The sequence below is a fragment of the Cupriavidus gilardii genome, assembly GCF_013347325.1.
In the GTDB taxonomy this organism is placed as follows: Bacteria; Pseudomonadota; Gammaproteobacteria; order Burkholderiales; family Burkholderiaceae; genus Cupriavidus; species Cupriavidus gilardii.
In genome coordinates this window covers 112997-226097 of record NZ_CP054626.1, presented here as the reverse complement: position 1 = coordinate 226097, position 113101 = coordinate 112997, and the positions used below count along the sequence as shown (strand labels likewise).

The window sequence follows — 113101 nt, the reverse complement described above, 5'->3', positions numbered from 1 at the left end:
GCGCGGCCTGCCAGAACCGGCTTCTGGTATGTTGTGCGTCGCGTCTTGCGCCCGACGCGTTCGTCCCTTCTCCGCCGCCTCCCCGGAAGACCCAGCCATGTTCCTGGTGATCGCCCCTTGCCTCGCGTTGGCGCCTTACGTCAACGGCTACTGGTTCGTCCAGGATCTCGAGGGCGTCTACGAAGGGCAGCCGATCGTCACGTGCCCTTACCCGGGCGCGGTGCTGTCGGTCAACTTCGGCCGTCCCAATGCGATGGAGGGCGGCCCGACGGTACCGAAGGTGTCGCTGCTGGGTTTCCAGTCGGCCAGCCGCCGCTGGCGCTCGTGGTCGGACACGTATTTCGTCATGGCAATGCTCAGCCCGGTGGGGTTGGCTCGGCTGTTTCCGGGCATTGGCGCGGACTGCAAGGATCGCTTGATCGACCTCGCCGCCTGTCTGGGCGACGGGCAGGCCTACACGCTCGAGGCCGACCTCAGCGCCGCGTGGTCCCCTGTTCGTATCGCCACGCAACTGGACGCCTGGCTGCTGCGGCGCCTCGACGCCATCCGGGCGCCAATGGAACTGCCGGCCCTCGCGGCAGCCCACACGCTGTTGCGCCAGGGCCGGCAGGTGCAGGACATCGCCCGGCTGACCGCCGTCGATCGCCGCCAACTGCACCGATGGTTCGAGCGGCATCTCGGCCTCGGCCCCAAGCAGCTGATGGACCTGGAGCGGCTGCAGTCGAGCATCCAGGCCGTGCAACGCGGCAATGGAGACGCGCTGTCCGGCTACAGCGACCAGGCGCACCAGATCCGCAACTGGCGGCGGCGACTGGGCCGGACGCCGGGCGGCTACGCCCGCGGCGGTCCATCGCCGCTTGCCGAACACTTCGGCGCGCAATCGACTGGCGGCCCGGCGTTCTACCTCTGACGGCGCGACGTCCGGCGTCCCAAACGTTCAATACGGCACGTCCGTGCGGCGGCATCCTGCCGGTGGCACACGACAGGGAGGTACGTATGGACGTTGAAGAGATGGCGCTGGAACGAACGCTGGTCGACTACACCGACGGCGAGACCACCTTCGAGGGTTACGTGGCCCGGCCCACGCGCCTCGGGCCTTCCGCGCCGTGCGTGCTGCTGGCGCACGAGTGGAGCGGCCTGAGCGAACCGATCAAGCGCAACGCCGACCGGCTGGCCGCACTGGGCTACGTCTGCTTCGCCGCCGACGTCTATGGCAAGGGCGTCCGCGGCGACCCGATGGGCGACAACTCGCATCTGATGAATCCGATGCTCGCCGACCGTGCCCTGCTGAGGCAACGGCTGCTGGCGGGATTCGATGCCGCCATGGCGCTCCCCGGCGTCGATCCGGCCCGCATCGCCGCGGTCGGCTACTGCTTCGGCGGCCTGTGCGCGCTCGATCTGGCGCGCGCGGCACCGCCGAATCTCGTCGCCGCGATCAGCATTCACGGCGTGCTACGGCCGCCACGGATCGGCCGGCAAGGGCCGATTTCCGCAAGCGTGCTGCTGTTGCACGGGTGGGAAGACCCGGTCGCGCCGCCGGCCGATGTGCTGGCCATCGCCAGCGAACTGACCGACGCAGGGGCGGACTGGCAGTTGCATGCCTATGGGCACGCCCGCCATGCCTTCACCTTCGCCGGCGCGAACATCCCGGAACGGGGGATCGTTTATGACCCCAAGGCCGACAGGCGCTCATGGGCGGCGATGAAGGGATTCCTGGCCGAGGCGTTGGAGGCGAAAGCCTAGCGGCAGCGCCCCGACTGTTGAGGCGACTTTCATATACAGGCGCCGCTGAGCGGGAAAAAGGCCCATCCAGTTGCCTTTACCAATTTTCCTTGGCGCGCCCCGCCAAACTCCGCCTTGGTGGATATCTACGTCGTCGCGCAGGAGCTATCGATGGGAAAAAGGAAAGTACTGGACGAGCGGGCCATGCAGCTCGCTGAAGCTCTAATACCTGCGTTGGCCGAATATGCTTTAAGACGAGCCCGCGATCGCGCGTTGACTCTTGGCGGCACGGTCTTGGAAGCGATCGATGGCAAGCTGGTAGAAACAAGCGTCGACGCGAGCCAGCGCTTTATCGCAAATCTGCCACCGGCCACGCCTATCAGGCCGGGGAGTAAGCGCCTTCGGTCGCGCGGCGATTGACCCGACATTGACCGCTGAGGTGGGTTTGCTGGCTTCCTGACATAAAAACAAGCGGCAGACGCCATGCCGGCATCTGCCGCTACATCTGCGCATCGCGCCGCTTACTTCTGTTGCTGCTGCTTGCGCTCGCGCTGTTGGCCGCCTTGCTGCTGGCCGCCCTTGCTTTGTTGCTGTTGTTGCTGCTGCTTGCTGCCGCTCTTTTGGCCTTGGCCTTGCTGTTGCTGAGTCATGATGGTCTCCGGATGTGCGGACATGACGTCCGGACCCGAATGGATGCATCGAGCGTGCCAGCGGACAGATCGGGCGTGATACCGACGTGAGGAGACCTATCGTCCGCAGCGCAGGCGTCATGCGCTTCGGCAAGGCCGTCGCTAAGGCAGTCGGTGTCGCAGAATCTGCACGAGGTATTGTCAATGCTGCAAACGAGCCTTGGCCTACCGCGGCTACCCCCCTTGCAGCGCCTCCGGCGACAGCGTGCCGAGCCAGGCCACCAGCGCCACGATGGCCGTGGCGCAGCCGGTCTCCAGCCACAGGCTGCGGCGCAGCGCCGCTGCCGCCGAGCGCGCTTCGCCTGAAGCCCGCGCCGCTGCCAGGCGCGAGCTGAGGCGATAGCGGTTCAGGGCGGCAAGCCCCAGCATCGCACCGAACACCGTCAGCTTCGCCAGCAGCAACACGCCGTAGGGGGTCGAGGCGACGCCGGCCAGCGACGGGCCGACGATCAGCCAGTAGTTGATGGCGCCGGTTACCACCAGCGTGGCGACGACCAGCGTGCCGACACGTGCAAACCCGCTGGCGACGCGAGCGAGCATCGCCACTTGGGCCGCGGTGGCGCGGCGCACACCGGCGGCCATGCAGACGAAGGCGAGCAGCGCGCCGACCCAGGTACCGGCCGCAAGCAGATGCGCGATGTCGGCGCCCAGATGCACGTAGCGGCGGGCTCCCTCGTCCATGGCGCCGTGGCCGGACCACGCCAGCGTGGCGAGCGCCACGGCCGCCGCAACGGTCGCCAAGCCCAGGCGAAGCCCGTATGGGGAGCCGCGGAGGCACAAGGCAGGCAACGCGGCAAGCAGCGCCGCCATCCGCACACCCCAGGCCACGCCCCAGTCGGTGGCGCTCAGCACCATGCCGACGGTTTCACGGTCCAGTTGCGCGTATTCCGCGACGCCCGACAGCGCCTTGGCCATCATCAGCAAATTGCCGGCGGACAGAAGCAGGCCCGCAATTGCGCCACCGGCTGCCGCGTACAGCATCGCCGTGGCGAAGCGCGATCGCCGCTCGTCTCCGCGCAGCCCGTGCACGACAAAAAACGGCAGCCCGAACACCAGCATCAGGTCCAGGTACAGCGCGAATCGCAACAGAACGAGCGGCCAGTCCGGCGGCATCGGGTCACTTCACCTGGAACGAGATCCTGCCGCTGACAGGATGCGTATCCGATCCGACCGCACGCCATTCCAGACGATAGCTGCCCGGCACCAGCGGCTTGGCCGGCGTGACGACCAGCGTCTTCGGATCGTCGCCCGGCGACACGGTGACCGCGATCTTCATCGGGCCATGATTGGCCATGCCCGGCATGCCGGTCATCAGCAGATTGGCGCCGGAAAACTGCCTGACCAGCCCCTCGGAAAACCGCAGTTCGATCCGGTCCGGCGCCGACACCTGGGCCTTATCGGCCGGCGTAGACGACAGCAGCTTCGGATGCGCAAGCGCGGCCTGGGCGATCAGCAGGGTCGCGCCCAGCGACAGCCATTGGATGGTCTTGCGGACAGCGCGCATGGCAGCCCTCCAGAAAGTCGGCAATCGAGACATCGGCAAACAAGTCAGCGCGGCTCAGAACCACACGCGCACGCCGGCGACAAAACGCGTTTCGCCGCTGCGGCCGCCCGACGCGCGCACCATGTCGGCGGTATTGCCGAACGCCTGATAGCGCTCGACGCCGATGTAGGGCGCGAACTGGCGGCTGAACTCATAGCGTAGCCGCACGCCGACCGCGCCATGGGACAGGCCGCTGCCGACGCCGACCTCGCGGTCGTTCTTGCCGTAGACATTGGCCTCGATGCGCGGCTGCAGGATCAGGCGCTGCGTGATCAGCAGCTCGTACTCGGCAGACAGCCGCAGCGCCGTCCGCCCTTCGGTGCCGAGGTAGCCGGTGGCGTCGATCTCGAACCAGTAGGGCGCCAGGCCCTGCACGCCGAACGCGAGCCAGTTGCGCGCGGGGCGGCCGTGACCCGCGTCGTTGCGGATACCGAGCTGGGTGTCCCAATAGCTGGCGATCGCGTGGCCCCACAGCAGTTCGGTGCGGGCCTCATGGACCTTGCCGCGTTCCACGTCGCCCTCGGCCTTGATCACCAGCCGGTCGTAGGTATTGCCGAACCAGGCCTGTGCCTCGTACGCGGCGGCGTTGGTGTCGCTGCCGCGCGCCCATTCGAGGCGGTCCACCAGCACCGAGCCGAACAGATGCTCGTCGGCCATGTGCAGCTGCCGATGGGGACCGAGCGCGTACTGGCCGACGCCGAGCCGATGACCGCCGGAGTAAGCGTGCGGATCGCGCGCATCGGGGGGAGCGCTGCCGCCCTGCATCTTCATGTCGCCGTGATCCATCGCCGGTGGCGGAGCGCTGGCGGGCGGCACGCCTAGCCCGGTGCCGTGGGCGCCGTGGTCCATCGATTGCGCAGTGCCGTGGTCCATGTGGTGCATCGCGCCATGGTCCGGGCCCGGCTTGTCGGCGTGCGCGGCAGCGGCTTCGGCGGGCTTGCCGGCCGCAGGCTGTGCCGCGGCCGGTTGATGGTGATGCCCGTGGTGGTCGTCGCGCCCGTGCTGCTGCTGCTGCTGCTGCTGATGCTGCTGGTGCTGGTGCTGGTGCTGGTGCTGGTGCTGCTGATGATGCTGCTGCTGGTGCTGGTGTTGGTGGTGGTGGTGGTGGTGCTGGTGATGATCACCGTGATCGTGCTGGTGCGGCTGCTGTGCCAATGCGGCGCTGGCGCCGGCGGACGCCAGCAGGAAGGCTGCAAGTGTTTTCGAAGGCATGGCTCGGGCTCCGTGCGTCTTGGAATTCGGATGAAAGCTCGGGCCCGTCAGGCCACCACCACTTCGCGGAACATGCCTGCGTCCATATGCATCATCAGATGGCAATGCCAGGCCCAGCGGCCGAGCGCATCGGCCGTGACGAGGAAGCTGATGCGCTGCGCCGGCTGCACCGGAATCGTGTGCCGGCGCGCCTGGAAGGTGCCGTCCGGCGCCTCCAGCTCGCTCCACATGCCGTGCAGATGCATCGGGTGGGTCATCATCGTGTCGTTGTGCAGGATCACGCGAAGCCGCTCGCCGTGGCGGAAGAACACCGGCGTCGACCGGCCGAACTCCAGGCCGTCGAACGACCACGTGTAGCGCTCCATATTGCCGGTCAGGTGCAGCTCCACCTCCCGGCCCGGTCCGCGCGGATCCATCGGACCGCCGACGGTGCGCATGTCGGCCAGCGTCAGCACGCGCCGTCCGTTGTTGCGCAGGCCGATGCCGGGGTCGTCCAGATTGGTCCGCGCCATGTCGACCCGCATGTCGGTGCTGGGTCCGTATTCGGTGCGCGCATGGCGGGCGGTCCTGCTGGGCACCTTCAGCGAGCCATCGGCCGGCATCGCGGCCATCGCATGCTGGCTGTGGTCCATCGCCATGCCGCCGTGGTGCATGCCGTGCATGCCATGCGCCCCGTGCGTGCCATGCGCCCCGTGCGTGCCATGCGCCCCGTGCGTGCCGTTCGCGCCGTGCGAGCCATGCGTGCCCCGCATGGCGCCATGGTCGTGCCCGCCGCCATGGCCCATGCCGGCCATCCCAGCCGCGCCCATCGCCCCCATGTCGCCCATCATGTCGGTCATGGTCAGCCATTCGGCCTTGTCCAGCGCGGGCACGGCGGCCTGCAGGCCTTCGCGCGTCGCCAGCGTGCCACGCGCGTAACCGGTGCGGTCCATCGACTGCGAGAAGATCGTGTAGGCCTCGTCGCGCGGCTCGACGATGACATCGCAGGTCTCGCCGGGGCCGAAGCGGAATTCGTCGACCGTCACCGGCTCGATGTTCTGGCCGTCGACCTGCACGACCTTGAGCTTCAGCCCGGAAATGCGCACGTCGTAGAAGGTATTGCCGCTGCCATTGATGAAGCGCAGGCGGACCTTGTCGCCCGGCCTGAACAGCCCCGTCCAGTTGCCGGCCGGCGTCACGCCGTTGGTCAGATACGTCAGCGTATGCGCGGACAGATCGGCCAGATCGGTCGGGCTCATCCGCATCTGGTTCCACATGCGGCGCTTGTCGACGGCGGCCTTGACGCCCTCGTTGGCGATATCGCGGAAGAAATCGACGACGGTCGGCTGGTTGTAGTTGTAGTAGTCGCTCTGGGTCTTGAGCTTGGACAGCACGCGCATGCCGTCCTCGTCGGTCCAGTCGGACAGCAGCACGGTATGGTCGCGGTCCGCCCGGATCGGATCGTCGTCGCCGTCGATGATCAGGCCGCCGTAGACGCCGGTCATCTCCTGGAAGCCCGAGTGCGAGTGGTACCAGTAGCTGCCGCTCTGCACGACCTTGAATCGGTAGGTGAAGGTCTCGCCCGGCGCGATGCCGGGGAAGCTGATGCCGGGCACGCCGTCCATCTCGAACGGCAGGATGATGCCGTGCCAGTGGATCGAGGTCGGCTCGCGCAGGCGGTTGGTGACGCGGATGGTCACCGTATCGCCCTTGCGCCAGCGCAGCGTCGGCCCCGGCAGCATGCCGTTGATCGTGTGGGCGATGGCGGGCTTGCCGGTGAAGTTGACGACCGCCTCCTCGATGACCAGCTCGAATTCGGTGCCGGACAGCACCGGCGCGCTGCCGCTTCCCGCGCGCGGCGGACGGTCCGCTTGCTGGGCCCATCCTGCGCCGGACACGCCGGACAGCGCACCGAGCACGCCCCCCGCGACCAGTCCCTGCACGAAACGCCGGCGGGACAGGTGGGGCGGCACGGCCAGGATGGTCGGGGCAACGCGTGGCATGGAAGCGGTCCTTGTTGTCTTGTCGTGGTCTATCGTGGCCGCCAGCATAAGGAGGCCGCAGTAACCGCCCAATTACCCCGACATTACATTCCGGTAATGTTGGCGTCATGTTGGGTAGCGCGGCCCTACACTATCGCGACGGTTGCGCAGGGCGACGATGGCGGGCCTGGCGCGAAAGCGGGCCAAAAGCGGGGAAGCGGGAAGCGGAGAAGCAGGAAAGCGCCGATGAAATTGCTGGTAGTCGAAGACGAAGCCAAGACCGGGGAATACCTGCGGCAGGGCCTGACCGAGGCGGGGTTCGTGGTGGACCTGGCCGCCAACGGCCTGGACGGCCAGCATCTGGCCATGACGGAGCCCTACGACCTGATCGTGCTCGATGTGATGCTGCCCGACGTCGACGGCTGGCGCATCGTGCAGACGCTGCGCGCCGCCGACAACCGCGTGCCGGTGCTGTTCCTGACGGCACGCGACAGCGTCGCCGATCGCGTCAAGGGGCTGGAGCTCGGCGCCGACGACTATCTGGTCAAACCCTTTGCCTTTGCCGAACTGCTGGCCCGCGTCCGCACGCTGCTGCGCCGCGGCGCCACGCAGGTGGCGCTGGACCGCATCCAGATCGCCGATCTGGTGCTCGATCTGGCCCGCCGCCGCGCGACGCGCGCGGGCCGCCGCATCGTGCTGACCAACAAGGAGTTCTCGCTGCTGGAACTGCTGGCGCGCCGGCGCGGCGAGGTGCTGCCGCGCTCGCTGATCGCCTCGCAGGTCTGGGACATGAACTTCGACAGCGACAGCAACGTGATCGACGTCGCCATCCGCCGCCTGCGCGCCAAGATCGACGACGACTTCGACATCAAGCTGATCCAGACGGTGCGCGGCATGGGCTATGTGCTCGAGAATCCGGAGGAAGGCGACTGATGCCGCGCCTCTCGCTGACGGCCCGGCTGACCGCGCTGTTCTCGCTGACCTCCGCCTGCGTGCTGCTGGGCCTGGGGTGGTTGATCTTCTCGGCGATGGACCGGCACTTCGCCGATCAGGATTACGCGCTGCTCGGCGACAATCTGCGGATGGTCGAACGGATCGTGGCGGCGGGCCCGTCCGACGGCATTGCGGCACGGCTGGCCGACGCGCAGAAGCATCACGGCGGCCTGCTGATCCATGTGCAAGCCGAACCAAACGCGCCGCTGTTTGCGAGCCCCGGCTTCGATTTCGGTGCGGCGCTCGATGCGGTGGCGCGGCCCCGCAAGCACGATCGGGATGACGCGGACGGCATGCAGGCCAATGCGCTCGAATGGCGCCAGAACGGCCAGCTGTATCGCGGCATGGTTCGCACCGTGCAAGAATCCGGCACGGGCGAGCCGCTGCGCATGCTGGTCGGCATGGACACCGAGATCCACGATCACTTCATTCACGCATTCCGCCAGTCGCTGGTGTTCTATATCGCGCTCGCCGCGCTGGCCAGCGGCGTGCTGGGCTGGTGGGCGGCGCGCCGCGGCCTGGCGCCGCTGCGTACCATGGCCTCGCGCGCGCAGACGGTGACGGGCAGCAAGCTGTACGAGCGGATGCCGGTCGAAGCGGTGCCGGTCGAAATGGCCGATCTGGCGGCCAACCTCAACGCGATGCTGGCCCGGCTGCAGGACGATTTCCGCCGGCTGTCCGAGTTCTCGTCCGACCTGGCGCATGAACTCCGCACGCCGATTACCAATCTGATGACGCAAACCCAGGTCGCGCTGTCGCAGCCGCGCGATGCCGGCAATTACCGCGACATCCTGGCGTCGAACGCCGAGGAGCTGCAGCGCCTGGCCCGCATGGTGTCGGACATGCTGTATCTGGCCAAGATGGAACACGGGCTCGACCTGCCCAATACCGAGGCGATCCGCATCGCCGACGAAGTGCGCGCGCTGTTCGACTTCTACGAGGCGCTGGCCGAGGACAAGGCGGTGCGGCTGGACCTGCAGGGAGACGGCCGTATCCAGGGCGACCGTTTGATGCTGCGGCGGGCGCTGAGCAATCTGATTTCCAACGCGCTGCGCCATACGCCGCCCGGCGGCCGCATCGTTGTCGCGGTGGCCGACGCCGGCGACCACGTCGAGGTCGCGGTGGAGAACGACGGCGCCGAGATCGACCCGGCCCTGCTGCCTTCGATCTTCGACCGCTTCTCGCGTGGAGACAAGTCGCGGACGAGGCCGGAATCGGACAGCGTGGGACTGGGGCTGTCGATCACCCGCGCCATCATGCTGGCGCATGGCGGCGATATCGCGGTGCGGTCGGAGCGGGGGAAGACGCGGTTCGGCTTGCGGTTTCCGAGGCGGGGAGACTGAAAGAGCCTGCCGAAAGGGCCGCCCGAAAAGGCCCACCGAAAAGGCCGACCAAGAGGGCCGGCCGAAAGGGCCGACGCCCAAAGAAAAAGGCGCTGCGGCCGATACCTCGCCGCAGCGCCCTTTGCGGGGAGCGATCCCGTTGCCGATTCGGCCCTTACTCCACCGTCACCGACTTCGCCAGATTGCGCGGCTTGTCGACGTCGGTGCCGCGCGCGCAGGCCGTGTGATACGCCAGCAATTGCAGCGGCACCACGTGCAGGATCGGCGACAGGTCGCCGTAGTGCTCGGGCAGGCGGATCACCTGGATGCCGTCGGTCGACGTGATGTGCGTGTCCGCGTCGGCGAACACATAGAGCCGGCCGCCGCGGGCGCGCACTTCCTGGATGTTCGACTTCAGCTTCTCCAGCAGCGCGTCGTTCGGCGCCACCGTGACCACCGGCATCGCCTCGGTCACCAGCGCCAGCGGCCCGTGCTTCAGCTCGCCGGCCGGATAGGCCTCGGCGTGGATATACGAGATTTCCTTCAGCTTCAGCGCGCCTTCCAGCGCGATCGGGTAGTGCAGGCCGCGGCCGAGGAACAGTGCGTTTTCGCGGCGGGCGAAGTCTTCGGACCAGGCGATGATCTGCGGCTCCAGCGCCAGCACGCCGTGCAGCGCGGCGGGCAGGTGGCGCAGGTTCGCCAGCGCCCTGCCCTGGCTTTCCTCCGACAGCGTGCCGCGCAGCTTGGCCAGCGCCAGCGTCAGCATGTACAGCGCGGCCAGCTGCGTGGTGAAGGCCTTGGTCGAGGCGACGCCGATCTCGGTGCCCGCGCGGGTGATGAAGCGCAGCTCGGTTTCGCGGACCATCGCGCTGCTGGCGACGTTGCAGATGCACAGCGTGTGCTCGTGGCCCAGTCCCTTGGCATGGCGCAGCGCGGCCAGCGTGTCGGCGGTCTCGCCCGATTGCGAGATCACGACCACCAGCTGGCGCGGATTCGGCACCGTTTCGCGGTAGCGGTATTCGCTGGCGACCTCGACCTGGGTCGGGATGCGGGCGATCGCCTCGAGCCAGTACTTGGCGGTGCAGCCCGAGTAGTAGCTGGTGCCGCAGGCCAGGATCAGCACGCTGTCGATATTGGCGAACACCTGCGCGGCGCGTTCGCCGAACTGGCTCGGCTCGATGCTTTCGATGCCTTCGAGCGTGTCGGCCAGCGCGCGCGGCTGCTCGAAGATTTCCTTCTGCATGAAATGCCGGTACGGGCCCAGATCGACGGCCGCCGCATGGGCTTCCACCACGCGCACTTCGCGCTCGACCGGCTCGTCGTTGAGGTCGTGGATCGTGATCGCGTCGCGCCGCACGTCGACCACGTCGCCCTCTTCCAGATAGATCACGCGGTTGGCAGTGCCGGCGACGGCCAGCGCGTCCGAGGCGAGGAAGGCTTCGCCCTCGCCGAGCGCCGCGACCAGCGGCGAGCCGGCGCGCGCGCCAACCACGACGTCCGGCTGGTCCTTGGCCACCACGGCAATCGCATAGGCGCCATGCAGGCGCTTGGTGATCGCGCGCACCGAGGCGAACAGGTCGCCGCGCGTGGCGCTGCTCGGATAGGTGTAGGCCTGGTGCACCAGATGGGCGACCACTTCGGTATCGGTCTGCGAATCGAAGCCGTAGCCGGCGGCGCGCAGTTCGTCGCGCAGCGGCTCGTAGTTCTCGATGATGCCGTTGTGCACCAGCGCGATGGTCTCGCCGGAGAAGTGCGGGTGGGCGTTGATGGTGTCGGGCTTGCCGTGCGTGGCCCAGCGCGTGTGCGCGACGCCGATCGTGCCGGACAGGCCCGAGCCGCGCGTCTGCTCGTCCAGGTCCGCCACCCGCGACACGGTGCGGGCGCGCTCGAGCGTGTCTTCGCGGACCACCGCCACGCCGCAGGAGTCATAGCCGCGGTATTCCAGGCGGCGCAGGCCTTCGATCAGAACCGGAACGATATTGCGCGTCGAAACCGCGCCGACGATGCCACACATGTTGCTCTCCCTGGGTGCCGCGGCTCGTGACCGCCTGCATTGATGCCTTGTTCGATGTCCCGGATGGCTGGGCGCTTATGCCGCCCGCCCCCGGTCCTGGCGCGCCGGCCAGCGCGGTGCGCCTATCTTACTTCGTGCCCTGCCTGGGCTGCTTGACCGGCCGCTGCCAGCCCGGAACGGTCATCTGCCTGGCGCGCGACAGCGTCAGCTGGTCCGCGGGCGCTTCCTTGGTCAGCGTGGTGCCGGCGCCCAGCGTGGCGCCGCGCCGCACCGTGACCGGCGCCACCAGCTGCGAGTCCGAGCCGATGAAGACGTCGTCCTCGATCACCGTGCGGTGCTTGTTGACGCCGTCGTAGTTGCAGGTGATGGTGCCCGCGCCGATGTTGACGCGCGAGCCGACCGTGGCGTCGCCGACGTAGGCCAGATGGTTGGCCTTGCTGTGCGCGGCGATCTGGCTGTTCTTGACCTCGACGAAGTTGCCGATATGGACGTCCTCGCCCAGTTCGGTGCCGGGACGAAGACGGGCATACGGCCCGATCCGGCCGTCGGCGCCGACCTGCGCCTGCTCCAGATGACAGAAGGCCAGCACCCGCGCTCCGGAACCGATGCGGCTATCGCGGATCACACAGTGAGGACCGATCTGCACGCCGTCTTCCAGGTGAACCCGTCCTTCGAACACGCACCCGACGTCGATCGTGACGTCTCGGCCACAAGTCAGTTCGCCCCGGATATCGATACGGGCCGGGTCGAGCACGGTCACGCCGGCTTCCAGCAGGCGCATCGCCTGGTTGCGCTGATGCAGGCGCTCGAGTTCGGCCAGCTGCACCTTGCTGTTGACGCCCAGCGTCTCCCACAGCGCGCCCGGCTGGGCGGACACCACCTCGACGCCATCGGCGACGGCGCGCTCGACGGTATCGGTGAGGTAGTACTCACCTTGCGCGTTATCGTTGCGCAGCGTGGCCAGCCATTCGGTCAACTTCGCCGTCGGGCACACCACGATGCCGGTATTGATCTCGCGGATCGCGCGCTCGGCCTCGCTGGCGTCCTTCTGCTCGACGATGCGGGCGATGCTGCCGGCGGCGTCGCGCACGATGCGGCCGTAGCCGGTCGGATCGTCCATCTCGACGGTCAGGATGCCGAAGCGGTCCTTTCTGGCGGCTTCCACCAGACGGGCCAGCGTATCGGCCCGGGTCAGCGGCACGTCGCCGTACAGCACCAGCGTCGGCTGGGCCGGATCGAGCAGCGGCAGCGCCTGCATCACCGCGTGGCCGGTTCCCAGTTGCTGGGCCTGCAGCGCGAAGGCGACATCGGGCGCGGCAACCGCGGCCTGTACCCGCTCGGCGCCATGGCCCACGACCACCACCAGCCGCGTCGGCGACAGCGTACGCGCGGTATCGATCACATGAGCAAGCAGCGGCCGGCCGGCCAGCGGATGCAGCACCTTCGGCAAATCGGAATGCATCCGTTTGCCCATGCCGGCGGCGAGAATGACGATGTTCACGAGGAGGTTCCTAAGTGAGTGCGCCCGAATTGACATCCGGATCGGAAAGACGCGCGACCAGCCCCGACGTGACAGCCGGGCGTTGGCGCCACTGGCGAACGCCAAGCCATTTATCGGCCGCGTTCCGTCCCGGACGGGCTGATGCGGAAGCCGTCGCCGGCACTCCGCCATCGCCCGCAAACCGTTGCCAGACCTTGCCTGGCGGGCGACGGCAAGTGGCCGTCGGCGCGTCCGGCGATTCTAGCATGGGGGGTATCCGCCGCTTGACGGCTGTTGCTCAAATTCACAATGTGCGGTGGCGCGAACTGATCGCGGCCGGGATGCTGGTGTTGCTGACCGCCTGCAATGCGATGAAGCTTGGCTACCAGCAGGGCGACCACCTCGCCTACTGGTGGATCGACAACTATGTCGACGTCTCCGACGACCAGGAGCCCCAGACGCGCGACGCGATCGCCCGCTTCTTCGCCTGGCACCGGCGCGAACAGCTGCCCGAGATCGCGGCCCTACTGCAACGCACCAAGAACGAGGTCCAGGGGCCGGTGACCGAGGCGCAGCTCGAACGCGTGCGCGACGACACGCAGCGCATGGCGCGCGTCGCCTTCGACCATGCGATTCCGGATGTCGCCGATCTGCTGCTGACGCTGACGCCGGACCAGATCAAGCGCATGGAACGCAAGTTCGCCGACGGCAACGAGAAGTACCGCAGGAAATTCCTGCGCGGCAGCCCCGAAGACCGGCTCGAGGCGCGCTACGACAAGGTGATGGAGTGGGCCACGCTGATCTACGGCCGCTTCTCGCGCGAGCAGCAGGACGCGATCCGAGCCGCGCTCCGCCCGGTGGTCGACAACGCCGAATCCCGCTTCGGCGAACGGGTGAAACGACAGCAGGCCTGGCTGGCGCTGGTCCGGCAGGTCCAGGCGGAACACCCGCCCAAGGCGCGCGTGATCGCGCTGCTGCAGCGCTTCGGCGACCAGTGGCAGGCGCCGCCGACGCGCGAGCGCCGCGTCAGCTACGAGGCCAATACCGAGGCGGGGCTGGCGGTGGCGGCGCAGATCGCCAACATGACCACGCCGGAACAGAAGCGCCACGCGGTCGAGCGCTTCCAGAAGTGGATCGAGGATACGCGGTCGCTGATGCGCGAGGCGCCGCGGCAACCGGCCATCGCGCCGTCGCGCGCCGCGAACTGAGACGGCGGGCAAGGGAAAACCGAAGAGCGCGGAAGGCGGGCTGGAGGAGAGCCGGAGAAGCGCTGAATGAACCGGCGCGAGCGCGCCGGGGCCTTATTCGGCCGCCGACGCGGCCGCCGCCGTGGCGGTCCCCGCCGCCGCGCCTTGGGGCTTCGTGTCGCGCACCGCCGGCCTCTCGAAGCGGACGAATTCCATCCGGTTCTCGGCGCTGCCGCCGGCAAACACCAGCGGCTGCTGCGTGAAGGTCGAATCGCCGAACAGCGAGGCCTCGTCGACCTTGGCCAGGCCGGTCGCCAGACCGTTGAAGTCGAACAGCTCGGTATCGGCCAGGTGCGACGGCACCACGTTCTTCAGCGCCGAGAAGATGTTGTCGATGCGGCCCGGGTTCTGCCGTTCCCACTCGAGCAGCATCTCCTTGACCTTCTTGCGCTGCAGGTTCTCCTGCGAGCCGCACAGATTGCAGGGGATGATCGGGAACTCCATCGCGCGCGCATAGGCCGCGATGTCCTTCTCCGAGCAATAGGCCAGCGGGCGGATCACGATGTGCTGGCCGTCGTCGGTGGCCAGCTTCGGCGGCATCGCCTTCATCTTGCCGCCGAAGAACATGTTCAGGAAGAAGGTCTGGACGATGTCGTCGCGGTGGTGGCCCAGCGCGATCTTGTTGGCGCCGAGCTCCTTCGCGGTCCGGTAGATCACGCCCCGGCGCAGCCGCGAACACAGCGAGCAGGTGGTCTTGCCCTCGGGCACCTTCTCCTTGACGATCGAATAGGTGTCGGCCTCGACGATCACGTACTGCACGCCGATGCCATCCAGGTAGCGCGGCAGCACGTCCTCGGGGAAGCCCGGCTGCTTCTGGTCGAGATTCATCGCGATCAGCTTGAAGTCGATCGGCGCCCGCTTCTGCAGCGCCATCAGCACCGACAGCATCGTGTACGAGTCCTTGCCGCCCGACAGGCAGACCAGCACCGTATCGCCGTCCTCGATCATCTTGAAGTCGCCGATCGCGCGGCCCGTCTGCGATTGCAGATAGGTCTCGAGGCGGTAGAAGTTCCTGGAGTGGGTGGTTTCGGTCATGGCGGGGTGGGAGGCAACGGGCGGGGCGCCGTTCTGGCGCAATCGAACCGGGTATTTTAGCGGAGCGCCCCAGCGGCTGCATCAAGTGTCGGCCACGTCACGAAGGCGCGCGGCGCGCCGTGGCTCGCCTAGCTCTTGATATGGAACACCTCGACGCCGACCGAATCGCAGTCCGGGTACACGTCCGGCTTCTCGGTCGACACCCGCACCGCGCGCACCTTGGGGTGGCGCAGCATCGCGCGGGCGACGTCGTCGCACAGCGTTTCCTGCAGGTGCACATGGCCCTGCGCCATGCGCTCGGCGACGGTATTGCGCATGAAGTCGTAGTCGACGACCTCGTGCAGCTTGTCGTCGTGCGGCGTGCTTTCCGCCAGCGGCACGTACAGGTCGATATTGATCAGCACGCGCTGTTCGCCCTTCTTCTCGAACTCGTGCACGCCGATGTTGATCTGCACTTCGTAGTTGCGCAAGAACATGCGGCGGCAGTCTTGCAGGCTGGGATGGGAAAGAGCGGCGGACATGGCGGCGTCGGAGAGAAAGGGCAGAGGGAAGAGAGCCGGGAACCGGCAAAGGCCGCCGATGGTACAGGCGGCGCCGGCTCCAGGGAAGTCATTCGGTCAGGAACATCACGTCGCGCGCGAGCGGCATCAGGTGCTGGCCGCCGTCCACATACAGCGTGGTGCCGGTCACCGCGCGCGCCTCGGCCAGATAGGCGACGGCCTGCGCAATATCGTCGGGCGTCGACGACTGGCCCAGCGGCGTCATCCGGTGCGCGCGCTTGAAGCCGCCGCCGGACTGGTCGCCGGACACCAGCGTGATGCCCGGCGCCACGCCGACCACGCGCAGCCGCGGCGCCAGCGCCTGGGCCAGCTGCATGGTCGCGGTCTGCAGCGCGGCCTTGGACAGCGTGTACGACAGGAAGTCCGGGTTCAGGTTGTCGAGCTTCTGGTCCAGCAGGTTGATCACCACGCCGCGTGCATCGTCCGGCAGCGCGCGGTGCAATTCGCGCGACAGCAGCAGCGGCGCGGCGACATTGGTGCGCATGTGCGTGTCGAGCGAGCCGTACGAGAAGCTGGTGGCGACGTCGTACTGGAACAGCGAGGCGTTGTTGACCAGGCAGGTCGGCGTGCCAAGCGCGGCGGTGCAGGCCGCGATCAGTCCGCCGGTGGCGGCCTCGTCGGCCAGGTCCGCCTGCAGCACCGCGGCGCGTCGGCCGAGCGCGCGGATCTGTGCGGCGACCTCCTCGGCCTCGTCGCGCGAGCGATGGCAGTGCACCGCGATATCCCAGCCGCGCGCTGCCAGCTCCAGCGCGATGGCGCGGCCGATGCGGCGGGCGCCGCCCGTCACCAGCGCAATGCCGCGGCCGTTGCCGGGCGCGGCCGCCTGCGTCGACGAAGCCGCGGACGAAGCGGGCGCGGCGCCGGAAGAAGTGAAATCTGGCATTGCTACAATCGCGGGATGCAGAAAACCGGTAGTTTACCCCTTCCCTCCGCGGACGCGCTCGATGCCTCCACGGCATTGGCCACGCGCATCGGCGAGGCGATCGACGCCGCGCAAGGCTGGCTCGGCTTCGACCGCTATATGGCGATGGCGCTCTACACGCCCGGGCTCGGTTACTACAGCGGCGGCGCGGCCAAGTTCGGCCGCGACGTGCGCGACGGCAGCGACTTCATCACCGCGCCAGAGCTGACCCCGTTCTTCGCCCGCACGCTGGCGCGCCAGCTGGCCCAATGGCTCGAGCTGGGCCTGGACGAGGTGATGGAATTCGGCGCCGGCACGGGCCGGCTGGCGGCCGATCTGCTGCTGGCGCTCGAGACCGAAGGCCGGCTTCCCTCGCGCTACTGGATCGTTGAGCTGTCCGGCGAGCTGCGCGAACGCCAGCAGGCCACGCTGGCCGCGCGCGCCCCGCATCTGGCCGCACGCGTGCAGTGGCTCGACGCGCTGCCGGCGCGCTTCGAGGGCGTGGCGATCGGCAACGAGGTCCTCGATGCGATGCCGGTGCGGCTCTACGCGCGGGTTGGCGGTGTCTGGCACGAGCGCGGCGTTGCGCGCAACGATGGCGAGCATGGCCACGATGCGCGCTTTCGCTTCGCCGACCGGCCGCTCGACAAGACCGAAGTGCCCGCCGCCGTCGCCGCGATTCCCGGCGACCACGACATCGTCACCGAGACCCATGCCGAGGCCGAGGGCTTCATCCGCTCGCTCGGCGCGATGCTGACGCGCGGCGCGGCGCTGCTGATCGACTACGGCTTTCCGGCCAGCGAGTACTACCACCCGCAGCGCACCGGCGGCACGCTGATGTGCCACTACCGCCATCACGCCCATCCTGATCCGTTCCTCTATCCGGGGCTGCAGGACATCACCGCTCACGTCAACTTCAGCGGCATCGCGCAGGCCGCGGTCGACGCCGGACTCGAGGTCGCGGGCTTTGCCTCGCAGGCGCGCCTGCTGATGAACGCCGGTATCACCGAGCTGCTGATGACGCTGGACCCGAACGATGCGCGCAGCTTCCTGCCGGCCGCCAACGCGGTGCAGAAGCTGCTGTCCGAAGCCGAAATGGGCGAGCTGTTCAAGGCCATCGCGCTGACGCGCGGCCTGGCCGACAGCGTGCCGATCGGCTTTGCCGCGGGCGACCGCAGCCACACCCTGTAGCCACGGAAGGCCCCCATGCTGCGCTGGACACTGACCATCTTCCTTTCCGTGATCATCCTGTCGTCCGCGCTGCCGTGGCTGCAGAAGATCGGACTGGGCCGCCTGCCCGGCGACGTGCGTTTCCGCCTGTTCGGCCGCGAGTGGGTGCTGCCGTTCGCGTCGACGGTACTGCTGTCGCTGATCGCGCTGTTGGTTGGCCGGCTGCTATAGCGGGAGGGTCGGCGGCAGGTGCGGCGGGAGTTCCTGCGAGACAAGATCCGCGGGCAGGTCCATTGCCGGTACGCCCTCGCACAACGCCGCCAGCGGCTCCAACGAGGGCTCGCCGTAGCCCCAGGCGAGCCGGCGGCGCAGATCGACCAGCGCATGCAGCGGCGAGCCGCGGTAGGCCGGCGCCAGGCCGCCCACCGCGTCGAGCAGCGCGTGCCATATCGCCATGCATTCGGGCCGGGAACGGATCATGACGGAGCCGCGCGCCAGCACCGTCAGCACGCTGGCCCGCCGCGTCGCCGGCAGGCCCGCAACCCGCTCGAGCAGCAGCAGCGTCGCGTCCGGATGGTCGATCGCCGCGGCGGCCACCAGCCATTGCTCCTGCGCGGCCGGCGGCTGCCGCGCCAGCGCCTGCAGCAAGCCTTCGCATGCCGCCGCCCGGTTCACCTGGCCAAAGGTAATCCCGACCACCCGCCAAAGCGCCAGCCATGGCCGCAAACGCTGTTCGGCCGGCACCCGGTGCAGCAACGCGACCAGTTCGGGCCACGCCGATGCGGCGAGGAGCGGACTCATTCTGCGCAACTGCCAGGCCATCCTTTCCAGTTCGACCGCCAGCGCCGCGGCAGGCAATTGCCTGATCTGTTCGAGATAGCGGTCCCAATGGCGCTCGAGCAGCGCCTGCGAATCGGCACAGCATTCATGCAGCACCGCCACCTGCTGCGCCGGAGGAAGGCAAGCCGCGGCATCGAGCACCATATCGCCCCGCGGGTCCCAGATCATCAGGCCCAGTTCGGGCAAGGCCGCCACCAGCGCCTGCAATGGCGCGGCACGATCGACGAGCGGCAATGCGTCGACGGTATGCTGAAACAGCGACAGCCACGAATTGACCCGTTGCGGGTAGCCCGGCATCACCGTCAGCGACGCAGCGAGGGATGCGATGGCGTCGGCGCGCCGAGGCGGCGCCATCGTCGCCACGTCGGCCCATACCGTGGCCCACACCTCCGACAGATCCTGCACCGGATGGCGGTGCATCGCCGCGAGCCACCGCCCCAATGCGAGCGCATCGCCGCACGCCCGCACGCCGATGTGCCACAGGCGTTGCGGCCCGTCGCCGTCGGCATGGAGCGACAAGGACAACGTCGGCCATGCGGCCACCCGCGTCAGCACCTGCAACAGGCTGTCGCCGGGCAGCGATTGCGCCGTGCCGACCAGCCACTGCCGCAACCGCACTGCTCTGGTCTCGTCATCCGGCAGTTGCCGGACCGCGCCGGCCTCGCCCGCCGCCGCGCACAGCAACGCGGTGCGCTCCGGAACCGCCGGCTGCCCATCCGGCCGCACCAGTTGCGCGTACACCGACTGCAACACGCCGAGCAGATCGAACTGCCGCGCGTGTTCGACCGTGCGAACGGACTGCAGCATCGCCACGACCAGGGGACCACGATCCGCCTCAGGCAAGGCCAGTGCCCACAGCAGGCGCGCGGGCAGCTCGGCAAGCAGCGAGGGGGCCAGCCAGGGCATGTTGTCAAAGAAGGCCTGGCATGCCGCGGCCTGCTGCCGGGCGGGCAGTTCGAACACCAGGCGCAGCAATCGGGCTTGCAGCCATGGATCGCGCGCCCGCTCGCTTCTGCCATGCACCCAGACGAAGCCGCGCAGCCATTCGCACAGCGGCGCCTGGCGCGCGCCGGCCGGCAGCGCGGCGATGGCCTGGAGCAGGACATCGCACGCTTCAGGACCCATGTCGAGATGCAGCAGCGGCAGCCGCTGCGCCAGCGCCGCCAGACGAACGCAGCGCGTGCGGGCCGGCATTCCGGCTGCATCGATCTCGCGCAATGCATCGTGCAGCGTCGACAGGTTCGACACGCGCGCGATGCGCCAGTCGACTCGTGCCAGGCGCACCGCCGACGCCAGCGCGGCGCGGCCGCGGCGGTCCGTGCGTGCCATCGCGCCAAGCGGTGAATCGTCGAGATAGCCGGCGATATGGCGCAGCAGATCGGTCGTCAGATCGTGCCACGTCGCGCGCGGGAGTCCGGCTTCCGCGGCCCGCTCGGTGGGGACTGCCGGCATGTGCGCCGGGTTCGTGATGCAGCAAGCATCGATTTGCAGCGGCATGGTGCCTCCGTGAAGCGGCTCAGGGCCAGGTCTCGTCGATCCGCGCACGCTTGGGCGCGACGGCCTGCATCGCGAGCGGGTAACGCGGCCGCTTCAATACACGGCGTACCACCGCGGATTCCGAAAAGGGATCGGCCGCGGCGAAGCCGGCCGGCATGTCGGTCGGCGGTACGCCGCGCAGCAGCGCGACGAAGTACCGGCGGGCCGTGCGCCGCATGTCCGCCGGCAGATCGGCAAGCAGCTGCGCCAGTTGCTGCAGCGGCGCGCCGCGATAGTGCGCAGGCAGATCCTTTACCGCGCCGGCCAGATCGATCCACACAGCAAGGCGCCGATCGATGCCCCATTCCACGCGATTGCGCGTATCGGCAAGCCGGGCCGCCCGCGCTACGCGCGCCAGCACCTCGGCTTGCAGCGCCGGAGGCAGATCGCGTGCCTGCGTCACGATCCATTCGCAGCGCCGGGGGTCGGCCTGCGAGGTCGCGCCCAGCAAGCATTGCTGCCGGGCGAGGGCCGGCTGGCCCGCCAGCAGATCGGCGAGCGTGTCGCGCGCGCCTTCGTGTCCGACCGGATCGCGCTCGAACACCCGATTCATCCGCCGCAGCAGCATCTGCCACGGCGCCTGCCGGTGTTCCGGCGGCAGGTCGTTCACCGAGCCCGCGATATCCCGCCATGCCTGTATCCGATGCGCGTCCGCCTGCAGCTGGACGATCCGGTCGGCCAGCTGGGACAGCGCCGCGCCCCGCTGGGCCGCCGGCAAGCGCAGCATGATGCGGTGGCACGGCGTCCAGAACGGCTCGGCGGTACCGAAGTCGATGCAGGCGAGCAGCGCCCTGGCCTGCGACGCCGTCGGCAGCGCAGGCATGGCGTCGACCAGCAGCCGCCAGCGCTCGTCCTGGATCGCGGCATCCTCGGCCAGCAACGCGTCGGCCAGTCCCACCAATGGTGCGGTACGCGCTTCGGGCAGTGGTATCGCGAGGGCCATCTGGTACAGCGCGAGCCAGCGCGCATGGCGTTTCGGCTCATCGGCCGCGGCGGCGGCGCCGCGCGCCAGCATGGCGACCACCGGCCCTGTTTCGCGTGGCGGCAGCGTGCCGGCCGCATCGAACAGGCACTGCCATGTTCCCTCGGGCTGCACCCAGCCGTGATGCAGGGACAGCGCCGCCAGCCAGCGCGCGTATTGCGAAGGGTTCGCGCCGAAACGCCGGCCCGCCTGCCACAGCATGGCCCAGCGCAGCGGGCCGCTCGCGCCGCCTCTCAGTGCGCCCGGCCCCGCCAGTGCCGCCATCACGTCGAGCGCGCAGTCGGGACGCAAGGTCTGCGCCGCGGCCAGCAGGTCGCACCACAACCCGTGCGCGGCCTCGTCTTCTCCGTCCTGCCGCGCCAGATGGTGGTCCAGCGCATCGGCCAATGCGATCAGCACGGCGGCCTGCTCGGCCGACGCTGGCTCCCCGTTAGGCATCCGCAGCGCCTGGCAGGCGCGCAGGAACTGCTGCACGCGCGCATCCGTGCGCATCGGACTGCCAAACGAGAAGCGCCGCACGACCTGAGCCAGCAAGGGGCCACGGTCCGGCGCCGGCAGCGCCAGCGCCTCGTCGATCCACTGCGTGACGCTCGGCATCGCGCTTCGCGCCAGCGACGGGATGCGCAGGCACGCGATCAACGCCTCGCCGCGCCGCGCGGGCGCCACGGTGTGTGCCGCCATCAGCAGCGGCCAGGCGCCGCCCTGGTGCACCACCGATTGATGGCAGCGCGCCAACCCTTGCATCACGCCGTCAAGCGGCTGCGCCCGCTGCGGAACCGCCAGCTGCGCAATCTGGTCCAGCAGGACATCGCGCGCCGCGGACACGATGCGGCCATCCAGGCTCGGCAGGCGGCCGGCGAGCGCCCCGAGCGCCTGCGCCCGCTGCATGTCGGACAGCAGCGGGCTGCGCAGCTCGCCCGCCGTGCGCGCGAACATCGACAGGCTCGATACGCAGACGATGCGCCAGCCGACGCGGGAATGAACGGTACAAGCGGCCAGCGCCTGCCGCGAGCGGCGATGGGTTCGGCCCAGCGCGTCGAGCGCCTGCCATGGCAGGAAACTTCCGATATGGACGATCAGCTCGGCGGGCAGACGATGCCAACCCGTGTCGGGCTCGATATCGATATTGGTATCGGCATTGGCATTGGCATTGGCTTCGGCATGGTTTTCGGCTTCGATGGCGACGAACGGCATCGGGCCGGTGGATTGGTCCGATGCGGGCGGCAGCGGACAGGCGGGGATATGCGCAGCGATGGGATCGGGCATGGCGTTCGACCTTTGGACAGGACAACGCCGACGCTGGGCTGCCGTGCCGGATCGGCACCATGGCGAGGAAGAGACGATGCGCTTCGGTGCTGGCGTCGGCGACTAGCCGCTCGAACGCAGTGGCAGGCAGGCGCCCCGCATTCGAGCGAGGCGCCATTCTGTTGTCCGCTGCAGACCGTCGCTTTCGATTTGTGTCGGTGGCTTGCAGCGGTGACTTGCCGCGGTGACTTGCTGCGGTGACTTGCTGCGGTGATTTGCTGCGGTGGCTTGCCGCGGCACCCGTTGCGCTATTCGGCCCCCTGCCCCAACGCGCGCGCCACCGCGCCGACCCGCGCCTGGTGCACGCGCTCGCGGATCAGTTCGACTTGTCCCGCGCACTCGCGCGCGATGGCGCCGGCATCGACGCTGGCGGCGGCCTCGCGTGCGGCCAGCAGCCGGGCCGGCTGCGGATAGTCGCGCTGCTCGAAGCCGAGCCGGCCGCGGGCGTCGGCCTCGCAGGCCTGCAGCGCCTCGGCGAAGCGCTCGGGCTTGCGCAGCGCATCGCATCGCTCGAGCAGCCGCGTCACCGCCGCGGCGCCGAATTCGCTGGAGCGATGGATATTGCCGTGCTCGCGCGCGACCAGCACGGCGAGGTCGCGGCAATCGGTCGGCACGCGCAGCCGCTTGCAGACCGCTTCGAGCAGCGCCACGCTGCGCTGCTCATGGCCGATATGGCGCGGCAGCACGTCGGCGGGCGTGGTGCCCTTGCCCAGGTCATGGACCAGCGCGGCGAAGCGCACCGTCAGCGGTGCCTGCATCGCGGCGGCGGTATCGATCACCATCATCACGTGGACGCCGGTATCGACCTCCGGGTGATACTCGGCGCGCTGCGGCACACCCCATAACCGGTCCAGCTCCGGCATCAGCCGCGCCAGCGCGCCGCACTCGCGCAGCACCTCGAACATCCGCGACGGGCGCGCCTCCATCAGCCCGCGCGCGAGCTCCTGCCAGACCCGTTCGGCCACCAGCGCATCGACCTCGCCGCTGTCCACCATCGACCGCATCAGCGCCAGCGTCTCCGGCGCGACGGTGAATTCGGGCAGGCGCGCCGCAAAGCGCGCCAGCCGCAGAATGCGCACCGGGTCCTCGGCGAAGGCGGGCGAGACATGGCGGAATACCCGGGCGGCCAGATCGCGCTGGCCGCCGTGCGGATCGATGACCGGGCCGACCAGGTCGCCCTGCTCGTCCACCGCCTGCGCCATCGCGTTGATGGTCAGGTCGCGCCGGATCAGGTCGTCCTCCAGCGTGACATCGGGCGAGCAATAGAAGGCGAAGCCCTTGTAGCCGGCGGCGGTCTTGCGCTCGGTGCGCGCCAGCGCGTATTCCTCGCGGGTGCGCGGATGCAGGAAGACCGGAAAGTCCTTGCCGACCGGCTTGAAGCCGGCCGCCTCCATTTCCGCCGGGGTCGCGCCGACGACCACGTAGTCGCGGTCCTGGCTCGATGCGCCGAGCAACCGGTCGCGGATGGCGCCGCCGACGGCGTAGATCTGCATCAAGTTCTTCCTCGGTCCGGCCCTTCAGTGATGGATCACGACCGCATCGTCGCGCTCCGGCGCGACGCGATACGGCTCGTCAGGCGCGAGGAAATCGCGCTCTTCACGTGCGGCGGCGATCCAGCGCTGCAGCGCCGGCAGTTCCAGCACCAGGTCCGCGTAGGCCTTGGCGTGCTCGGGCAGATGAATGCCGTAGGTCGCGAAGCGGCACACCACCGGCGCAAAGTAGGCATCGGCGATCGAGAACGCGCCGAACAGGAACGGGCCGCCGTTGCCGAAGCGCTGGCGCGCCTGCTGCCACAGATGGACGATGCGGTCGATATCGCGCTGCACCGCGACGTTCCAGCCCATGCCGGGCAGCATCGCGCTCAGGTTCATCGGCAGCTGACTGCGCAGGTTGCCGAAGCCGGCATGCATCTCCGCGCAGATCGAACGCGCGAAGGCGCGCGCGGCCGGGTCCTGCGGCCACAGCTGCTTGTCGGGGAAGCGTTCGGCCAGGTATTCGACGACGGCCAGCGAGTCCCAGACCACGATATCGCCGTCGATCAGCGCCGGCACCTTGTTGGCCGGCGCATAGCGGCCGATCTCCTCGGCAAAGCCCGGCGTAAACAGGCGCACCGGCACTTCCTCGAACGGAATGCCGGCATGCGCCATCACCAGCCAGGGACGCAACGACCAGGAGGAATAGTTCTTGTTGCCGATGACGAGCTTCATTTGGGAGTCCTTGGAGAGGGAGAGAGCGAGGCGAGCGCGATCGGCGGCATGCGGGAAAAGACAGGAAAGACGGTATGGCTGGCCACTCTGCGCTTCAGGCGGAACATTGTAGCCAGCGGCTCGGGGACGGGCCAAACGAATTGGGCTCGCAAGCAGTGTCAATCTGGGTCACATAGGCGCGGTGGGTCCGCTGCCTCACCGCCGATGCACGCTCGACCGCAGCGCCTCCAGCCGCGTCTCCCTTCCGCCCGACAGCGCCTCGGTCATCACCGCCTCCAGGCTGGTCGGATGCACGCCCAGCTCCGGCGCCATGGGGCCGCCCAGCACATTGTCCAGCCGCATCGAATCGAGGTTGTCGCGCGACATCACCGGACCGCCCGGCATATGTTCGAGCACGGCCGCCTGCAGGCGTGCCAGCGCGTCGGGCAGCGGCAGCACCGGCCGCGGATGGCCCGAGGCCTCGCCGGCGAAGCGCACCAGCTCTTCGAGCGTATAGACCCGCGGGCCCCCGAGTTCGTAGCAGCGGCCGATCGTGGCCGGGGTCGCCATTGCATTGACCATCGCCTGCGCGACGTCCTGCACGAACACCGGCTGGAAGCGCGCCTGCGCGCAGGCCAGCGGCACCACCGGCGCGAGCCGCTGCATGCTGGCGAACAGGTTGAGGAAATGATCGTCGGGTCCGAACACCACCGAGGGGCGGAAGATCGTCCAGTCCAGCCCGCTCTCGCGCACTACGCGCTCGCCGTCGCCCTTGCTGCGCAGATACATCGATGGGCCCGCGCTGTCGGCGCCCAGCGCGCTCATATGCAGCAGCCGGCGAACGCCGGTGCGCCGCATCGACTCGACCAGCCGGCGCGGCAGTTCGACATGGGCGGCGGCAAACCCCGGCCCGTAGGGATCGCCACGCCCGCCATGCAGCACGCCGACCAGATTGACGACGATGCCGTCGATGCCCAGCGAACCGATCGCGCTGTCGAGCGCCGTCTCGTCGGCGACATCGAGCACCGCGATCTCGACCCGCGGCAACGCCAGCAGGTCGCGCGCGTTGTCCTCGTTGCGCGTCGCCACCACGATCCGCTCGGGGTCCATCGGCGGGATGACCACCGTCGCGTGTTCGAGCGGCGCGTTGCTGTGGTTGGCCACGCCCGACAGGCGTGCGGCCAGATGACTGCCGATAAAGCCCGAACCGCCGATCACCAGTACATTGCTCGTCAGCATGATGTCCTCCGTGGCACGGTGGCCGCGGCACGGCTGCCGCGGCGGGTTTCGACCCAGCGTTCGATGCTGTGCGTTCGATGCTGCGTCAAGGCAGCGGCGGACATCTCGCCCCGAGGCGCCCCGGCAGGGCTGGCTCGGGGCACGGTCGCAGCGCCGTCAGGGCAGGCTGGTGGTAGTGACCTGCGACGGCACCACCGTACCCAGCCGTGCCTTCAGCGACTGCGGATGTCCGTGCATCAATGCAGCATAGTACGTGGCGTTGGAGAGCACATTCTTGACGTAGGTTCGCGTCTCCGTGAACGGAATGGTCTCGGCGAAGATCGCGCCCTCGACCGGCCGCGACAGGCTGGTGCGCCAGCTCTTGGGCCGGCCCGGGCCGGCGTTGTAGGCCGCCGAGGCCAGCGTCTGCGAGCTGTCCAGGTCGGTCAGCACCATGCTCATGTAGCTGGTGCCGAGCAGGATGTTGACGTTCGGGTCGCTCATCATCGACGGCGTGAAGTCCGTCATGCCGATCTTGCGGGCCACGTACTTGGCGGTGGCCGGCATCACCTGCATCAGGCCGTGCGCGCCGGCGGACGAGCGTGCGTTCATGATGAAGCGCGACTCCTGCCGGATGATGCCGTAGGCCCAGGCCATGTCGAGGCCCGCCTGGTCGGTGGCGCGCTGCATGATGTCGCGGAACGGCATCAGGAAGCGCAGCGAGAAGTCATGCTGTGCCTGCGTGCGGTCGGCCGTGTTGACGGTGCGGTCCAGCAGCGAGATGCGGCGTGCGTACTCGGCGGCGGCGAGCAGCTCGCGGTCGCTCATGCCGCGCAGCTCCCAGTTCCACTCGCGGTTGCCCTCGAAGCGCAGGTCCATGTCGTAGAACGCCTTGGCGCGCTGGAAGCCGGGGCGCGTGCGCATTGCCATGGCCTCGGCATCGCTGACCTGGGTACGCGCCGGCAGCGTGATGCGCTGGCCCAGCTCCTCGCTGGCGAGCTGCCCGTAGAAATGGAAGCCGCTGGCGATGGCCTGGTACTGCTGACGCGCCTCGTCGTTGCGGCCCGCTTCGGCCAGCGACCGGCCCAGCCAGTAGGTCCAGGCCGGATCCTTGGTACGCAATTCGGGGCGCATCGATTCGATCGCCAGGCGCACCAGCTTCCAGTCGCCCTGGCGCAGCGCCGCGCGCACGCGCCACTCCTGCGTCTCGGTCGACAGCCACTGGTTGCCGCCGAGCTCGACCTGGCGGCGGTAGTAGCCCGCCGCCTCGGGCAGCAGCTTCTTGGCGGCGAACTGCCCGACCACGCCCCAGCCCGCGCCCTGCTCGTCGCGCGACAGGCTGCCCGAGCTGGCGGTCAGGTAGGCGGCGGCCTGGGCCGGATCGTTGCGCGCCATCTTGACCACGGTGGCCAGCGTATCGCCGTCGACGGCGCCGTCCGGCACGGTCGCCGCGATGCGTCCGGCCAGCGTGGTGTAGTTCTGCTCCAGTGCGGTGCGGGCCTGGAAGGCGACGTCCGCGCGCGTGATCTGGCGGCTCTGGTACAGATAGCCGATCAGGTCGACGCAGCCCTCGCCATAGTTCTTCGGCTCGGTCAGCAGCGCGCGCGCCTCGGCGGCGACGTTCTGGCCCTTCAGCGCGCGCGAGAGCAACGCATAGCACTCGACCTGGGTATCGTCCTTCAGCACGAACTGCGGATACTGCGCGTCGAAGTTGGCCCAGTCGCGCCGCTTGCCCAGCACCAGCAGCCAGTCGTTGCGCATGCGGTCGGCGATCGCCTCGCCCTGGTAGCGCTGCAGGAAGGCGCGCACCTCGTCGTCGGGCGCGTCGATGCGCGCCAGGCCGCTGGCGTCGAACAGCTGTGGCTTGATGCGGAAGTATTCGACGTACGAGGGCACCGGGTAGTCGACCAGCGTGGCCGAGATCGCGTAGGCGCGCGCCACGTCGTTCTTGCGGGCGGCATCGCGCAGCGCCCGGAAGGCGTCGTCCGGATCGCTCGGGATCATCGTCGATGCGGCGCCCTGCCCGTTCGACGATACCGTTCGCTTCTGCGCGGCGGCCGGCGTTGCCAGCAGTGTCAAACTCAAGGCGGTGGCGATCGCGGTCAATGCGAACTGTCCCGCACGCTGCCGATATACTCCGTTGCGCATCCTGTCTTTCCTTGTTGTGGCGGCCCGGCCGGCGCTGGATGTGGCTGCCGAACCGCTTGAAAACCAATAGTCCGCGGACATTATCACACGCACTTCTCACCGGCCGATCCGGGACTAACGCCCCGCTTCGGCACGTATTTCTGCCCCCATGACCAACGCACCGACCGGTCCGCTCGATCCCCCGCCAACGTCGCCGCAAGCGTCGCCGCAAACGTCGCCGCAAGCGTCGTCCTCCACGTCGTCTCCGTCGGACGACGCCGCCGCCGAACGCCGGGCGCTGCGCGCCGCGCTGCTGGCGCGCCGCGCGAGCCTGCCGCAGCGGGCGCGGCTGGACGCGCGCATCGAGGCCGAGCTGGCCGCGCTGCTCGACTGGCTGCCGGTGCGTTGCCTGGGGTTCTACTGGCCGATCCAGCAGGAATTCGACGCACGCGCCCTGGTGGCGCGCTGGCTGGCCGCCGCCGCGGGGCGCGACGCCGCGCTGCCGGCAGTCAGCCGGCCCGGCGTGCCGCTGGACTTCCATCGCTGGACGCCCGACACGCCGATGCGCGAAGGCCGCTACGGCATCCCGGTGCCCGACGGCACGGCTGCGGTGACGCCCGACGCGCTGCTGATTCCCTGTGTCGGTTTCAGTGCCGAGAAGTTCCGCCTGGGCTACGGCGGCGGCTTCTATGACCGCACGCTGGCCGCGCTGCCCGGCAAGCCGGTGGCGATCGGCATCGGCTATGAAGACTGCCGGATCGCGCTGGCGCCGGCCGCGCACGATATCCCGATGGACTGGATGGTGACCGAGGCCGGGCGGTTCTGACGCCTGCGTCGTCCCCGCGCACGCGCGGGCCCGGCGACTGCGGAAGACGCTGGGTTCCCGGCTTCGCGGGAACGACATGGCGGCAATCGGGACGTCGTCAGCAGTCCGCCGCGTCGCGCGCGTCGGCCGTCCCTTCCGGCAGCATCAGCGAATCGACCAGCGCCCGCATCCGGCGCCAGTGCGAACCCTCCCAGAACACCCGCCGGCAGGCCTCGCAGGTCGAAAAGCGCTCGTGCCGCTCGAGCACGGCGGGCGGCACGCGGCCGGCCACCTCTTCGCTCGAGGCGGCGCGCAGCGGCACATTGCAGCTCAGGCACAGCGAGAACGGCCGCGCCTGCCGGCGCAGGTCCAGCCGGGCGAAGATCTCGCGCAGCTGCGCCTGCGGCTTGAGCGCGCGCACATAGCAGCCGTGCGTGATGCTGCTGCGCTTGAGCAGCTCGCGGTCGCGCGTCAGCACGATGCGGCCCTCGCCGGCAGCGATGGTCTCGATCTCGCGATCGTCGAAGTGATTGTCGTAGAGGGTGTCGTAGCCGGTCAGCCGCAGCAGCGCGGCGAGACCGCCGAGGTGGGCGTCGGCGACGAAGCGGGTGACCCGCAGCGGGGCCGGCCGCAGCCGCAGCAGCGGCGTGACGTCGAGCGCCTCGAACGTCGGGTAGACCGAGACCCGGTCGCCGTCGGCCAGCACGCGGTCGAAGCCGCACGACTCGCCGTTGACCAGGATCAGTTCCACCTCGGTGTGCGGCACCCCGAGCGCCTCGATCATGTGCTTGACCGTGGCCGCGCGGGCGCACGGACAGGACCAGTCCCGTCCGCGCATCGCCGGGGGGAGGAAATCGTTCAGCTCCTCGTAGAAGCGGAACGTGGCGGTAACCATGCGGCACAGTATGCCATCGGGGGCGCAGCTTCCGCCCCCATGGCCGCCATCGCGGTCGGCGTACTACGGCAGGGCAGCCTTACAGCTTCAGCCGCTGCCAGATCGCCTTGGTCGCGCCGGCCGCGTTCAGCGTATAGAAATGCAGGCCCGGCACGCCGCCGGCCAGCAGCCGCTCGCACAGCGCGGTGACCACGTCCAGCCCGAACGCGCGGATCGCCTCGCGGTCGTCGCCGAAGCTCTCCAGCCGCTTGGCGACCCAGCGCGGCACCTCGGCGCCGCACATCTCGGAGAAGCGCATCAGCTGCGCGTAGTTGGTGATCGGCATGATGCCCGGCACGATCGGCACGTCCACGCCGAGCGCGCGTACGTCGTCGACGAAGCGGAAGTACGCATCGGCGTTGAAGAAGTACTGCGTGATCGCCGAATCGGCGCCCGCCTTGACCTTGCGCACGAAGTTCTCGAGATCGTGCCGCGGCGAGCGCGCCTGCGGGTGGTACTCCGGATAGGCGGCCACCTCGATCTGGAACCAGTCGCCGGTCTCGGCGCGGATGAACTCGACCAGTTCGTTGGCATAGCGGAATTCGCCGATCTCGCCCATGCCCGAGGGCATGTCGCCGCGCAGCGCGACGATATGGCGGATGCCGTTGTCGCGGTAGGTGCGCAGGATCTCGCGGATGCCCTCGCGCGTCGAGCCGACGCAGGACAGATGCGGCGCGGCGTCGATGCCGTCGCGCTGGATCTCCAGCACGGCGTCGAGCGTGCCCTGCTGCGTGGTGCCGCCGGCGCCGAACGTCACCGAGATGTATTTGGGCCCCAGCGGGGCCAGCTGTGCGCGGGTATTGCGCAGCTTTTCCCGGCCCTCCGGCGTCTTGGGCGGGAAAAACTCGAAGCTGTAGTAGCGGTCTTGCATGATGGTGGCGCCGCCGTCGAGGCGGCGCTGGAAGGAGGAGCGCCCGGCGTCAGGCCGCTTCGCGGTCGCGCAGCAGCAGGCCGGCCAGCAGGGTCGAGATCACGCTGTACAGCAGCGAACCGAGCAGCGCGGTCCAGAAGCCGGACACGGTGAAGCCCGACAGCAGATTGCCGACGAACAGGAACAGCAGCGCGTTGATCACGAAGATGAACAGGCCCAGCGTCAGCAGCGTCACCGGCAGCGTCAGCAGCACCAGGATCGGCCGGATCAGCGTATTGATGATGGCCAGCACCGCCGCCGCGATCATCGCCGAGCCGAAGCCCCGCACTTCGATGCCGTCGACCACCGCGCTGATCGCGAACAGCGTCAGCGCGTTGATGATCCATACCGCCAGCAATCTCATGGCTACTCCTTGAGTGTCGGATTCAACAAAACGACATTCCGGGCCCGGGTTTGCCTCCCCTCTCCCGCACGCGGGAGAGGGAGCACGCCGTCGACATGTCGACCGGCTCCGGCACGGATCGGCCGTGTTCAATACCGGTAGTGATCCGCCTTGTACGGGCCTTCCTTCGACACGCCGATATACGCGGCCTGCTGGTCGGTCAGCTCGGTCAGCTGCGCGTTGAGCTTCTTGAGCTGCAGGCGCGCGACCTTCTCGTCCAGGTGCTTGGGCAGCGTGTAGACGCCGACCGGGTACTTGCCGCTATCGCGTTCCTGCCACAGTTCGATCTGCGCCAGCGTCTGGTTGGCGAACGAGCTGCTCATCACGTACGACGGATGGCCGGTCGCGCAACCCAGGTTCACCAGACGGCCCTTGGCCAGGATGATCAGCTTCTTGCCGTCGGGGAAGATCACGTGGTCCACCTGCGGCTTGATCTCGTCCCACTGGTACTTCTCCAGCGAGGCGATGTCGATCTCGTTGTCGAAGTGGCCGATATTGCAGACGATCGCCTGGTCCTTCATCTTCGCCATGTGGTCGTGCGTGATCACATGGTAGTTGCCGGTGCAGGTCACGAAGATGTCGGCCTTGTCGGCCGCGTATTCCATCGTCACCACGCGATAGCCTTCCATCGCGGCCTGCAGCGCGCAGATCGGGTCGACCTCGGTGACCCACACCTGCGCCGACAGCGCGCGCAGCGCCTGGGCACTGCCCTTGCCCACATCGCCGTAGCCGCACACCACCGCGACCTTGCCGGCGATCATCACGTCGGTGGCGCGCTTGATGCCGTCGACCAGCGATTCGCGGCAGCCGTACAGGTTGTCGAACTTGCTCTTGGTGACCGAGTCGTTGACGTTGATCGCCGGGAAGCGCAGTTCGCCCTTCTGTGCCATCTGGTACAGGCGGTGCACGCCGGTGGTGGTTTCCTCGGTGACGCCGCGGATCGCTTCCAGGTTGCGGCTGTACCAGCCCGGATCCTTGGCCAGCTTTTCCTTGATCGCAGCGAACAGGAAGGTCTCTTCCTCGCTGCCGGGGTTGGCGATCACCGACGGATCGCGCTCGGCGCGCGCGCCCAGGTGCAGCAGCAGCGTGGCATCGCCGCCGTCGTCCAGGATCATGTTCGGCGTGCCGCCGTCGGCCCAGTCGAAGATGCGGTGGGTGAAGTCCCAGTATTCCTTCAGCGATTCGCCCTTGAAGGCGAATACCGGCGTGCCGGAGGCGGCGATCGCGGCCGCGGCGTGGTCCTGGGTCGAGAAGATATTGCACGAGGCCCAGCGGACGTCGGCGCCGAGTGCCTTCAGCGTCTCGATCAGCACCGCGGTCTGGATCGTCATGTGCAGCGAGCCGGCGATGCGGGCGCCCTTGAGCGGCTGGCTGGCGGCGAATTCCTCGCGGATCGCCATCAGGCCGGGCATTTCGGTTTCCGCGATGGCGATTTCCTTGCGGCCCCAGCCGGCCAGGCCGATGTCGGCCACCACGAAATCATTCTTGAGATCGGTCACAGCGTTCATGTTTCACTCCGTCGAAGAGTGGCACGCCGGTGACGGGAGGGGGACGGGATCCGGAACGGCTGCATGCCCAAGGGTGGGTGCAGCGTGCGGATAGGTCGACTCGCCACCGTGCGAACCACGGTTCAGCGAGCGCCGTTGAAGACATTCCGAGCCTGGCGGATGGCAGAATGCGGGGTTGGGCCCGCGCGCCGTCCGTTGCAACGCTCCTCGGAGTGGCGGTATTGTACCTGCCCGGCGCGGCGACGGTGCGCCGCTCTCCGAATTCTTTTCTGGCAGGTCCGGCTGGGCCGGCAATCGTGCGCCGATCGTCCCGGACCTCGCCTTTCGACTCGTTATGACCGCCTTTCCCCCGCGTACCCTGACCATCGCCGGCTCCGACTCTGGCGGCGGCGCCGGCATCCAGGCCGACCTGAAGACCTTTGCCGCGCTCGGCTGCTACGGCATGAGCGCGATCACGGCGATCACCGCGCAGAACACGCTCGGCGTGACCGGCGTGCATGCGATCCCGGCCGAGATGGTCACGGCGCAGATCGATGCGGTGGCCGGCGACATCGGCATCGACGCCGCCAAGACCGGCATGCTGGGCACCGCGGCGATCGTCGAGGCGGTGGCCGCCGCGGTCGACCGCCACGGCTTGCGCAAGCTGGTGGTCGATCCGGTAATGGTCGCCACTTCCGGCGCGACGCTGTCGGACGACGCCACGGCGCAGGCGATGGTGCGGCTGCTGTTCCCGCGCGCGCTGCTGGTCACGCCCAACCTGCCGGAGGCCTCCTACCTGCTGGGCCGGCCGGTCACGCGCCGTGCCGACATGGAACGCGCCGCGCAGGAACTGATCGAACTGGGCTGCCAGGCGGTGCTGCTCAAGGGCGGGCATCTGGCGGAAACCGGCGAGCAAGGCAGCCTGGACGACCTGCTGATGCATGCCGACGGCAGCGTGCGGGTCTTCAGCCATCCGCGCATCGATACCCGCAACCTGCACGGCACCGGCTGCACGCTGGCCGCCGCGATTGCCTCGCAACTGGCGCGCGGCGATGCGCTGGAGCAGGCGGTCGGCACCGCGCTGGACTTCGTCGCCCAGGCCATCGCGGCCGGCGCGGACCTGCGGCTGGGGGCCGGCAACGGCCCGTTGAACCACGGCTTCGCGCCGCGGGTGCTGGGCTGAAGGGATCGGGGAGAGGCCGCTGGAGGCCGGCTCGCCTCTGCCCGGCGTCTCAATTCCCCCCGGCCGCCAGCGGCACCAGCTTGAACGCCGCCCGCGCCACGCACACGACGTTGCCGGCGGCGTCCTTGACCTCTCCCTCGCAGAACGCGATGCGCGCGCCGCGCCGCATGCAACGCGCCTCCAGCGTCAGCTCGCCGCGCGCGGCGGCCAGGAAGTGGGTCGACATGTCGATCGTGATCACGCCGGTCTCCAGCGGCGCATGCGAGCGCGCCGCGCCGCTCAGCGTGAAGTCCAGCACCGCCATCAGCGTGCCGCCATGCACATCGCCACGGCTGTTGACCAGGGCCGGATGCGCGGGCAGCCGCGTCTGGCACAGCCCGTCCTCGATATGGACGGGCTGCAGGCCCAGATGCCGCATCAGCGGGACGTCGATGCCGAAATAGGGCTTTTCGGCCGTGCCCGGCGCGACCGGGACAATTTGCGCACTGCTTTCCAAAACCACTTCCTTACTCGAGTTCGATCACGACCTGGCCCTCGGCGACCGCATCGCCGGGTTGCACCAGGATGGCCTTGACGACGCCGGCCTGCTCGGACTCGAGCGGGATTTCCATCTTCATCGACTCGATGGTCATCACGGCATCGCCGGCCGCAATGGTAGCGCCAACTTGCACGTCGACGGCGCAGACATGGCCGGCGACGGCCGCTTCGATTTGCTTCATGGGGGACTCCGGGGATCAGGATGTCAGGGTGGATGCGGCCGCCGGCGCCGCGGCGGCAGACTTCGTGCCGCCGGCCAGCACGCGCTGGGCGAGGCCGGTATCGATGCGGCCGGCGACGAAATCGTCGTCGTCCAGCACCCGCTGGATAAAGGGAAGATTGGTCTTGACGCCCTCGATGGCGAAGGCGTCCAGCGCCGCGCGCAGCCGCGCGATCGCCTGGGCGCGATCGGCGCCGGTGGCGATCACCTTGGCGAGCATCGGGTCGTAGTAGGAGGTGACACGGCCGCCCTGCGCATAGCCGGTCTCGACCCGCACGCCCTCGCCCGCCGGCGGCCGATACACGGCCAGCGGACCGGGCGACGGCAGGAACCGCACCGGATCCTCGGCATAGACGCGCGCCTCGATCGCATGGCCGCGCAAGCGCACCGGCGTCGGCAGCACCGCGTCGATCGGCTCGCCGCGGGCCAGCCGCAGCTGCGCCGCGACGATGTCGATGCCGGTGACCTGCTCGGTGACCGCATGCTCGACCTGCAGGCGAGTATTGAGCTCGAGAAAGACGAAGCCGGTCGACGGCGTGTACAGCATCTCGACGGTGCCGATCACGTCGTAGCCCAGTGTCGCCAGCAGCGTCGCCAGGCGCCTGGCCATCGTGTCGATCTCGTCGGCCGGCACGTTGGGGGCTCGCGCTTCCTCGATGACCTTCTGATGGCGCCGCTGCACCGAGCAGTCGCGCTCGCCGAGCACGCGCACGCCGCCGTAGCGGTCGGCCAGCACCTGGAATTCGATATGGCGCGGCCGCTCGATCAGCTTTTCCAGATACAGCTCGGCCTGGCCGAAGCTGCGCTGCGCGACCGAGCGCGCGCGCTGCCATGCCGCGGCCAGTTCGCTGTCGTCGCGTGCCGGCAGCATGCCGATGCCGCCGCCGCCACCGGCCGGCTTGATCAGCACCGGATAGCCGATGCGCGCGGCCGCCCTGGCGACGACCTCCGGATCGTCGGGCAGCACGGCGCTGCTCGGCGTCATCGGCATGCCGTGGGTCGCCATCAGCGCGCGCGCCTCGGTCTTGTGGCCGAGCCGGCGGATCCAGCGCGACGACGGGCCGATGAAACACAGTCCCGCCGCCTCGACGCGCTCGGCAAAGCCGGCGTTCTCCGACAGGAAGCCGTAGCCCGGGTGCACGCCGTCGGCCGCATGCTCGCGCGCAATCTGCAGCAGCGCGTCCTGGTTCAGATAGCTCTGCAGCGGCGCGGCCTCGCCCAGCCGCACGCGCACCGTGGCCTGCTGCAGGTAGGGCGCTTCGGCATCGGCGTCGGAATAGACCGCGATCGACTCGATGCCCTGCGCGTTCAGCGCGCGCAGGATACGGGCGGCCACCGCGCCCCGGTTGGCGACCAGCACGCGGCGCAGCGGACGGATCTGCAGTTTCGGCGTCATCGCTTGGTCCCCTCGCTGGCGGCGTTGCGGACCACCACTGCATCCACGATGACCGGGGCGGCGTCGCCGCGCGGCACGATCACCGGATTGGCATCGACCGACTCGGTCCGCTCGTCGCGCTCGCTGCCGGCCGCGCTGCCGGCGAACCAGTCGCCCAGCCGCACCAGCATCGCCGCGAGCCGCTCGACATCGACCGCCGGCATGCCGCGCACCGCACCGAAGGCCCGCGCGATATGCAGGCGCGAGATGGCCTCGCGCGCCTGCCCGGCCGAGAACGGCGCGGGCAGGAACTGCACGTCGTCCAGCGCCTCGACCAGCACGCCGCCCTGCCCGATCATGACGACGGGTCCGTAGACCGGATCGCGATGCGCGCCGACCGCGAGTTCGAACGCCCCCTTGTGCTGACGCGCGATCAGCACACCGCCATGCTCGACGCCCTGCTCGGCCGCCAGCGTGGCCAGCCTCGCATCGAGTTCGTCGAAGGCGGCCAGCACGCGCTCCTCGCTGTCGAGGCCGAGGCGCACCAGCCCGTACTCGGACTTGTGCGTGATGGACGCCGACACGCCCTTGGCCACCACCGGCAAACCCAGCTCGGCGACGGCGCGCCGCACCTGCTCGCGGTCGCGGCACAACCGATGGGCGACCGTCGGCAGGCCAGCCGCAGCCAGTTGCGCCAGGCTTTGTACTTCGTCGAGCGTGGTGGTGGTCGATGCCGCCGCATCGGCATCCGAGGCCGACACCGCCGACACCGCCGATACAGCCGATACCGCCGCCGGTGCCGCCAGCGCCGCGGCACGCGCCCGCACATAGCGCGACAGCAGCCCCAGCGCGCGCATGGCGGCGCGCTCGCTGTCGAACACCGGCACGCCATGCCGGCGGAAGGCCTGCGCCACCCATTGCTGATTGGCGCTGACCACGACCGGCACGCCGCTGGCCGAGGCAAAGCGCCCGGTCTGCGCGGAAAAGTCGTCGAAGTCATAGCCTTCGCCGCCGATCGGAAAGCCGACGTGAATCATGTCGGCGGCGCCGCGCGCGGCCACCGCGTCCAGCGTGCGGCCGAAGATCTGCGGCTGGCCCAGCAGCGCCGTCGTCATGTCGATCGGATTGCGCGCGCTGACGTAGCTGGGCAGCACGGCGCGCAGGGCCTCGGTGCCGGCGGCGTCGAACTCGACCAGGCGCAGGCCCTCGTCCTCGGCGGCATCGGCCGCCAGCACACAGGTCGCGCCCGAATTGCTGATCGCCACCACGCCATCGCCACGCGGCCGCTGGCCGCCGACGAAGACCTGGCAGTACTCGGCCAGCTCGCGAAAGTCCGCCACGCGCACGATGCCATGCCGGCGCAGGAAGGCATCGGCGAGCGCGTCCTCGCCGGCCAGCGCGCCGGTGTGCGAACTTGCGGTCAACTGTCCCGAGCGCGTGCGCCCCGCCTTGACGGCGAGGATCGGCACGTCGCGCCGGTGCGCCAGCCGCGCGGCCTGCGCCAGCATCTGCGGGTCGCGCAGCGACTCGATATAGAGCAGCACCACGCGCACCTGCTCGTCGTGCAGCACCGCGCGCACCACCTCGGCGGCGCTGACGTCGGCCTCGTTTCCGGTGGCGACCATGTAGCGCACGCCAATGCCGTTGCGGCGCAGCCCGCCATAGACGATGGCCGAGCCCGCGCCACTCTGGCTGACGATGGCGACCGGACCGTCCTGGCCGGCCTCCTCGTTGATCATCGTCGAGAAATGCGCGATCGCGCCGCTGGCGAAATTGGCCAGCCCCTGCGTGTTCGGACCGAACAGCCGCAGCCCGCCGGCACGCGCGCGCTCGACCAGCCGCCGCTGCTGCGCCGCGCCGGCCTCGCCCAGTTCGGCGAAGCCCGACGAATAGATCACCGCGCCGCGCGCGCCGATTGCCAGGCACCGTTCGATGGCCTGCTCGACCTCCGCGCCCGGCACGCTGATGACGACCAGGTCGAGCGCGGCCGGCAACGCGTCCAGCGACGGATAGGCGGCCAGCCCCTGGATCGTCGCGCGATTCGGATTGACCGGATAGATCGCGCCGGCAAAGCCGTGCCGCCGCATGTAGTCGATCGGCCGGCCACCGGCCTTGACCGTGTTGTCGGAGGCGCCGAGCACGGCGACCGAACGCGGCGACAGCAGCGACAGCAGCGCGCTGCCGTCGTCGGCCGGCGCCGCGGGATTGGCATGGAGATCGGTCATCGCGTCATTCCACCTTGACCTTGGCTTCGCTGGCCACGCGCTTCCACTTGGCGAGCTCGGCCTGCACGAAGCCGCCAAACTGCTCGGCCGACATCGTGCCCGGCGTGGTGGCCGATTGCGCGAGGCTGGCCTTCGAGTCGGGCGCGTTCATGCTCTTGACCGCCTCGCGGTTGAGCCGGTCGACGATCGGCCGAGGCAGATTGGCGGGCCCGTAGAAGCCGATCCACGTGGTCGCCTCGTAGCCGGCCACCCCTTGCTCGGCGATGGTCGGCACATTCGGCAGCGCGTCGCTGCGCCTGGCCGAGGTCATGCCGATCGCCTTGACCTTGCCGTCCTTGACGTACGGCGCCATCGTCATCGCATCGTGGAACAGCGCCGGGATCTGCCCCCCGAGCAGGTCCGCCATCGCGGGCGTGGCGCCCTTGTACGGGATATGAACCATCGGCGCCTTGGTCATCAGCTTCAGCAGCTCGCCGGACATGTGGGTCGCGCCGCCGATGCTCGACGAGCCGAACGACAGTCCCTCCTTCTGCTTCTTCGCATAGGCCAGGAATTCGGGCAGCGTCGAGGCCGGGATGTTGTTGTTGACGACCAGCACGTTGGGCGTGGTCGCCAGCAGCGCGATCGGCGTGAAGTCCTTCGCCGCGTCGTACGGCAGCGAGCCGCGCACCGCGGGGTTGATCACGTGGTGCGTTGCCGAGACCAGCAGCGTGTAGCCGTCGGGCTTGGCGCGCGCGACCATCTCGGTGCCGATCTGCCCGCTGGCGCCGGCACGGTTCTCGACCACGACGGGCTGCTTCAGATCGACGGCGATGTCCTTGGCGATGCGGCGCGCCAGCACGTCGGTCATGCCGCCGGCCGGGAACGGCACGATGATGGTGACCGGCTTGGACGGCCAGTTCTCCTGCGCGGCGGCGGTGCCCGGCATGATGGCCGATACGGCGGCGATGGCACCGAGGACGGTCAGCGCCAGCGTGGTTCGGCGTATGGGCCGGTGGGTTCGATTCATGATGGTCTCCTTGATGTTGGCTGTCGTTGTTCTTGTTGTCGTTGTGGTCGTGGTTGTCGTGGTCGCTGTTGTTTTCGCTGTCCTTGCCGCCGTCCTAGCCGGTCCTTCGCGGTAGCCCTTCCTCATGGCCGGATGCCGAACTTGCGCACGCCGGCCTCGCGCAGCGGCGCCGCCAGGTTGGCGAACTCGCACAGCAGCGCGCGCGTATCGCGCGGATCGATGATGTCCTCGATGACGAAGGCCTCCGCGCTGCGGAACGGCGAGGTCAGGCTGCGCACGCGCTGCTCGATCTCGGCGCGCTTCTGCACCGGATCGTCGGCGCCCTCGATCTCGGCCTTGTAGGCGACCTCGAGCCCGCCCTCGATCGGCAGCGAGCCCCAGTTGCCCGAAGGCCAGGCATAGCGGAAGTTGAAGCGGCCCATATGCTGGTGCGCCGCGGCGGCGACACCGTAGGCGCGCCGCAGGATCACCGAGCACCACGGCACCGTGGCCTGATAGACGGCGGCCAGCGCGCGCACGCCGTAGCGCATCGTTCCCGCCTTCTCGGCCTCGAGTCCGATCTGGAAGCCGGCGATGTCGACCAGATTGATCACCGGCAGATGGAAGGCCTCGGCCATGTCGACGAAGCGCGTGAATTTCTCCGCGGTGGCGCTGTCCCAGCCGCCGCCGTAGTAGTACGGGTCGCTGGCCACCACCGCGACCGGCCAGCCGTCCACGCGCGCCAGGCCCGTGACGATGGCCCGGCCCCAATGCCGGCCGATCTCGAAGAAGGAGCCCGAGTCGACCAGCGTCTGCACGATCGGGCGGATCTTGTAGACGGCGCGGCCGTCGCGCGGGATCGCCGACAGCAGCCATTCGTCCCGGCGCGCCGGATCGTCGGTGGGCTCGGCCCTCGGCGGCAGCTCGAACACCGAGGTCGGCAGGTACGACAGGAACTGGCGGGCGCGGGCGAACGCTTCTTCTTCGCTGGCGACCTCGTCGTCGACCACGCCGTTGCGCGTGTGGATATGGCTGCCGCCCAGCTCGTTCTTGGTCAGGTGCTGGCCAATGCGCGCCACCACCGGCGGGCCGGCGTTGAACAGCTGCGAGGTCTCCTTGACCATCAGCGAGTAGTGACTGGCCGCAACCCGCGCGGCGCCCATGCCGGCTACCGAGCCCAGCGCCAGCGACACCACCGGCACCAGCGACATGTTCTCGACCACGTGCTGCCACACCTTCATGGTCGGAATCAGCGTATGCCCCTTGGTCTCGATATTGCGCACCGAGCCGCCGCCGCCGGTGCCGTCGACCAGCCGCACCATCGGCAGCCGCAGATCGCGCGCCATCTTCTCGGCGTGGACCAGCTTGTCGCCGACCGCCCCATCGTTGGCGCCGCCGCGCACGGTGAAGTCGTCGCCGACCAGCACCACCGGGCGGCCATCGACGCGGGCGCGGCCCATCACCAGATTGGCCGGCGTGAAGCCGACCAGCCGGCCGTTGCCGTCGTACTGGCCGCTGCCGGTCAGGCTGCCGACCTCATGGAAGGAGCCGGGGTCGGCCAGCGCATCGATGCGCTCGCGTACCGTCAGCTTGCCGGCGTCCTTGTGCCGCTGGACCTTGTCCGGCCCGCCGAGTTGGGCCGCCAGTTGGCGGCGGTAGGCCAGTTCATCGATTTCGGGTTGCCACGACACGCGTTGTCTCCTGTTGCTCGTTGCTGTGGAGGCCACAAGCGCAGCAACCGTGCCAGCCCGCGCGGCCGCCGCAAATCCTTGATTTCCTTGCACAAAGGCTTGCACGCGAAGCCGGCGGCTGCTACGGTGTCCGCAATAACGACACATCCGGACACTTCGATGTCCGCCATGGAGACAGCCTTTGTCGTCATTGAAGACACACACCGGGACATCGCCCTGCATGCCGGACGCCGTGGGCGCGCTGGTGATCGGCCGGGACGGACACGTCGCCACGGCGAGCGGCATCGCGCGCGACGACGCACTGGCTCGCGCTGCGCTGGCCGCGCTGGCCCAAGCCACCGATTCCGACGCCGCAGGGGCGGCCCGCCCCTTCGCCGATGAAGAGGCCGGCATCCGTCCGTATCTGTTCGAGGTGGCCGCGCCCGGCGCCGAGGCAACGCGCCATATCGCGCTGGCGCTGGACGACGGCACCACGAAGCTGGTGCTGCTGCACCGTCCGGGCAGTGCCACCGCGCTGTTCGATTTCCTCGGCGCCGTGCCGTTTGCGGGCGCCATCCTCGAGCACTTCATCACCAACCCGTATCAGGCGATCACCGTGGCGGACCGCGACGGCCGCATGCGCTATATCAGCCCGGTGCACGAGCGCTTTCTCGGGCTGCGCACCGGCGAGGGCATCGGCCAGCCCGCCGAGCGCGTGATTCCCAACTCGCGGCTGCCGCAGGTCGCGGCCACCGGCAAGGCCGAAATCGGGCAGCTGCAGCGGATGAACGGCGTCACGCGCGTGGTCAACCGCATCCCGATCGTCCAGCACGGGGAGGTGGTCGGCGCGATCGGCCAGGTCCTGTTCAAGGAACCCGAGGCGATCGCGCGAATGCACAAGGAGGTCAGCGAATTGCGTTCGCAGGTCGCGCACTACCGGCGCGCGCTGGACGATCTGCGCGGCGGCCCCGGCCGGCTGATCGGCGACAGCGCGCCGATGCAGCGGCTGCGGCGCGAGATCGAGACGGTGGCACGGCTCGACGTGCCGGTGCTGATCCTGGGCGAAAGCGGCACCGGCAAGGAGCTCGTCGCGCGGGCGATCCACGAGGCAAGCCAGCGCGACGGCGGCGACACGCGCGACGGCAAGCCGCTGGTCAGCCTGAACCTGGCCGCGTTGCCGGCCACGCTGATCGAGTCGGAACTGTTCGGCCACGCCGCCGGCGCCTTCACCGGCAGCCGCCGCCAGGGCCAGGCCGGCAAGCTGGAACAGGCGGCCGGCGGCACGCTGTTTCTCGACGAGGTCGCCGATATCCCGATGGAGATGCAGGTCAAGCTGCTGCGCGTGCTCGAGGACCACCTGGTCGAGCGCATCGGCAGCCGGCAGGCGCGCCGCATCGACTTCCGGCTGGTGGCGGCGACCAACCGCGACATCCAGGCGCTGATCGACGCCGGCCGCTTTCGGCTGGACCTGTACTACCGCTTGAGCGGCGTGGTGCTGCGCATCCCGGCGCTGCGCCAGCGCCGCGAGGACATCCCCGCGCTGCTGCAGCACTTCGTGCAGGCCTTCTGCCAGCGCAACAACGTACCGGTGCCCACCATCGACAGCGCGGTGCCCCGCCACCTGGCCGAACGGCCATGGCCCGGCAATATCCGCCAGCTACGGCAGAAGATCGAGGAAGCGCTGGTGTTCTGCGACGGCGGGCGCCTGCGCGTGGCCGACTTTGCCCGCGGCGACGAAAGCGCGACGGCGGCCCTGGCGGCCGACGCCGCGCCGCACCCGCTGGCGAGAAGCTATGCCGAACACGAGGGGGAAGACGAGCCGCGCGGCGAGACACCGACGGCCATTGCGACCACGCCGCCTTCCCGCCCCGCCGCGCTGCGGGAACTGGCTTACGAAGCCGCGCTCAAGGCCATTGCCGACCATGGCGGCAACAAGAAACGCGCCGCGCAGGCGCTGGGAATTTCGCGCTCGCATTTGTACACGTTGCTGGCGCGGGGGACGGGTGATGGAGCGAATCGATAGCGGGCCACGGTGACCCTTGCCGTGGCGCCGCGACAATTCAATGCCCTTGCGCGACGAACGCCGCTTCGAGCAGTTCCACTTGCCTTGCAAACTCCGCGGGGCGCCGCTGGCGAAACGTTTCCAGATTGCCGACTTTCCATCGCAATGCCGGCAGTTCCGCGACATGTCTGCACTCGAGCAGCGACCAGTCCGGCGTGGCTCGGGATAGCCCGGTCAGGAACCGCCTGTGCCGCTCGCTCAGCCGCCTTGGCAGTTCGTCCTTCAGCCGTATCCGGGTATCGATCAGTGTCTTCAGGGAGCAGTCGACCTCCGTCATGCCTATAAAGGCGCGGTGATACTCGCCACTGATTTCCTTGTCGTTGCCGAACAGCACCTCATGGATGGGCCGATTGTGGCCGGCGACATAGGTGACGAAGCACTCCACCATGCCGTCCGTGATCCCACCCGATTCGTACAGCCGCCATACGTCGAAGAGGTCACGAGGATGCTGCCTGTCCAGCGCAGCCACCAGTTTGCCGGCGTAGAGCTCATCGGTGGCGAGAATCGGCACGTCAAACTCGACACCGAAGAGATCGGCGGTCCTTGCGCTCAACGCTCGTCGCTCGACTGGCAGCACGGTGCCACGAAATACCAGGTTGACCTCGACCTTCACCTGGCTGATGTCGTTGTCGACGATCAGCTTGGTTTCGCGCTGATCGCGTGCGCCGATCATCCTCGTGCGAAAGCCAAGCGCCGCCGCGCGTTGCGCGATAGCAGTCAGTTCGCGATGGATGGCAAGCATCGCGTCCTCTCTCAGCACGTCGCGCGGAAGGTAGACCACGTCGATGTCCACGGAGAGGCGAGGCATATCGCGGACGAACAGATTGATGGCAGTGCCACCCTTCATGGCGAACAGGTCGCTGGCGAAAACCGTGGGAGCAACGGCAAGCAGGAGACGGACAGTATTGGCGTAGGCGTTATCCATGGGGCTTCAGGCTGAGCAACGTACCGTCGTCGAGACGGCTGATCCATCGCTTGTTGCTGCCTGAGCGCACCGGATACTGGGCCAGCAGGGCATCGACGTCGACCAGTTCGGTCTCTCGGGCCCACGTCAAAAAGAGGCGAACGGCCTTGACGCTGGTACAGCACGATAGCAATCGTCCGAGCAGGTCCTTGCGAGGGGAGCGTAAGACGTCGAAGACGTTACGCGCCTCCTCAAGGCCTTGCTTAACACCCACCTCGTAAAGCATCTCAAGTGCGGCACGTTCGGGAGCCGACACGCTGACGCCGTTCGACATGCCGGGCGGAGTCATCAGCGTTCGATCGGCCAATGCGCGATCCGGCCAATCGAACAGGCGCGCGTGCACGTAGCGAGCAGGATGTCGCGCGGTGAACCACTCCGGAAGCGAAAAACGGGCATCGCCCCAAACGACGATGGCTTCGCGGGACCCCAGGTTGTGTCGCATGCCTTGCCAGGCCAGAGCCGTCTTGCCGCCTACGTGGAAGCCGGGCACTTGCCGCTGCAGGAAACGTAGCGAACCATCGATGCCGAAGTCATCGTTCGTGAAGGCATAGACGCCTTGGGCAAGGCGAACCAGCCAGCCGCCATCGGCATAGCGCGCGGCAAGTTGAGGCGACACGCCCAATTCCCGCAATGTCGCAAGGCTGAACGGCGCCCCCCGGTGCAGACCGGTCTGCAAGCGTTTGATTATCTGGTAGCGAGAAACTTCAACCATCGTTGAAGAATAGCACCATATCTAAACACTTGCGGCAAACCCGATTAGCACGGGCGGAACAATTAGAACCTTGATGTATTTCTGGAGCAAAATCTAATCAAAGGGCGCGGCGCATGAGGCACTGCCCCCATGAGCGTGGCGGACAGCACGGTGCCGCCCGGCGCTTCAACCAGCCTGCCCGAACGCCGCCATCAGCCGCGCCACCGCCGCCGGCACGTCGGCCGCCTCGGTGATCGCGCGCACCACGGCCGCGCTGCCGACGCCCGCTTCCAGCACTTGCGGCAGGTTGCCCGCGTCGACGCCACCGATGCCGACCAGCGCCGGCACCTGCTCGCGCATCAGGCGGGCATAGGCGTAAAAGCGTCCCAGCCCTTGCGGCTGGGTCGGCATCACCTTGGTGGTGGTCGGAAAGATGGCGCCGAGCGCCAGGTAGCTGGGGCGCAGCGGCGCGACGCGCAGCATCTCGGCGTAGCCGTGCGTGGAAACGCCGAGCCGCAGGCCGGAGGCGCGCAGCGCGTCCAGGTCGGCTTCGTCCAGGTCTTCCTGGCCCAGGTGGATGCCGTAGATGCCGCTGCCCGCGCTGTCGTTGCCGTGCGCGGCGTGGTAGTCCAGCGCGGCGCGCCAATGATCGTTGATGAACAGCCGGCTGCGGCTGCCGCGCGCGGCGAGCGCCGAGCGGGCGATCTGCTCGCGCACCGCGGCGGCGTCGTCGGACTTGAAACGCAGCTGCACGGTCGGCACCCCGAGCGGCACCAGCCGTTCGATCCAGTCGGCGGTCGGCACCACGGCGTAGAGGCCGAGGCGCGCCGGGCATGGCACGAACGGTTCGGCCGACTGCTCGGGCGCGACCAGCGCGGCGTGCCGCACGCGCGGGAAGCGCGAGAATTCGGCGGGCCAGTCCAGCGAGCCGGGCCGCCAGGCGCGCGCCAGGCACAGCGCGTCGTGCGCCGGGAAATGCAGCGCCAGCGCGGCCAGCAGCGTGGCGACGAAGGCCGGCGACTGCGCGGCATCGTCGTTGGCGTCGGCCCGCGTGGCAAACACCCAGGTCCCCATCGGCGAGCGCACCGTGTCGATCCACTGGCCCCCCTCGCGCTCGGTCTGGATCAGCATCGCGCCGCGTGCGGCGACGCGTTCGAGCGTCGCGGCATCGAGCTCGCCGTCCGCCAGCAGCAGATCCGTCTGGCTCAGCGTCTCGGCGACATCGGCATGCAGCGTGTCCTGCAGCCGCCAGGCGCGCCAGCCGCGGTCGGCCACGCCGAAGGTTTCGCCATGGCGCGCGACCAGTGCGGATTGCAGCGCCGTATCGAGCGGCATCGGCGTCGGTTGGCGCGTCATGCGTGCTCCTGTGCGTGCCAGAACGGCATGCCGACCACCGGCGTGCTGGCCTGCGCGATCTCGCGCTCGGGCATCGGTCCGGCCAGATAGGCCAGGCGCCCGGCTTCGACGGCACGCGCGAAGGCGCGCGCCATCTCGATCGGATAGGCGGCCTGTGCCACCGCGGTGTTCAGCAGCACGCCGTCGTAGCCCCATTCGAGCACCTGCGCCGCATGCGACGGCAGGCCCAGGCCCGCGTCGACGATCAGCGGGGTGTCCGGCAGGCGGTCGCGCAGCACCCGCATCGCATGCGGATTGACCGCGCCCTTGCCGGTGCCGATCGGCGCGGCCCACGGCATCAGCGCCTGGCAGCCGGCGTCCAGCAGGCGGCGGCACAGCACCAGATCCTCGGTGCAATACGGCAGCACCTTGAACCCTTCCTTGATCAGCGTCTCGGCCACCGCCGGCAGGTTCAGCGTGTCCGGCTGCAACGTGTAGTCGTCGCCGACCAGCTCCAGCTTGATCCAGTCGGTCTCGAACACCTCGCGCGCCATCATCGCGGTGGTGATGGCTTCTTGCGCCGCCATGCAGCCGGCGGTATTGGGCAGCACCGGCACCTGCATCGACTTGAGCATCTGCCAGAAGGCCTGGCCGCCCTCGCCGTCGCCGACCGCGCCCTGGCGGCGCAGCGCCACCGTCAGCATGGCCGGCTTCGAGGCTTCGACCGCGGATTGCAGCGTCGCCGGAGACGGATAGCGCGCCGTGCCGAGCAGCAGGCGCGAGGAAAACGATTCGCCGTAGAGCACGAAGGGATCGCGCACGGCATCCTGGGTCGGGAAGGTCATGGGATCAGCCTCCGGTAACGGGTTGCACGAGATCGATGCGGTCGCCGGCGGACAGCGGCGTGTCCGCATGCGCGGCCCGCGGCACGAAGCGGCCGTTCAGCGCCGCGGCGAACGGTGGCGGGATCTGCGCCGCGGCCACCGCGTCGGCCAGCGTGGCCGGCGCATCGAGCGCCAGCGGCTTGCCATTGAGCAGGATTTCCATGGTGTTCAGCGCGTGTGTCATCGATTGGGAGGAGCCGGGCAAGGCGGCGCTCGACGAACGAACGCCTTGCGCGGTGGCGTCGGATTCAGCGGCGCTGGATGGCGTCGCGCGGGAGGGCCTCGAGGCTGGCATCAATGCAGCACCGCATTGCCATGCACGGGCGCGATCATGCCCGGCCAGCGCGTCGACGCGGGCACCGCATGCGCAGCGGGATCGCCGTCGGCCAGCGCGCGCACGACTTCGCAGGCCGCCTCGACCACCGCCGGCGCGATCAGGAAGCCATGCCGGTACAGGCCGTTCAGGCGCACCACGCGCGCCTCCTCGTCGACCCGCACCGCGGGCAGATGATCGGGACGCGTGGGCCGGCGCTGCACGTTCAGCTCGAGCACGCGCGCCTCGCCGAAGGCCGGATGCAGCGAATACGCGGCCGACAGCAGCTCCAGCGCCGAGCGCACGCTCATCGGCGAGTCGTCCTCGCTTTCCAGTTCGGTGGCGCCGATCACGTACAGATGATTGGGCTTGGGCGCGATATAGATCGGGTAACGCGGATGCAGCAGCCGCACCGGCCGGTGCAGCGAAACCTCGGGCGCGAACACGCGCACCACCTCGCCGCGCAGGCCGCGCAGGCCCGGCATCCCGCCCCCGCCGACGGCCCCCTCGGCGGGCCACGCGGCACGCGCGCCCAGGCCGCGGCAATCGAGCACCACGCGCGCGTCGATGCCAAGCCGCGGCAGATCGCGCTCGTCGATCTCGCCCGCTTCCCAGACGCAATGGACGCCGGCGGAAACCGCGCAGGCCAGCAGCGCGCGCAACGTGCCGCGGTTGTCCAGCTGGCCCTCGCCCTCGAGCAGCAGCCCTTGCTGGAAGCGGCCCGCCAGCGCGGGCTCCAGCGACGCGATGCCGGCCGCGTCGAGCCGGCGCAGACGCTCGGCAACCAGTTCCGGCGGCGACACGGCGCGAATGCGGCTGGTGAACAACGGCATCTCGCCGCGGTCGTGGGCGTGCCAGACCACCAGCGTGCCGTCCTGCTGGAAGAAGACCGGGTCGACCGCGGTGGGCTCGTCCGCCTGTTCGGCGTTCAGTTCGGCCACCCATGCGCGCCACAGGTCCACGCTGGCGATGCCGAGCTCGACGATGCGGCGCTCGCTGATGGCCGATTCGGCCAGCGGCGCGAGCATCGCGGCGGCGACATGGGCGGCCGCGCCCGCGCCATCGGGACCGGCGCGTTCGACCAGGGCCACGCGCTGGCCGCTGCGGACCAGGCGCCAGGCGGCCAGGCGTCCGGCCAGGCCGGCGCCGAGAATGGCGACGTCAAACTGCTGTTTCATGGGTGTATTGTGCCAGCCCGGCCGCGGGCGGCCCGGGTACATCGAATTCGAAAGGAAGCCGCTCCGCCGCCCCCGCGCACGCGGGGGCCAGCGTCCCGCTCTCGCCGCAGCGAGAAGAAGGCGCCCGATTCCCGCATGCGCGGGAACGACGGGCCGGCTTTCGCCAGTCGATTTACGAGTAGATCTTGCCGCCCTTGCTGACGAACTCGATCGACTTTTCCTGCATGCCGCGCTCCGCTGCCGCGGCCTCGTCGGACTTCAGCGAGGCGGCGTAGTCGCGCACGTCCTGCGTGATCTTCATCGAGCAGAACTTCGGACCGCACATCGAGCAGAAGTGCGCGATCTTGGCGCCTTCGGCGGGCAGCGTCGCATCGTGGAAGGAGCGCGCGCGTTCCGGATCGAGGCCCAGGTTGAACTGGTCCTCCCAGCGGAACTCGAAGCGCGCCTTCGACAGCGCGTTGTCGCGCAACTGCGCGCCGGGCCAGCCCTTGGCCAGATCGGCGGCATGCGCGGCGATCTTGTAGGTGATGATGCCCTCGCGCACGTCTTCCTTGTCCGGCAGGCCCAGGTGCTCCTTCGGCGTGACGTAGCACAGCATCGCCGTGCCCATCCAGCCGATATTGGCCGCGCCGATGCCGCTGGTGATGTGGTCGTAGCCGGGAGCGATGTCGGTGACCAGCGGTCCGAGCGTATAGAACGGGGCCTCGTAGCAGTGCTTGAGCTCCTCGTCCATGTTGGCCTGGATGCGCTGCAGCGGCACGTGGCCCGGGCCTTCGATCATCACCTGCACGTCGTGCTTCCACGCCTTGGCGGTCAGCTCGCCCAGCGTGCGCAGCTCGCCGAACTGCGCCTCGTCGTTCGAGTCGGCGATGCAGCCCGGACGCAAGCCGTCGCCGAGGCTGAACGACACGTCATAGGCCTTCATGATTTCGCAGATCTCGTCGAAGTGCGTGTACAGGAAGTTTTCCTTGTGGTGGGCCAGGCACCATTTCGCCATGATCGAGCCGCCGCGCGAGACGATGCCCGTCACGCGGTCGGCGGTCAGCGGCACATAGCGCAGCAGCACGCCGGCGTGGATCGTGAAGTAGTCCACGCCCTGCTCGGCCTGCTCGATCAGCGTGTCGCGGAACATCTCCCAGGTCAGGTCCTCGGCGATGCCGCCGGTCTTGTCCAGCGCCTGGTAGATCGGCACCGTGCCGATCGGCACCGGCGAATTGCGCAGGATCCATTCGCGCGTCTCATGGATATGCTTGCCGGTGGACAGATCCATGATCGTGTCGGCGCCCCAGCGGATCGACCAGACCATCTTCTCGACTTCCTCGGCCAGCGACGAGGTCACCGCCGAATTGCCCAGGTTGCCGTTGATCTTCACGCGGAAATTGCGGCCGATGATCATCGGCTCGAGCTCCGTGTGGTTGATGTTCGCGGGGATGATCGCGCGGCCCGCGGCCACTTCCTGGCGCACGAATTCGGGCGTGATGTCCTCCGGCCGCAGCGGCAGGCCGGCACCCAGCGCATTGCCGGGATGCTGGCGCAGCAGCGCCTTGTACTCGGGCTTGTCGTACAGCGCCTGCAGGTTCAGCGATTCGCGCAGCGCCACGTATTCCATCTCCGGCGTCACGATGCCGCGGCGGGCGTAGTGCATCTGCGTGACATTGGCGCCGGCCTTGGCGCGGCGGGGATTGGTCAGCTGCGCGAAACGCAGGTGCGCGGTGGCCGGATCGTTGGCCCGTGCGCGGCCGTACTCGGACGACAGGCCCGGCAGCACCTCGGTATCGCCGCGTTCCTCGATCCATTTGGCCCGAACCGGCGGCAGGCCGGCCTTCAGGTCGATGCGCACGTCGGGGTCGCTGTACGGGCCCGAGGTGTCGTAGACCGGGATCGGCGGGTTCGGCATCTCGCCGTGCTCGGTGCGCGTCGCGGTCTGCAGGATGGTGCGCAGCGGCACGCGGATGTCCGGACGGCTGCCGGTCAGATAGGTCTTGCTCGATGCGGGGTAGGCGAACTTCTGGTCGAGATCGCTGGCGAGCGATTCGAAGGATGCGGCGGGGGCGGCGTTATTGCGGGCCATGGATATCGTCCTCTCTCTTTGGGGGATGGACGAAACCAGGAGTCCTGTGAGCATGTCCCTTCGGGACCATGCTGGCGCGGCTGGAATGCGCGCCGGCGGGAACTGCGGTCTTCAGTGAAACTTCCCACGCCGGTACTAACCGGATCGGGTTCGAAGGGACTCTCTCAGCCGCGCGGCCAATCCGCACGGCACCCCTGTTTCATCCAACGGGGCCAATTTAAGCACAAGGGAACTGGCTGCGCCAGCCTTGTTTCATTCGCACTGTGGTGCGCTGCGGTATCGGATCGGCCCGCGGCGTGACGCCCGGGCCGCCTGCGTCGGCCGCCGCCAGGGCCTCGCGCGTTGCTCTACCATGCAGACAGCGCATCCCCGCACGCGCGCCGGCCGCCGACGATTGCAACGGCAATCGCAACGGCAATGGCAGGGGCAGAGCCAGGACCGTCCGCCACAGGAGACACCATGAGCACCAGCGACGCCGCCACCCATCGCGTCTTCAACCAGGTCCCCGATCTGGCGCACCACAACCTGTTCGCCATCGACACCGCGCTCGGCGCCGCGCTCGAACGCCTGGGCGGCGGCTGGCATGCCGGCGAGCTGCGCGAGTTCGGCGCGACGCTGGGCCAGCCCGAGGTCCAGGCCTGGGCCGACCAGGCCAATCGCCATCCGCCCGAATTGCACACCCACAGCCGTACCGGCGAGCGGCTCGATCAGGTCCGCTTCGATCCGAGCTGGCACGCGCTGCTGTCGCTGCTGCGCAGCCGCCAGCTGCATGCGTTGCCGTTCGCGCAGCCGCGTCCCGGCGCCTGGGCCGCGCGCACCGCCGGCTATTTCCTGCAGGCGCAGCTCGAGTCGGGCTCGCTGTGCCCGGCGACGATGACCTTCGCCAGCATCCCGGTGCTGCAGAAGGAGGCTGCGCTGTTCAGCGAGCTGGCGCCGCGGCTCTATGCGACCGCGCACGATCCGGAGGATCTGCCCTGGCGCGACAAGCGCGCGGTGATGATCGGCATGGGCATGACCGAGAAGCAGGGCGGCTCCGACGTGCGCGCCAACACCACGGTGGCACGGCCGGTGCGCGGCGAGGGCCGGGGCGCCGAGTACGCGCTGACCGGCCACAAGTGGTTCTTCTCCGCGCCGATGTGCGACGCGCACCTGGTGGTCGCCCGCATGGGCGCCGAGGACGGGCCGCCGTCCTGCTTCTTCGTGCCGCGCTTTCGCGACGACGGCAGCCGCAACGCGATCCAGATCCAGCGGCTCAAGGACAAGCTGGGCAACCGCTCCAATGCCAGCAGCGAGGTCGAATTCCGCGGCGCCAGCGGCATCCTGATCGGCGAAGAGGGACGCGGCATTCCGACCATCATCGAGATGGCCACCAATACCCGGCTCGATTGCGTGATCGGCAGCGCCGCGCTGCTGCGGACCGCGCTGGTGCAGTCGATCCACCATGCGCGCCATCGCAGCGCGTTCGGCAAGCGGCTCGCCGACCAGCCGCTGATGCGCAATGTGCTGGCCGATCTCGCGCTCGAGAGCGAGGCCGCGACGCTGCTGATGATGGAGCTCGCCCATGCGTTCGAACACGCAGCCACCGACCCGCTGGCCGGCGCGTGGAAGCGCATCGTGACGCCCGCCGCCAAGTTCTGGATCTGCAAGCGCGCGATCGAGGCGACCGGCGAGGCGATGGAGGTCTGGGGCGGCAACGGCTACGTCGAGGAAGGGCCGATGGCGCGGCTCTACCGCGAGGCGCCGGTCAATTCGATCTGGGAAGGGTCTGGCAACATCATGTGCCTGGACGTACTGCGCGCGATCCAGCGCAGTCCCGACGATGCGCTGCGCTTGCTGCAGGATCTCGGCCAGCGCGCCGGCGGGCATGCCGCGGTGCGCGCCGAACTGGCTTCGCTGCAGGCGATGCTGCGCGCCGCGCCGGAAGAACTGGAAACCCGCGCGCGCCGCTTCGCGCAGGGTCTGGTGCTGACCGCGCAGGCGGCGCTGATGCTGGCGCACGCCGATGCCGACAGCGCCGAGCGCTTCGTCGCCAGCCGGCTCGAGCGGCAGCATGGCCGCGTGTTCGGCACGCTCGACGGCAGCGCGGCACAGCTGGGCAAGCTGATCGAGCGAGCCTGGCCGGTTTGATCGCGGCAGTTGCGGTCAGTTCTACTCGTTGGACTCGCCGTCGCGCAGCAGGCGCCGACATTGATCCAGATAGAACAGGCAGCAGGTGCCGCACCACAGGCCAGTGGCTGCGATGATCATTGCCACGCCAGGGTGGAGCGCTTGCGGGTCGCCGCGGACCAGCACAACGGCGCCGGCCAGGCCGATCGGCAGCGACATGGCCGTCGCCATGACCGCTGTCGCCAGCGCGCGATGATGGCGCGTCAAGGCCCCGAGGGCGATCCAGGCACGCCGCAATCCGTCGGCGCCAGGATCGCGGGCGTTGTCGCCCTCGGTTTCGATCCAGTCGATCCGATGGGGCGACAGCGGAGCGTTGGCGTTGGCGGCGCCGGGCGGCTGACGATGGCGCGCATCCGCGGGGGGCCGGCCGGCATGCCAGGCCGCGGCGGCCCTGGGGGTCCCTGTGCTTTGCACGGTGACTCTCCTTTCCATGGTGGGCTCACAGCATAAGGCTGGTCGCCGCCGCACAGGCTGCTGCGCGAGTATCGGCGTACCGAAAATGGGAAAAAATGCGGCGAAAGCAGGGGAAAACCGGCACCCGCGGGGCGAGCGTGGCGCTCAGGCGCGCGCCAGCAAGGTCTCCAGCGCGCGCAGCCGCACCCGCGGACCGTGACGGATCAGGTCGTGCGCGCGCTCGCCGATCATGATCGCCGGCGCATCGGCATCGCCGCCGGCCAGCGTCGGCATGATCGACGCATCGGCGACGCGCAGCGCCTCGACGCCGCGCACGCGCAATTGCGGATCGACCACCGACAGCGCATCGATGCCCATCCGGCAGGTGCCGGCCGGCCGCTCCGCGGCCTCGGCATGGGCGCGGACCAGCGCATCGATGGCCGCCTCGTCACCGGGATCGGCGCGCACCCCGCCGCAATACAGCGCCTTGCCGCCGAACGCGGCCAGCGGGGGCTGGGCGAGAATGCGCCGCACCAGCGCCACGCCCGCGATCAGGTCGCGCACGTCCTGCGCGTCGCCGAGCAGCCCGGCCTCGACCAGCGGCCGCCGCTGCGGATCGCTGCCGGCCAGCCGCAACCTTCCGCGGCTGCGCGGACGCAGCAGCAGCACGCGGCATCCGTAGCTCTGGCCGTGCCCGCCGCCGTCGCCGCGCGCATGACCTGGACCGACGACGAAGCGCAGTTGCAGGTCGGGTTCCGGCAATTCGGGCTGGCTCTTCAGCAATGCGCCGGCGCTGATCGGCTCGGCCTGCGCCAGCGTGCTGCGCCGCCCGCCAAATCCGGCGCCATGCCGCAACCAGTGCCATGCCGCGGCGAACGTCCTGCCGACCGACATGCCGATCGCCGACTGGGCGCCGAACCAGCGCGGTCCGAACGATTGCCGCAGCGACGGCGGCGTCGGGCCGCGCTTGTGCAGCAGCATGCCGACCGGCTGCTGCAGGTTCAGCCCCACGCCCGGCAGATGCTGCACCACGCCGATGCCGTGTTCCTGCAGATGATCGGCGGGGCCGATGCCGGAGACCATCAGCAACTGCGGCGAGCCGATCGCGCCGGCTGCGAGCACCACCTCGCGCCGCGCGCGCAACTCGATTTGCCTGCCATGGCGCAGCGCCTGCACGCCGACCGCACGCCGTCCTTCGAAGACGATGCGCTGCGCCTGCATGCCGTGCAGAACCTGCAGATTGCCGCCGACGCCGCGATGCAGATAGGCCCGCGCGGCGCTCCACGGCTCGCCGCGATGGCGCGCGCTCTGGAACCAGCCGACACCCTCCTGCTCGGGGCCGTTGAAGTCGTCGTTGCGGGGATGGCCGGCGTGCGCGGCCGACTCGACGAAGTAGCGGGCCAGCGGCGAAGGCGCCGGCGGATCGCCGACATGCAGCGGGCCGTTGCCGCCATGCCAGGGATCGTCGTCGCGCCCCATCACGCGGGTATTGCATTCGGCGCGGCGAAAGCACGGCAGTACGTCGTCCCAGGACCAGCCGTCGCAACCGGCCTCGGCCCAGCCGTCGTAGTCGGATGGCGCGCCGCGCAGATAGGGGCCCCAGTCCGGCGCGTCATCGTCGGGCCAGGCGGCCTCGAGCAGGGCGATCGATTCGCTGCCGCTGTCGGCGAGCCTGCCGGCCAGCGCGCATGCCGCCGCGCCGCCCCCGATCACGATGTAATCGAAACTGGTGTCCATTTGTCCCCTCGCACGATGGCAAGTCGGCGCGCCGCTCGCTCGCGCGTCGGGCCGCCGCCGAAGGCTGGCGGACGGGGCGCGAACGCGGTCTATGCTGCCCAGTGTAGGCGCTTTGTCGAGGGGCAGAAGAAGAACGCGGAGGGGCCGGACGAGCCCGGCGAAAGCGGCAAGGGAGACAGGGGAAAAGGCAGCGGAAAAGACCGCGGAAAGGAGGCAGGACGCGCGATCCGCGCGCCCTGCCGTTGCCGCACCGATCAGGACTTCAACATCGGCTTGCCGAGCATCCGCGACAGCACCGCTTCCGGCGAGTGCGTGTGGTCCGAAATCGCGCGCGGATCGAGGTAATAGGTCTGCTCCATCATCGCGCGGCCGCGCATCGCCGCGTGCAGCACCTGGTCGCTGAAGACGATCCAGGTCGAGCCCGGTGGGAAGTGGAATTCCTGCTGCGGCACCCTGGCCTGGTAGTCCAGGTCTGCCTTGGCCATGTCGTGCAGCTGCAGCATGCGGTGGTCGTATTCCGAACGCTCGCGCTTGGTGATATGCAGCTGCTTCATCAGCCAGGCCTGTCCCGGCCACATGCCCTTGGTACGCGGCACGAAACGTTTGGCGAAGTCGGCGAACGGCTCTCCGACGCGCCACACCCGCGGCGCCTGCGGATCGATATTGTGGAACACGCGCAGCAGCCGCTTGCCGAGCAGCGGATTGGACGGGAACGAATCGACGTGCAGCCGGGTGTCGTCCTTGCGCCAGCTGACCGGACGCCCGGCGATCTCGCTGGGCCGCAGGGAGGTGCCGGCGCGCTCCAGATGCGGACCGTATTCGGGGAACAGCGACAGCACCAGACGCTCGCTGTATTCGGCATAGCGCCGGATCAGCGCATACAGGTCGGCGAGGTCCTGCGGGCTGCCGACGGCGCCGCGCACCGCGGTGTCGTTGGCACGCAGGTTGATGTTCTTGGACTTGCCGTCGGACCAGCGGCTGTCCAGGAAGCGTTCCTCGCCCGGCTCGAAGCGGAAATGCAGATCGGGGAAATACAGCACGGCGCCCTGCTCGAGCTCGCGGCGCAGGCCGGCGGCCGTGTCGGCGCGCAGCTGCGGCGCCCAGTCGGTATAGGGCTGCGGGCGGATCAGGTCCAGTCCGCCCGGGGCGGCGGATGGCGCCGCGCCAGTCGAAGGCGCGACGCGGGGGACAGCGGTTTGAACGGACATGGGATTCCTCGGCATGCTGGCGTGTGCCACGCCTGATGGCGCGATTCTACCGCCGCGCCATCAGAGGCTTCGCGCGCCGGCGTCGCGCCACGTTTCCGACTCTTGAAGCGACGGCGTCCGACACTACATTCGTGTCGAAGCGCGCCGGCCAGGTCCGGCACGCGGGGGACCGGCCGCGCCGGTCCGAATGCATGACAGCCAGCAGCAGCAAGGAGGGAATGCCATGTATGCATCGTTGCTGAGTTCTCCGGGCAGCCTGTTTGCCGAGTTCGACCGGCTGCAGCGCGAGCTGCAACAGGTCTTCTCGGCGCCGAGCAGCATCCGCGCAGTGGCGCGCGGCGCCTTTCCGGCCGTCAATATCGGCATGACGCCGTCCAGCGTCGAGGTCTACGCGTTCGCGCCGGGTATCGATCCGTCCACGCTCGACGTCAGCGTCGACCGCGGCCTGCTGACCATCGCCGGGCGGCGCGGCGCGCGGATCGAGCGCACCGGGCAACAAGCCGCGCAGAGCGACCCGTCGGCCGACCCGCAGGCCAATCAGCAAGCCGGCCAGCAGGGCCACTCGGCACCGGGCGCGTCGAGCCTGCGCGACGACACCAACGTCTATGTGCGCGAGCGCTTCGACGGCAGCTTCCGGCGCGTGATTTCGCTGCCGGAGGACGTCGATACCGCCAGGATCGAGGCGACCTATCGCGACGGACTGCTGCGGATCTCGATCGCTCGCCAGGAAGCGGCGCAGCCGCGCCGGATCACCGTGAACTGACCCGATGATTGCACCGAGCAGGAGGTTCGACATGAACGACCAAGCCGTTACCCGGACCGATCAGGACCGGAACGTGAACGTCAGCGGGAACGCCAACGGCAACAACGGCAATGCCGGCACCAACGCGACGCTGTTGCCGCGCGTGGACGTGACCGAGGATGCGACCGGCATCACGCTGCTGGCCGACCTGCCGGGCGTGTCGCGCGACACGCTGCAGGTGCGCGCCGACCGCGACAGCCTGACCATCGAGGGCGAGATTCGCCAGGAGATGCCGGAGGGGCTGGAGCCGGTCTATGCCGAGGTGCAGATCGCGCGCTACAAGCGCGTCTTCACGCTGAGCCGCGAGCTGGACAGCAGCGCGATCTCGGCGGTGCTCAAGGACGGCGTGCTGAACCTGCGGATTCCGAAGCAGGCCGAAGCGCAGCCGCGGCGGATCGAAGTGAAGGTGGGGTGAGAGAGAAGGCGGCGATGGCGGCGTCGACACCCGCCGTCGCTGCCCTCTCCCCCGGCCCCTCTCCCGCGAGCGGGAGAGGGGCGAACGAACGAGCGTATCGCCGCTCGTCTTGCCGCCCGTGTTACAGGCCGGCTGCCGCGCGCAGCGCGGCAGCCTTGTCGGTCGCTTCCCACGAAAACTCCGGCTCCTCGCGGCCGAAGTGGCCGTAGGCGGCGGTCTTCTCGTAGATCGGGCGCAGCAGGTCCAGCATCTGCACGATGCCCTTGGGCCGCAGGTCGAAGTGCTCCATCACCAGTTTGGCGATCGCCTCGTCGGAGATCTTGCCGGTGCCTTCGGTGTAGACCGTCACGTTGATCGGACGCGCCACGCCGATCGCGTAGCTGACCTGCACCTGGCACTGGCGCGCCAGGCCCGCGGCCACCACGTTCTTGGCCACGTAGCGGGCCGCGTAGGCCGCCGAGCGGTCGACCTTGGACGGATCCTTGCCCGAAAACGCGCCGCCGCCGTGCGGCGCCGCACCGCCATAGGTGTCGACGATGATCTTGCGGCCGGTCAGGCCGCAGTCGCCCTGCGGGCCGCCGATGACGAAGCGGCCGGTCGGATTCACCAGGTACTTGGTGTCCTTCAGCATTTCCGGCGGCAGCACCGGCTTGATGATCTCCTCGATCACCGCCTCGCGGATCTGCGCCTGGGTGATGTCCGGCGCGTGCTGGGTCGACAGCACCACCGTGTCGACGCTGTGCGGACGGCCGTCGACATAGCGCACGGTGACCTGCGACTTGGCGTCGGGGCGCAGCCAGGGCAGGCGGCCATCGCGGCGCAGCTGCGACTGGCGCTCGACCAGGCGGTGCGAATAGTAGATCGGGAACGGCATCAGTTCCGGCGTCTCGTCGCAGGCATAGCCGAACATCAGGCCCTGGTCGCCGGCGCCCTGGTTCAGGTAATCGTCGGAGGCACGGTCGACGCCCTGGGCAATATCGGGCGATTGCTTGTCGTAGGCGACCAGCACCGCGCAGCCCTTGTAATCGATGCCGTAGTCGGTATTGTCGTAGCCGATGCGCTTGATGGTTTCGCGCGCGACCTGGATATAGTCGACGTTGGCCGTAGTGGTGATTTCCCCCGCCAATACCACCAGCCCGGTATTGCACAGGGTTTCGGCGGCGACGCGCGCGTATTTGTCCTGGGCCAGGATGGCGTCCAGAACGGCGTCGGAAATCTGGTCGGCGACCTTGTCGGGATGGCCTTCGGAGACGGATTCCGAAGTAAAGAGGAAGTCGTTTGCCACGAACTTTTTCTCCAGGTTAGCTATTGCGTGCCAACCATTTCAGTCCGGGCGGCGACGCTTTAGCGGTATTTTCAGCACGTCCTGATGAGACGGTATCGCCCCGCAAGTTGTCAGTTAACTCGGCGATGCGCGGTATTATACGCGCCTGCGCGGCGCGGCACACGCACCGCCGCAACGGTGTGCCGAGGCCATCGGCGCCCGCCGAAGCGATCGGCGGCGGCCGCGAAACGATAACCGCGCAACAATGAACCAGCCGGCCCCGGGGCCGGCCCCTTGTTGGGACTCCATGACCTTCCTGTTCTGGCTGATTGCCCGCTTGCCGCTGGCATGGCTGCAAGCCATTGGCGGCGTGCTCGGCCTGCTGGCGGCGCGCCTGCCGGGCCGCTATGGCAGGCGGCTGACCGAGAATTTCCGCCAGGCCTATCCGGACGCCACCGATGCGATGCTGGCCGAGGCGGCCCGCTCCACCGGCCGGATGGTGATGGAGATGCCGTATTTCTGGAGCCGCAAGACGCTGAAGGCGCGCCTTGCCGGGTTCTCGGAGCACACCTGGCCCGAACTGGACCGACTGTTGGGCAAGGGCAACGGGCTGATCATGCTGGTCCCCCATCTGGGTTGCTTCGAGGTGCTGCCGCAGGCGTACGCGCTGCGCCACAAGGTGACCGCGCTGTACAAGCCGCCGCACCAGCCATGGCTGCGCGACTGGATCGAGCGCATGCGCACCCGCCCGAATCTGGTGATGGCGGCGGCCACGCCGCGCGGCGTGCGTACGCTCGTCAAGGCGCTCAAGCGCGGCGAGTCGATCGGCATCCTGCCCGACCAGGTGCCCAAGGGCGGCGAAGGGGTATGGGCGCCGTTCTTCGGCAAGCCGGCGTACACGATGACGCTGGTGCAGCGCCTGCAGCAACTGACGGGCGCGCCGATTGCGATGGTCTTCGCCGAGCGCACCGCGCAAGGGGCCACCTATATCGCCCATATGCGCGTACTGGAAGACCGGCTGCCGGACGACCCCGTCGAGGCGGCGACCGTGCTCAACCACACGGTCGAATCGCTGGTCGCCGAAGCGCCGACCCAATACCTGTGGGGCTACAACCGTTACAAGCACCCGGCAGGTGCGGAGCTCCCGCCCCAAGCCGCGTGACAGAATCCCATGACTTACCTGTTCTGGCTGATTTCCCGCCTGCCGCTGGCCTGGCTGCAGGCCATCGGCGGCGTGCTGGGCCTGCTGGCCGCCAAGATGCCCGGCCGCTACGGGACGCGCCTGACCGAGAACTTCCGCCACGCGTTTCCCGACGCCACCGACGAGATGGTGAACGAGGCGGCCCGCTCGATGGGGCGCATGATCCTGGAAATGCCGTATTTCTGGACCCGGCACACCATCAAGGCAAAGCTGGTCGACTTCAACGAGGTGGTCTGGCCGACGCTGGACCGGCTGCAGGACCAGGGGCGCGGCGTGATCGTGCTGACGCCGCACCTGGGCTGCTTCGAGGTGCTGCCGCAGTCGTACGCGATGCGCCGGCCTGTCACGGTGCTGTTCAAGCCGCCGCACCAGCCCTGGCTGCGCGACTGGGTCGAACGCATGCGCAACCGCCCGAACATGACCAGCGCGCCGGCCAATCCGCGCGGCGTGCGGATGCTGGTCAAGGCGCTCAAGCGCAAGGAAGCCATCGGCATCCTGCCCGACCAGGTGCCGATCGGCGGCGAGGGCACGTGGGCGCCGTTCTTCGGCCGGCCGGCCTACACGATGACGCTGGTGCAGCGGCTGCAGCAATGGAGCGGCGCGCCGCTGGCGATCGTCGCTTCAATACGGCTGCCGCGCGGCAGCGGCTATCGCGCCTTTGTGCGTGTGATTGAGGAACCGCTGCCGGAAGATCCGGCCGCCGCGGCCACCGTGATCAACGGCGTGGTCGAGGAGCTGGTACGGCTGGCGCCGACCCAGTACCTGTGGGGCTACAACCGCTACAAGCACCCGGCCGGCGCGGAACTGCCGCCCGCGTGGCCCGCCGAGGCCGCTTCGTCGCCGACACCGCCCGCCACGCCGCCGGCATCGCCCCCGGCCGCCGCCGACGCAGGCGCCACGGAATCGACTTCGTCCACTTCGCATCCATGAGCCGTCTTTTCACCTGGCTGGGCATCGGTCTGCTGACCGTGCTCGGCAAGCTGCCCTACCCCCTGGTCGCCCGCTTCGGCGAGGGGCTGGGCAGCCTGCTGTATCTGTTTCCGAGCGGCCGCCGCGAGGTGGTCCGCGCCAATCTGCGGCTGGCCTTTCCCGACAAGCCCGACGCCGAGATCGCCGAGCTGTCGCGCCAGTCGTTCCGCTCGGTGTTCCGCAGCTTCGCCGAGCGCGGCATCTTCTGGACCGGCAGCGAGGCGCAGATGCGCCGCTGGGTGCAGATCGACGACCAGGCCAACCTGGTCGCGCTCGATGGCCAGCCGCACATCCTGGTCACGCTGCACCTGTCCGGCGTCGAGGCCGGCGCGATCCGGCTGACGATCTACCTGCGCGACCACGTGGGCCGCTCCGGCGCGTCGCTGTACACCAAGCAGAAGAACGCGCTGTTCGACGGTTTCCTGAAGCAGGCGCGCGGCCGCTTCGGCGCGCACATGATCGCGCGCAACGACAGCGTGCGGGACATCATCCGCTGCCTGAAGAAGGGCGAGGCGCTGCAGCTGATCTCCGACATGGATTTCGGCGAGCGCGACTCCGAGTTCGTGCCCTTCTTCGGCGCCCAGGCGCTGACGCTGACCTCGGTATCGCGGCTGGCGCGGCTGACCGGCGCCAAGGTCGTGCCGATCTATACGGAGCAGCTGCCCGACTATCGCGGCTATGTGCTGCGGATCCTGCCAGCCTGGGACAACTATCCGGGCGAGAACGTCACCGAGGACACGCGCCGCATGAACGCCTTCTTCGAGGACTGCATCCGCCCGCGCATCGCCGAGTACTACTGGGTGCACAAACGCTTCAAGCATCGCCCGCCCGGCGAACCCGAGATATATTGACGTTCGGCCGACATATCGGCGGCCGCAAACCCAGAACACTGACACCGGCCGTCCGCGGCCGCCCCCCGGTTTCCGGCCCGCCCCGGTCCCGGCCTTTCCCGATCCGCGCCATGAAGATCCAGTTCACCAAGATGCACGGCGCCGGCAACGACTTCGTCGTGCTGGACGGCATCCACCAGACCCTGAACCTGAGCACCGGGCAGTGGCGCGCGCTCGCCAGCCGCCATTTCGGCGTCGGTGCGGACCAGATCCTGATCGTCGAGAAGCCGACCCGGCCCGACGTCGACTTCCGCTACCGGATCTTCAATGCCGACGGCGGCGAAGTGGAGCACTGCGGCAATGGCGCGCGCTGCTTCGTCCGTTTCGTCACCGATCACGGCCTGACCGACAAGCGCTCGGTACGGGTCGAGGTGATGAACGGCGTCATCACGCTGACGCTGAACGACGACGGCCAGGTCACGGTCGACATGGGCGCGCCCGAGTTCGAGCCGGCGCGCATCCCGTTCCTGCCGGACGGCCTGCCGACCCGCATCGAGGGCGACGACACGCTGTACGGCATCGAGACCAATGGCCGCACCGTGTGGATTTCCGCGGTGTCGATGGGCAATCCGCATGCGGTGCAGTTGGTCGACGACACCGAGCGCTTCCCGGTACGCGAGGACGGCCCGGTGATCGAGCACCATGCGGCCTTCCCGAAGCGCGTCAATGCCGGCTTCATGCAGGTGGTCGACCGCAATACGATCCGGCTGCGCGTGTTCGAGCGCGGCTCCGGCGAGACGCTGGCCTGCGGCACCGGCGCCTGCGCGGCGGTGGTCGCCGGCATCCGGCGCGGCCTGCTCGACTCGCCGGTCAGGGTGCATACGCACGGCGGCGACCTGACCATCGCCTGGGATGGCGACGGCACGCCGGTGCGGATGACGGGCCCGGCCACCACGGTGTTCGAAGGTTCGATCGATCTGGACGCGCTGCAGCCGCGCGGCTGATTCAGCGACCTTGCGGGGCATGCCCCAGCGGCGCCCCGCCCCAGCGACCCTGCCGGAAGCCCGGCGCCCACGCGGAGACGCGCCATGCCAGACACCCCGCTCGACCCCTACCGCATCGCCAATGGCAAGGGCTTTCGCCTGGACCGCTTCGACGCGGGCGCCAAGCCCGTTTCCAGCGGCGACAAGACCAGCGACCGGGCGCGCCTGACCGAGCTGTCGACGCATCTGGACGAGCAGCAGGACGTCTTCTACGCCGAGCAGTCACGCAAGCTGCTGGTGATCCTGCAGGGGATGGACACCAGCGGCAAGGACGGCACCGTGCGCGGCGTGTTCCGCAGCTTCGATCCGCTCGGCGTGCGCGTGGTCGGCTTCAAGGCGCCGACCTCGGAGGAGAAGGCGCGCGACTACCTGTGGCGTGTCCATGCCCAGGTGCCGCGCGCCGGCGAGATCGTGGTATTCAACCGCAGCCACTACGAGGATGTGCTGATCACGCGCGTGCACGGCTGGATCGACGCGGCCGAGTGCGAGCGCCGCTATCGGCAGATCCGCCACTTCGAGAGCCTGCTGGCCGAGACCGGCACCACGCTGGTCAAGTGCTTTCTGCATATTTCGAAGGACGAGCAGAAGGCACGCCTGGAAGCGCGGCTCGCCGATCCACACAAGCACTGGAAATTCGACCCCAACGACCTGGCCGAACGCCGGCACTGGGACGCCTATATGGACGCCTACCAGGACGCGATCGCCGCGACGGCGACGCCGGACGCGCCCTGGCATGTGATTCCCGCCGACTCGAAGACGCACCGCAATCTGATGATCGCGGAAATCCTGCGCGACACCTTCGCGCGGCTCAAGCCGGCCTATCCGCCGTCCGCGCCGGGGCTGGACCAGCTGAAGGTCGAGTAATCAGACGCCGTAGCGCTGGCGGTAGGCGGCCACCGCATCGCGCGACGCAGTCAGCGCGGGGTCCTGCGCGGCGTCCAGGTAGGACAGCAGATCGGCCAGCGAGGCGATCGCGATCACCGGCACGCCGAATTCGCGCTGCACGTCCTGCACCGCGGAATGCGCGCCGATCTGCTCGGCGGTGCCGCTTTTTTCCATCCGGTCCAGCGCGATCAGCACCGCGGCGGGCTCGGCGCCGGCGGCACGGATCATCTGCACCGATTCGCGCACCGAGGTGCCGGCCGAAATCACGTCGTCGACGATCACCACCTTGCCCTGCAGCCTGGCGCCGACCAGCGTGCCGCCTTCGCCGTGGTCCTTGGCTTCCTTGCGGTTATAGGCGAAGCCGACGTTGCGCCCCATGCCGGCCAGCGCCACCGCGGTGGCCGATGCCAGCGTGATGCCCTTGTAGGCCGGACCGAACAGCATGTCGAATGCGACACCCGAGGCCAGCAGGGTTTTCGCATAGAATTGCGCCACCTGGCCCAGCGTGGCGCCCTGGTTGAACAGCCCCGCGTTGAAGAAATACGGCGATTTGCGTCCCGCCTTGGTGACGAACTCGCCGAAGGACAGCACGCCCGCGTCCAGCGCGAAGCGGATGAAGGTCTGGCTGAGGTCGTCCGCCGCCGGCGTGGTTTGCTGCGTCATCTTTTCTCTCTTCCAAAAAATTTCCCGAGATGTTACGGATTATCAGTGCCAACCTCAACGGCATCCGCTCCGCGGCCAAGAAAGGCTTCTTCGACTGGATGGGCAAGCAGGACGCCGACATGGTCTGCGTGCAGGAGCTCAAGGCGCAGGCCGCCGACATGACCGAGGCCTTCCTGGCGCCGCACGGCTATCACGGCTACTTCCACTACGCCGAGAAGAAGGGCTACAGCGGCGTCGGCCTGTACACCCGCCACAAGCCCGAGCGCGTGATCACCGGCTTCGGCAATGCGGAGTTCGACAGCGAGGGGCGCTACGTTGAAGTGCAGTATCCGCATCTGGCGGTGATCTCGGTCTACGTGCCGTCCGGCTCGAGCTCCGAAGAACGGCAGTTGGCCAAGTACCGCTTCATGGAGGCCTTCCTGCCCCATCTGCTGCAGCTCAAGGCCAGCGGGCGCGAGATCGTGCTGTGCGGCGACGTCAACATCGCGCACAAGGAAATCGACATCAAGAACTGGAAGGGCAATCTGAAGAACTCCGGCTTCCTGCCCGAGGAGCGCGCCTGGATCGGCGAGCTGTTCGACGTGCACGGCTATGTCGACGTGTTCCGCAAGCTGGACCCGCGGCCCGAGCAATATACGTGGTGGAGCAACCGCGGCCAGGCCTACGCGAAGAACGTCGGCTGGCGCATCGACTACCACCTGGCAACGCCGAAGATCGCCGATACCGCGAAGGCCTGCTCGATCTACAAGGACGAGAAGTTCAGCGACCACGCACCGCTGTCGATCGACTACGACTTCCCGCTGTGACGGGGCCGCCCGGCCGCCGGGGCGGATTGCCGCTGCGATGGCCGGGCATCCTCGCTACAATGCACCCTCACCCGTAATACCCAAGCGAGTCCACCATGGCATTCAAAGTGTTCGTCGACGGCCAGGAAGGCACCACCGGCCTTCGGCTGCTCGATTATCTGTCCGGCCGTTCCGATGTCGAACTGCTGCGCATCGCGGAAGACAAGCGCAAGGATCCGGCCGAGCGAGCACGCTTCCTGAACGCCGCCGACGTGGCCTTCCTGTGCCTGCCGGACGTGGCCTCGCGCGAGGCGGTATCGCTGGTGACCAATCCGGACACCTGCGTGATCGACGCCAGCACGGCGTTCCGCACCGCCGACAACTGGGCCTACGGCCTGCCCGAACTGGTGCGCGGCCAGCGCGAGAAGATCCGCGCCAGCAAGCGCATCGCCGTGCCGGGCTGCCACGCCAGCGCCTTCGTGCTGGCCGTGCGTCCGCTGGTCGATGCCGGCGTGATGCAGCCCGACTACCCGGTCACCGCGTTCTCGCTGACCGGCTACAGCGGCGGCGGCAAGAAGATGATTGCGGACTTCGAGGCGGGCGGCAATCCGAAGCTCGACAGCCCGCGCGCCTACGCGCTGGGGCTCGAGCACAAGCACCTGCCGGAAATGCGCGTGCAGACCGGCCTGGCGCAGGCGCCGATCTTCAGCCCGATCGTCGGCAAGTTCTACAAGGGCCTGGCCGTCACGGTGCCGGTGTTCCCGGACCGGCTGGCGCGCAAGGTCACGCCGGAGCAAGTCGCCGAGATCTACCGCAAGCACTACGAGGGCGAGCAGTTCGTGCGCGTGATGCCCGCCGCCAGCGACGAGCATCTGGACAACGGCTTCTTCGACGTGCAGGCCAACAACGACACCAACCGCGTCGACCTGTTCGTGTTCGGCTCGGCCGACCGCATCGTGCTGATCGCGCGGCTGGACAACCTCGGCAAGGGCGCGGCCGGCGCCGCGGTGCAATGCATGAACGTGCATATCGGCGCGGACGAGGCCACCGGGCTGACGGCCTGACGCCTTCCTGCCTGACCGAAGAAAACGGCCCCTGATTCAGGGGCCGTTTTCTTTTGTTGGCAAGCTTGTCGTCCCCGCGAATGCGGGAACCCTGTGACTTCACGGGACGCTGAGTTCCCGCCTGAACGGGAACGACAGCCTGCTACCGCTTCAACGGCTGCTGCTTGTCCTCGTCGCCGCGGTCCACCGGCGCGTTGGCCAGGCCGCCCATATTGGTCCGGTAGGCCGGCAGCCGCTCGACCGTGGTGCCGATCGCCCGCGCGTACAGCGGCAGCACCTCGGGCATATGCCGCTGCAGCTCGGCGATGCGCGACTGGCCCGACGGGTGCGTGGACAGGAAGTCCATGCTGGCGCCGGCCGCCGACGATTGCGACACCTTGCCCATCTTCTGCCACAGCGTCACCGCGGCGCGCGGATCGTAGCCCGCGCGGGCCGCGATATCCATGCCGACCAGATCGGCTTCGGTCTCGTCCGAGCGCGAGAACTTCAGCGTCAGCAGATGCGCGCCGGTACCCAGCGCCAGATTGCCCAGATTGCCGAAGCCGAACAGTTGCGAAATGACGTTGGCGCCCAGGTTGGTGATCTCGGCCTTGGCGGCGCGCTCGCGCGCATGCTCCTGCAGCGCGTGGGCGATCTCGTGGCCGATCACCATCGCCAGCTCGTCGTCGGTCGGCTTGATCTGGTCCAGAAAGCCGGTATAGACCGCGATCTTGCCGCCGGGCATGCAGAACGCATTGACCTGCTTGGCCTTGATCAGATTGACCTCCCACTTCCAGCCGCGGGCGCGGTCGTTCCAGCGCCCGGCCTGCGGCAGGATCCGCTCGGAGATCGTGCGCAGGCGCGCCAGCCGCGGATCGTTGGACGGCGCCAGCGCGCCCTTGGCGCGCGCCTCCTGCTTGATCTGCTCGTATTCCTGCGCGGCCTGCTGCTCGATCGCCTCGGCCGGCACCAGCTGGCTGACCGCGCCGCCGCCGCGCTGCACATTGACGCCATCGGACTGCGCCAGCACAGCTGGCGCGCCGAGCAATGCAACGGCGCCGAGCACCGCCAGCGTCAGCCGGCGCAGCGGCGCGGCGACCGCAAGCGAACGCGATGGGGGAACGGCAACGGAAAGAGCGGACATGGCCAGGCGCAAGGGAAGGGGCATCGTTTTCAACGAGAATGCGACAGACATCACGAAGGCTGATGCAATAATACACGGCGCCCGATCGCCACCCAGGGCCCTGCAGGCACTTGCACCGCCTGTTCCGCCCGGCCCCTGCTCCCGCCTTCATGACCTTCCAAGACTATCTCGATATTTTCCGCAATCGCCGCATCGGCGCGATGCTGACGCTGGGCTTTGCCTCGGGGCTGCCGCTGGCGCTGACCTCGGGCACGCTGCAGGCCTGGATGACGGTCGAGGGGCTGGACATCAAGACCATCGGCTTTTTCTCGCTGGTCGGCCAGGCCTACATCTTCAAGTTCCTGTGGGCGCCGCTGATGGACCGCTACACGCCGCCGTTGCTGGACCGGCGGCGCGGCTGGCTGCTGCTGACGCAGGTCGGCCTGGTGCTCGGCATCGCCGGCATGGCGTTCTGCCCGCCGCGCGAGGCGCTGTGGCTGCTGGCGGGGCTGGCCACGCTGGTGGCCTTCCTGTCGGCCTCGCAGGACATCGTGTTCGACGCCTACAGCACCGACGTGCTGCGGCCCGCCGAGCGCGGCGCCGGCGCGGCGGTCAAGGTGCTCGGCTACCGGCTGGCGATGCTGGTGTCCGGCGGCCTGGCGCTGTGGCTGGCGGACCGGGTGCTGGGCTGGCAGCAGATGTACCTGCTGATGGCCGCGCTGATGGCGGTCGGCCTGCTGACGCTGCCGTGGGCGCCGCGCGCCGAATCGCCGCCGCGCGCGCCGCGCTCGCTGGAAGAGGCGGTGGTCGGCCCGCTGCGCGATTTCTTCGGACGTACCGGTGCCTGGTGGTTGCTGGGCCTGATCGTGCTGTACAAGCTCGGCGACGCCTTCGCCGGCAGCCTGTCGACCACCTTCCTGATCCGCGGGGTCGGCTTTTCCGCCGGCGAGGTCGGGCTCGTCAACAAGACGCTGGGTCTGGCCGCGACCATCATCGGCGCGCTGTTCGGCGGCACGCTGATGGTCAGGCTCGGCCTGTACCGCTCGCTGATGCTGTTCGGCGTGCTGCAGGCCGTGTCGAACTTCGGCTACTGGCTGCTGGCGGTGACGCCCGCCCATCTGTGGTCGATGGGCGCGACCATCGCGGTCGAGAACCTGTGCGGGGGCATGGGCACCGCGGCCTTCGTCGCGCTGCTGATGGCGCTGTGCAACCGCTCGTTCTCGGCGACGCAGTACGCGCTGCTGTCGGCGCTGGCCTCGGTCGGACGCGTCTATGTCGGCCCCACGTCGGGCTATCTGGTCGAGTCGTTCGGCTGGGCGCCCTTCTATCTCGGCACGGTGCTGGTCGCGCTGCCGGGGCTGTTCCTGCTGCGCGCGATGCGCAGCACGGTCGAGCGCTATGAAAGCCAGACGCGCACGCCGCGGGACGAGGCTAGCGGGGTTCCCCCTCTCCCGCTAGCGGGAGAGGGTCGGGCAGAGGGCAAGGGGGTTCGCGAGGGCTGATGCGGTAGTGTGTTAGCGACCGCCGCTGCCCTCTCCCCACCTCTCTCCCGCGAGCGGGAGAGCGGAACCGGATGCGAGCGACCGCGGCAGAGCAGCCGAGCGGAAGCGGTTTCCCTGTGCGGACTACCGGTTGGCTCCCTGTCCCGCTTGCGGGAGAGCGCTGGGCACAGGGTCGGGAGTGGGCCAGCCGCCTCGCCTACTGCTTGTAGTAAACGATCTGATGCGAGCTCGCCAGCAGCTCGCCGTCCGGGCTCCACAGCTGCGCGCTCTGGTCGAAGAAGCCCTGCCGGAACACCTGCGCCCGCGCGCTGCCCAGCGCGTGGCGATCGCCCAGCGCCGCCAGCGTGGCGGCATCCGCGTGGAAGTAAGTCGTCAGCGAGACCGTGCCCGCCGGCACGAAGCCGGCGCGCTTCAGGAAGATGCGCGGATAGAAGCTGTCGCACCAGGCCGCGACCGACGCATAGTCGGGCGTGCGCACCGGATGGTCGCGCAGCCAGAACTGGGTCAGGCTGTCCGGATGCTCGGTGCCCGGTTCGGCCGCAGGCTTGGCGCCGCGCACGGGCCGCATCTCGTAGGACTTGAGCCAGCGCACCGGCGCGAACCCGGTCGGCAGCGGCGCGATCGCGTCGGCCGGCGGCACGTCGGGAAAGACGGCCTCGCCGCAGCCCCAGGTATCGCGCCGCACCGCGAACACCGCGCTGGCGGTGGTCGCTACCTCGCCGTTCTGTACCAGTTCCAGCGACCAGTGCTGCGTCGAGCGGTTGGTGCGCGAGGGCCGCGCCTCGATCGTGAACGGGCCCTCGGCGATCGGTCCGGCGAAATTGACGGTCAGCGCAATCGGATCGCCGAGCCGCTGCGGATGCTGCAACACCGCCTGCAGCAGCGTCGCCGCCGTGATGCCGCCGTACGGCCCGATCATGTTCCAGTACGACTCGGTGGTGCGGCCGGCAAAACGGTGTTCGCCGGCTTGGGTCAACGCAATCGCGTCGTCGAAGGGATGCAGCTCGGATGTCGCGGACATGGGGCCTCGCCGAAAAAGCGAACGGTCGTTCGTAATTTCCGTACGGTAGTCGCCCGAGTGGCCGCACGTCAAGTGCCGGCCACTCCGTTCGAGGTCATCCTCCGACTGAACCGATCGGACCGAACCGATCGGGCCGAACCGATCAGGCAGAGCAGACCCGATAGACCGCCAGGCTGCCCCGCCAGTTGACGCCCCAGTTCACCGTGATGCCTTCGTGCATCACGACGCGATCGAGAATGCGCAGCCCGACCTTGGGCGCCAGCGCCTCGAAGTCGCTGATGGTCAGCACGCGCACGTTCGGCGTGTCGTACCACTGGTAGGGCAGCGACTCGGACACCGGCATGCGGCCGCGGAACACCGACAGCCGGTGCGGCCAGTAGCCGAAGTTCGGGAACGACACGATGCACTCGCGGCCGACGCGCAGCGTGTCGCGCAGGACCTGCGCGGTGTTGTGAATGGTCTGCAGCGTCTGCGACAGGATCACGGTGTCGAAGCTCTTGTCCTCGAACAGCGCGAGCCCGCCCTCCAGATTCTGCTGGATGACATGGACGCCCTTCTGCGCGCACGCCAGCACGCCCTCGTCGCGGATCTCGATGCCGTAGGCCTGCACGTCGAGCTCGTCCTGCAGCACGCGCAGCAGGCTGCCGTCGCCGCAGCCCAGGTCGAGCACGGTCGCATTCGGTTCGATCCAGCGTGCGATCGCGCGGAAATCCGGCCGCCTTGCCAGCACGCCGTTGGCCGCTTCGGTGATGGACCTGGCATTCATGCGCCGATCTCCCGGGCGATGCGTTCGTAGTAGGCGCGCATCAGGTTGTGGTAACGCGGATCGTCGAGCAGGAAGGCGTCGTGGCCATGCGGGGCATCGATCTCGGCATAGCTGACCGGCCGCTTGTTGTCGAGCAGCGCCTTGACCAGCTCGCGGCTGCGGCTCGGCGCAAAGCGCCAGTCGGTAGTGAAGCTGGCAACGAGGAAGCTGGCCCTGGTATGGGCGACCGCGCGGGTCAGGTCGCCGCCGAAGGACAGGGCCGGATCGAAGTAATCGAGCGCGCGCGTGATCAGCAGATAGGTATTGGCGTCGAAATACTCGGCGAACTTGTCGCCCTGGTAGCGCAGATAGCTCTCGACCTGGAACTCGACATCGAACGAGAAGCGGATGTCCTCGGCCTTGAGCTCGCGTCCGAATTTCGCCGCCATGTCCTCGTCGGACAGGTAGGTGATATGGCCGATCATCCGGGCCACGCGCAGCCCGCGCTTGGGCTTGACGCCATGCGCGTAGTAGTTGCCGCCATGGAAGTCGGGGTCGGACAGGATCGCGCTGCGCGCGACCTCGTTGAAGGCGATGTTCTGCGCCGACAGCTTCGGCGTCGACGCGACCACGATGCAATGGCGCAGCCGCTCCGGATACATCAGGCTCCAGGCCAGCGCCTGCATGCCGCCAAGGCTGCCGCCCATCACCGCGGCGAACTGCTCGATGCCGAAGGCGTCGGCCACGCGCGCCTGCGCATTGACCCAGTCCTCGACCGTGACCACCGGAAAGGCCGCGCCGAAGGGCTGGCCGGTGGCGGGGTTCAGGCTCATCGGCCCGGTCGAGCCGAAGCAGGAGCCGAGGTTGTTGATGCCGATCACGAAGAAGCGGTCGGTATCGAGCGGCTTGCCCGGGCCGACCATGTTGTCCCACCAGCCGACGTCGCGCGGATCGTGCGCGTAGACGCCGGCCACATGATGCGAGGCATTCAGTGCGTGGCACACCAGCACGGCATTGGTCCGCGTGGCATTGAGCGTGCCATAGGTTTCGACCATCAGGTCGTAGCCGGCCAGCGAAGAACCGTTGCGCAGCGGCAGCGGCTCGGCGAAATGCATGCGCTGCGGCGTCACGATGCCGACCGAGTCGGGCGGCAGGGGCAGGTGCAGCGCGGCGGCGGAAGCGGCGTCCGGAGCGGGGCCGGCAGCGGCCGGCTCCACCGGGTCCGCGTGCGCGGATGGCGAGGCAACGTCAGTCATGTAGGCGGGCCCGCGCGAGGCGGGCATCAAAAAACCCGACCGGTCTTGCGTCTGGAATCACGCAGCCAAGTCGGGTTGTTTCGCACCGGATGTTCCTGTCCGCCGCGCGGTGGCGTTGTCCCGCATATCCGTTCCGTCGGATCGAATCGCGAATCGCGAATCGGAGAGAGGGGGCGCCGACCAACCTCTTTAGCCGCATTTATAGTGGCGGGGAAATTTCCTCGCCGCGCGCCCGCAAGCCAGTCATCAAATCGGCGCGACCGGCAGATTATAGAGCAAAGCGATAGACATCAGCTGAAGTCGGCAGAAGAGGCGCGCGCAGAGGGATATCGACGGCCGCAGTCCGGCTAAGGGGATCAGCCCAGCAGCACGCGCAGCTGCGCATCGATCTGCCCGGCCGGCAGCTTGCGAAAGCCGCTCTTGGCATAGCGATGCCAGTGCCCCTGCACGGTGGCGACGAACAGCGCGGCACGCGCCGATACGTCGGCGTCGGCTGGAAACGCGCCCTGCGTCGCGGCGACCTTCAGGCATTGGCGGATCGACGCCTCGATCCGGTCCACCAGCTGATTGATCCGTTCCTGCAGACGTTCATGCTCGCCGACCAGCGCCTCGCCGGTCAGCACGCGGGTCATGCCCGGGTTCTTCTCGGCGAACGACAGCAGCATCCGCACGATGGCCTGCACCTGGCGCAGCCCGTGCTCCTCCTGCGCGGTGATCTGGTTGATCAGGCCGAACACCGTCTGCTCGATAAAGGCGATCAGCCCCTCGAACATCTGCGCCTTGCTGGCGAAGTGCCGATACAGCGCGGCCTCGGAGACGCCGAGCCGGGCCGCCAGCGCGGCGGTCGTGATGCGTTCGGAACGCGGGTGCTCGAGCATGCCGGCCAGCGTCTGCAGGATCTGCACGCGCCGCTCGCCGGGGCGCGGGCGCTTGCGCGCGACCACGGCCTCGCCGGCGCCGCCGCTCTCGCCCTGCCGACTGCGCTCGTCCGCGTTCGCGGCCGGCGCGGCTGCCTCGTTGCTCTGCGTCATGACCCGTTTCTCCGCATTCGTCGATGGAGTTGATGCACCGATTGTACTTTTATGTCCACATAACCCGGCCGGTGCACCATGCGGGCCCGAGCGCGGGCTGTGTTGCGGGCTGCCTGCCGCGCCTCGGGCGAGAGCCGCGGCGCCGGGGCCTGGTTTTCGGCGGCGACCAGCGTCACCGCCTCCTCCCGGGCCGCACGGTCCGCGTCGCGGTCGTGCGCATGGCGTTGCGCCTCGGCGCGCAACGCCGCCTGCTGCGCGGCATCGCGGGCGGCGCCCGCCGGCACGTCGTGCGGCCGGCTCGGCGTCATCGAACGCAGATAGCCGGTGATCCACGCGGTGCGTATCCCCAGGCCAGCATAGCGCTTCAGGTGCGAGACCGTGTCCTCGACCAGCACCGCTCGGCCCGGCGCGATCCGCAGCCGTGCCAGCAGACGCCGCAGCATGCGCCGATCGGGCTTGGGACGCAGATCGCCGTGGACCCACATCTGCTCGATGGCGATCACGCGCTCGAAACAGTGCTCGATGCCGGCCACGCGCAGCACCGCGCGCGCATAGTCCTGCGGCGCGTTGGTCAGCAGCACCTTGCGGCCGGGCAGGCGGCGCAGCTGGGCCGCGAGGCCGCGGCGCACGCGCACCATCCGCGCGATGTCGGGGAATTCGTGCGCGGCGCGCAGGAAGTCGGCCGGGTCGACGCCGTGATGGCGGATCATGCCGAGCAGCGTCGCCCCATAGCGCTTCCAGTAGTCGACCCGCACGCGGCTGGCCGTGGCCTCGTCGCAGGCGAGCACGCGGGCGACGTAGGCGGTCATCGCGGCATTGATCGCCGGGAAGATCGCGTGCGAGGCGTCGTGCAGCGTGTTGTCGAGATCGAACAGCCAGACCGTGCCGCCGGCGTTGTTGCCGGCCGGGCGATGCCGCAGGCGGAGAGGGGAGCGGCGGGAGGCGTGGGAAGGCACGAGGGAAAGGCGCCGCGCCGCCGCGGCGGCGGGCGCCTGGTTGCGGTACGTCAGTGCGAGCGGATCATGGTGCCGAACGCCTGCTCGGTCAGGATTTCCAGCAGCAGCGAATGTTCGATGCGGCCATCGATGATGTGGACCGAGTTGACGCCGCTCTTGGCGGCGTCCAGCGCCGACGAGATCTTCGGCAGCATGCCGCCCGAGATGGTGCCGTCGGCGAACAGCTCCTCGATCTCGCGCGCCGACAGGTCGGTCAGCAGGTTGCCCTTCTTGTCCATCACGCCCGGGATGTTGGTCATCATCACCAGCTTCTCGGCCTTCAGGATCTCGGCCATCTTGCCGGCCACCACGTCGGCGTTGATGTTGTAGGCCTGGCCATCGTCGGAGAAGCCGATCGGCGAGATCACCGGGATGAAGGCGTCGTCCTGCAGCGCCTTGACCACGGCCGGGTTGATCGCCTCGATGTCGCCGACATAGCCGATATCGATGAACGCGCCCGGATTCTCGCGGTCCGGCATCTTCAGCCGCTTGGCGCGGATCAGGCCGCCGTCCTTGCCGGTCAGGCCGACCGCCTGGCCGCCGTACTGGTTGATCAGCATCACGATGTCCTGCTGGACCTCGCCGCCGAGCACCCACTCGACCACTTCCATGGTCTCCTCGTCGGTGACGCGCATGCCCTGGATAAAGGTGCCGACCTTGCCGACCTTCTTCAGCGCCTCGTCGATCTGCGGACCGCCGCCGTGCACCACCACCGGGTTCATGCCGACGAGCTTCAGCAGGATCACGTCGCGCGCGAAGCCATGCTTGAGCTTCTCTTCGGTCATCGCGTTGCCGCCGTACTTGACCACGATGGTCTTGCCATGGAACTTGCGGATATAGGGCAGCGCCTCGGCAAGGATCTCGGCCTTGAGGGCGGGGGCGATGGCGGCCACTGCGGTTGCGGTGGGCCCGGAGGTATCGGAGGTCATGGCAATCCGTGAAAATCGACAGGTATCATGGCAACGCGGCGCATCCGGCGCCCCGCGGCAGGCGCCCGAATTTTACAAGAAACGGGGTGCCACGCTAGCGACAGGGCCGACCGGACCCTGCACGGGGCGCCAACGGTGCGTCCGAGGGCCCATCGGCCGTTCCTTTCATGCAACAACTACGCCAACGGAAGCCACCGCGATGTCAGCAGAAGGCGCAGCGAAAAGTCCCGGCGCGAACACCGGCCCCGCTGCCGTGCTGACCGGCCAGTTGCGGCCGGTCGAGCGGTGCTCGGCCTGCGGCGCGCGCTTCGTCTGCGGCCATGCCGCCGGCCTGCCGCATTGCTGGTGCGCGACGATGCCGCTGCTGCCGGCCCGGCTGATCGTGCCGGGGCAGCACTGCCTGTGTCCGGACTGCCTGCGCGCGCGGCAGGCTCAAGCGGGACAGTGAGCGCTGACAGTAAGCCGGTCAGCGGCCCGGCTTTCCCGACGATCCTGCTGTCTCAATCGAGCGCCGCGCCCACGCGCGCCGGTCCGCTCCACTGCATCGCCACCACGCCCAGCACGATCAGCAGTGCGCCGCCGAGCCGCGGCGCGGTCAGTTCGCGCACCGCGAAGCCGGCAATGCCGGCATGGTCCATCCATAGCGACGCCAGCATCTGGCCGGCCACCACGGCCGCGATGAAGCCGCTGGCACCGAGCCGCGGCGCCAGCATCAGCGCGGCGGTCAGATAGAACACGCCGACCGCGCCGCCGATCCACATCCACGCGGGCCCGCCCGCCCAGCCGGCGCCCGGCGGACCGACGCGAAGCGCCAGCATCAGCGCCACCACGACGGCCAGGCTGACCAGCAGCGACACCAGCGTCGCCCACAACGGATGCCCGAGCGCGCGGCCCAGCGCGGCATTGGCGCCCGCCTGCAGCGGAATCATGGCGCCGGCCAGTGCGGCGATCAGCACCGGCACCGCGGCCGCAACGACCGGGACGGCGGGATGGGACGAAGACAACATGCGCAACCTCCTCGGCTCGTTCGAAAACGGGATTGGGCCAGTCTGCCCCTACGCCGGATGGATTTCCAATTCTGGTTTCTAACGTTTAATATTCGCCGCATGAATAATCTGCGCAACGTCGACCTGAACCTGCTGGTCGTGCTCGAGGCCCTGCTGGCCGAGCGTCATATTTCCCGCGCCGCGCTGCGGCTGCATCTGAGCCAGCCGGCGGTCAGCCACGCGCTGGCCCGTCTGCGCCAGCTGCTGGACGACCCCTTGCTGGTGCGCGGCCAGGGCGGGCTGGTGCTGACCGCGCGGGCGCACGAACTGTCCGGTCCGCTCGCCGAGGCGCTGGCGCAGGTGCGCATCCTGCTCGGTCCATCCGGCTTCCAGCCGGCGACGGCCAGGCGCACCTTCCGGCTGGCAATGTCGGACTACGGCGCGATGGTGGTGCTGCCCAATCTGCTGCGCGCGGTGCGCAAGGCGGCGCCGGGCATCGAGCTGGTGGTGACGCAGGGCAGCCGCGAAGCAATGTCGGCGCAGGTGGCCGATGGCGAGATCGATCTGGCGCTGGGCGTATTCGTCTATCAGCCCGAAGGCGTCAAGATGGCCGCGCTGTTCCAGGAGGAGTACGGCTGCGCGGTCGATGCCGCGACGGTGCGCGACCACGGGCGGCTGGACCAGGTCGCCTACCTGGCGCGCTCGCACGTGCTGGTGGCCGCCCACAACGCAAAGGTCGATCCGATCGATGCCGCGATCGCCAAGCATGGCGGGCGCCGCAAGATCGCCTGCGTGGTGCCGCACTGGAGCGTCGCGCCGGCGCTGATCGCCGGCACCAATCTTGTCCTGACCACGGCGCGCCGCAGCCTGGCGGCGCTGGAGGACGACCCGCGCTTCGCGGTGTTCGAGCCGCCGTTCGCGTTTCCGGGCTTCACCTTCAGCGCGATCTGGCACGAGCGCAACGATGCCGATCCGGGCCATGCGTGGCTGCGCGAGCGGCTGCTGGCGGTCGGCGCGGGCCAGGGGCTGGACGAGGCGATCAGCCTGCGCGGTTGATACCCGGCGGTTCGACCGCGGATCGGCCCGCTTCGCGCCGGTGCGATCCGCTGGCGTTGCGGCGAAGCGTGACGTCAGTGCTTGTGATTGGCCGCGGCGCCGCCGCCGTGAGCCGGCGCGGTCAGCCCGCGCACTTCGGCGTCGACGCGCTGTTCGATCAGCTTGCCGCCCTGCTCGAACTTCAGCGTCACCGGCACCTTGTCGCCGACGTTCAGCGGCGCCTTCAAGCCCAGCAGCATCACGTGGTAGCCGCCGGGCTTGAGCTCGACGTCCTCCATTTTCGGCAACGGCAGCGCGTCAAGCGCGCGCATCCGCATCACGTTGCCTTCCATCTTCATCTCGTGCACCTCGGCGGTCGTCGCCACGGGCGTCGACACGCCGACCAGGCGCGCGTTCTGGTGCGCGTGCAGCGTCATGAAGACGCCGGTGGCGGTCTGCGCCGGCACGGTGCCGCGCGCCCATGCGTTGCGGATGTCGATCTGCGCGGAGGCAGCGGTGGAAAACAGCGCGCAGCATGCAGCGGCGGCGGCGAACAGCTTGGCTTGCATCTCTATCCTTTCTCGGTGCAATTCGTTCAATCGAGGCGGTTTGGCGGAGGCGGGAAGTCCGCGTGAATGGTCGTGCAAACAGTCGTGTGACCGGTCGTGTAAATGGTCGGGTAGATGGTCGGGTAAATGGCCCCGTAACAGCGCGATTAGACCATGAACCGCGGCGGGGTCACGGCGGGCATGAACACGCCATGGAGACCCACGCGATGCAATCCGCCAGTCTGGCAGCGCCCCGCCGCGTGACCAATGCGGCATGGTGTCGCACGAGCCGGCCGGTGGCGGCGCCGTTGCTACACTCGCGGCATGACGATGACCGCCCACGCCGCCTCACCCGGAGGCGATTCCCTGCGCGCGCAAGGCCTCGGCGCGGACAGCCTGCTGAGCCTGCGCCGCGTGTACTGGCTGCGCTGGGCCATCCTCGGCGGACAGGGGCTGCTGCTGGCCTGGGCCGAGACGCTGGCGGCGCTGCAACTGCCCTATCGCCCGCTGCTGACGATCTTCGCGCTGCAGGCGCTGTTCAATCTGCTGACCGCCTGGCGGCTGCGCCAGCATGCGCGCGCCGGCTCGGTGCCGGGCGATGCCGAATTGATGGGACAGCTGCTGGTCGACCTGACCGCGCTGTCGGCGATCCTGTTCTTCACCGGCGGCGCTACCAACCCCTTCGTCTCCTTCTATCTGCCGGGATTGGCGCTGGCGGCCGCCATCGTGCCGTGGCGCCAGGTGGTCGCGCTGGCGCTGTACGCGCTGGCCTGCTATTCGCTGATGCTGTTTGAGTACGTGCCCCTGCACCTGCACGACCCGGACAACGCGGTGGTCTACCATCTGGTCGGCATGTGGCTCAATTTCGTCGCCAGCGCCGTGATGATCGCGCTGTTCGTCGCGCGGCTGTCCGGCGTGCTGCGCGAACGCGAGGCGCAACTGGCCGATGCGCGCGAACGGCTGCTGCGCGAGGCGCGGGTCGAGTCGCTGAACGCCCAGGCCGCGACCGTCGCGCACGAGATCGGCACGCCGCTGTCGACGCTCGCCGTGATCGCCGGCGAGCTGCGCGCCGACGCGGCCGACGCGGCCCGCGGCGGTACCGCGATACGCGACTATCTGCCCGACCTGAATACCGTCGAACAGCAGTTGGCGCTATGCCGCGGCATCCTGGCGCGATTGCGCGAAGCAAACCGCGGCGGTGCGCTGCAGCCGGTCGGACATTGGCTGCCCGCCTTCGCCGACGGCTGGCAACTGCGCCATCCGCAGGCGCGCGTCGACACCGCGATCGCCCCGGATGCCGCCGGCGTGCCGATCGAGCCGGCGCGGACCGGGCAGATGCTGACGATCCTGCTCGACAACGCCGCCCGCAGCCAGCAGGCCGCCGGACGCGGCGATTTGCCGCTGAAGCTGGCGATCGCGCTCGATCGGCGGAGCGGTCCGAGCGAACTCGTGCTGCGCGTGATCGACCACGGCACCGGCATGCCCGCGGCGCTGCGCGCGCGGCTCGGCGAGGCGCCGGTGGCGAGCACGCACGGCGGCCAAGGCATCGGCACCTATCTGGCGCAGAGCGTGGCGCGCCAGATAGGTGGACGGCTGCTGTGGCAGGACCGTCCCGAAGGCGGCACCGTGGCCGAGCTGCGGCTGCCGGCAATCAGCGATTCCCTGGAGCATCCGGCATGAACCTGACGTCGACCGCTTCCCTTTCCTCCGCTGCCGCCGACAACGCCGACGCCGGCGCGCCCTTCCTGGTGATCGACGACGACCCGGTGTTCTCCGACACGCTGGCACGCGCGCTGTCGCGGCGCGGCTTCGCGGTCGACGTCGCGCGCAACCGCCAACAGGCGCTGGCGCTCGCCGAGAAGACCGCGTTCCGCTATGTCACGCTGGACCTGCATCTGGCCGCCGGCCCCGCGGCCGGCGTAACCGCGCCCGCCGACTCCGGGCTGCAGCTGGTGGCGCCACTGCGGGCGATGCTGCCGCGCGCGCGCATCCTGGTGCTGACCGGCTACGCCAGCATCGCCACCGCGGTGGCGGCGGTCAAACAGGGCGCCGACGAATATCTGGCCAAGCCGGCCAATGTCGATTCGATCCTGGCCGCGCTCAAGTCCGGCATCTCGGAAGAGGCTGCCGAGGCCGCGCTCGAGGATCCGCTGCCGTTGTCGGTGCCGCGGCTGGAGTGGGAGCACATCCAGCGCGTGCTGGCCGAACACGGCGGCAACATCTCGGCGACCGCGCGCGCGCTGAACATGCATCGGCGCACGCTGCAACGCAAGCTCGCCAAGCGGCCGGTCTCGCGCTAGGCGCGCGAACGTAAAAAGGGCCTGCATTCGCAGGCCCTTGCCGTATCGCATCACGGCCACCGCCGCGCGCCGCTTCACAGGCGCAGCTGCACGTAGTCCCAGCCGAGGTCATCGCCGCCGTTGGCCGCACGATCGGCCATGTCCGTCGTGCCGGTCATGCCGCTGGTACCCACCCGCAGCGCATCGAACGCATGCCGGTTCGAGCGTGCGCCGTACTCGGCGGACTCGCTGACGAACACCGCGTGCGAGACCTTGACCTTGCCGTCGCCCGTGGCCGCATCGATGCGCGTGGCTTCGCCGCGGTCGGGCACGGCGCACAGGAACGCCGTCGCCCCCGCCAGTCCGGCCAGCACGCCTGCCGACATCCAACCGATATGCTTCATTCTGACCTCCTGCTTACGGCCATACTGCAGCCCAACGAGGCGCAAGCTTCTCATCGTCGCGGCGGCCGTGCCAGCCTGCTTACCAACGCTTACCTGGCTTACCTGCCGTCAACGGATGTCACCGGGCGGCCATCACCACCGGGTGTCGCGCTCCCACTCCCGCATTTCTTCCTCGGCGCGCTCCTTGGTGTAGCCATAGCGCTCCTGGATCTTGCCGGCCAGCTGATCGCGCTTGCCGTTGATCTGCGTGAGATCGTCATCGGTGAGCTGGCCCCACTTCTCCTTGACCTTGCCCTTGGCCTGCTCCCATTTCCCTTCGATCTGGTCCCAGTTCATGATCTGCTCCTCAATGTGGATGGATACGTTCGCGACTTCGCTCGCCGTGCACAGATGGCACCGGCCGCGTCAGCCGCGGCCGGCCCGTTGCGCATCGATCAGCGGTTGTACTTCGCCTTGACGTCGGCCTCGCAGCGGTCCTTGGCGTCGCCCGACATCGCGTCGCACTTCTCCTTGTCCGCCTTGTAGGCCGCGTCGCTGGTGTCCTTGCGGGCCTCGCGGCGCGCCTCGGCGACATCGGTGCGCGTGCCGCCGCCGGCAGCCGCGCGGGTCGTCTTGGCCTCGCCCAGCGCCTTCTCATGCGCCGTCTTGGCTTCCTTTACGCAAACGTCCTTGTCGTTGCCCTTCTTGTCGTCGCAGCGTTCCTTCGCGACTTCGTACTCGCGGTCGGCCTTGACCTTCAGGACCTTGGCACGTGCCGCCTCGGTGCCATCGCGGCGCGCCTCGGCTTCGGCCTTCGCCACGTCGCGGTCGCGCTTGGCCTCGGCCTCGCAAACGTCCTCGGCGTTGTCCTTCATGGCGTCACAACGGGTCTTCGCGTTCTTGTAGTCGGCGTCGGCCCGCGAGACGGCGGCGTCATAGTCGGCGCGGGCACCGGACGGCGCGCTCTGCGCCAGCGCAAACCCTGCCGGTGCGGCAACCATCATCGAACACACTGCAGCAGACAGCCATTTCTTCATCATGTCGCGCTCCTGTCGTCATCAAACGGTGAGAGGTCGCAAGGCCCGACGGTGGCGTCCGCCTTGCTGTCTCGTCGTATATGAAGGTTATGTGGCGTGCGCTTTTGCAAGCAGGCGGGGGCTTCCGAAAGGGGAGTAAGACGATTCCCACATGAGGCGGGCACGTCACGACGAGACGACAGAGGGCGAAAAAAATGCGCCTTCTCATCGCTGAGAAGGCGCACTTCGGTGTGCGGCTTTCGGGGATCGCGCCCTGGCTTACAGCACGTAGCGCGACAGGTCCTCGTTGGCCGACAGATCGCCGAGCCGTTCGTCGACATAGGCCGCGTCGATCGTCACGGTCTCGCCGCTCGAGCGGGTGGCGTGGAACGACAGGTCCTCGAGGAGGCGCTCCATCACCGTGTACAGCCGGCGCGCGCCGATGTTCTCGACCTTCTCGTTGACCGAGTGGGCGATCTCCGCCAGCCGGCGGATGCCGTCCGGCGCGAATACCAGGTCGACCTGCTCGGTCGCCAGCAGCGCCTGGTACTGCTTGGTCAGGCTGGCGTCGGTCTGCGTCAGGATGGCCTCGAAGTCGGCCACCGACAGCGACTCGAGTTCGACCCGGATCGGGAAGCGGCCCTGCAGCTCGGGGATCAGGTCGCTCGGCTTGGACAGGTGGAACGCGCCCGAGGCGATGAACAGGATATGGTCGGTCCGCACCATGCCGTACTTGGTGCTGACCGTGGTGCCCTCGACCAGCGGCAGCAGGTCGCGCTGCACGCCCTGGCGCGACACCTCGCCGCCGCCCAGTTCGCTGCGGCTGGCGATCTTGTCGATCTCGTCGAGGAACACGATGCCGTTCTGCTCGACATTGGCCAGCGCCTTCTGCTTCAGGTCGTCGTCATTGACCAGCTTGGCCGCCTCCTCGTCGATCAGCTGCTTGAACGCTTCCTTGACCTTCATCTTGCGGCGCAGCTTCTTGCCCTGGCCCAGGCCGGCAAACATGCTGCGCAGCTGCTCGGTCATGTCTTCCATGCCCGGCGGGCCCATGATGTCCAGGCTCGGCACCGCGGCCGCCAGTTCGAGCTCGACTTCCTTGTCGTCGAGCTGTCCCTCGCGCAGCTTCTTGCGGAAGACCAGGCGGGTGTTGGAATCCTTTTCCTCGGGCTGGGCGAAGCCGATGTCGCGCGGCGGCGGCAGCAGCACGTCGAGCAGGCGGTCCTCGGCCGCATCCTCGGCCTTGGTGCGCACCTTCTTCATCTCGGATTCGCGCGTCTGCTTGATCGCCATTTCGACCAGGTCGCGCACGATGGTGTCGACGTCGCGGCCGACATAGCCGACCTCGGTGAACTTGGTGGCTTCGATCTTGATGAAGGGTGCATCGGCCAGCTTGGCCAGGCGGCGCGCGATCTCGGTCTTGCCGACGCCGGTCGGGCCGATCATCAGGATGTTCTTCGGCGTGATTTCCTGGCGCAGCGGGTCGGCCACCTGCTGGCGACGCCAGCGGTTGCGCAGCGCCACCGCGACGGCCTTCTTGGCCTTGTTCTGGCCAATGATGTGCTTGTCGAGCTCGGAAACGATTTCCGACGGAGTCATGGTGTGGGACATGGGTCTCGGTATCCGGGTATCCGTTCAATGAGGGCCGGTCAGGGCGCCGCCACGGCGCACTGCCGCGCGGTGGTGCGCCCGGCGGGCGTCACGTGCGGGAAAGCGTGATGCGGACGCTCACTCGAGCGTCTCGATGACGAAATTGGTATTGGTGTAGATGCACAGTTCGCCGGCGATGCGCAGCGATTTCTCGACCACGTCCTTGGGCGAGAGCTCGGTGTTCTCCATCAGCGCCTTGGCGGCCGACTGCGCATAGGCGCCGCCCGAGCCGATCGCCGCAATGCCGCCTTCGGGATCGAGCACGTCGCCGTTGCCGGTGATCACCAGCGTGGTGTCGCGGTCGGCGGTGATCAGCATCGCCTCGAGCCGGCGCAGCGCGCGATCGGAACGCCAGTCCTTGGCCAGATCGACCGCGGCGCGCGTCAGATTGCCCTGGTACTTCTCCAGCTTGGCCTCGAAGCGGTCCAGCAGCGAGAACGCGTCGGCGGTGCTGCCGGCGAAGCCCACCAGCACCTTGCCGTTGTAGATGCGGCGCACCTTGCGTGCGGTGCCCTTCATCACGATATTGCCGAGAGTGACCTGACCGTCACCGCCCAGGGCAACCTGGTTGCCGCGCCGGACGCTGACGATGGTAGTGCCGTGATACTGTTCCATGGTGGCTTCTGAGTTGGGTTCAGGCAGCTACTTGGCGACGGCCTGACGGAATTCAAGGGCGGGCGCCGACAGTGCGGACGAGGCGCATTCGTCGCCGCTCCGCGCGCGTCTCCTCAATATAGATGGCCGCAGCGGCCCCTTGCCTCGGCTGCCCCGGCCCCCGTCAGCGCAGGCGCGCAGCTTTCCACCATGCAAAAACAAAAAGGCCACGCGCTGCCGCGTGGCCTCGGATGCCGTTCCGCCGCCGCGCTGCGCGGAACGCAGCGGCGGCGAATCGGTCAGCGTCGCCTCGACTCAGTCCGCATAGACGCCGGCCTTGCGAATCACCGGGGTCCACTTGTTGATTTCGTTGCCGAGGAAGGTCTTCAGCGAATCCGGCGTGGCGCGCTGGGCCGGCACCGCTTCGGCGCCCAGCTCGGCCATCTTGGCGCGGAAGCCCGGGTCGGTCACCGACTTCTGCAGCGCCGCCGACAGCTTCTCGATCACCGGCTGCGGCGTGCCCTTCGGGGCGTACATCGCGTGCCAGATCTTGACTTCGATGTTCGACAGGCCCTGCTCGGCCGCGGTCGGGATGTCCTTGAACGCCTCGACGCGGCGCGGCTGCATCGCGGCATAGGGCTTGAGCGCGTTGGCCTTGAGCTGGCCGGCGATATTGGTGGTCTGGTCGCACATCAGGTTGACCTGGCCGCCCAGGATATCGGTCAGCGCCGGCGCGGTGCCCTTGTACGGAACCGTGGTCAGCTCGGTCTGGATCGCGCTCTGGAACAGCAGGCCGCACAGGTGCGAGGCCGAGCCGATGCCGGCGTTGGCGAGCGACAGCTTGCTGGCGTTGGCCTTGATGTACGGCAGCAGGTCCTTCAGCGTGTTCGGCGGCAGGTTCTTGTTGCCGACCAGCACCATCGGCACGTCGGCGATTTCGCCGATGTACTCGAAGTCCTTCAGCGGATCGAAGCCCAGATTGCGGTACAGCGCCGGCGCAGTCGACATGCCGATATGGTGGATCAGCACGGTGTGGCCGTCGTTCTTAGACTGGGCCACCTTCTTCGCGCCGATCGTGCCGCCGGCGCCGCCGAGGTTTTCGATCACGATGGTCGCGCCCAGATGCTTGGACATGACCTGCGCCAGTTCGCGCGCCACCTTGTCGGTCGGACCGCCCGCGGCGAACGGCACCACGGCCGAAACCGGCCGGCTGCCCGGATAGTCCTGCGCCTGTACCACGCCAGGCAGCGCCAGTGCGGCGGCCGCAAGGGCGGCGGCCACGGTTTTTGCAACGTGTTTCATTATTTCTCCTGATTTCCCCGACTTCCCGTCGTGCAGACTGCCATGCCGCCCAGCCGCCGTGGCGGCGTGGGCCGCCTCACCGGAGGCCGCGGCTTGGAGCCGCCATGCTATCAACGGCGACTTGCGTCAAATATCAGGAAATACCCGGGCAGAAGCGCACGGCGCGCCGCTTGCCCCGGGCGGTGCCGGCTCGATGTCAGTGGCTGCCGGCGCCCGGTTGCGCTTCCTCCGTCAGCACGCCTTCCAGCCGTTCGAACACGCGCCGCGTCGAGCCGCGCGCCTCGAGCGCGAACAGCAACACCGAGCGCCCGGTGACCTGGTAGACGTCGCCGGACGAGAACTCCGGCAGCTCCTCGCGCACCGGCATGTTGGTGTCGATCAGGCAGGTCCACTGGTCGCTGCCGGGGATCTGCGGCAGGGTGAACTCGACCATGTCGTGATAGGCGTTGAACACCAGCAGCAGCGTCGCCTCCGAGGCCGGACGGCGGATGCCGGTGGCGCGCGCGCGGCCGTCGATGACCAGGCCGAAGCAGCGCATCGAGGCGTCGTCCCAGTGTTCCGGCGTCAGTTCGTCGCCGGCGGCGCTGATCCACTTGACGTCGGCCACGCCAAGCTCCTCGTCGAACTCGCCGGTCAGGAAGCGGCCGCGCCGCAGCACCGGCAACGCACGCCGCAGCGCGGTCAGCTTGCGCACGAATTCGATCAGCGCGCGGCCGCGCTCGTCGATGTCCCAGTCGACCCAGCTGATGTCGTTGTCCTGGCAGTAGGCGTTGTTGTTGCCCTGCTGGGTGCGGCCGAACTCGTCGCCGGCCACCATCATCGGCGTACCCTGCGAGAACAGCAGCGTGGCCAGCAGATTGCGCTTCTGGCGCTCGCGCAGCTCGACGATATCGGGGTCGTCGGTCGGCCCTTCGGCGCCGCAGTTCCACGAGCGGTTGTCGCTGGTGCCGTCGTTGTTGTCCTCGCCGTTGGCATCGTTGTGCTTGTCGTTGTACGAGACCAGGTCGTGCAGCGTGAAGCCATCGTGCGCGGTGATGAAGTTGACGCTGGCCCACGGCCGGCGCCCGCTGTGGTTGAACTTGTCGCCGGAGGCGGTGACCCGCGCCGCCAGTTCCGGCGCGACGCCCTCCTCGCCGCGCCAGAAGTCGCGCACCGAGTCACGGAACCTGTCGTTCCACTCGGCCCATCCGGCCGGAAAGCCGCCGACCTGGTAGCCGCCCGGGCCGCAGTCCCACGGCTCGGCGATCAGCTTGACGCTGGACAGGATCGGATCCTGCCGGCACGCCTTCAGGAAGCCGCTGCCATAGTCGAAGCCGCCTGGCTCGCGGCCGAGGATCGTGGCCAGGTCGAAGCGGAAGCCGTCGACCTGCATCTCGGTGACCCAGTAGCGCAGGCTGTCCATCACCATCTGCAGCACGCGCGGATGCGACAGGTTCAGCGTGTTGCCGGTACCGGTGTCATTGATGTAGTAGCGCTTGTCGTCCGGCATCAGCCGGTAGTAGGACAGGTTGTCGATGCCGCGGAACGACAGCGTCGCGCCCAGTTCGCTGCCTTCGGCGGTATGGTTGTAGACCACGTCGAGGATGATCTCGAGCCCCGCCTCGTGAAAGCGGTCGATCATCTGCTTCAGTTCCCCGACGGCGCCCGGCCCGCGCGCGAAGAAGCGCGGATCCGGCGCGAAGAAGCCGATCGTGTTGTAGCCCCAGTAGTTGGTCAGGCCCTTGTCGAGCAGATGGCTGTCGTTCAGGAAGGCGTGGATCGGCAGCAGCTCGATCGATGTCACGCCCAGCGCCTTGATATGGTCGATCACCGCACGCTGGCCTAGTCCCTCGAAGGTGCCGCGCATCGCCTCCGGTACCACCGGATGGCGTTTGGTATAGCCCCTGACATGGGTCTCGTAGAAGATGGTCCGCTCCCACGGCACGCGTACGCTCAACGGGTGCTCCCAGGTGAAGGCCTGGTCCACGACCTGGCACTTCGGCATGAAGGGCGCGCTGTCGCTGTCGCTGAAGCTCAGGTCGTCCTCGCCCATCCGATAGCCGAACACCGCGGGGTCCCAGCGCAGCTCGCCGACATAGGCCTTGGCATAGGGGTCGAGCAGCAGCTTGTTCGGATTGAAGCGATGGCCGTTGGCCGGATCGTAGGGCCCGTGCACGCGATAGCCGTAGACCGCGCCCGGCGCCAGCCCGTGCACGCGGACGTGCCAGACCTCGTCGGTGTATTCGGGCAGCGCGATGCGCTCGATTTCCCGTTCGCCGTTCTGGTCGAACAGGCACAACTCGACCTTGCTGGCATGGGCGCTGAACAGCGCGAAGTTGACGCCGTCGCCGTCCCAGGTGGCGCCCAGGGGAAACGGCAAGCCTTCGCTGATGGTGTGATTCGACATGGCGCGCGGCACTCCCGTGTGGAAACGATCGTGCGGGAGCACGGCGCATGCCCGGACGCCGGCCATGGCACGCAGGGCGGCGCTTCCCATAATTGCCGCCGCGGCTCCGGCACCGTTGTCAAAACTACAGGGACCCAGCGCCACGCTGAACTCGACAAGCCCCCGTTCTCGCAACTGAATTGCATCTCCGTGGGCACTATGGTTAAATCGCCCCATGTCTTCGCCCACTCCCAGCCTGCCGGCCGCCGTCGATGCGGCACAGGAGCGCCTCCGGGCGCTGGGTGCGCGCGTCACGCAACCGCGCGTCTGCATCCTGGCGTGCCTGATCGGCAGCGACATCCCGCTGACCCACCAGGCCGTGATCGACCGTCTTCCGGGCGGCGTCGAGGCGATCGACCGCGTCACCGTCTATCGGGTGCTCGACTGGCTGGTCGAGCAGGGCCTGGCGCAAAAGCGCGCCGGCAACGACCGCGTGTTCCGCTTCAGCCTGATCGAGCATGAGGCGGCGCGCGCCGAGGTCCATCGCCGGCACAGCCATTTCCATTGCAGCCGGTGCGACCGCACCTTCTGTCTCGAGGCCGAAAGCGCGCCGCCGCGGCAGGCCGCGCCGCGCGTGCCGAGCGGCTTCGCGGTCGAGCACGTCGAATTGACCGTCAACGGCATCTGCGCCGAATGCGGCGCGCGCACCGTGGCCGACGCGCCCGCCGACGATGCCTCTGAAGGTGCGACCGAAAGTGCCGCCGACGCTTCCCCCCATCCCGGAGAACCAACATGTCCAAACTGATCCCGGTCACGATCCTGACGGGCTTTCTCGGCAGCGGCAAAACCACGCTGCTCAAGCGCATCCTCAACGAACAGCACGGCATGAAGATCGCCGTGATCGAAAACGAGTTCGGCGAGGAAAACATCGACAACGAGATCCTGGTGCAGGACGGCCGCGAGCAGATCGTGCAGATGAGCAACGGCTGCATCTGCTGCACGATCCGCGGCGATCTGGTGCAGGCGCTGTCGGACCTGATCGGCCGCCGCGACGCCGGCGAGATCGATTTCGACCGGGTCGTGATCGAGACCACCGGCGTGGCCAATCCCGGCCCGGTGGCACAGACCTTCTTCATGGACGACGAGATCGCCTCGCGCTATCTGCTCGACGCCGTGGTCACGCTGGTCGACGCCAAGCACGGCAACCAGCAGCTGGACAAGCAGGAGGAGGCGCAGCGCCAGGTCGGCTTCGCCGATGCGATCTTCATCACCAAGGCCGACCTGGTGTCGGCGGACGAGTTGGCCGACCTGCGCCATCGCGTGCTGCAGATGAATCCGCGCGCGCCGATCGGCACCGCGCATTTCGGCGAGGCGCCGATCGACTCGATCTTCGACCTGCGCGGCTTCAACCTGAACGCCAAGCTCGAGATCGACCCGGACTTCCTGCGCGCCGAGGAACACGACCATGACCATGACCACGAGCATGGCGAGCACTGCGGCGCCGACTGCGGCCATGACCACGACCACGGTCACCAGCACGGTCACGGTCACGGTCACGGCCACAACCACCTCCATCATCACCACCACACCGACCGCATCGGCTCGTTCGTCTTCCGCAGCGACAAGCCCTTCCACTACGGCAAGCTCGAGGAATTCCTGTCGGGGATCCTGACCGTCTACGGCGAGAAGCTGCTGCGCTACAAGGGCGTGCTCTATATGGAAGGGGTCGACCGCAAGGTGGTATTCCAGGGCGTGCACCAGCTGATGGGCAGCGACATCGGCGGCAAATGGGAAGATGAAACCCCAGGCACCAAAATGGTGTTTATCGGCGTCGACCTGCCCAAGGACGCGATCCTCAAAGGCCTGGCCAACTGCCTCGCCTGACGATGGCTGGGTGACCGAGGCGGGCTCCGCTCCTCGGTTACCAGCACCGCCAGCGCCCTGCTTGCCGCGATGCGGCCCCCGTACGGGTGAAACACCGGTGCTGCGCACGGATATACGCGGTACGCGCCGCTCGGTGAAACACCGAATATCCGGTCCGGTTTTCCACCGTATCTCCTGGTAATTTGTTCAAGTACAATAAGCCGGATGTGATGCGGGCAGCGCGGTCTTGCCGCCGCCCGCGTCGTATGCAGGGCGGCGGTAGTCGTCAGCATCAGACGGCCGTCCTGCGGTGCGGCCGCTGTGCTCGTGCGATGGCCGTCGAACGCGCGGGATCTCGTGCCGCAACGTTTCAGGGCGTTGCCGCTGGGGCAACGACGCCGACCGATGTCGACCGACGCCGAGAAAGGGATCCCATGGTAGCCGCAGCAAAAACCAAAGAAAGCCGCAGCAAGACCGCTGGTGCTGCGGCCGCTACGACAAAGGCGCAGGGACAGCAAGCTGCGCCTACCCCCCGGAACGGCTCGGCGCCGGCCGGTACCGGAGCGGCAAAGGGAGGCACGCGAAGCAGCAAGACTGCAGCCAGCCAGAGTGAAACGGTCGAACCGCGCAAGCGGACCGACACTGCATCCGCGCGGAATACGACGCCGCCGGTCGCATCAACAAGAGAATCAGCAGCAACCATGAGCAGCAATAAACTTCTGACTGAAGCTGAAATCCTGAAGATGGACGACAAGGACTACATGAACGAGGCCCAACTGGCCTTTTTCAAGAACCGCCTTGAACAGCTGCGCGACGAAATCCTGAAGAACGCCGACCAGACCACCGAGCATCTGCGCGAAACGGTCATCGTGCCGGATCCGGCGGACCGCGCCACGATCGAAGAAGAACATGCCCTGGAGCTGCGCACGCGCGACCGCGAGCGCAAGCTGCTGAAGAAGGTCGAGCAGTCGCTGGCCCGCATCGAGTCCGGCGACTATGGCTGGTGCGAGGAAACCGGCGAGCCGATCGGCGTGCCGCGTCTGCTGGCCCGCCCGACCGCGACGCTGTCGCTGGAAGCCCAGCAGCGCCGCGAGCTGCGTCAGAAGCTGTTCGGCGATTGAGGCCTGCCCCCCTCGATTCGCACTGCCGACGGCCCGGAACACCGGGCCGTTTTGCTTTTCAGGACGGCGCAGCCGCGCTCGTCGTCGCCAGGCCACGGCAAGGGTGCCGCGGCCGCGCATTTCTGCTACAGTCGCAACCTTGTTGCATCAGCGCGGCCGCCGTGCCGCGCACCTCGGCGCAACGCCTGCCCCCCATACCCTAGATCGCCATGGCCGACCGTCTTCCCGTCACCGTATTGGCCGGCTTCCTCGGCGCCGGCAAGACCACGCTGCTGCAGCACGTGCTGGCCAACCGCGAAGGCAAGCGCGTGGCGGTCATCGTCAACGATCTGGCCGACGTCAATATCGATGCGCGCCTGGTCGGCGAAGGCGTGCTGGCGCAGGCCGGCGAGCGGCTGGTCGAGCTGTCCAACGGCTGCATCTGCTGCACGCTGCGCGAGGATCTGCTGGTCGAGATCGCGGCGCTGGCGCGCGAGGGGCGCTTCGACTATCTGCTGGTCGAATCGACCGGCGTGGCCGAACCGCTGCCCATCGCCGAGACCTTCACCTTTGAAGACGAACACGGCCACGCGCTGGACAGCCTGGCCCGGCTCGACACCATCGTCACCGTGGTCGACGCCGCGCATTTCCTGCAGGATTTCGACGAGGCCGATTATCTGAGCGACCGCGGCCAGGCCCGCGACGACGAGGACGACCGCACCGTGGTCGATCTGCTGATCGAGCAGGTCGAGTTCTGCGACGTGATCGTGCTGAACAAGATCGATCTGGTCGGCGACGCGGAACGCGAACGGCTGATCGCGCTGCTGCATGTGCTCAATCCGCGCGCCGAGATCGTGCCCGCCAGCTTCGGCAAGGTGCCGCTGGACAAGGTGCTCGACACCGGCCGCTTCGACTTCGAAGCGGCCGCGGCAGCGCCGGGCTGGCAGGCGGAACTGCGCGGCGAGCATGTGCCCGAGAGCGAAGCCTACGGCATCGGCAGCTTCGTCTACCGGCGTCGGCGCCCGTTCCATCCGCGCCGCTTCGCCGACCTGATCCATACCGAATGGCTGCGCCAGCACGGCAACGTGCTGCGCTCCAAGGGGTTCTTCTGGCTGGCCAGCCGCATGGACGTGGCCGGCAGCTGGAGCCAGGCCGGCGGCGTGTGCCGCCACGGCGGTGCCGGGGCCTGGTGGGCGGCGATCGATCCGGCCGACTGGCCGCAGGACGACGAGACACTGGCCGCGATCCGCGCCGACTCGCAGGTCGACGGTGCGCCGGCGCCGTTCGGCGACCGGCGCCAGGAGCTGGTGCTGATCGGCCAGAACATGGACCGCGCCGCGCTGGAAGCGGCGCTCGACGCGTGCCTGCTGAGCGACGCCGAGATGGCCGCCGGTCCCGAGGCCTGGATTGCCTACGACGATCCGTTCCCCAGTTGGGAAGACGCCTTCGACGACGAGGGCGATCACGACCATCGCGACCACGATCACGATCACGATCATCACGATCACGACGGGGCCCCGTGCGACTGCGGGCACCATGGCGGACATGCGCACTGAGCTGCTGCGCGCGCTGCGGCGCCGGGGCACGGATCGCCTGAGTGGCGCGCTGTGGGCCCTGTGGCTGGTGCTGTGCCTGCTGCTGGCGCAGCACGCCGGCCTGGTTCACCGCATCCAGCACGGCGGCTCGCCGGCCGTGCCAATGTCTGGCAACCCGGCTTCGGCGAACCTGGTCGGCACTTCGCTCGCCTCCGCCGGCAGCGATACCCGTATCGACAGCCATGCACCGGACAGCGCGCGCACGCCGATCCATTCGTGCGTGCTGTTCGACGCCGCCACGCAGGCGCTCGGTGCCTGCGGTACGCCGCCGATGCCGCTGCTGTCGCATGGCAAGCCGCTGGTGCCGCCCGGCATCACTTGGCGCTGGCCCCACCTGCCGCCGCAACGCAGCTTCCTGACGCGCGCCCCACCTTCTTCGCTCGCCTTCGCCTGAGCGCGGCCGCTCTTGCGGCCGCTTGTTGACGACCCGGCGATCCCGACGTTCGACCACGCTGACCGGCATTCCCCCTGCGACGGCCCGGCACTGCCACGCCATCGCCGCGGGCCTTGCCTTGCCGCGCCTTGCCGCACCAGTCCGCAGCGAGTCACCGAGCGCGACCGATCGCCACGATGTTCTTCGCATCGCGAGCCATGAATCCGACCCTGCAACGCACTACCGCACACCGTTCCGCCGACGCTTCGGCCAGCCCGACACAACACCTGACACATATCGCGCCTCGGCTCGGCGCCCGCCTGACCCCGCTGGCCGCCGTCGCGCTGTGCCTGGCCGCGCCTGCCGCGTGGGGCCAGGCCGCCCCGGCAGCCGCCCCCGCCGCCCCCACCCTCGGCGAAGTGGTGGTCACCGCCAATCCGCTCGGCAGCGACCTGAACTCGCTGGTGCCGGCCGTCTCCACGCTGCAGGGCGACAACCTGGCCGTGCGCCAGAACAGCACGCTCGGGGAAACGCTGAACAGCCTGCCCGGCGTGTCGTCGACCTATTTCGGGCCGAACTCGAGCCGGCCGGTGATTCGCGGGCTCGATGGCGACCGCATCAAGGTGCTGCAGAACGGCGGCAGCAGCATCGACGCCGCCACGCTGTCCTACGACCACGCGGTGCCGCTCGACCCGCTGGTGGCCGAGCGCATCGAGGTCGTGCGCGGCCCCGCGGCGCTGATGTACGGCGGCAACGCGATCGGCGGCGTGGTCAACGTGATCGACAACCGCATCCCCAAGGCGCCGATCGAAGGCGTGACCGGCGCCACCGATCTGAGCGCGACGATCGACGGCGACGCGGCCCGCAATGCCAGCGGCCTGATCGAGGCCGGCAACGGCAAGTTTGCGATCCACGCCGACGCATTCGCCCGCAAGACCAGCGATCTGCGCATCCCCGGCTACGCGCGCAGCGAGCGGCTGCGCAACAGCCAGCCGTTGGAGGAAGGCGAGAGCGAGGTGCGCAAGCGGTTGCCCAATACCAACGCCGAGCAGCACGGCGGCGCGCTGGGCGGCTCCTACACCTGGGCCGACGGCTTCGTCGGCGCCAGCTACAGCGCCTATCGCAACGACTACGGCACGCCGGCCGAAGACGAGGTACGGCTGAACATGAAGCAGGACCGCTTCGCGCTGGAGGGCGAGGCGCGCAACCTGTCCGGCACCACCGGCGGCTGGTTCGAATCGGTCAAGGGCAAGTTCGGCTATACCGACTACGAGCACAAGGAAATCGAGGGCGGCGAAACCGGCACGGTGTTCAAGAACAAGGGCTGGGACGCCCGCATCGAGGCGCAGCACGGCAATATCGGCCGCATGCGCGGCGTGATCGGCGCGCAGTTCGGCGCGACCCGCTTCTCCGCGCTGGGCGAGGAGGCCTTCGTGCCCAGCAGCGACACCGACAATGCCGCGCTGTTCGTGTTCGAGGAAATGCCGCTGGATTCGGCCGGCAACCTGAAGCTGAACCTGGGCGGCCGCATCGACCATACCAGCATCAAGGCCACCGCCGGCGGCAACGAGCGCTTTGCCGATGCCAAGCGCAGCTTCAATGCCGGCAGCGCCTCGGCCGGCCTGCTGTACAAGCTCGGCCCGGCCTGGTCGCTGACCTCGAACGTCGCCTACACCGAGCGCGCGCCGACCTTCTACGAGCTGTACGCCAACGGCCCGCACGTCGCCACCGGCGCCTGGGAACAGGGCAATCCAGACGCCAACAAGGAACGCGCCACCTCGGTCGACCTCGGCCTGCGTTTCAAGCAGGGCGATCACAGCGCCGGTGTGTCCGGCTTCTACAGCCGCTTCTCGAACTATCTGGCGCTGTCCGCGACGGGCAACGCGCGCAACGAGGAAGGCGAGCTGGTGGCCCCCGGCAACGCGGACGCCCTGCCCGAACTGCGCTATCTCGGCATTCCGGCGACGCTGTACGGCTTCGAGGCCGAGGGCAAGACCCGGCTGGCCCGCAAGCTGCTGACCGGCAGCGATACGCTGGACTTCGAGGCGCGGGCGGACTACGTGCGCGGCGAGAACCGCGAGACCGGCGAGCCGCTGCCGCGGCTGGCGCCGCTGCGTCTTGGCGGCGCGCTCGTCTACGGCGCCGGCCCCTTCGGCGCGCGCCTGGACCTGACCTGGGCCGCGAAGCAGACCCGGGTGCCCGTCAACGACACGCCGACCGACGCCTACACGATGCTGGGCGTCGCGCTGACCTACAAGATCAAGAGCGGGCGCACGCAAACCCTGCTCTACCTGCGCGGCGACAACCTGACCAACGAGGAGGCCCGCAATTCCACCTCGATCCTGCGCGACATCGCGCCGATGGCCGGCCGCAGCGTGCGCGTGGGCTTGCGCACGACGTTCTAGCGCAGCGCTGGCCGGCGGCGCGCAGGATGCGCCGCCGGCCGTCCCGGACGCATGGCGTCGGCCCCCGTTCCGGCGCCGTGCTTCATGCGCGGTCGAACCTGCAGATCAGCCTCGCTACCGCATCCTCCATCATCACTGCCACCTGCGGCATCACGAGGGATTGCGGCTCGAGACGATCGTCGGGCGGCAAACGCTGCAGCGCTTCCAGCCATTGCGCGCCGGCTGCCACGAAATCGTCGTCCTTCCGTGACGCCGCACTCGGCGTCGAAGAGACGACGCTGTGGAACCAGTCCGTGGTCGCGCACAGCAGCGACGCCTGATACTCGGGCGGAATCTGCATGATGGCGCGCCATACCGCGCGCCTGGGCGCCCAGCCATATTCGCTGCCGCTCGCTTGGTGCCACATCGTGGCCACAGCATTGCGCCGCGTATCGGCCTCGGCCCACTGGCGCAGCACGTCGACGCGATACGCCGGCGGCAAGGACGCCGCGACGGACAGGATCCATTCGGTACTCGCGTTGATACTGGACAGGCCCTCGTACTGCTCGGTCGGCCCTTGCCCGAGGTCGAGCAGCACCGTCTGCCGAACCTCGATCGGCAAACGCCTGACCGACCGGGTCAGGAGATCGACGAAGTTGCGCAGAACCATCGCGTCGGCACTGTGGATGCGATCGCGGCCTTGTTCCGACTGCCACTGCACCACGATGGCAAGACGCGCAAACTCCAACGCCAGTGCCGGTTGCGGGGCCAATTCCATCTCGCCGGTCCAGGACGGCAAATCGGCCGCGAGCGCGACCATCTTCGCGGAAAACGGCTCGGACGTGTCGCATAGCCGCTGCATCGCCTGCGCGAGCACCGCGCGGCCATCGTCGGCCAATGGCATGGCCGCCATCAAGGCGTCCAGGAAGCTTTGCATCTCGGTGGGGGGCGGCTCGCCCGGAGCCGCCTCGAGCCATTGTGCGAGCGATGCCGCACGCTCCAGCGGCGCCGCGGCATCCGATGTTTTCCGCTGCGTGTCCGTGAATGCCCGTTGCCGTGGCATCGAACGCGCGCCCGGCGGGGCGGTGTCGAACAATCGATTCAGCCAGTCACGTCGGGAACGCGTTGTGCCTTCGGTGGCGCACCGCTCCATCAGCTCGTCGCACAGTGCTTCCCACTGCTGCGCAGACAGCCAGCCGCCCCATCGCGCAAACAGCCTGGCGCGTTGATCGACATCGAAGCGCAGATCGACGCCGAGCTGCCACAGCGCGTCGATGCCCTGCCTGCGGAACGGGTCGGCAGCCCAGCCGGCGCGCAAGCATCGCATCAGACCGACCGCCAACTCCGCGGCAGCCTCCCCGGTGCAGCGTCCGGCCTGTGCGAATGCCTGCTGCCACGCCAGCTGGGGCGCTTCCAGCGCACTGAGCAGCGGCGGTCCTTCGACGGTCCTGGCTTCCAGCAGCGCCACTAGCGTCCACGCGGATATCGTCCGACGACCAGCCGCACAGGCGGCGCCAAAGCCGTCGCGCCAGAGTTCCGCTGGCGTGCCGGGGGAACGCAGGTGGTATTCGACAGCGAGCCGCGCGGCATCGCGGTGCCGGCCCGCCGGCAACAGGGCGGCCAGCGCAAGATGGCCCGCCAGGTCGAATGGCTGCCGCGGGGGCGGCTTCAGGTACACCCCGCCGCCCCGCTGCGGTGCGCGTACTTCAAGCAAGGCAAAGGTCAACGCCGCCCGGCCGGGCCCGGGCAGGCCGTTCAGGCGCTGATCCAGCATCGCCAGGCAATCGGGAACATGGACTTCGCGCACGCTGTCATGCCACAACGGCTCCGGCATCCGCGCCACGCCTGGCACGGACGCCAGTTCAACGAGCACGGCGCCGCGTGCCGCCACAGGCAGCGCATCGCTCGCGCGCAGCACCAGCCGCCATGCGCGCACACGGTGGGCACGCGCCAGGCAGCTCGTGCGCCGCGCCAATGCCCGCAAGACCAACATGCGATCACCCACGTCCGCCATCGCGTCGATGCGATTCAGAACGCCGGACAAGGCGGACAGGGTCGACACCTGGCGTGCGCGCTCCAGCGTCGTGGCAGCGAGCTGTCCCAACGCGTCGCGCACGGCATGGTTGGCGCGCGACAGCGCGATGCGATCGTGCAACGACAGATAGCCGGCGATGCGCTTCATCGGTTCGGCCAACAGCGTCCAGCACGGGCCGGGCGCCGCGTCGGAGCCGGCGACGACCAGCGCAACGCTGGACGGCTGCCCGGGCGCCTGCGGATGCAGCGTGCCGGTTGGCGCGGGCGCTTCGCCGGTCAGGCGGTTTGGCCGGGTCGGATTGGAACCGGTCGGGTCCCAATCGGTCGGATCGGGCCCAATGGGCATGGCCGCGCTCGCGCGGCCGAGGTCGTGGATGGGCATCGGATTCCTCGAAGGGTCGGGTCAGGGCGCCGGGGCCTTCGCGCCGGAGGGGCATTCTTGCGTCGGTCGATCGCCTCGGTCTGTCGACTACCGGCGCGACGTTTCATCGCGGTGCAGCAGGCACCCCTGCGGGGCGCCAGCGGGCTAGCGGTGCCCCGGTCTGCCTGCCCCCGGTGCAATGCCGTGCCGCGGGTCTGTCCGTCTTGACACTGCAAGAGCCACGTCCGGACAATGCGCCACACCACAACCGACGGGAGTGCCCGATGCCATTCGTTCGTCGTACCCTGCGCGCCGCGGTGCTGGCCACAAGCCTGGCCCTCGGCGCCGCTGCCCTGCCTGCGCACGCGGCCAGCCTGACCATCGGCCTGTCCGGCGATATCACCTCGCTCGATCCGCACTATCACAACGTCACGCCCAACGCGAACGTCGCCGAGCACATGTTCGAGACGCTGATCGCCAAGGACGAGAAGATGCGTTTCAAGCCGGCGCTGGCGCAAAGCTGGCGCGCGGTCGACGAGACCACCTGGGAGGTCAAGCTGCGGCCCGGCGTCAAGTTCCACGACGGCAGCGAATTCACCGCGCAGGACGTCGTGTTCTCGCTGGCGCGGCCGGCCACCGTCAAGAACAGCCCGTCGCCGTACACGATCTACACCAAGGGCTTCAAGGACGTGGTGGCGGTCGACAAGCTGACCGTGCGCATCACCACCAACGGTCCCTACCCGCTGGTGCCGAACGACCTGTCGACGATCTACATGGTGTCGAAGAAGGTCGCCGAGACCGCATCGAGCGACGACTTCAACAGCGGCAAGGCGATGGTCGGCACCGGGCCGTACAAGTTCGTCAGCTTCCGCAAGGGCGACCGCGTCGAGCTGACCCGCAACGATGCCTATTGGGGCAACAAGCCGCAATGGGACACGGTGTCGCTGCGCATCCTGACCAACGACGCGCCGCGCGTGGCGGCGCTGCTGGCCGGCGACGTGCAGGTGATCGAGAACGTGCCGACCTCGGACATCCGCAAGCTGTCGGCCGATCCCGGCGTGTCGGTGTTCAAGGTGCCGACCTTCCGCATGATGTACCTGCATATGGACAGCGACCGCGAGGTCTCGCCCTTCGTCGCCGACAAGGCAGGCAAGCCGCTGCCCCGCAATCCGCTGAAGGACGCGCGCGTGCGCCAGGCGATCTCGAAGGCGATCTCGCGCCAGGCGATCGTCGACCGCGTGATGGAAGGCGCGGCCGAGCCGACCGGCCAGCTGGTCAACAGCTCGCTGTTCGGCCACGTGCCGGCGCTCAAGCCCGACACCGCCGATGCGGCAGCGGCCAAACGCCTGCTCGCCGAGGCCGGCTTTCCGGACGGCTTCCAGCTGACGCTGCATACGCCGAACAACCGCTATGTCAACGACGAACAGGTCGCGCAGGCGATCGCGTCGATGCTGACGCGCATCGGCATCCAGACGCGCGTCGAGGCGATGCCGTCGGCGAGCTTCTTCACGCGCGCCAACAAGCTCGATTTCTCGTTCATGCTGGCGGGCTGGGGCGCCGATACCGGCGAGGCCGGCTCGTCGCTGAAGTCGCTGCTGGCGACCTACGACCCCGGCAAGGGCTGGGGCGCCTCGAACCGCGGGCGCTACAGCAACCCGGCGCTGGACGCCAAGCTCAGCGCCGCGCTGACGACGATCGACGACCGCGCGCGCGAGAAGCTGCTGCAGGAGGCCACCGAGATCGGCATCAAGGACTACGGCGTGATTCCGCTGTACTACCAGATCAATGTGTGGGCGGCGAAGAAGGGCCTGACCGTGATTCCGCGCCAGGACGAACGCACCTACGCGTTCAGCATCACGCGCTGATCCATCATGGCGGCGCGGCCGGAGCGGTGGGCATCACCGACTCCGGCACCAGCGAGTAGATCGCCGCGCGGCACGGCACGCCGTGCAGCACCAGCCGGTTGCGCGCGATGCATTCGAGCAGCGCGCCGGTCTTCTCGGCGACGCGGCGGCTCGCCAGATTCCGCTCGGCGGCGACGATCTCGATGCGGGTCAGATGCAGCCGGTGAAAGCCGAAGCAGGCCATCATCCAGGCAGCGCGGGTCGCAAGGCCCTGGCCCTGCCGGCTCTTGCGAATCCAGTAGCCAAGATTGGCGATGCGGTTCTCGGTCGAGATCTGGTTCAGCGCGACGCCGCCGAACAGCACGCGGCCGTCCTGCGAGTAGACGCCGATGTCGTACGACAGCCCGGCCGCGAGATTGTCGGCGCAGGTATCGATCCACAGCTGCGCGTCCCGTTCGCTGTAGCGCAGATGGGCCCATGGCATCCACGGTGCGAGGCTCGCCATCGACTCCTGCACCGCGGCGGCGAACTGCTCCGCGTCGGCCTGTCGAAACGGACGCAGCGAGAACCCCTCGCCCCGCAGGATCGGCACCGTACTCATCGCGCTCAATCCGAATTGCGCACCATCTCGCCGTCGACGGTGGCCGCGCCCGCCTTGACCAGGCCGGACAGCACCTGCTCCATCACGCCGGGCAACGGCGCACCGTCCAGATGGCGCAGCCGCACGCGCTCGAGCAGCGGTGCCTGCGCCATCCACTGCAGCAGCGCGTCGCGCGTCATCTGCCGCTGCTCCAGCAGCTTGAACTTGACCAGCACCTTCAGCGCGTGCACGGCGTTGCGGCGCGGATCGGCGCGCAGATAGTCGAGCCGGCCGCGGGCCCGCTCCAGCGCCGCGCCGACATCGGCGAACGGGCTGCCATGGCCGGGAATCACCAGCCGTACGTCGAGCTCGGCGATCCGCCGCAACACGGCGTCCTGCTCGGCGAAACCGCTGTCGCCGTCGAGCTCGGGAAAGATCACGCCGAAGCCGTGTTGCCACAGCGCATCGCCGGAGATCAGGATGCCTTCCGCCGGCGCGAACAGCATCACCGCGTGAGGGTCATGCCCGGGGGCGGCGATGACCTGCCAGTCCAGGCCACCCATCCGCATCGACTGGCCGTCCTCGAGCAGCGCGTCGAAGGAGAAGCGGTCGCACTGCTGGCCGGTGGCGCGATAGCTCAGCGCATCGACATCCCACTGCGCCACCGCGCGGGCCTCGGCCGCCGGAATCCATGTGCGGGGCTGCCAGCGCCGCTGCAGCAGCGCATTGCCGCCGCAGTGATCGGAATGCAGATGGGTATTGATCAGCCGCTTCAGCGGCTTGCCGTCCAGCGCGGCCTCGACCAGCGCCACGGTCTGCTGGGCATGGCTGACATAGCCGGTATCGACCAGCACGGTATCGTCGCCGTCGATCAGCAGCACGTTGTTGGCCGACAGCCAGCCGCGTTCGAACACGCGGATGCCGGCGGGCAACCGGTCGGCGCATGCGTCCGGCTGGTTTGCTGTGGCTTCGCTCATGGGCGCCCCGACTGCACCGTGTCGCCTGTATTGGAGGTATCGGAAGTATCGAAGGTATTGCCGGTATCGCCGGTATCGGCGGTATCGGCGGTGCCCGCCGCGGCGGCGCGTTGCGGCAGCATCTGCCAGATCGCGCGCTTGTCTTCGTCCCGGCGATTGGCCCAGCCGGCAATCTCGTCGATGGTGCGGAAGCACCCTTCGCAGTAGCCGTGCTGGCCCATGCGGCAGACATCGCGGCATGGCGAGGCGACCGGCCTCGCATACTGGGCGGCAAGCGCGCGGCGGCGCAGATCGGCAATCAATTTGGCGTCGGCTGGCATGGGGACGAAGGGCCGGAGGCTGATCGACGCAGTGTAGCGCCATTGCGCGGTCGGCACAGCCCGGCGGGCCGGGGCTGCCGCGTCCTCAGCGCCAGGCCAGTACCGGACGGTGGTCGGACTGCACGCCATCGACCATGGCGAGGTACTGGCGGCGGGCGTCGCGCCACGCCTGGCGGCTGGCCGCGTCCGCCGGGGCACGGGCAAACCAGTACGACACCTTGTCGAGCAGGCGGGCGCGCGCCCGCTCCCGGGCCGGCAGGTCCACGATGGCCTGCCACAGCGTCTGGCGGCAGCGGTCGAAACCGCGCCAATCGATCGGCCTCGCGCCCGTGGGCCCGGATTCCATGTCGACCAGCAGCGGCAGCAGGTCGCTTTGCTGCTCGGGCGACAACGCCGGCAGCAGCTCCAACGCATGCCTGACCGTGGCCAGATGAAAGTGGCGCTCGTACGACGGGGCAAAGGGCGCGCGCACCGCGCACAGAGTGCCGAGCATGCCGAGCGTGCTGGCAAAGGGCAAACTGCGCACGCATCTCCATACGGCATCGACGAAGACCAGGATCGCGTCCCTGTCCCACGGCTGCCTGACCGGCGCGGTCGCGCCGTCGTGCAATTGCAGCAGGATGTCGCCGATGCCGATCAGCGCCGAAAGCGCCGCGGTATCCAGGCGCGCCGCCGTGCCCTCCAGCTGCACGAGGGCCTCGGTCAGCCCGGCGATCCGCGTTCTCCAGTCGGCGTCGAGCGCAACGCCGTGACTGTGACACTGCACCGCGACTGCACCGATCAGCGAGGCCTGCAGCGCCGCATTCGGCAACGGCGGCTCCATCGCGGCCAGTCCCACATCGATCCATAGCTGGGGCACCACCCGATTGCGCGAAAGCGCCACGATCCACTGGGCCTGCTGGGCCGTCGGCAGGCAGACCAGCGCGCTGTCCAGCGCATCGCTGTATTGGCCGTAGTCCGCCAGCGTGCGCGCGCGATACCAGAGCGTCAGCGGTTTCAGCAGTCGATGATGGACCGCCAGGTTCAACACCCGCTCGAACAGTTCCATCGTATGCGGGCCCCTGTACAGGAAGGCCGGCAGGTTTGACAGCAATGCCGCCTGCTGCTGCGGTGGCAACGGCGTCAGCCGCGGCAGCAGCATCGATTCCCACTGGGTGGCATCGGCCACGTACGTCAGACATCGCGCAATCTGCCGCAGTTCCGCCTCGGCGGCGTCGTCGTGCTGCGACGTCGGCGGCGGCAAGGCGTCCCACATCGCGTTCCAGGCAGCGAGACGGGCGGGTTCGGCCAATAGCGCGAACAGCAGCGCCTCGATCATATGGCGATCGTTGCCCGGCAGCTCGCCGGCATTCTGCAGCCATCTGCCTGCGGCGAGGCGGGCCTTGTTCTTGACGCGCTGGTCCGACAGCGCGGCCAGCGCCTGCAACAGCGCCTTCATCAGAATGACAGCTGCCTGCGTCGGCCATGCGGACGCCGTTGCCAACAGGCGCTCCCATACCGCCATCCCGGCACGGGACGCCGCGTCGCCACCGCGCGGATCGGGCGGATCGGGCGGATCGGGCGGACAGTCTTGCACCAGCATGGCCGGCGCCGAGATCCGGAACAGTGCCGCGAGCGCGTGCGCGCTGGCGCCCGGATCGAGTTCGGCCAGCTCCAGCGCCTGCAGGGCCAACGGCACGGCCTTCGACGGCGGCAAACGGGAAGGCTCGGCAACAAGGCTGGCAAGATCGTCGACGACGCGGCGCCGCTGCACCGCTGGAACCACGCGCACGGCCAGCAGCCAGCAGGACTCCGGCACCAGCAGCGCGCGTACGCGGTCGGTGATCGACAGCGTCGGATTCCTGTGCAGCGCCAATGCCGCGCCGATCCGTTCGGCCAGTGGCAGGCGCTCGAGCGCGCGGCAAAGTTCCACCGCGAGACGCTGGACCTGACGGCTCTCTTCCACGGCAAGACATGGCTGCCGCGCCAGCTCGGTGGCGAGCACGCGCAGCGGTACCGCGGCGCCGTCGCCGTCGGGAAACGCCAGCTGGATCGCATCGAGCACACTGCGCAGGCCCGCGCAGCGCTGGCTGGCGGGCAGCTCCGAAACGCGGTCGGCCGCCACCTGCAATGCCTTTGCGCGCGTCGGCCGGTCCGGCTCGACGGCGAACGGCCGGCTCTCCGTTTGCGGCAGCGTATGCGCGAGCGCGCGGCGCAGCCCCGGCAGCGTGGTCCACAAGGCCGCCTGCAGCAAGGGCACGCAGTGCGCCATCGGCTTGGCGAACCGAGAGCAGACCTGCCGCAACACATGGCAGTCCTGCAGACTGAGCCTTACGCCGATCGCGTGCAGCAACGGCAGCGGCAACGCTTCGAACCGGGACAGCGTGCTGGCGTCGCGCCGATCGCGCACCGCGGCCTGCTCGTGCTGGCATCGCATCTGCTGTTGCAGCGCGCGCGCGGACATCGCGAACATCCAGGATTCCATCTCGCGGCGGTCGCGCCCGGTCAGCTGCCATCGCCGCCCGCCTTCCAGCCGGAACAGCGACCGCACGAGGTCGAGCAGCCGGTCGAGCAGACTGCGCGGCCGACCCGCTGCATCGAGCCGGATCGCGACGAAGGTGTTGTCGTCCAGGCGCTCGACCCGGACCGGCTCGCCACGGAAGCGGAACACGCCGATGGTTTGCGCGTCGCTCGACGGCGCCCGTCCGAGACGGGACAGCGCGGCAATGCTGTCGGCGTGGGTCGGATCGTAGAGGTACTTCGGAGAATCAGGCATCGTCCGTCGTCCGTCTTCAGGGCGCGGCAGGCTCACGCGTTTGCCGCGAGTCCATGGATCGGCGCCGGACCGGCGTGGCGACCGCGAACGACAGCGCCTGTTGCACGGCAAGCCGCCATGGACGGACGCAGTTGCGGTCGACTTCGGCCAGGCCGTCGCACAGCGCCGCGTATTCGGCCATGCAATGTCGCCAGCGCAAACGCATGACATCGTCCATCGGCGAATCGATCAGCCAGCGTCCGACCGCGAACAGGATAGGTAGGCGGTTCCGGTCGGGCATCGCATCGCGCAGCAGGTCCCACATCGCGAGGTGCATGGCACCGAATCCGGCCGCTCTGGCGCTGTCGATACGCGCCACCGCGAGCGCAAGCAGGATGTCGCCACGGCGCCCGGCCGGCACGCTTGACACGCTGCTTCTGACCAATTCGAGCACATGATGCAGGCTGGGCCTGGACAGGTAGTGGTAGACGTTCGCGTTCTCGGTATTGCGTCCCGAACCCGGATTGCGCAGCAGCAGTGCCTGGACGACTTCCGCGCGCATCGACGCTGGCGCGCGTGCGACCCAGCGCCAGATCCGATCCAGCAGCATGATCGCCTCCACGACCTCGCGCGGCGGTGGCTGGCGCAGGCTAGCCGCCATGGCTGCGGTGTTGCCAAGCATCACCATGTCGGTGGCGAACTGGAGTTGGGCCCGTACCGGCGGACTCGCTTCGAGTTCGCCGGCCAGCGTCTCGATGCGGTCCAGCACCTTGGACAACGCGAGACCCGCGCGCGTCTCCTCTTCGCACAGCCTGGCCAGCAGCGAGGCGAGCCGGATCCGCACCGGGCCTTCCTCGATGCCCGTCGTCGGCTGCCGCAGCCAGTTCATCGCCAGCGTCGCCGCGCAAGGCAGGCGGCGCTCGTCCTGCAGCAATTCGTACAGCAGACCGAACCGGCTGACCGAGTCCATGCGTTGCAGTATCGATTCCACGCTGCGCTGCTGCGCTGGCGACAACGCACCTGCCGCGTACCACCACAAGGCGGCAAAGGGGCTGTCGTACTGCTGCGCCAGACGCATCGACTCGGCCAGCACCTGCGCCATGCTGCCGGGCGCATCGCGCATGGCCTCCGCCGGCAACATCGTCAGCAGCCTGGCGTGCAACCCAGGCGCCAGCGGCGCGCTGCCGCCGTGCCCGCCGAGCTGAGCCGGCCAGTTCGCCAGCGACGGCACGCTCCAGAGCATGCCGATCAATCCGCGTGCCAAGCCGATGCGCCGCGCATCATCGTCGCCGACACCGCCGCACCAGTCGGCCCACCTTGCCTCCCAGTAGGCGCCTCGCTCGTCTTCGGGCAGACAGGAGATCAGTGGCGCACCGAGTTCGATCCGCTGCGCGGCCGGCAGCGCGGCCGTTTGCAGCCAGCCGCGAAATCCCGACGCACACGCCCGGCCGACGGCCTCGGGCAGATCGCTCAGACGGGCGCGCAGCCGGCGCATCGGCGGCGCGATCAGCGCGGGCGGCAGCGCGCTCATCCGTTCGAACAATGCTCGCCACCGCGCCTCGTCCTCCTCGGGATTGCCGCCGACGATCCAGGTCTTGCACATGGCCTCCAGTGCGAATGCCTTGCGCCGATCGCGATCCGGCTCGTTGCAGGCCGTGCCGGTCCGATCGATGGCGCCGAGCATCGCGTCCCACGCCTCGGCGCGCGGCGGCTGCGCGGACCACTGGTCGGGGAACCCCTGCAGCAGCGCCTCGCAGACGATCCATGTTGCCCTGGCCCATTCGGATGCCGGAAGCCGGCCGACGACGGCGAACCAGTTCTCGGCGGTGCAACCCAGCGCGGTGAACGCCCGCCGCGCTTCCCGCGTGCGGTGGCTCGCCAGCACGGGGGCCAACGCCGGATATCGATGATCGGCCGGCAGCGCGTCGATCAACCGGCCGAGGCGGCTTTCGGTCGCGTCGCGGTCGGAGTCGCGTACCGAATCGAGGGAGCGGGCGATCGCGGCGAGCGCACGGGCGCGCAGGCCGACCGCATGAAGGCGCTCGGCGGTGTCGAGCAGTACCTCGCATGCCGGCTGCCGCTGCGCGGGCAGCAGAACCTGGACGCGTGCCGCGAGCGCCGACATCAGACTGCCATGGCTGGCCATCGGCACGGGCCACTCGGGATCCTGGCGCCGCTGCCAGCCGGCCATCTCGTCGAGCACGGCCAGCATCGCCGACAGCGTCGTGGCTTCCGCCGCGCCGCGCATGGCGCGCGCGACCAGCGCATGGCTGGCGGTGGAGCGCCTTGCGTCCTTGCTGACCGCCGCCACGGCCAGTACCTGGTCCGGCTCGAGGAATCGGCAGACCTCGCGCCAGAAGAGCGGATGGATGCATGCGGGTGCAGGCGCAGCTTCCGGTGCGGGTGCCGGTGTCGCAGCGATGTGGCGCGTCGGCGTGCCGGCCTTGTCATTGCCGTTGGCCTGCTTATTCTCGCTGGCCCCGTGGGCCGACCACCACGCCTGTTCGATCCCGCGTCGCTGCTCGATGATGGTACGGGCGTCGCGCCGGCCGATGGCCCAACTGCGGCCGCCTTCCAGACGCAGCAGGCTGCGCAGCCAGTAGATCAGTCTGGACCATGGCGAACCGAACCGGGCCGGCGGATCGCGTTCGGCGCGCACGGGCTTGTCGTGCAGCCATACGATCCTGACGCTGTAGGCGCGCTCGAAGACGGGGCGCAGGTGTTCGATGTCTTCGAATTGTCGCGGCGGCAAGCCGTGGTAGACGTACTTGTACGATTCGGGCATGGCGTTCGGACATGGAGTGAATCAAGACCGCCCCGTATCGGGGTGCCCACAGGGCGAAGGCGCACCCTGCGGACCTGCACGGTATTGTTCCCATGCCGAACATGGCTGCTTGCCAAAACGGCGGCAAACCCAAGCGTTTGGGGCGGCCGATCTACCTTGGCGCGGCGGCCGCCCGTTCGCGCTTGGCGGCGACCTTGTCGTTGAAGCGCGCCGCGTCGATCAGATGGCGCTCATGCACGCCTTCGGAGATCTTGTCCTCGCCATCCCAGGCGGACAACTCGAAACGCAGCTTGCGGCCCTCGATCGCCGTCAGCACGCCCTTGACCGTGATCGTCATGCCGGCCGGCGTCGGCGCCAGATGCGTGAAGCTGACCAGCGTGCCGAGCGATTGCTCGCGTGGCCAGTCCAGGTATTCACGCAGCATCTGCAGGCACGCGCACTCCATGATGCCGACCATATAGCCGGTCGCCAGCACGTCGGGCATCTCGGGACAGCCGGGCACATCGTCGTAGAGATTCGGCACCGTGGCCTTGGGCGGCACCGTATAGCGCCAGGTGAACGCCAGGCCGGGTTTCAGATCGGGGCTCATGCCGAACCCTCCTGCGCCACGTCGGCCACTTCCGCGCCGGTGATGGCCTGCAGTTGCTGCGGGGTCAGGTTGAACACCGCGTGCGGATGGCCGGCGGCGGCCCACAGGCTGTCATGGCGGAACAGGTCGCGATCGAGCAGCATCACCGGCGCGACCGCATGGCCGATCGGGCAGACACCGCCGATCGCATAGCCGGTCTTTTCCCTAACGAAGCGGGCATCGGCCTTGCCGAGCGCGCCGACGCGCGCGGCGACCTTGGCCTCGTCGACACGATTGCTGCCGCTGGCGATCACCACCACCGGCGCGTCGTCGTCGAGCCGCCGAAAGACAATCGACTTGGCGATCTCGGCGACGGAGCACCCCAGCCCGGCAGCGGCCTCGGCCGAGGTCTTGCCGGTCGACGGCAGCATCACGATCGGCTTGTCATGGCCCAGCTCGGCGAGCAGGCGCGCCACGCGCCGGGCGGATTCGGGCAAGGCAGCCTCGGCGGCGGTGCCTTCGGACAACGACAAGGGTCGGGCGAGGTTCTGCATCGGGCTTCGGTCTCCGCGCGTTGTGGTTTCTTGTCTGGATCGGACTGGCTTCGGACGGCTCAAGACGGCTTCAGACGCAGGCCGCGGCATTGCCTTCGGCCTGGTCGGCCGCCCACTTGGTCAGCAGCGCGCGGCCGACCCGCGAGTTGTTGGCGCGGCCGATCGCCTGCGAGATGAAATCGCCGGCGCGCACCACCTGCTCCAGGTCGATGCCGGTGCGCACGCCCATGCCATGCAGCATGTACAGCACGTCCTCGGTCGCGACATTGCCGGTCGCGCCCTTCGCATAGGGGCAACCGCCGAGGCCGGCTACCGAGGCGTGGAAGATCTGGATGCCGACGTCGAGGCTGGCGAGGATGTTCGACAGCGCCTGGCCATAGGTGTCGTGGAAATGGCCGGACAGGCGGTCCAGCGCAAACTCGGCGGCGGCGGCGCGCATCACTTCCTGCACGCGGGCCGGCGTGCCGACGCCGATGGTGTCGGCGATGTCGATCTCGTCGCAGCCGAGGTCCCGCATGCGGCGGACCACGTCGACCACCGCGGCGACCGGCACCTCGCCCTGGTAGGGGCAGCCCAGCGAGCACGAAATGCTGCCGCGCAGCCGGATGCCCTTTTCCTTGGCGGCAGCCGCCACCGGCTCGAAGCGCGCGATCGATTCGGCGATCGAGCAATTGATGTTCTTCTGCGAAAAGGCCTCGCTGGCGGCGCCGAAGATCACCACTTCGTCGGCGCCCGCCGCGACCGCGCCCTCGAAGCCCTTCATGTTCGGCGTCAGTACCGAATACAGCGTGCCGGGCCGGCGCTGGATGCGCGCCATCACCTCGGCGCCGTCCGCCATTTGCGGCACCCATTTGGGCGACACGAACGAAGCCGCCTCGATATTGACGAAGCCCGCTTCGGTCAGCCGATCGATCAGCGCGACCTTGGTGTCGGCCGGCACCATCGCCTTCTCGTTCTGCAGGCCATCGCGCGGCCCGACCTCGACGATCTTCACGTAGTTGGGTTGGTTCATCGCTGCTCCTCGTCTGGTGGTGGCCGCCGCTCGCGGCGGCGGTCCGGTTTTATGTGGTGCGCCGCTCAGTAGCCGCGCTGCAGGTCGACCACGCCGGCGATCGGCTGGCCGGCCCGCAGCGCGCGGATCTTGTCGGCGATCTGCGCGATGCTGTCCTCGCGCAGCGTCAGCGCCGAGATATGCGGCGTGATGGTGATGCGCGGCTCGCGCCAGAACGGATGTTCCGGCGGCAGCGGCTCGGTGCGGAACACGTCGAGCGTCGCGCCGGCGATCTGGCCCTGCTGCACCGCGGCCAGCAGGTCCTCTTCGACCAGGTGCGGGCCGCGCGCGACGTTGATCAGATAGGCGCCCTTGGCCAGCCGGTTCAGCAGCGCCGCGTCGATGATGTTCTCGGTTTCGGGCGTCAGTGGCAGCACGTTGACCAGCACGCGCAGCCCGTCGAGGAAGGTGGCCTGCCCGGCCTCGCCGGCATGGCACTGCACGCCGTCGACGGTCTTCGGCGATCGGCTCCAGCCGCGCACCGGGAAGCCGAACGACGCCAGCGTGCGGGCGATCTGCGCGCCCAGCGTGCCGACGCCCATCACGCCAATGGTGAAATCGGCGCGCCGGTTCGGCTTGAGGAATTTCCACGTGCCCGCCTGCTGCTGCGCCACGTAGTCGTCGAGCCGGCGGAAATAGCGCAGCACCGCGTGGGTCACGTACTCGGCCATCTGCGCGCCCATGCCGGCGTCGTCGAGCCGCACGATCGGCACCCCGGCCGGCAGCGCTTCGGGATCGGTGTCGCGCAGCCGCAGGATGCCATCGACGCCGGCGCCCAGATTGAACACCGCCTTCAGGTCTCGGCGTCCCTTCAGCATCTCCAGCGGCGGGCGCCAGACCACCGCATAGTCGACCGGCTGTCCCTGGCTCTCTTCCCAGGTGACGCACTGCGCCTCGGGCAGGGCTTGCGCAAACCCTTCGATCCACGGCGCATAGCGGCCATCGGGCACGTACAACTGCAGCTTCATCGCTTCTCCACGTCTTTGGTCTTGTCCCGGCGTATTGTCTCAGACTCCGTCATTGTCGGACCGGCGCCCGCACAGCCCGCACAGCCCGGGCAGGCCGGCCGAATCGCCGGATCCCCTGTCAGTCCGGCTGCATCCAGTACTCGATACGCTGGCGCGCCACCATATGTTCCACCGACAGGCCTCGTACCCGGGCGACGAAAGCGGACTTCGCCTTGTCCCAGGCGTGCGCCTCGGCACGGTCGGCTGGCCGGCTGGAGAACCATAGCGCGAGGCGCTGCGCGGCCACCGCGAACTCGCTGTCCGGCAACGCGACCGTCATGGCGTGGATCTGCATTCGCGCACGGCCGAAGTGGGCGCCGACGTTGTTCTGGCCATCGAGCATGTACTCGGCCTTCGCCAGCCCCACCAGCAGAACGGCGCGGCCCGGCATGTCGTCCGATATGGCCCGGGCGGCCCGAAGCAAGGTCCTGCCGGCCCAGAATTGCGGCGTGCGGCGTATCTCGTTGGGCGGCAGCGGCTCCTTCAGCGCGATCAGCGTTTCCAGCACGGCGCGGCGGCCAGCGGGCGAGAGCGCATCCACCAGCGCCCACGTCGCGTCAAACAAGGCGTCGATGCGGCCGGCGCGCGCGATACCGGGCTGCTCGTTCGCCGCCAGCATGAGGCTGTTGACCAGTTGCGCCAGCCGCGCCAGCGTGGCGACGCCGCCGTCATCGCGGCACGTACCTTCCACCAGCGGCAGCAATGCTTCCGCCAGCGCCAACCCCGACTCCCCCTGCCTGCCGTCTGCGGCGACCTGCGTATCGGCCCATGAGGCGACCGCCATCGCCACTCGCTGCCCGGCCTCGCGCGCCGGGTGCCCGCCATGCTGGCCGATATGCCGGGCAAGCCGGGCCAGGTCCGGTTGCAGCGCGAGCAGGTCGGGCAGGCTCCAGTGCGCCGCCGCATCCTGATGACCGCGGTACTCGAGCCATTGCACCAGCGCCTGGCAATGATCTGGCCAGTCAAGATGCTGCCGGATGGCCGCGGCGATCTCGGCCTTCGGCCGCCACTGGCATCGCAGCAGCGGGATCACGGGCCCACCGCTTTTCATCAGGTCCAGCGCGGCCTCGTGAAGCTTCGGCTTCAATGCCTTGACGTCGAGCTGGCGGTAGAAGAACCGCCGCATATCGACGAGCTGGACCAGCGCGAGCAGCATATCGGCACGCTGATCCGCCGATGCGTTGCGGCGGTCCATGCAGAAGTCCACCACGCGTTGCCAGCCCTGTTGCGCCGGCACCCATGCCAGCTCGCGCGCCGCCTGGGGGCCCAGGCGGCCAAGCTGCTCGGATTCGATACGGTCCCACACCGCCGACCAGCGTTCGGCCGGCCCATCGGTCGGTTTGAGGTGCGCCAGCCGCGCGAGAAGCCTGACCTGCTGTTCGCAGGTCAGCTTCACGCTGGCTTGCCAGGCATCGACCAACGCCACTGCCTTTGCGCGGTCGATGCCGTCGACGTCGAGACGATCGAGGCTTCTGGACAGCGCGTACGCGAGCTCGACGGCTTCCGTGGCAGGCAAGGCCGGCAGCTGCCGATGCAGCGCGTGCCAGCGATCGAACGCGACAGCGGGCAGCTCGCGATCGCCGTTCCCCCCGGGCCTTCCGATCTTCTTCAGGCATGCGGCCAACGCGCACAGTTGCCGCTGCGCCAGGGCCGGCCGTGCAAGCAGGTCGCCCTGGGCATCGGCAAGCAGTTGGTCCCAGCGGCTGACCGCCTCCCCTACCGTGCCGGGCTGGTGCAGAAAGGCCTCGGTAATGCCGACAAGCCGCTCTTGTTGTTCCTGCGGCGTCTGCGACCGGATCAGCGCCGCATAGGCCGCCTTGTCGGGCATCAGCACGGCGGCCGCCTGTTCCCGCTGTTCCTTGGGCAGCGACATCAGCAGCGCGGCGCGTACCCGCATCCCGTTGCGGCCCTCCAGCCCCGCGGCCTGGCGGCACAGACAGTCGAGCGCCGCACCGCGTTGAGCGCTTTCCAGCATCGGGATGCGCTCGGCAAGCGCCACGACGAGGGCCTCCTTTTGTCTTGGCGCCAGCCTGTCCGGCCGCTTGGGATCAGCCTGCCGGCCGGCGTCCAGGCCGTAGTCCGCCGCAACCTTCTGCAGGCCCGCCAGCGTGCGCAGGCCGCGCGTGCGGGCCAGCGCCGCATGCAGAGCGAGCTCGCCCTGCATCGCTTGCTGCATGCCCCACGAGGCCAGTCCGAGCGCGGCACGATCGCGGCTCTCCAGGCAGCCGAGCACGACCGTCCAGGCCGCCTCGGCCCAGGCCATCGCCGGCAGGTCGATCGCCGGAGGTGGCGGGGGCGGGGGCGGCGTCGTGAACGATCGCAGATGCCGTTGCCGGTCCGCGGCCCAGCGCTGTCCGATCACCTCATTGCTGTCGCGCTCGTTCAGATACCACGACGCGCCGCCCTCGGCCTTGCACAGCGTCTTCAACCAGTACAGCAGCGCATGCAGCGGGCTGGACAGCGTGGTGGGCTTGACCAGCCGCTCGGCTCGCATGCCGTGGTCGTCCATCCTGATGGACACGGCATAGCCGTCGAAGCGGAACACGCCGAAGTCGTGTTCGGGGGATGGGGCGGCGGTGGCGGTGGTCGAGGAGGTGACCGCGGACCTGGCCGCGGTGGCCGCGGTGGCGGCGGTGGCGGTGGCGGCGGTGGCGGCGGTGGCGGCGGATGGCGCCGGTGCGCAGGCGTCGATGGTGTATCGGGGCATGGGAAACTCAAAACGTGCGATTGAGGATTTCCTCGTGCCGCAAAGCCATGCGGTCCGGTGCCGACGTGCCGATGGCGCATGCCCGGGGTACGCGGGCGGGCGCCAATGCCGTTGGTTCGATGCCAGGCGGGGCCCCCGGGAACCGGCCTCGCGGAGACAAGGCATCGGGGGATTGTCGACGCGAGGTCGCGGCCCGGCTTTCGGGAAGGCATGCGGTTCTTGCATTTCGCAACGCGAGTGCCGCATGCCACGTCCCCGAAGGCTCAACCGGCCTTCGCCTCGAAGCCGAGCAGTTGCTCGCCCTCGCCGACCTGCTCGCCGACCCCATACAGCACTTCGCCGACGATGCCATCGGCCGGGGCGCTGATGGTGTGCTCCATCTTCATCGCCTCCATCACCAGCAGCGGCGTGCCGCGCGTGACGGTGGCGCCCGCTTCGACCATCACGGCGATCACCTTGCCCGGCATCGGCGCGGTCAGCTTGCCGCCCTCGCCTTCGGCATCGCCGGCATGCGCCAGCGGATCCTGCCATTCCAGCGACACATGGCGTCCGCCGGCGAATACATGGAAGACGTCGCCGTCGCGATGCACCTCGCCATGCGCGCGGCGCGTGCCGAGGTCGACCTGCACGTCGTCGGCCACGCAATGCGTGCGGAACGGCGCGGCCTGGTCGGCATAGAACAGCGTGCTGCCCTGCGCGTCGGCCTGCAGCGTGACTTCCAGCGTGTCGGCGCCATGCGTGAAGCGCAGCACCCGCTGGGCGCCCGCGTTCAGCCGCCACGGCCCGGCATGGGTCCACGGCGAATTCGGGTCCGCCGCATCGATGCGGCGCTCGCGCGCCTCGGCATCGAGCAGCGCCGCCACCGCCAGCGCGATCAGTTCCATGCCGACCGGTGCGGGCGGCGCGAACAGCGTGGCCTCGTTGCGCGCGATCAGGCCGGTATCGAGATCTGCTCCGGCAAACGGCTCGGAGGCCACCAGCCGCTGCAGGAACGCGATATTGGTCGACAGCCCGACCACGTGATAAGCGGCCAGCGCCTGCCGCATGCGCGCCAGCGCCTCGTCGCGGTCCTTGCCCCAGACGATCAGCTTGGCAATCATCGGGTCGTAATACGGGCTGATCGCATCGCCCTCGCGTACGCCCGAATCGATCCGCACGCCGGCCGGGCCATGCACGTCTTCACCGCGCATGAACTGCACCGCCGGCGGCGTGCGCAGATAGCGCAGCGTGCCGGTCGACGGCAGGAACTGCTTGTCGGGGTTCTCGGCGTAGATGCGCGCCTCGAGCGCATGGCCGTCGATGCGCAGCTGGTCCTGCGACAGCGGCAGCGGCTCGCCGGCGGCCACGCGCAATTGCCATTCGACCAGGTCCTGGCCGGTGATCATCTCGGTCACCGGGTGTTCGACCTGCAGCCGCGTGTTCATCTCCATGAAGTAGAACGAGCCATCCTGGTTTGCGATGAACTCCACCGTGCCGGCGCCGACATAGCCGACCGCCTTGGCCGCGGCGACCGCCGCCTCCCCCATCGCGCGGCGCCGCTCCTCGGTCATGCCCGGTGCCGGCGCTTCCTCCAGCACCTTCTGATGGCGCCGCTGCACCGAGCAGTCGCGCTCGAACAGGTAGACGCAGTTGCCCTGCGTGTCGGCGAACACCTGGATCTCGATATGGCGCGGCCGGGTCAGGTACTTCTCGACCAGCACCTTGTCGTCGCCGAAGCTGGCGCTGGCCTCGCGCTTGACCGACGCGAGCGCCGCCTCGAAGCCGGCGGCGTCCTCGACCACGCGCATGCCCTTGCCGCCGCCGCCCGCGCTCGCCTTGAGCA

General features: G+C 68.8%; 99 protein-coding genes and 2 riboswitches (1 of these 101 only partly in view). Of the genes, 33 read left to right on the top strand and 66 right to left on the bottom strand.

Annotated features, from left to right (window positions below; all coding sequences use genetic code 11):
- Positions 1-97: 97 nt before the first annotated feature.
- The 3 genes from FOB47_RS11240 to FOB47_RS11230 all read left to right on the top strand — a co-directional run bounded on the left by FOB47_RS11240 (position 98) and on the right by FOB47_RS11230 (position 2142).
- Entirely contained in the window at positions 98-910 is an 813-nt protein-coding gene (locus tag FOB47_RS11240; protein ID WP_174781109.1) for an AraC family transcriptional regulator, read from the top strand.
- Between the two features lie 86 nt (positions 911-996).
- Positions 997-1743, top strand: a complete 747-nt coding sequence (locus tag FOB47_RS11235) for a dienelactone hydrolase family protein (protein ID WP_174781108.1) — start codon at positions 997-999, stop codon at positions 1741-1743.
- A 114-nt stretch (positions 1744-1857) separates the two neighbouring features.
- Positions 1858-2142 carry a hypothetical protein gene (locus FOB47_RS11230; protein WP_151022771.1) on the top strand — a complete coding sequence of 95 codons (285 nt, stop codon included), beginning with the start codon at positions 1858-1860 and terminating at the stop codon, positions 2140-2142.
- A gap of 101 nt (positions 2143-2243) precedes the next feature.
- Here the strand turns inward: FOB47_RS11230 and FOB47_RS26285 are convergent, their stop codons facing one another.
- From FOB47_RS26285 to FOB47_RS11210, 5 genes are all read right to left on the bottom strand, one after another.
- Positions 2244-2372, bottom strand: coding sequence for a hypothetical protein (locus tag FOB47_RS26285; protein ID WP_257720532.1), 129 nt, complete (start codon positions 2370-2372; stop codon positions 2244-2246).
- Positions 2373-2585: 213 nt separating this feature from the next.
- A complete protein-coding gene (gene copD, locus FOB47_RS11225) occupies positions 2586-3524 on the bottom strand; it encodes a copper homeostasis membrane protein CopD (RefSeq protein WP_174781107.1) in 939 nt (312 codons plus the stop codon).
- A gap of 4 nt (positions 3525-3528) precedes the next feature.
- Positions 3529-3915, bottom strand: a complete 387-nt coding sequence (gene copC, locus FOB47_RS11220; RefSeq protein ID WP_174781106.1) for a copper homeostasis periplasmic binding protein CopC — start codon at positions 3913-3915, stop codon at positions 3529-3531.
- A 54-nt stretch (positions 3916-3969) separates the two neighbouring features.
- A complete protein-coding gene (locus tag FOB47_RS11215; RefSeq protein ID WP_174781105.1) occupies positions 3970-5166 on the bottom strand; it encodes a copper resistance protein B in 1197 nt (398 codons plus the stop codon).
- A gap of 47 nt (positions 5167-5213) precedes the next feature.
- The gene (locus FOB47_RS11210; RefSeq protein ID WP_174781104.1) at positions 5214-7148 is read right to left on the bottom strand and encodes a copper resistance system multicopper oxidase; all 1935 of its coding nucleotides are present in this window, start codon (positions 7146-7148) and stop codon (positions 5214-5216) included.
- Positions 7149-7373: 225 nt separating this feature from the next.
- On the opposite strand from FOB47_RS11210, the gene FOB47_RS11205 reads away from it, so the two are divergent.
- Complete coding sequence (locus tag FOB47_RS11205; RefSeq protein WP_053820946.1) at positions 7374-8060, top strand: heavy metal response regulator transcription factor; 687 nt, start codon at positions 7374-7376, stop codon at positions 8058-8060.
- Complete coding sequence (locus FOB47_RS11200) at positions 8060-9463, top strand: heavy metal sensor histidine kinase (protein ID WP_174781103.1); 1404 nt, start codon at positions 8060-8062, stop codon at positions 9461-9463. The genes FOB47_RS11205 and FOB47_RS11200 overlap by 1 nt, the downstream gene beginning before the upstream one ends.
- Before the next feature lie 154 nt (positions 9464-9617).
- Here the strand turns inward: FOB47_RS11200 and glmS are convergent, their stop codons facing one another.
- Both glmS and glmU read right to left on the bottom strand, forming a co-directional pair.
- Positions 9618-11456 (bottom strand): glutamine--fructose-6-phosphate transaminase (isomerizing), encoded by a 1839-nt coding sequence (gene glmS / locus FOB47_RS11195; RefSeq protein ID WP_174781102.1) that lies wholly within the window; start codon positions 11454-11456, stop codon positions 9618-9620.
- Positions 11457-11583: 127 nt separating this feature from the next.
- Positions 11584-12957, bottom strand: coding sequence for a bifunctional UDP-N-acetylglucosamine diphosphorylase/glucosamine-1-phosphate N-acetyltransferase GlmU (gene glmU / locus FOB47_RS11190; RefSeq protein WP_174781101.1), 1374 nt, complete (start codon positions 12955-12957; stop codon positions 11584-11586).
- Positions 12958-13247: 290 nt separating this feature from the next.
- Between glmU and FOB47_RS11185 the strand changes: the two genes are divergently transcribed.
- Positions 13248-14144, top strand: a complete 897-nt coding sequence (locus tag FOB47_RS11185) for a DUF6279 family lipoprotein (protein WP_244959400.1) — start codon at positions 13248-13250, stop codon at positions 14142-14144.
- A gap of 93 nt (positions 14145-14237) precedes the next feature.
- On the opposite strand, the gene ttcA is transcribed toward FOB47_RS11185, so the two are convergent.
- From ttcA to FOB47_RS11170, 3 genes are all read right to left on the bottom strand, one after another.
- Positions 14238-15218, bottom strand: coding sequence for a tRNA 2-thiocytidine(32) synthetase TtcA (ttcA, locus tag FOB47_RS11180; protein WP_174781100.1), 981 nt, complete (start codon positions 15216-15218; stop codon positions 14238-14240).
- 128 nt (positions 15219-15346) lie between these two features.
- The gene (locus tag FOB47_RS11175; protein WP_053820943.1) at positions 15347-15739 is read right to left on the bottom strand and encodes a dihydroneopterin aldolase; all 393 of its coding nucleotides are present in this window, start codon (positions 15737-15739) and stop codon (positions 15347-15349) included.
- An 88-nt stretch (positions 15740-15827) separates the two neighbouring features.
- Complete coding sequence (locus FOB47_RS11170; RefSeq protein ID WP_053820942.1) at positions 15828-16661, bottom strand: SDR family oxidoreductase; 834 nt, start codon at positions 16659-16661, stop codon at positions 15828-15830.
- Between the two features lie 15 nt (positions 16662-16676).
- Between FOB47_RS11170 and FOB47_RS11165 the strand changes: the two genes are divergently transcribed.
- Together FOB47_RS11165 and FOB47_RS11160 are read left to right on the top strand one after the other, a co-directional pair.
- Entirely contained in the window at positions 16677-17870 is a 1194-nt protein-coding gene (locus FOB47_RS11165; protein ID WP_053820941.1) for a class I SAM-dependent methyltransferase, read from the top strand.
- 15 nt (positions 17871-17885) lie between these two features.
- The gene (locus tag FOB47_RS11160) at positions 17886-18080 is read left to right on the top strand and encodes a DUF2905 domain-containing protein (RefSeq protein ID WP_053820940.1); all 195 of its coding nucleotides are present in this window, start codon (positions 17886-17888) and stop codon (positions 18078-18080) included.
- On the opposite strand, the gene FOB47_RS11155 is transcribed toward FOB47_RS11160, so the two are convergent.
- The 6 genes from FOB47_RS11155 to FOB47_RS11130 all read right to left on the bottom strand — a co-directional run bounded on the left by FOB47_RS11155 (position 18075) and on the right by FOB47_RS11130 (position 28064).
- Positions 18075-20234, bottom strand: a complete 2160-nt coding sequence (locus FOB47_RS11155; RefSeq protein WP_174781099.1) for a hypothetical protein — start codon at positions 20232-20234, stop codon at positions 18075-18077. The two genes, FOB47_RS11160 and FOB47_RS11155, sit on opposite strands and share 6 nt — an antisense overlap.
- Entirely contained in the window at positions 20206-22473 is a 2268-nt protein-coding gene (locus FOB47_RS11150; protein ID WP_174781098.1) for a hypothetical protein, read from the bottom strand. The genes FOB47_RS11155 and FOB47_RS11150 overlap by 29 nt, the downstream gene beginning before the upstream one ends.
- 287 nt (positions 22474-22760) lie before the next feature.
- Positions 22761-24005, bottom strand: a complete 1245-nt coding sequence (locus FOB47_RS11145; protein WP_174781097.1) for a multifunctional CCA addition/repair protein — start codon at positions 24003-24005, stop codon at positions 22761-22763.
- A gap of 24 nt (positions 24006-24029) precedes the next feature.
- A complete protein-coding gene (locus FOB47_RS11140; RefSeq protein ID WP_174781096.1) occupies positions 24030-24719 on the bottom strand; it encodes a glutathione S-transferase family protein in 690 nt (229 codons plus the stop codon).
- A 195-nt stretch (positions 24720-24914) separates the two neighbouring features.
- Positions 24915-25937, bottom strand: a complete 1023-nt coding sequence (locus FOB47_RS11135; protein ID WP_053820936.1) for a complex I NDUFA9 subunit family protein — start codon at positions 25935-25937, stop codon at positions 24915-24917.
- Positions 25938-26093: 156 nt separating this feature from the next.
- The gene (locus tag FOB47_RS11130; protein ID WP_151022758.1) at positions 26094-28064 is read right to left on the bottom strand and encodes a lytic transglycosylase domain-containing protein; all 1971 of its coding nucleotides are present in this window, start codon (positions 28062-28064) and stop codon (positions 26094-26096) included.
- A gap of 148 nt (positions 28065-28212) precedes the next feature.
- Between FOB47_RS11130 and FOB47_RS11125 the strand changes: the two genes are divergently transcribed.
- On the top strand, positions 28213-28869 hold the full coding sequence (locus tag FOB47_RS11125; protein WP_174781095.1) for a 5-formyltetrahydrofolate cyclo-ligase: 657 nt from the start codon (positions 28213-28215) through the stop codon (positions 28867-28869).
- A 97-nt stretch (positions 28870-28966) separates the two neighbouring features.
- On the opposite strand, the gene FOB47_RS11120 is transcribed toward FOB47_RS11125, so the two are convergent.
- From FOB47_RS11120 to ahcY, 4 genes are all read right to left on the bottom strand, one after another.
- The gene (locus FOB47_RS11120; protein ID WP_151022756.1) at positions 28967-29743 is read right to left on the bottom strand and encodes a Mut7-C RNAse domain-containing protein; all 777 of its coding nucleotides are present in this window, start codon (positions 29741-29743) and stop codon (positions 28967-28969) included.
- Between the two features lie 79 nt (positions 29744-29822).
- A complete protein-coding gene (gene metF / locus FOB47_RS11115) occupies positions 29823-30653 on the bottom strand; it encodes a methylenetetrahydrofolate reductase [NAD(P)H] (protein WP_053820935.1) in 831 nt (276 codons plus the stop codon).
- Between the two features lie 49 nt (positions 30654-30702).
- Positions 30703-31056, bottom strand: coding sequence for a phage holin family protein (locus FOB47_RS11110; protein WP_006580075.1), 354 nt, complete (start codon positions 31054-31056; stop codon positions 30703-30705).
- Between the two features lie 128 nt (positions 31057-31184).
- Positions 31185-32603, bottom strand: coding sequence for an adenosylhomocysteinase (gene ahcY / locus FOB47_RS11105; protein ID WP_053820934.1), 1419 nt, complete (start codon positions 32601-32603; stop codon positions 31185-31187).
- Between the two features lie 120 nt (positions 32604-32723).
- Positions 32724-32818: riboswitch (S-adenosyl-L-homocysteine riboswitch) on the bottom strand.
- Between the two features lie 119 nt (positions 32819-32937).
- On the opposite strand from ahcY, the gene thiD reads away from it, so the two are divergent.
- Complete coding sequence (gene thiD / locus FOB47_RS11100; protein ID WP_174781094.1) at positions 32938-33765, top strand: bifunctional hydroxymethylpyrimidine kinase/phosphomethylpyrimidine kinase; 828 nt, start codon at positions 32938-32940, stop codon at positions 33763-33765.
- Positions 33766-33814: 49 nt separating this feature from the next.
- Here the strand turns inward: thiD and FOB47_RS11095 are convergent, their stop codons facing one another.
- From FOB47_RS11095 to FOB47_RS11070, 6 genes are all read right to left on the bottom strand, one after another.
- Positions 33815-34261, bottom strand: a complete 447-nt coding sequence (locus tag FOB47_RS11095; protein WP_053820932.1) for a PaaI family thioesterase — start codon at positions 34259-34261, stop codon at positions 33815-33817.
- Between the two features lie 10 nt (positions 34262-34271).
- The gene (locus FOB47_RS11090) at positions 34272-34484 is read right to left on the bottom strand and encodes an acyl-CoA carboxylase biotin carboxyl carrier protein subunit (RefSeq protein WP_006580124.1); all 213 of its coding nucleotides are present in this window, start codon (positions 34482-34484) and stop codon (positions 34272-34274) included.
- A 15-nt stretch (positions 34485-34499) separates the two neighbouring features.
- Entirely contained in the window at positions 34500-35918 is a 1419-nt protein-coding gene (locus FOB47_RS11085) for an acetyl-CoA carboxylase biotin carboxylase subunit (RefSeq protein WP_174781093.1), read from the bottom strand.
- A complete protein-coding gene (locus FOB47_RS11080; protein WP_174781092.1) occupies positions 35915-38122 on the bottom strand; it encodes an acetate--CoA ligase family protein in 2208 nt (735 codons plus the stop codon). The genes FOB47_RS11085 and FOB47_RS11080 overlap by 4 nt, the downstream gene beginning before the upstream one ends.
- Before the next feature lie 4 nt (positions 38123-38126).
- Complete coding sequence (locus FOB47_RS11075) at positions 38127-39131, bottom strand: Bug family tripartite tricarboxylate transporter substrate binding protein (RefSeq protein WP_174781091.1); 1005 nt, start codon at positions 39129-39131, stop codon at positions 38127-38129.
- Between the two features lie 122 nt (positions 39132-39253).
- Positions 39254-40801 (bottom strand): acyl-CoA carboxylase subunit beta, encoded by a 1548-nt coding sequence (locus FOB47_RS11070; protein WP_174781090.1) that lies wholly within the window; start codon positions 40799-40801, stop codon positions 39254-39256.
- Between the two features lie 220 nt (positions 40802-41021).
- Between FOB47_RS11070 and FOB47_RS11065 the strand changes: the two genes are divergently transcribed.
- The gene (locus tag FOB47_RS11065) at positions 41022-42803 is read left to right on the top strand and encodes a sigma-54 interaction domain-containing protein (RefSeq protein ID WP_244959399.1); all 1782 of its coding nucleotides are present in this window, start codon (positions 41022-41024) and stop codon (positions 42801-42803) included.
- Positions 42804-42840: 37 nt separating this feature from the next.
- Here the strand turns inward: FOB47_RS11065 and FOB47_RS11060 are convergent, their stop codons facing one another.
- From FOB47_RS11060 to thiC, 7 genes are all read right to left on the bottom strand, one after another.
- Positions 42841-43767, bottom strand: coding sequence for a nucleotidyl transferase AbiEii/AbiGii toxin family protein (locus FOB47_RS11060; RefSeq protein WP_174781089.1), 927 nt, complete (start codon positions 43765-43767; stop codon positions 42841-42843).
- Entirely contained in the window at positions 43760-44518 is a 759-nt protein-coding gene (locus tag FOB47_RS11055) for a type IV toxin-antitoxin system AbiEi family antitoxin domain-containing protein (protein ID WP_174781088.1), read from the bottom strand. The genes FOB47_RS11060 and FOB47_RS11055 overlap by 8 nt, the downstream gene beginning before the upstream one ends.
- Before the next feature lie 165 nt (positions 44519-44683).
- Positions 44684-45853, bottom strand: a complete 1170-nt coding sequence (locus FOB47_RS11050; RefSeq protein WP_053820925.1) for a thiamine phosphate synthase — start codon at positions 45851-45853, stop codon at positions 44684-44686.
- On the bottom strand, positions 45850-46677 hold the full coding sequence (locus FOB47_RS11045) for a thiazole synthase (RefSeq protein WP_053820924.1): 828 nt from the start codon (positions 46675-46677) through the stop codon (positions 45850-45852). The genes FOB47_RS11050 and FOB47_RS11045 overlap by 4 nt, the downstream gene beginning before the upstream one ends.
- A 4-nt stretch (positions 46678-46681) precedes the next feature.
- Positions 46682-46879, bottom strand: coding sequence for a sulfur carrier protein ThiS (gene thiS, locus FOB47_RS11040; RefSeq protein WP_053820923.1), 198 nt, complete (start codon positions 46877-46879; stop codon positions 46682-46684).
- 131 nt (positions 46880-47010) lie between these two features.
- Positions 47011-48207: an FAD-dependent oxidoreductase gene (locus FOB47_RS11035; RefSeq protein ID WP_174781087.1), complete on the bottom strand. Its 1197-nt coding sequence runs from the start codon at positions 48205-48207 to the stop codon at positions 47011-47013.
- A 172-nt stretch (positions 48208-48379) separates the two neighbouring features.
- Positions 48380-50278 carry a phosphomethylpyrimidine synthase ThiC gene (gene thiC, locus FOB47_RS11030; protein ID WP_174781086.1) on the bottom strand — a complete coding sequence of 633 codons (1899 nt, stop codon included), beginning with the start codon at positions 50276-50278 and terminating at the stop codon, positions 48380-48382.
- Between the two features lie 104 nt (positions 50279-50382).
- A riboswitch (TPP riboswitch) is annotated at positions 50383-50484 on the bottom strand.
- Between the two features lie 253 nt (positions 50485-50737).
- Here thiC and FOB47_RS11025 point away from each other — a divergent pair.
- Positions 50738-52405, top strand: coding sequence for an acyl-CoA dehydrogenase family protein (locus FOB47_RS11025; protein WP_174781085.1), 1668 nt, complete (start codon positions 50738-50740; stop codon positions 52403-52405).
- Positions 52406-52426: 21 nt separating this feature from the next.
- On the opposite strand, the gene FOB47_RS11020 is transcribed toward FOB47_RS11025, so the two are convergent.
- The 3 genes from FOB47_RS11020 to FOB47_RS11010 all read right to left on the bottom strand — a co-directional run bounded on the left by FOB47_RS11020 (position 52427) and on the right by FOB47_RS11010 (position 55782).
- Positions 52427-52858, bottom strand: a complete 432-nt coding sequence (locus FOB47_RS11020) for a hypothetical protein (protein WP_174781084.1) — start codon at positions 52856-52858, stop codon at positions 52427-52429.
- A gap of 144 nt (positions 52859-53002) precedes the next feature.
- Entirely contained in the window at positions 53003-54574 is a 1572-nt protein-coding gene (locus FOB47_RS11015; protein ID WP_174781083.1) for a GMC family oxidoreductase, read from the bottom strand.
- Between the two features lie 254 nt (positions 54575-54828).
- Entirely contained in the window at positions 54829-55782 is a 954-nt protein-coding gene (locus FOB47_RS11010; protein ID WP_053820919.1) for a Kdo hydroxylase KdoO, read from the bottom strand.
- A gap of 223 nt (positions 55783-56005) precedes the next feature.
- On the opposite strand from FOB47_RS11010, the gene FOB47_RS11005 reads away from it, so the two are divergent.
- Positions 56006-56545 carry an Hsp20/alpha crystallin family protein gene (locus tag FOB47_RS11005; RefSeq protein WP_174781082.1) on the top strand — a complete coding sequence of 180 codons (540 nt, stop codon included), beginning with the start codon at positions 56006-56008 and terminating at the stop codon, positions 56543-56545.
- Positions 56546-56576: 31 nt separating this feature from the next.
- Entirely contained in the window at positions 56577-56999 is a 423-nt protein-coding gene (locus tag FOB47_RS11000) for an Hsp20/alpha crystallin family protein (RefSeq protein ID WP_082371369.1), read from the top strand.
- A 121-nt stretch (positions 57000-57120) separates the two neighbouring features.
- On the opposite strand, the gene metK is transcribed toward FOB47_RS11000, so the two are convergent.
- A complete protein-coding gene (gene metK / locus FOB47_RS10995; RefSeq protein WP_023264748.1) occupies positions 57121-58284 on the bottom strand; it encodes a methionine adenosyltransferase in 1164 nt (387 codons plus the stop codon).
- 286 nt (positions 58285-58570) lie between these two features.
- Between metK and FOB47_RS10990 the strand changes: the two genes are divergently transcribed.
- The 5 genes from FOB47_RS10990 to FOB47_RS10970 all read left to right on the top strand — a co-directional run bounded on the left by FOB47_RS10990 (position 58571) and on the right by FOB47_RS10970 (position 63170).
- Complete coding sequence (locus tag FOB47_RS10990) at positions 58571-59425, top strand: lysophospholipid acyltransferase family protein (protein WP_053820917.1); 855 nt, start codon at positions 58571-58573, stop codon at positions 59423-59425.
- Positions 59426-59434: 9 nt separating this feature from the next.
- Positions 59435-60394, top strand: a complete 960-nt coding sequence (locus FOB47_RS10985) for a lysophospholipid acyltransferase family protein (protein ID WP_174781081.1) — start codon at positions 59435-59437, stop codon at positions 60392-60394.
- The gene (locus FOB47_RS10980; RefSeq protein WP_053820915.1) at positions 60391-61284 is read left to right on the top strand and encodes a lipid A biosynthesis lauroyl acyltransferase; all 894 of its coding nucleotides are present in this window, start codon (positions 60391-60393) and stop codon (positions 61282-61284) included. The genes FOB47_RS10985 and FOB47_RS10980 overlap by 4 nt, the downstream gene beginning before the upstream one ends.
- Positions 61285-61394: 110 nt before the next feature.
- Positions 61395-62267, top strand: coding sequence for a diaminopimelate epimerase (gene dapF, locus FOB47_RS10975; RefSeq protein WP_174781080.1), 873 nt, complete (start codon positions 61395-61397; stop codon positions 62265-62267).
- 84 nt (positions 62268-62351) lie between these two features.
- The gene (locus FOB47_RS10970; RefSeq protein ID WP_174781079.1) at positions 62352-63170 is read left to right on the top strand and encodes a polyphosphate kinase 2 family protein; all 819 of its coding nucleotides are present in this window, start codon (positions 62352-62354) and stop codon (positions 63168-63170) included.
- Here the strand turns inward: FOB47_RS10970 and pyrE are convergent, their stop codons facing one another.
- The gene (gene pyrE, locus FOB47_RS10965; RefSeq protein ID WP_174781078.1) at positions 63171-63854 is read right to left on the bottom strand and encodes an orotate phosphoribosyltransferase; all 684 of its coding nucleotides are present in this window, start codon (positions 63852-63854) and stop codon (positions 63171-63173) included.
- A 29-nt stretch (positions 63855-63883) separates the two neighbouring features.
- Between pyrE and FOB47_RS10960 the strand changes: the two genes are divergently transcribed.
- Both FOB47_RS10960 and argC read left to right on the top strand, forming a co-directional pair.
- The gene (locus tag FOB47_RS10960; protein WP_053820911.1) at positions 63884-64660 is read left to right on the top strand and encodes an exodeoxyribonuclease III; all 777 of its coding nucleotides are present in this window, start codon (positions 63884-63886) and stop codon (positions 64658-64660) included.
- Positions 64661-64755: 95 nt separating this feature from the next.
- Positions 64756-65703: an N-acetyl-gamma-glutamyl-phosphate reductase gene (gene argC / locus FOB47_RS10955; protein ID WP_006578518.1), complete on the top strand. Its 948-nt coding sequence runs from the start codon at positions 64756-64758 to the stop codon at positions 65701-65703.
- 142 nt (positions 65704-65845) lie between these two features.
- On the opposite strand, the gene FOB47_RS10950 is transcribed toward argC, so the two are convergent.
- Positions 65846-66826: a M48 family metallopeptidase gene (locus FOB47_RS10950; protein WP_226994809.1), complete on the bottom strand. Its 981-nt coding sequence runs from the start codon at positions 66824-66826 to the stop codon at positions 65846-65848.
- Between the two features lie 149 nt (positions 66827-66975).
- Between FOB47_RS10950 and FOB47_RS10945 the strand changes: the two genes are divergently transcribed.
- A complete protein-coding gene (locus tag FOB47_RS10945; protein ID WP_244959398.1) occupies positions 66976-68307 on the top strand; it encodes a muropeptide transporter in 1332 nt (443 codons plus the stop codon).
- Positions 68308-68503: 196 nt separating this feature from the next.
- Here the strand turns inward: FOB47_RS10945 and FOB47_RS10940 are convergent, their stop codons facing one another.
- The 6 genes from FOB47_RS10940 to argB form a co-directional block, all read right to left on the bottom strand.
- Positions 68504-69328 (bottom strand): acyl-CoA thioesterase, encoded by an 825-nt coding sequence (locus FOB47_RS10940; RefSeq protein WP_174781077.1) that lies wholly within the window; start codon positions 69326-69328, stop codon positions 68504-68506.
- A gap of 142 nt (positions 69329-69470) precedes the next feature.
- Positions 69471-70094, bottom strand: a complete 624-nt coding sequence (metW, locus tag FOB47_RS10935; RefSeq protein ID WP_053820909.1) for a methionine biosynthesis protein MetW — start codon at positions 70092-70094, stop codon at positions 69471-69473.
- Positions 70091-71188 (bottom strand): homoserine O-succinyltransferase MetX, encoded by a 1098-nt coding sequence (gene metX / locus FOB47_RS10930; RefSeq protein ID WP_232963055.1) that lies wholly within the window; start codon positions 71186-71188, stop codon positions 70091-70093. Before metX ends, metW begins: the two co-directional genes overlap by 4 nt.
- A gap of 497 nt (positions 71189-71685) precedes the next feature.
- Positions 71686-72360: a nucleoid occlusion factor SlmA gene (gene slmA, locus FOB47_RS10925; protein WP_174781076.1), complete on the bottom strand. Its 675-nt coding sequence runs from the start codon at positions 72358-72360 to the stop codon at positions 71686-71688.
- The gene (locus FOB47_RS10920; protein ID WP_174781075.1) at positions 72357-73316 is read right to left on the bottom strand and encodes a pyrimidine 5'-nucleotidase; all 960 of its coding nucleotides are present in this window, start codon (positions 73314-73316) and stop codon (positions 72357-72359) included. The genes slmA and FOB47_RS10920 overlap by 4 nt, the downstream gene beginning before the upstream one ends.
- A gap of 50 nt (positions 73317-73366) precedes the next feature.
- The gene (gene argB / locus FOB47_RS10915) at positions 73367-74284 is read right to left on the bottom strand and encodes an acetylglutamate kinase (protein ID WP_006579752.1); all 918 of its coding nucleotides are present in this window, start codon (positions 74282-74284) and stop codon (positions 73367-73369) included.
- A gap of 199 nt (positions 74285-74483) precedes the next feature.
- On the opposite strand from argB, the gene FOB47_RS10910 reads away from it, so the two are divergent.
- Positions 74484-74732 carry a cysteine-rich CWC family protein gene (locus FOB47_RS10910; protein ID WP_174781074.1) on the top strand — a complete coding sequence of 83 codons (249 nt, stop codon included), beginning with the start codon at positions 74484-74486 and terminating at the stop codon, positions 74730-74732.
- Positions 74733-74784: 52 nt separating this feature from the next.
- Here FOB47_RS10910 and FOB47_RS10905 read toward each other — a convergent pair whose 3' ends face one another.
- Positions 74785-75291, bottom strand: a complete 507-nt coding sequence (locus FOB47_RS10905; RefSeq protein ID WP_174781073.1) for a DMT family transporter — start codon at positions 75289-75291, stop codon at positions 74785-74787.
- 99 nt (positions 75292-75390) lie between these two features.
- Here FOB47_RS10905 and FOB47_RS10900 point away from each other — a divergent pair, with 99 nt between their 5' ends.
- Positions 75391-76326: a LysR family transcriptional regulator gene (locus tag FOB47_RS10900; protein WP_174781072.1), complete on the top strand. Its 936-nt coding sequence runs from the start codon at positions 75391-75393 to the stop codon at positions 76324-76326.
- A 74-nt stretch (positions 76327-76400) separates the two neighbouring features.
- On the opposite strand, the gene FOB47_RS10895 is transcribed toward FOB47_RS10900, so the two are convergent.
- Positions 76401-76874 carry a copper chaperone PCu(A)C gene (locus tag FOB47_RS10895; RefSeq protein ID WP_174781071.1) on the bottom strand — a complete coding sequence of 158 codons (474 nt, stop codon included), beginning with the start codon at positions 76872-76874 and terminating at the stop codon, positions 76401-76403.
- A 303-nt stretch (positions 76875-77177) separates the two neighbouring features.
- On the opposite strand from FOB47_RS10895, the gene FOB47_RS10890 reads away from it, so the two are divergent.
- The gene (locus FOB47_RS10890; protein ID WP_174781070.1) at positions 77178-78533 is read left to right on the top strand and encodes an ATP-binding protein; all 1356 of its coding nucleotides are present in this window, start codon (positions 77178-77180) and stop codon (positions 78531-78533) included.
- A complete protein-coding gene (locus FOB47_RS10885; RefSeq protein WP_174781069.1) occupies positions 78530-79153 on the top strand; it encodes a response regulator transcription factor in 624 nt (207 codons plus the stop codon). Before FOB47_RS10890 ends, FOB47_RS10885 begins: the two co-directional genes overlap by 4 nt.
- A gap of 74 nt (positions 79154-79227) precedes the next feature.
- Here the strand turns inward: FOB47_RS10885 and FOB47_RS10880 are convergent, their stop codons facing one another.
- The 7 genes from FOB47_RS10880 to glgX all read right to left on the bottom strand — a co-directional run bounded on the left by FOB47_RS10880 (position 79228) and on the right by glgX (position 86463).
- Positions 79228-79536: a hypothetical protein gene (locus FOB47_RS10880; protein ID WP_174781068.1), complete on the bottom strand. Its 309-nt coding sequence runs from the start codon at positions 79534-79536 to the stop codon at positions 79228-79230.
- 132 nt (positions 79537-79668) lie between these two features.
- Positions 79669-79872: a CsbD family protein gene (locus tag FOB47_RS10875; RefSeq protein ID WP_023264984.1), complete on the bottom strand. Its 204-nt coding sequence runs from the start codon at positions 79870-79872 to the stop codon at positions 79669-79671.
- Positions 79873-79970: 98 nt separating this feature from the next.
- A complete protein-coding gene (locus FOB47_RS10870; RefSeq protein ID WP_006576302.1) occupies positions 79971-80555 on the bottom strand; it encodes a hypothetical protein in 585 nt (194 codons plus the stop codon).
- A gap of 255 nt (positions 80556-80810) precedes the next feature.
- A complete protein-coding gene (hslU, locus tag FOB47_RS10865) occupies positions 80811-82142 on the bottom strand; it encodes an ATP-dependent protease ATPase subunit HslU (protein ID WP_174781067.1) in 1332 nt (443 codons plus the stop codon).
- Between the two features lie 117 nt (positions 82143-82259).
- On the bottom strand, positions 82260-82796 hold the full coding sequence (gene hslV, locus FOB47_RS10860; RefSeq protein WP_053820902.1) for an ATP-dependent protease subunit HslV: 537 nt from the start codon (positions 82794-82796) through the stop codon (positions 82260-82262).
- 294 nt (positions 82797-83090) lie between these two features.
- Positions 83091-84077, bottom strand: coding sequence for a tripartite tricarboxylate transporter substrate-binding protein (locus FOB47_RS10855; protein WP_064574951.1), 987 nt, complete (start codon positions 84075-84077; stop codon positions 83091-83093).
- A 196-nt stretch (positions 84078-84273) separates the two neighbouring features.
- On the bottom strand, positions 84274-86463 hold the full coding sequence (gene glgX, locus FOB47_RS10850) for a glycogen debranching protein GlgX (RefSeq protein WP_174781066.1): 2190 nt from the start codon (positions 86461-86463) through the stop codon (positions 84274-84276).
- Between the two features lie 214 nt (positions 86464-86677).
- On the opposite strand from glgX, the gene FOB47_RS10845 reads away from it, so the two are divergent.
- The 6 genes from FOB47_RS10845 to FOB47_RS10820 all read left to right on the top strand — a co-directional run bounded on the left by FOB47_RS10845 (position 86678) and on the right by FOB47_RS10820 (position 93778).
- Entirely contained in the window at positions 86678-87247 is a 570-nt protein-coding gene (locus FOB47_RS10845; protein ID WP_174781065.1) for a Fur family transcriptional regulator, read from the top strand.
- Complete coding sequence (locus tag FOB47_RS10840; RefSeq protein ID WP_174781064.1) at positions 87235-88326, top strand: CobW family GTP-binding protein; 1092 nt, start codon at positions 87235-87237, stop codon at positions 88324-88326. Before FOB47_RS10845 ends, FOB47_RS10840 begins: the two co-directional genes overlap by 13 nt.
- A gap of 413 nt (positions 88327-88739) precedes the next feature.
- Positions 88740-89426, top strand: a complete 687-nt coding sequence (gene dksA / locus FOB47_RS26160; RefSeq protein ID WP_023264981.1) for an RNA polymerase-binding protein DksA — start codon at positions 88740-88742, stop codon at positions 89424-89426.
- 209 nt (positions 89427-89635) lie between these two features.
- Positions 89636-90961, top strand: a complete 1326-nt coding sequence (gene zigA, locus FOB47_RS10830; RefSeq protein ID WP_174781063.1) for a zinc metallochaperone GTPase ZigA — start codon at positions 89636-89638, stop codon at positions 90959-90961.
- Entirely contained in the window at positions 90951-91394 is a 444-nt protein-coding gene (locus FOB47_RS10825; RefSeq protein WP_174781062.1) for a hypothetical protein, read from the top strand. Before zigA ends, FOB47_RS10825 begins: the two co-directional genes overlap by 11 nt.
- Positions 91395-91591: 197 nt before the next feature.
- Positions 91592-93778 carry a TonB-dependent receptor gene (locus FOB47_RS10820; RefSeq protein ID WP_174781061.1) on the top strand — a complete coding sequence of 729 codons (2187 nt, stop codon included), beginning with the start codon at positions 91592-91594 and terminating at the stop codon, positions 93776-93778.
- Positions 93779-93860: 82 nt separating this feature from the next.
- Here the strand turns inward: FOB47_RS10820 and FOB47_RS10815 are convergent, their stop codons facing one another.
- Positions 93861-96173, bottom strand: coding sequence for a hypothetical protein (locus tag FOB47_RS10815; RefSeq protein WP_174781060.1), 2313 nt, complete (start codon positions 96171-96173; stop codon positions 93861-93863).
- Between the two features lie 263 nt (positions 96174-96436).
- Between FOB47_RS10815 and FOB47_RS10810 the strand changes: the two genes are divergently transcribed.
- The gene (locus tag FOB47_RS10810) at positions 96437-98017 is read left to right on the top strand and encodes an ABC transporter substrate-binding protein (RefSeq protein WP_174781059.1); all 1581 of its coding nucleotides are present in this window, start codon (positions 96437-96439) and stop codon (positions 98015-98017) included.
- A 4-nt stretch (positions 98018-98021) separates the two neighbouring features.
- Here FOB47_RS10810 and FOB47_RS10805 read toward each other — a convergent pair whose 3' ends face one another.
- The 11 genes from FOB47_RS10805 to FOB47_RS10760 all read right to left on the bottom strand — a co-directional run.
- On the bottom strand, positions 98022-98597 hold the full coding sequence (locus FOB47_RS10805; RefSeq protein ID WP_174781058.1) for a GNAT family N-acetyltransferase: 576 nt from the start codon (positions 98595-98597) through the stop codon (positions 98022-98024).
- Between the two features lie 5 nt (positions 98598-98602).
- On the bottom strand, positions 98603-99553 hold the full coding sequence (locus tag FOB47_RS10800) for an MBL fold metallo-hydrolase (RefSeq protein WP_244959397.1): 951 nt from the start codon (positions 99551-99553) through the stop codon (positions 98603-98605).
- The gene (locus FOB47_RS26155) at positions 99550-99873 is read right to left on the bottom strand and encodes a DUF1289 domain-containing protein (protein WP_315904325.1); all 324 of its coding nucleotides are present in this window, start codon (positions 99871-99873) and stop codon (positions 99550-99552) included. Before FOB47_RS26155 ends, FOB47_RS10800 begins: the two co-directional genes overlap by 4 nt.
- 85 nt (positions 99874-99958) lie before the next feature.
- Positions 99959-102628, bottom strand: coding sequence for a hypothetical protein (locus tag FOB47_RS10795; protein WP_174781056.1), 2670 nt, complete (start codon positions 102626-102628; stop codon positions 99959-99961).
- A gap of 16 nt (positions 102629-102644) precedes the next feature.
- A complete protein-coding gene (locus FOB47_RS10790) occupies positions 102645-105392 on the bottom strand; it encodes a hypothetical protein (RefSeq protein ID WP_174781055.1) in 2748 nt (915 codons plus the stop codon).
- 151 nt (positions 105393-105543) lie between these two features.
- Positions 105544-105981 carry a thioesterase family protein gene (locus tag FOB47_RS10785; protein WP_053820890.1) on the bottom strand — a complete coding sequence of 146 codons (438 nt, stop codon included), beginning with the start codon at positions 105979-105981 and terminating at the stop codon, positions 105544-105546.
- The gene (locus tag FOB47_RS10780) at positions 105978-106514 is read right to left on the bottom strand and encodes a YbaK/EbsC family protein (protein WP_174781054.1); all 537 of its coding nucleotides are present in this window, start codon (positions 106512-106514) and stop codon (positions 105978-105980) included. Before FOB47_RS10780 ends, FOB47_RS10785 begins: the two co-directional genes overlap by 4 nt.
- Positions 106515-106584: 70 nt before the next feature.
- Positions 106585-107526: a hydroxymethylglutaryl-CoA lyase gene (locus FOB47_RS10775; RefSeq protein WP_053820889.1), complete on the bottom strand. Its 942-nt coding sequence runs from the start codon at positions 107524-107526 to the stop codon at positions 106585-106587.
- Between the two features lie 65 nt (positions 107527-107591).
- On the bottom strand, positions 107592-108533 hold the full coding sequence (locus FOB47_RS10770) for a 2-hydroxyacid dehydrogenase (RefSeq protein ID WP_174781053.1): 942 nt from the start codon (positions 108531-108533) through the stop codon (positions 107592-107594).
- 118 nt (positions 108534-108651) lie between these two features.
- Positions 108652-111279, bottom strand: a complete 2628-nt coding sequence (locus FOB47_RS10765) for a hypothetical protein (protein ID WP_174781052.1) — start codon at positions 111277-111279, stop codon at positions 108652-108654.
- A gap of 263 nt (positions 111280-111542) precedes the next feature.
- On the bottom strand, positions 111543-113101 hold the 3' portion of the coding sequence (locus FOB47_RS10760; protein WP_174781051.1) for an acetyl/propionyl/methylcrotonyl-CoA carboxylase subunit alpha. The gene runs 466 nt beyond the window's last position; the window shows 1559 of its 2025 coding nt (coding positions 467-2025); its start codon lies off the right edge, out of view; the stop codon is at positions 111543-111545.

Excerpts from the sequence above, each read along its gene's own strand:
- metF (WP_053820935.1), bottom strand. The coding sequence starts at position 30,653 with ATGCAAGACCGCTACTACAGCTTCGAGTTTTTCCCGCCCAAGACGCCG.
- FOB47_RS11235 (WP_174781108.1), top strand. The coding sequence starts at position 997 with ATGGACGTTGAAGAGATGGCGCTGGAACGAACGCTGGTCGACTACACC.
- FOB47_RS11010 (WP_053820919.1), bottom strand. The coding sequence starts at position 55,782 with ATGTCCGTTCAAACCGCTGTCCCCCGCGTCGCGCCTTCGACTGGCGCG.
- FOB47_RS11000 (WP_082371369.1), top strand. The coding sequence starts at position 56,577 with ATGAACGACCAAGCCGTTACCCGGACCGATCAGGACCGGAACGTGAAC.
- FOB47_RS10970 (WP_174781079.1), top strand. The coding sequence starts at position 62,352 with ATGCCAGACACCCCGCTCGACCCCTACCGCATCGCCAATGGCAAGGGC.
- FOB47_RS10825 (WP_174781062.1), top strand. The coding sequence starts at position 90,951 with ATGCGCACTGAGCTGCTGCGCGCGCTGCGGCGCCGGGGCACGGATCGC.
- FOB47_RS10805 (WP_174781058.1), bottom strand. The coding sequence starts at position 98,597 with ATGAGTACGGTGCCGATCCTGCGGGGCGAGGGGTTCTCGCTGCGTCCG.
- FOB47_RS11165 (WP_053820941.1), top strand. The coding sequence starts at position 16,677 with ATGCAGAAAACCGGTAGTTTACCCCTTCCCTCCGCGGACGCGCTCGAT.
- FOB47_RS10855 (WP_064574951.1), bottom strand. The coding sequence starts at position 84,077 with ATGAAACACGTTGCAAAAACCGTGGCCGCCGCCCTTGCGGCCGCCGCA.
- dksA (WP_023264981.1), top strand. The coding sequence starts at position 88,740 with ATGGTAGCCGCAGCAAAAACCAAAGAAAGCCGCAGCAAGACCGCTGGT.
- FOB47_RS11065 (WP_244959399.1), top strand. The coding sequence starts at position 41,022 with ATGCCGGACGCCGTGGGCGCGCTGGTGATCGGCCGGGACGGACACGTC.
- argB (WP_006579752.1), bottom strand. The coding sequence starts at position 74,284 with ATGACCTCCGATACCTCCGGGCCCACCGCAACCGCAGTGGCCGCCATC.
- FOB47_RS11130 (WP_151022758.1), bottom strand. The coding sequence starts at position 28,064 with ATGCGCAACGGAGTATATCGGCAGCGTGCGGGACAGTTCGCATTGACC.
- FOB47_RS11035 (WP_174781087.1), bottom strand. The coding sequence starts at position 48,207 with ATGAAACAGCAGTTTGACGTCGCCATTCTCGGCGCCGGCCTGGCCGGA.
- FOB47_RS11200 (WP_174781103.1), top strand. The coding sequence starts at position 8,060 with ATGCCGCGCCTCTCGCTGACGGCCCGGCTGACCGCGCTGTTCTCGCTG.
- FOB47_RS10820 (WP_174781061.1), top strand. The coding sequence starts at position 91,592 with ATGAATCCGACCCTGCAACGCACTACCGCACACCGTTCCGCCGACGCT.
- glmS (WP_174781102.1), bottom strand. The coding sequence starts at position 11,456 with ATGTGTGGCATCGTCGGCGCGGTTTCGACGCGCAATATCGTTCCGGTT.
- FOB47_RS10900 (WP_174781072.1), top strand. The coding sequence starts at position 75,391 with ATGAATAATCTGCGCAACGTCGACCTGAACCTGCTGGTCGTGCTCGAG.
- hslU (WP_174781067.1), bottom strand. The coding sequence starts at position 82,142 with ATGTCCCACACCATGACTCCGTCGGAAATCGTTTCCGAGCTCGACAAG.
- FOB47_RS10785 (WP_053820890.1), bottom strand. The coding sequence starts at position 105,981 with ATGAGCCCCGATCTGAAACCCGGCCTGGCGTTCACCTGGCGCTATACG.
- glgX (WP_174781066.1), bottom strand. The coding sequence starts at position 86,463 with ATGTCGAATCACACCATCAGCGAAGGCTTGCCGTTTCCCCTGGGCGCC.
- FOB47_RS11120 (WP_151022756.1), bottom strand. The coding sequence starts at position 29,743 with ATGGTTACCGCCACGTTCCGCTTCTACGAGGAGCTGAACGATTTCCTC.
- FOB47_RS11090 (WP_006580124.1), bottom strand. The coding sequence starts at position 34,484 with ATGAAGCAAATCGAAGCGGCCGTCGCCGGCCATGTCTGCGCCGTCGAC.
- FOB47_RS10990 (WP_053820917.1), top strand. The coding sequence starts at position 58,571 with ATGACCTTCCTGTTCTGGCTGATTGCCCGCTTGCCGCTGGCATGGCTG.
- FOB47_RS26155 (WP_315904325.1), bottom strand. The coding sequence starts at position 99,873 with ATGCCAGCCGACGCCAAATTGATTGCCGATCTGCGCCGCCGCGCGCTT.
- FOB47_RS11215 (WP_174781105.1), bottom strand. The coding sequence starts at position 5,166 with ATGCCTTCGAAAACACTTGCAGCCTTCCTGCTGGCGTCCGCCGGCGCC.
- FOB47_RS10980 (WP_053820915.1), top strand. The coding sequence starts at position 60,391 with ATGAGCCGTCTTTTCACCTGGCTGGGCATCGGTCTGCTGACCGTGCTC.
- FOB47_RS10790 (WP_174781055.1), bottom strand. The coding sequence starts at position 105,392 with ATGCCCGAATCGTACAAGTACGTCTACCACGGCTTGCCGCCGCGACAA.
- ahcY (WP_053820934.1), bottom strand. The coding sequence starts at position 32,603 with ATGAACGCTGTGACCGATCTCAAGAATGATTTCGTGGTGGCCGACATC.
- copC (WP_174781106.1), bottom strand. The coding sequence starts at position 3,915 with ATGCGCGCTGTCCGCAAGACCATCCAATGGCTGTCGCTGGGCGCGACC.
- FOB47_RS11055 (WP_174781088.1), bottom strand. The coding sequence starts at position 44,518 with ATGGTTGAAGTTTCTCGCTACCAGATAATCAAACGCTTGCAGACCGGT.
- FOB47_RS10765 (WP_174781052.1), bottom strand. The coding sequence starts at position 111,279 with ATGCCCCGATACACCATCGACGCCTGCGCACCGGCGCCATCCGCCGCC.
- FOB47_RS11110 (WP_006580075.1), bottom strand. The coding sequence starts at position 31,056 with ATGAGATTGCTGGCGGTATGGATCATCAACGCGCTGACGCTGTTCGCG.
- dapF (WP_174781080.1), top strand. The coding sequence starts at position 61,395 with ATGAAGATCCAGTTCACCAAGATGCACGGCGCCGGCAACGACTTCGTC.
- metW (WP_053820909.1), bottom strand. The coding sequence starts at position 70,094 with ATGAATGCCAGGTCCATCACCGAAGCGGCCAACGGCGTGCTGGCAAGG.
- FOB47_RS11060 (WP_174781089.1), bottom strand. The coding sequence starts at position 43,767 with ATGGATAACGCCTACGCCAATACTGTCCGTCTCCTGCTTGCCGTTGCT.
- FOB47_RS10780 (WP_174781054.1), bottom strand. The coding sequence starts at position 106,514 with ATGCAGAACCTCGCCCGACCCTTGTCGTTGTCCGAAGGCACCGCCGCC.
- FOB47_RS11140 (WP_174781096.1), bottom strand. The coding sequence starts at position 24,719 with ATGAAGCTCGTCATCGGCAACAAGAACTATTCCTCCTGGTCGTTGCGT.
- FOB47_RS10775 (WP_053820889.1), bottom strand. The coding sequence starts at position 107,526 with ATGAACCAACCCAACTACGTGAAGATCGTCGAGGTCGGGCCGCGCGAT.
- slmA (WP_174781076.1), bottom strand. The coding sequence starts at position 72,360 with ATGACGCAGAGCAACGAGGCAGCCGCGCCGGCCGCGAACGCGGACGAG.
- pyrE (WP_174781078.1), bottom strand. The coding sequence starts at position 63,854 with ATGACGCAGCAAACCACGCCGGCGGCGGACGACCTCAGCCAGACCTTC.
- FOB47_RS10960 (WP_053820911.1), top strand. The coding sequence starts at position 63,884 with ATGTTACGGATTATCAGTGCCAACCTCAACGGCATCCGCTCCGCGGCC.
- FOB47_RS11125 (WP_174781095.1), top strand. The coding sequence starts at position 28,213 with ATGACCAACGCACCGACCGGTCCGCTCGATCCCCCGCCAACGTCGCCG.
- FOB47_RS11205 (WP_053820946.1), top strand. The coding sequence starts at position 7,374 with ATGAAATTGCTGGTAGTCGAAGACGAAGCCAAGACCGGGGAATACCTG.
- FOB47_RS11005 (WP_174781082.1), top strand. The coding sequence starts at position 56,006 with ATGTATGCATCGTTGCTGAGTTCTCCGGGCAGCCTGTTTGCCGAGTTC.
- FOB47_RS11240 (WP_174781109.1), top strand. The coding sequence starts at position 98 with ATGTTCCTGGTGATCGCCCCTTGCCTCGCGTTGGCGCCTTACGTCAAC.
- FOB47_RS10800 (WP_244959397.1), bottom strand. The coding sequence starts at position 99,553 with ATGAGCGAAGCCACAGCAAACCAGCCGGACGCATGCGCCGACCGGTTG.
- FOB47_RS10985 (WP_174781081.1), top strand. The coding sequence starts at position 59,435 with ATGACTTACCTGTTCTGGCTGATTTCCCGCCTGCCGCTGGCCTGGCTG.
- FOB47_RS11050 (WP_053820925.1), bottom strand. The coding sequence starts at position 45,853 with ATGACGCGCCAACCGACGCCGATGCCGCTCGATACGGCGCTGCAATCC.
- FOB47_RS11145 (WP_174781097.1), bottom strand. The coding sequence starts at position 24,005 with ATGCAGATCTACGCCGTCGGCGGCGCCATCCGCGACCGGTTGCTCGGC.
- FOB47_RS11080 (WP_174781092.1), bottom strand. The coding sequence starts at position 38,122 with ATGACCGATCTCCATGCCAATCCCGCGGCGCCGGCCGACGACGGCAGC.
- FOB47_RS11045 (WP_053820924.1), bottom strand. The coding sequence starts at position 46,677 with ATGACCTTCCCGACCCAGGATGCCGTGCGCGATCCCTTCGTGCTCTAC.
- thiS (WP_053820923.1), bottom strand. The coding sequence starts at position 46,879 with ATGGAAATCCTGCTCAATGGCAAGCCGCTGGCGCTCGATGCGCCGGCC.
- FOB47_RS10905 (WP_174781073.1), bottom strand. The coding sequence starts at position 75,291 with ATGTTGTCTTCGTCCCATCCCGCCGTCCCGGTCGTTGCGGCCGCGGTG.
- copD (WP_174781107.1), bottom strand. The coding sequence starts at position 3,524 with ATGCCGCCGGACTGGCCGCTCGTTCTGTTGCGATTCGCGCTGTACCTG.
- FOB47_RS11085 (WP_174781093.1), bottom strand. The coding sequence starts at position 35,918 with ATGACGCCGAAACTGCAGATCCGTCCGCTGCGCCGCGTGCTGGTCGCC.
- FOB47_RS10875 (WP_023264984.1), bottom strand. The coding sequence starts at position 79,872 with ATGAACTGGGACCAGATCGAAGGGAAATGGGAGCAGGCCAAGGGCAAG.
- FOB47_RS10845 (WP_174781065.1), top strand. The coding sequence starts at position 86,678 with ATGTCTTCGCCCACTCCCAGCCTGCCGGCCGCCGTCGATGCGGCACAG.
- argC (WP_006578518.1), top strand. The coding sequence starts at position 64,756 with ATGGCATTCAAAGTGTTCGTCGACGGCCAGGAAGGCACCACCGGCCTT.
- FOB47_RS10810 (WP_174781059.1), top strand. The coding sequence starts at position 96,437 with ATGCCATTCGTTCGTCGTACCCTGCGCGCCGCGGTGCTGGCCACAAGC.
- thiD (WP_174781094.1), top strand. The coding sequence starts at position 32,938 with ATGACCGCCTTTCCCCCGCGTACCCTGACCATCGCCGGCTCCGACTCT.
- FOB47_RS11210 (WP_174781104.1), bottom strand. The coding sequence starts at position 7,148 with ATGCCACGCGTTGCCCCGACCATCCTGGCCGTGCCGCCCCACCTGTCC.
- FOB47_RS11025 (WP_174781085.1), top strand. The coding sequence starts at position 50,738 with ATGAGCACCAGCGACGCCGCCACCCATCGCGTCTTCAACCAGGTCCCC.
- FOB47_RS10950 (WP_226994809.1), bottom strand. The coding sequence starts at position 66,826 with ATGTCCGCTCTTTCCGTTGCCGTTCCCCCATCGCGTTCGCTTGCGGTC.
- hslV (WP_053820902.1), bottom strand. The coding sequence starts at position 82,796 with ATGGAACAGTATCACGGCACTACCATCGTCAGCGTCCGGCGCGGCAAC.
- FOB47_RS11015 (WP_174781083.1), bottom strand. The coding sequence starts at position 54,574 with ATGGACACCAGTTTCGATTACATCGTGATCGGGGGCGGCGCGGCGGCA.
- FOB47_RS10880 (WP_174781068.1), bottom strand. The coding sequence starts at position 79,536 with ATGAAGCATATCGGTTGGATGTCGGCAGGCGTGCTGGCCGGACTGGCG.
- ttcA (WP_174781100.1), bottom strand. The coding sequence starts at position 15,218 with ATGACCGAAACCACCCACTCCAGGAACTTCTACCGCCTCGAGACCTAT.
- FOB47_RS10885 (WP_174781069.1), top strand. The coding sequence starts at position 78,530 with ATGAACCTGACGTCGACCGCTTCCCTTTCCTCCGCTGCCGCCGACAAC.
- thiC (WP_174781086.1), bottom strand. The coding sequence starts at position 50,278 with ATGGCCCGCAATAACGCCGCCCCCGCCGCATCCTTCGAATCGCTCGCC.
- FOB47_RS11150 (WP_174781098.1), bottom strand. The coding sequence starts at position 22,473 with ATGCCCGATCCCATCGCTGCGCATATCCCCGCCTGTCCGCTGCCGCCC.
- metX (WP_232963055.1), bottom strand. The coding sequence starts at position 71,188 with ATGCATTTCGCCGAGCCGCTGCCGCTGCGCAACGGTTCTTCGCTGGCC.
- FOB47_RS11175 (WP_053820943.1), bottom strand. The coding sequence starts at position 15,739 with ATGTCCGCCGCTCTTTCCCATCCCAGCCTGCAAGACTGCCGCCGCATG.
- FOB47_RS10890 (WP_174781070.1), top strand. The coding sequence starts at position 77,178 with ATGACGATGACCGCCCACGCCGCCTCACCCGGAGGCGATTCCCTGCGC.
- FOB47_RS11135 (WP_053820936.1), bottom strand. The coding sequence starts at position 25,937 with ATGCTGACGAGCAATGTACTGGTGATCGGCGGTTCGGGCTTTATCGGC.
- FOB47_RS10945 (WP_244959398.1), top strand. The coding sequence starts at position 66,976 with ATGACCTTCCAAGACTATCTCGATATTTTCCGCAATCGCCGCATCGGC.
- FOB47_RS10870 (WP_006576302.1), bottom strand. The coding sequence starts at position 80,555 with ATGATGAAGAAATGGCTGTCTGCTGCAGTGTGTTCGATGATGGTTGCC.
- FOB47_RS10910 (WP_174781074.1), top strand. The coding sequence starts at position 74,484 with ATGTCAGCAGAAGGCGCAGCGAAAAGTCCCGGCGCGAACACCGGCCCC.
- FOB47_RS10795 (WP_174781056.1), bottom strand. The coding sequence starts at position 102,628 with ATGCCTGATTCTCCGAAGTACCTCTACGATCCGACCCACGCCGACAGC.
- FOB47_RS11075 (WP_174781091.1), bottom strand. The coding sequence starts at position 39,131 with ATGAATCGAACCCACCGGCCCATACGCCGAACCACGCTGGCGCTGACC.
- FOB47_RS11160 (WP_053820940.1), top strand. The coding sequence starts at position 17,886 with ATGCTGCGCTGGACACTGACCATCTTCCTTTCCGTGATCATCCTGTCG.
- FOB47_RS11170 (WP_053820942.1), bottom strand. The coding sequence starts at position 16,661 with ATGCCAGATTTCACTTCTTCCGGCGCCGCGCCCGCTTCGTCCGCGGCT.
- zigA (WP_174781063.1), top strand. The coding sequence starts at position 89,636 with ATGGCCGACCGTCTTCCCGTCACCGTATTGGCCGGCTTCCTCGGCGCC.
- FOB47_RS26285 (WP_257720532.1), bottom strand. The coding sequence starts at position 2,372 with ATGACTCAGCAACAGCAAGGCCAAGGCCAAAAGAGCGGCAGCAAGCAG.
- FOB47_RS10770 (WP_174781053.1), bottom strand. The coding sequence starts at position 108,533 with ATGAAGCTGCAGTTGTACGTGCCCGATGGCCGCTATGCGCCGTGGATC.
- FOB47_RS10940 (WP_174781077.1), bottom strand. The coding sequence starts at position 69,328 with ATGTCCGCGACATCCGAGCTGCATCCCTTCGACGACGCGATTGCGTTG.
- FOB47_RS10840 (WP_174781064.1), top strand. The coding sequence starts at position 87,235 with ATGTCCAAACTGATCCCGGTCACGATCCTGACGGGCTTTCTCGGCAGC.
- FOB47_RS10815 (WP_174781060.1), bottom strand. The coding sequence starts at position 96,173 with ATGCCCATCCACGACCTCGGCCGCGCGAGCGCGGCCATGCCCATTGGG.
- FOB47_RS10895 (WP_174781071.1), bottom strand. The coding sequence starts at position 76,874 with ATGCAAGCCAAGCTGTTCGCCGCCGCCGCTGCATGCTGCGCGCTGTTT.